General features: G+C 62.2%; 110 protein-coding genes and 2 pseudogenes (2 of these 112 cut by a window edge). 55 read left to right on the top strand and 57 right to left on the bottom strand.

Features of this window, described 5'->3' with window-relative positions:
• Positions 1-808, top strand: partial view of a DEAD/DEAH box helicase gene (locus SFY93_RS20200; protein WP_320444353.1) — the 3' portion only. It extends 1,289 nt beyond the left edge of the window; only the last 808 of its 2,097 coding nucleotides appear in the window; the start codon falls outside the window, past its left edge; it ends in the stop codon at positions 806-808.
• Position 809: 1 nt separating this feature from the next.
• On the opposite strand, the gene fabG is transcribed toward SFY93_RS20200, so the two are convergent.
• The 4 genes from fabG to SFY93_RS20180 form a co-directional block, all read right to left on the bottom strand.
• Positions 810-1,490 carry a 3-oxoacyl-ACP reductase FabG gene (fabG, locus tag SFY93_RS20195; protein ID WP_320444352.1) on the bottom strand — a complete coding sequence of 227 codons (681 nt, stop codon included), beginning with the start codon at positions 1,488-1,490 and terminating at the stop codon, positions 810-812.
• Between the two features lie 12 nt (positions 1,491-1,502).
• The gene (locus SFY93_RS20190; protein WP_320444351.1) at positions 1,503-2,720 is read right to left on the bottom strand and encodes a multidrug effflux MFS transporter; all 1,218 of its coding nucleotides are present in this window, start codon (positions 2,718-2,720) and stop codon (positions 1,503-1,505) included.
• 44 nt (positions 2,721-2,764) lie between these two features.
• Positions 2,765-3,940, bottom strand: coding sequence for an MFS transporter (locus SFY93_RS20185; protein ID WP_320447809.1), 1,176 nt, complete (start codon positions 3,938-3,940; stop codon positions 2,765-2,767).
• A 198-nt stretch (positions 3,941-4,138) separates the two neighbouring features.
• Positions 4,139-4,726, bottom strand: a complete 588-nt coding sequence (locus SFY93_RS20180) for a TetR/AcrR family transcriptional regulator (protein ID WP_320444350.1) — start codon at positions 4,724-4,726, stop codon at positions 4,139-4,141.
• Between the two features lie 199 nt (positions 4,727-4,925).
• Between SFY93_RS20180 and SFY93_RS20175 the strand changes: the two genes are divergently transcribed.
• From SFY93_RS20175 to SFY93_RS20155, 5 genes are all read left to right on the top strand, one after another.
• Positions 4,926-6,134 (top strand): efflux RND transporter periplasmic adaptor subunit, encoded by a 1,209-nt coding sequence (locus SFY93_RS20175; RefSeq protein WP_320444349.1) that lies wholly within the window; start codon positions 4,926-4,928, stop codon positions 6,132-6,134.
• Between the two features lie 213 nt (positions 6,135-6,347).
• Positions 6,348-9,578, top strand: coding sequence for an efflux RND transporter permease subunit (locus SFY93_RS20170; protein ID WP_320444348.1), 3,231 nt, complete (start codon positions 6,348-6,350; stop codon positions 9,576-9,578).
• Between the two features lie 193 nt (positions 9,579-9,771).
• Positions 9,772-10,479: a GrlR family regulatory protein gene (locus tag SFY93_RS20165; RefSeq protein WP_320444347.1), complete on the top strand. Its 708-nt coding sequence runs from the start codon at positions 9,772-9,774 to the stop codon at positions 10,477-10,479.
• An 81-nt stretch (positions 10,480-10,560) separates the two neighbouring features.
• Positions 10,561-11,412: a tetratricopeptide repeat protein gene (locus tag SFY93_RS20160; protein ID WP_320444346.1), complete on the top strand. Its 852-nt coding sequence runs from the start codon at positions 10,561-10,563 to the stop codon at positions 11,410-11,412.
• 99 nt (positions 11,413-11,511) lie between these two features.
• Entirely contained in the window at positions 11,512-11,793 is a 282-nt protein-coding gene (locus SFY93_RS20155; RefSeq protein WP_089263998.1) for a hypothetical protein, read from the top strand.
• Between the two features lie 18 nt (positions 11,794-11,811).
• Here SFY93_RS20155 and SFY93_RS20150 read toward each other — a convergent pair whose 3' ends face one another.
• The 7 genes from SFY93_RS20150 to SFY93_RS20120 form a co-directional block, all read right to left on the bottom strand.
• Positions 11,812-12,429 (bottom strand): CPBP family intramembrane glutamic endopeptidase, encoded by a 618-nt coding sequence (locus SFY93_RS20150; RefSeq protein ID WP_184517320.1) that lies wholly within the window; start codon positions 12,427-12,429, stop codon positions 11,812-11,814.
• Positions 12,430-12,617: 188 nt separating this feature from the next.
• Positions 12,618-13,580 carry a Bug family tripartite tricarboxylate transporter substrate binding protein gene (locus SFY93_RS20145; RefSeq protein ID WP_320444344.1) on the bottom strand — a complete coding sequence of 321 codons (963 nt, stop codon included), beginning with the start codon at positions 13,578-13,580 and terminating at the stop codon, positions 12,618-12,620.
• Entirely contained in the window at positions 13,573-14,712 is a 1,140-nt protein-coding gene (locus SFY93_RS20140) for a mandelate racemase/muconate lactonizing enzyme family protein (protein ID WP_320444343.1), read from the bottom strand. The genes SFY93_RS20145 and SFY93_RS20140 overlap by 8 nt, the downstream gene beginning before the upstream one ends.
• 7 nt (positions 14,713-14,719) lie before the next feature.
• The gene (locus SFY93_RS20135; RefSeq protein WP_320444342.1) at positions 14,720-15,673 is read right to left on the bottom strand and encodes a hydroxyacid dehydrogenase; all 954 of its coding nucleotides are present in this window, start codon (positions 15,671-15,673) and stop codon (positions 14,720-14,722) included.
• Position 15,674: 1 nt separating this feature from the next.
• Positions 15,675-16,580: a fumarylacetoacetate hydrolase family protein gene (locus SFY93_RS20130; RefSeq protein WP_320444341.1), complete on the bottom strand. Its 906-nt coding sequence runs from the start codon at positions 16,578-16,580 to the stop codon at positions 15,675-15,677.
• 16 nt (positions 16,581-16,596) lie between these two features.
• Positions 16,597-17,736, bottom strand: a complete 1,140-nt coding sequence (locus tag SFY93_RS20125) for a mandelate racemase/muconate lactonizing enzyme family protein (RefSeq protein ID WP_320444340.1) — start codon at positions 17,734-17,736, stop codon at positions 16,597-16,599.
• A 57-nt stretch (positions 17,737-17,793) separates the two neighbouring features.
• The gene (locus SFY93_RS20120; protein WP_320444339.1) at positions 17,794-18,768 is read right to left on the bottom strand and encodes a Bug family tripartite tricarboxylate transporter substrate binding protein; all 975 of its coding nucleotides are present in this window, start codon (positions 18,766-18,768) and stop codon (positions 17,794-17,796) included.
• A gap of 122 nt (positions 18,769-18,890) precedes the next feature.
• Between SFY93_RS20120 and SFY93_RS20115 the strand changes: the two genes are divergently transcribed.
• The gene (locus SFY93_RS20115) at positions 18,891-19,595 is read left to right on the top strand and encodes a GntR family transcriptional regulator (RefSeq protein WP_320444338.1); all 705 of its coding nucleotides are present in this window, start codon (positions 18,891-18,893) and stop codon (positions 19,593-19,595) included.
• 9 nt (positions 19,596-19,604) lie between these two features.
• Here SFY93_RS20115 and SFY93_RS20110 read toward each other — a convergent pair whose 3' ends face one another.
• Positions 19,605-20,066, bottom strand: coding sequence for an MEKHLA domain-containing protein (locus SFY93_RS20110; RefSeq protein WP_320444337.1), 462 nt, complete (start codon positions 20,064-20,066; stop codon positions 19,605-19,607).
• Positions 20,067-20,369: 303 nt separating this feature from the next.
• Between SFY93_RS20110 and SFY93_RS20105 the strand changes: the two are divergent.
• The 4 genes and pseudogenes from SFY93_RS20105 to SFY93_RS20090 form a co-directional block, all read left to right on the top strand.
• Positions 20,370-21,122 (top strand): annotated as a pseudogene (locus SFY93_RS20105) (Bug family tripartite tricarboxylate transporter substrate binding protein); the annotation flags it as partial.
• A 286-nt stretch (positions 21,123-21,408) separates the two neighbouring features.
• Complete coding sequence (locus SFY93_RS20100; RefSeq protein ID WP_068736808.1) at positions 21,409-22,203, top strand: class II aldolase/adducin family protein; 795 nt, start codon at positions 21,409-21,411, stop codon at positions 22,201-22,203.
• Positions 22,204-22,283: 80 nt separating this feature from the next.
• Positions 22,284-22,706, top strand: a complete 423-nt coding sequence (locus tag SFY93_RS20095; protein ID WP_320444336.1) for a group III truncated hemoglobin — start codon at positions 22,284-22,286, stop codon at positions 22,704-22,706.
• 84 nt (positions 22,707-22,790) lie between these two features.
• Positions 22,791-23,012, top strand: a complete 222-nt coding sequence (locus tag SFY93_RS20090) for a hypothetical protein (protein ID WP_093758344.1) — start codon at positions 22,791-22,793, stop codon at positions 23,010-23,012.
• 94 nt (positions 23,013-23,106) lie between these two features.
• On the opposite strand, the gene yghU is transcribed toward SFY93_RS20090, so the two are convergent.
• Entirely contained in the window at positions 23,107-23,979 is an 873-nt protein-coding gene (gene yghU, locus SFY93_RS20085) for a glutathione-dependent disulfide-bond oxidoreductase (protein ID WP_320444335.1), read from the bottom strand.
• A 197-nt stretch (positions 23,980-24,176) separates the two neighbouring features.
• On the opposite strand from yghU, the gene SFY93_RS20080 reads away from it, so the two are divergent.
• The gene (locus tag SFY93_RS20080; RefSeq protein WP_320444334.1) at positions 24,177-25,424 is read left to right on the top strand and encodes an MFS transporter; all 1,248 of its coding nucleotides are present in this window, start codon (positions 24,177-24,179) and stop codon (positions 25,422-25,424) included.
• A gap of 18 nt (positions 25,425-25,442) precedes the next feature.
• On the opposite strand, the gene blaBJP is transcribed toward SFY93_RS20080, so the two are convergent.
• Positions 25,443-26,330: a BJP family subclass B3 metallo-beta-lactamase gene (gene blaBJP / locus SFY93_RS20075; RefSeq protein WP_320444333.1), complete on the bottom strand. Its 888-nt coding sequence runs from the start codon at positions 26,328-26,330 to the stop codon at positions 25,443-25,445.
• A 180-nt stretch (positions 26,331-26,510) separates the two neighbouring features.
• On the opposite strand from blaBJP, the gene SFY93_RS20070 reads away from it, so the two are divergent.
• Positions 26,511-27,494, top strand: a complete 984-nt coding sequence (locus SFY93_RS20070; protein ID WP_320444332.1) for a zinc-binding metallopeptidase family protein — start codon at positions 26,511-26,513, stop codon at positions 27,492-27,494.
• A 73-nt stretch (positions 27,495-27,567) separates the two neighbouring features.
• Here the strand turns inward: SFY93_RS20070 and SFY93_RS20065 are convergent, their stop codons facing one another.
• Positions 27,568-28,551 carry a Bug family tripartite tricarboxylate transporter substrate binding protein gene (locus tag SFY93_RS20065; protein WP_320444331.1) on the bottom strand — a complete coding sequence of 328 codons (984 nt, stop codon included), beginning with the start codon at positions 28,549-28,551 and terminating at the stop codon, positions 27,568-27,570.
• A 921-nt stretch (positions 28,552-29,472) separates the two neighbouring features.
• Positions 29,473-30,051, bottom strand: coding sequence for a Spy/CpxP family protein refolding chaperone (locus SFY93_RS20060; RefSeq protein ID WP_320444330.1), 579 nt, complete (start codon positions 30,049-30,051; stop codon positions 29,473-29,475).
• A gap of 69 nt (positions 30,052-30,120) precedes the next feature.
• Here SFY93_RS20060 and SFY93_RS20055 point away from each other — a divergent pair, with 69 nt between their 5' ends.
• On the top strand, positions 30,121-30,687 hold the full coding sequence (locus SFY93_RS20055; protein WP_320444329.1) for a Crp/Fnr family transcriptional regulator: 567 nt from the start codon (positions 30,121-30,123) through the stop codon (positions 30,685-30,687).
• Positions 30,688-30,806: 119 nt separating this feature from the next.
• Here SFY93_RS20055 and SFY93_RS20050 read toward each other — a convergent pair whose 3' ends face one another.
• The gene (locus SFY93_RS20050) at positions 30,807-31,556 is read right to left on the bottom strand and encodes a cation efflux transmembrane domain-containing protein (RefSeq protein ID WP_320444328.1); all 750 of its coding nucleotides are present in this window, start codon (positions 31,554-31,556) and stop codon (positions 30,807-30,809) included.
• Positions 31,557-31,617: 61 nt separating this feature from the next.
• Between SFY93_RS20050 and SFY93_RS20045 the strand changes: the two genes are divergently transcribed.
• Together SFY93_RS20045 and SFY93_RS20040 are read left to right on the top strand one after the other, a co-directional pair.
• Positions 31,618-32,010, top strand: coding sequence for a MerR family transcriptional regulator (locus SFY93_RS20045; RefSeq protein ID WP_093758351.1), 393 nt, complete (start codon positions 31,618-31,620; stop codon positions 32,008-32,010).
• Between the two features lie 220 nt (positions 32,011-32,230).
• A complete protein-coding gene (locus SFY93_RS20040) occupies positions 32,231-32,521 on the top strand; it encodes a hypothetical protein (protein WP_320444327.1) in 291 nt (96 codons plus the stop codon).
• A 24-nt stretch (positions 32,522-32,545) separates the two neighbouring features.
• On the opposite strand, the gene SFY93_RS20035 is transcribed toward SFY93_RS20040, so the two are convergent.
• Complete coding sequence (locus SFY93_RS20035; protein WP_320444326.1) at positions 32,546-33,022, bottom strand: MarR family winged helix-turn-helix transcriptional regulator; 477 nt, start codon at positions 33,020-33,022, stop codon at positions 32,546-32,548.
• Between the two features lie 90 nt (positions 33,023-33,112).
• Between SFY93_RS20035 and SFY93_RS20030 the strand changes: the two genes are divergently transcribed.
• On the top strand, positions 33,113-33,481 hold the full coding sequence (locus tag SFY93_RS20030; protein WP_320444325.1) for an antibiotic biosynthesis monooxygenase family protein: 369 nt from the start codon (positions 33,113-33,115) through the stop codon (positions 33,479-33,481).
• A 33-nt stretch (positions 33,482-33,514) separates the two neighbouring features.
• Positions 33,515-33,961 carry a hypothetical protein gene (locus tag SFY93_RS20025; protein ID WP_320444324.1) on the top strand — a complete coding sequence of 149 codons (447 nt, stop codon included), beginning with the start codon at positions 33,515-33,517 and terminating at the stop codon, positions 33,959-33,961.
• A 106-nt stretch (positions 33,962-34,067) separates the two neighbouring features.
• On the opposite strand, the gene SFY93_RS20020 is transcribed toward SFY93_RS20025, so the two are convergent.
• Complete coding sequence (locus tag SFY93_RS20020) at positions 34,068-35,351, bottom strand: omega-aminotransferase AptA (protein WP_320447808.1); 1,284 nt, start codon at positions 35,349-35,351, stop codon at positions 34,068-34,070.
• Positions 35,352-35,558: 207 nt separating this feature from the next.
• Here SFY93_RS20020 and SFY93_RS20015 point away from each other — a divergent pair, with 207 nt between their 5' ends.
• Positions 35,559-36,107: a cupin domain-containing protein gene (locus SFY93_RS20015; RefSeq protein ID WP_320444323.1), complete on the top strand. Its 549-nt coding sequence runs from the start codon at positions 35,559-35,561 to the stop codon at positions 36,105-36,107.
• A gap of 20 nt (positions 36,108-36,127) precedes the next feature.
• Here SFY93_RS20015 and SFY93_RS20010 read toward each other — a convergent pair whose 3' ends face one another.
• Entirely contained in the window at positions 36,128-36,754 is a 627-nt protein-coding gene (locus SFY93_RS20010; protein WP_320444322.1) for a TetR/AcrR family transcriptional regulator, read from the bottom strand.
• Between the two features lie 236 nt (positions 36,755-36,990).
• Here SFY93_RS20010 and SFY93_RS20005 point away from each other — a divergent pair, with 236 nt between their 5' ends.
• From SFY93_RS20005 to SFY93_RS19970, 8 genes are all read left to right on the top strand, one after another.
• Positions 36,991-37,269: a hypothetical protein gene (locus SFY93_RS20005; protein WP_231080520.1), complete on the top strand. Its 279-nt coding sequence runs from the start codon at positions 36,991-36,993 to the stop codon at positions 37,267-37,269.
• A gap of 23 nt (positions 37,270-37,292) precedes the next feature.
• Positions 37,293-38,504 carry a patatin-like phospholipase family protein gene (locus SFY93_RS20000; RefSeq protein WP_175365495.1) on the top strand — a complete coding sequence of 404 codons (1,212 nt, stop codon included), beginning with the start codon at positions 37,293-37,295 and terminating at the stop codon, positions 38,502-38,504.
• 66 nt (positions 38,505-38,570) lie between these two features.
• The gene (locus tag SFY93_RS19995) at positions 38,571-39,059 is read left to right on the top strand and encodes a hypothetical protein (protein ID WP_309945774.1); all 489 of its coding nucleotides are present in this window, start codon (positions 38,571-38,573) and stop codon (positions 39,057-39,059) included.
• A gap of 226 nt (positions 39,060-39,285) precedes the next feature.
• Positions 39,286-39,645 (top strand): hypothetical protein, encoded by a 360-nt coding sequence (locus tag SFY93_RS19990; protein WP_320444321.1) that lies wholly within the window; start codon positions 39,286-39,288, stop codon positions 39,643-39,645.
• Between the two features lie 324 nt (positions 39,646-39,969).
• The gene (locus tag SFY93_RS19985) at positions 39,970-41,115 is read left to right on the top strand and encodes an amidohydrolase family protein (RefSeq protein ID WP_414716934.1); all 1,146 of its coding nucleotides are present in this window, start codon (positions 39,970-39,972) and stop codon (positions 41,113-41,115) included.
• 245 nt (positions 41,116-41,360) lie between these two features.
• The gene (locus tag SFY93_RS19980) at positions 41,361-42,833 is read left to right on the top strand and encodes an amidase (RefSeq protein ID WP_320444320.1); all 1,473 of its coding nucleotides are present in this window, start codon (positions 41,361-41,363) and stop codon (positions 42,831-42,833) included.
• Between the two features lie 69 nt (positions 42,834-42,902).
• The gene (locus SFY93_RS19975; protein WP_320444319.1) at positions 42,903-43,850 is read left to right on the top strand and encodes a Dyp-type peroxidase; all 948 of its coding nucleotides are present in this window, start codon (positions 42,903-42,905) and stop codon (positions 43,848-43,850) included.
• Between the two features lie 50 nt (positions 43,851-43,900).
• Positions 43,901-44,302, top strand: a complete 402-nt coding sequence (locus SFY93_RS19970) for a DUF1330 domain-containing protein (RefSeq protein WP_320444318.1) — start codon at positions 43,901-43,903, stop codon at positions 44,300-44,302.
• 42 nt (positions 44,303-44,344) lie between these two features.
• On the opposite strand, the gene SFY93_RS19965 is transcribed toward SFY93_RS19970, so the two are convergent.
• Together SFY93_RS19965 and SFY93_RS19960 are read right to left on the bottom strand one after the other, a co-directional pair.
• A complete protein-coding gene (locus SFY93_RS19965; RefSeq protein WP_320444317.1) occupies positions 44,345-45,808 on the bottom strand; it encodes an L-lactate permease in 1,464 nt (487 codons plus the stop codon).
• A gap of 107 nt (positions 45,809-45,915) precedes the next feature.
• Positions 45,916-46,593 carry a nitroreductase gene (locus SFY93_RS19960; protein WP_320444316.1) on the bottom strand — a complete coding sequence of 226 codons (678 nt, stop codon included), beginning with the start codon at positions 46,591-46,593 and terminating at the stop codon, positions 45,916-45,918.
• Between the two features lie 231 nt (positions 46,594-46,824).
• Between SFY93_RS19960 and SFY93_RS19955 the strand changes: the two genes are divergently transcribed.
• The 6 genes from SFY93_RS19955 to SFY93_RS19930 all read left to right on the top strand — a co-directional run bounded on the left by SFY93_RS19955 (position 46,825) and on the right by SFY93_RS19930 (position 53,861).
• On the top strand, positions 46,825-47,316 hold the full coding sequence (locus SFY93_RS19955; protein ID WP_320444315.1) for an ester cyclase: 492 nt from the start codon (positions 46,825-46,827) through the stop codon (positions 47,314-47,316).
• A 172-nt stretch (positions 47,317-47,488) separates the two neighbouring features.
• A complete protein-coding gene (locus SFY93_RS19950) occupies positions 47,489-47,917 on the top strand; it encodes a hypothetical protein (protein WP_320444314.1) in 429 nt (142 codons plus the stop codon).
• 54 nt (positions 47,918-47,971) lie between these two features.
• Complete coding sequence (gene ihpA / locus SFY93_RS19945) at positions 47,972-49,243, top strand: divalent metal ion exporter subunit IhpA (RefSeq protein WP_320444313.1); 1,272 nt, start codon at positions 47,972-47,974, stop codon at positions 49,241-49,243.
• Complete coding sequence (ihpB, locus tag SFY93_RS19940; protein ID WP_320444312.1) at positions 49,240-50,250, top strand: divalent metal ion exporter adaptor subunit IhpB; 1,011 nt, start codon at positions 49,240-49,242, stop codon at positions 50,248-50,250. The genes ihpA and ihpB overlap by 4 nt, the downstream gene beginning before the upstream one ends.
• A 21-nt stretch (positions 50,251-50,271) precedes the next feature.
• The gene (locus tag SFY93_RS19935) at positions 50,272-53,493 is read left to right on the top strand and encodes an efflux RND transporter permease subunit (RefSeq protein ID WP_320444311.1); all 3,222 of its coding nucleotides are present in this window, start codon (positions 50,272-50,274) and stop codon (positions 53,491-53,493) included.
• Positions 53,493-53,861 carry a hypothetical protein gene (locus SFY93_RS19930; RefSeq protein WP_320444310.1) on the top strand — a complete coding sequence of 123 codons (369 nt, stop codon included), beginning with the start codon at positions 53,493-53,495 and terminating at the stop codon, positions 53,859-53,861. Before SFY93_RS19935 ends, SFY93_RS19930 begins: the two co-directional genes overlap by 1 nt.
• A 65-nt stretch (positions 53,862-53,926) precedes the next feature.
• On the opposite strand, the gene SFY93_RS19925 is transcribed toward SFY93_RS19930, so the two are convergent.
• The 3 genes from SFY93_RS19925 to SFY93_RS19915 all read right to left on the bottom strand — a co-directional run bounded on the left by SFY93_RS19925 (position 53,927) and on the right by SFY93_RS19915 (position 55,574).
• Entirely contained in the window at positions 53,927-54,724 is a 798-nt protein-coding gene (locus SFY93_RS19925) for a lysozyme family protein (RefSeq protein ID WP_320444309.1), read from the bottom strand.
• Positions 54,725-54,740: 16 nt separating this feature from the next.
• Positions 54,741-54,917, bottom strand: coding sequence for a hypothetical protein (locus SFY93_RS19920; RefSeq protein WP_158005736.1), 177 nt, complete (start codon positions 54,915-54,917; stop codon positions 54,741-54,743).
• A 210-nt stretch (positions 54,918-55,127) separates the two neighbouring features.
• Positions 55,128-55,574 carry a lipid-binding SYLF domain-containing protein gene (locus SFY93_RS19915; RefSeq protein WP_320444308.1) on the bottom strand — a complete coding sequence of 149 codons (447 nt, stop codon included), beginning with the start codon at positions 55,572-55,574 and terminating at the stop codon, positions 55,128-55,130.
• A 369-nt stretch (positions 55,575-55,943) separates the two neighbouring features.
• On the opposite strand from SFY93_RS19915, the gene SFY93_RS19910 reads away from it, so the two are divergent.
• The 9 genes from SFY93_RS19910 (at position 55,944) to SFY93_RS19870 (ending at position 63,910) form a co-directional block, all read left to right on the top strand.
• Positions 55,944-57,290, top strand: a complete 1,347-nt coding sequence (locus tag SFY93_RS19910; RefSeq protein ID WP_320444307.1) for an alpha-hydroxy acid oxidase — start codon at positions 55,944-55,946, stop codon at positions 57,288-57,290.
• A 145-nt stretch (positions 57,291-57,435) separates the two neighbouring features.
• Positions 57,436-57,690, top strand: a complete 255-nt coding sequence (locus SFY93_RS19905) for a nuclear transport factor 2 family protein (protein WP_139285825.1) — start codon at positions 57,436-57,438, stop codon at positions 57,688-57,690.
• Positions 57,691-57,804: 114 nt separating this feature from the next.
• Entirely contained in the window at positions 57,805-57,945 is a 141-nt protein-coding gene (locus SFY93_RS19900; protein ID WP_309946277.1) for a helix-turn-helix domain-containing protein, read from the top strand.
• 255 nt (positions 57,946-58,200) lie between these two features.
• On the top strand, positions 58,201-59,031 hold the full coding sequence (locus SFY93_RS19895) for an alpha/beta fold hydrolase (RefSeq protein ID WP_320444306.1): 831 nt from the start codon (positions 58,201-58,203) through the stop codon (positions 59,029-59,031).
• 149 nt (positions 59,032-59,180) lie between these two features.
• Positions 59,181-60,836, top strand: a complete 1,656-nt coding sequence (locus tag SFY93_RS19890; protein ID WP_320444305.1) for an acetolactate synthase large subunit — start codon at positions 59,181-59,183, stop codon at positions 60,834-60,836.
• Between the two features lie 272 nt (positions 60,837-61,108).
• Positions 61,109-61,600 carry a hypothetical protein gene (locus SFY93_RS19885; RefSeq protein WP_320444304.1) on the top strand — a complete coding sequence of 164 codons (492 nt, stop codon included), beginning with the start codon at positions 61,109-61,111 and terminating at the stop codon, positions 61,598-61,600.
• Positions 61,561-61,650, top strand: a complete 90-nt coding sequence (locus tag SFY93_RS19880; RefSeq protein WP_320447807.1) for a hypothetical protein — start codon at positions 61,561-61,563, stop codon at positions 61,648-61,650. Before SFY93_RS19885 ends, SFY93_RS19880 begins: the two co-directional genes overlap by 40 nt.
• A 289-nt stretch (positions 61,651-61,939) precedes the next feature.
• Entirely contained in the window at positions 61,940-62,788 is an 849-nt protein-coding gene (locus SFY93_RS19875) for a hypothetical protein (protein ID WP_320444303.1), read from the top strand.
• A 123-nt stretch (positions 62,789-62,911) separates the two neighbouring features.
• Positions 62,912-63,910: a hypothetical protein gene (locus SFY93_RS19870; protein WP_320444302.1), complete on the top strand. Its 999-nt coding sequence runs from the start codon at positions 62,912-62,914 to the stop codon at positions 63,908-63,910.
• Positions 63,911-64,004: 94 nt separating this feature from the next.
• Here the strand turns inward: SFY93_RS19870 and SFY93_RS19865 are convergent, their stop codons facing one another.
• Entirely contained in the window at positions 64,005-67,748 is a 3,744-nt protein-coding gene (locus SFY93_RS19865; RefSeq protein ID WP_320444301.1) for a vitamin B12-dependent ribonucleotide reductase, read from the bottom strand.
• 754 nt (positions 67,749-68,502) lie between these two features.
• On the opposite strand from SFY93_RS19865, the pseudogene SFY93_RS19860 reads away from it, so the two are divergent.
• A pseudogene (locus tag SFY93_RS19860) lies at positions 68,503-69,403 on the top strand (DMT family transporter).
• Here the strand turns inward: SFY93_RS19860 and SFY93_RS19855 are convergent.
• Positions 69,366-69,977 (bottom strand): cytochrome b, encoded by a 612-nt coding sequence (locus SFY93_RS19855; RefSeq protein WP_320444300.1) that lies wholly within the window; start codon positions 69,975-69,977, stop codon positions 69,366-69,368. The pseudogene SFY93_RS19860 and the gene SFY93_RS19855 sit on opposite strands and share 38 nt — an antisense overlap.
• Positions 69,978-70,154: 177 nt before the next feature.
• Here SFY93_RS19855 and SFY93_RS19850 point away from each other — a divergent pair, with 177 nt between their 5' ends.
• Positions 70,155-71,615 carry a glycosyltransferase family 2 protein gene (locus SFY93_RS19850; RefSeq protein WP_320444299.1) on the top strand — a complete coding sequence of 487 codons (1,461 nt, stop codon included), beginning with the start codon at positions 70,155-70,157 and terminating at the stop codon, positions 71,613-71,615.
• 3 nt (positions 71,616-71,618) lie between these two features.
• Here the strand turns inward: SFY93_RS19850 and SFY93_RS19845 are convergent, their stop codons facing one another.
• Positions 71,619-72,815, bottom strand: a complete 1,197-nt coding sequence (locus SFY93_RS19845) for a GAF domain-containing sensor histidine kinase (RefSeq protein WP_093758377.1) — start codon at positions 72,813-72,815, stop codon at positions 71,619-71,621.
• A 200-nt stretch (positions 72,816-73,015) separates the two neighbouring features.
• Positions 73,016-73,531: a BA14K family protein gene (locus SFY93_RS19840; protein WP_320444298.1), complete on the bottom strand. Its 516-nt coding sequence runs from the start codon at positions 73,529-73,531 to the stop codon at positions 73,016-73,018.
• 286 nt (positions 73,532-73,817) lie between these two features.
• Here SFY93_RS19840 and SFY93_RS19835 point away from each other — a divergent pair, with 286 nt between their 5' ends.
• Both SFY93_RS19835 and aspA read left to right on the top strand, forming a co-directional pair.
• On the top strand, positions 73,818-74,228 hold the full coding sequence (locus tag SFY93_RS19835; RefSeq protein WP_320444297.1) for an NADH:ubiquinone oxidoreductase subunit NDUFA12: 411 nt from the start codon (positions 73,818-73,820) through the stop codon (positions 74,226-74,228).
• Positions 74,229-74,535: 307 nt separating this feature from the next.
• Positions 74,536-75,951, top strand: coding sequence for an aspartate ammonia-lyase (gene aspA, locus SFY93_RS19830; protein ID WP_320444296.1), 1,416 nt, complete (start codon positions 74,536-74,538; stop codon positions 75,949-75,951).
• A gap of 22 nt (positions 75,952-75,973) precedes the next feature.
• Here the strand turns inward: aspA and aroQ (SFY93_RS19825) are convergent, their stop codons facing one another.
• The 4 genes from aroQ (SFY93_RS19825) to SFY93_RS19810 form a co-directional block, all read right to left on the bottom strand.
• Positions 75,974-76,411 (bottom strand): type II 3-dehydroquinate dehydratase, encoded by a 438-nt coding sequence (aroQ, locus tag SFY93_RS19825; RefSeq protein WP_320444295.1) that lies wholly within the window; start codon positions 76,409-76,411, stop codon positions 75,974-75,976.
• A 30-nt stretch (positions 76,412-76,441) separates the two neighbouring features.
• A complete protein-coding gene (locus tag SFY93_RS19820; RefSeq protein WP_320444294.1) occupies positions 76,442-77,722 on the bottom strand; it encodes a TRAP transporter large permease subunit in 1,281 nt (426 codons plus the stop codon).
• On the bottom strand, positions 77,719-78,294 hold the full coding sequence (locus tag SFY93_RS19815; protein ID WP_320444293.1) for a TRAP transporter small permease: 576 nt from the start codon (positions 78,292-78,294) through the stop codon (positions 77,719-77,721). Before SFY93_RS19815 ends, SFY93_RS19820 begins: the two co-directional genes overlap by 4 nt.
• A 61-nt stretch (positions 78,295-78,355) precedes the next feature.
• Positions 78,356-79,375: a TRAP transporter substrate-binding protein gene (locus tag SFY93_RS19810; protein WP_120289336.1), complete on the bottom strand. Its 1,020-nt coding sequence runs from the start codon at positions 79,373-79,375 to the stop codon at positions 78,356-78,358.
• A 163-nt stretch (positions 79,376-79,538) separates the two neighbouring features.
• Between SFY93_RS19810 and SFY93_RS19805 the strand changes: the two genes are divergently transcribed.
• Positions 79,539-80,279 carry a GntR family transcriptional regulator gene (locus SFY93_RS19805; protein ID WP_320444292.1) on the top strand — a complete coding sequence of 247 codons (741 nt, stop codon included), beginning with the start codon at positions 79,539-79,541 and terminating at the stop codon, positions 80,277-80,279.
• Here the strand turns inward: SFY93_RS19805 and SFY93_RS19800 are convergent.
• From SFY93_RS19800 to SFY93_RS19790, 3 genes are read right to left on the bottom strand one after another with little or no spacing between them, the layout of a single operon-like run.
• A complete protein-coding gene (locus SFY93_RS19800; RefSeq protein ID WP_320444291.1) occupies positions 80,276-80,767 on the bottom strand; it encodes a GFA family protein in 492 nt (163 codons plus the stop codon). The two genes, SFY93_RS19805 and SFY93_RS19800, sit on opposite strands and share 4 nt — an antisense overlap.
• Positions 80,768-80,797: 30 nt before the next feature.
• Complete coding sequence (locus SFY93_RS19795; RefSeq protein WP_320444290.1) at positions 80,798-81,745, bottom strand: LipP1 family hormone-sensitive lipase; 948 nt, start codon at positions 81,743-81,745, stop codon at positions 80,798-80,800.
• Between the two features lie 26 nt (positions 81,746-81,771).
• On the bottom strand, positions 81,772-82,551 hold the full coding sequence (locus SFY93_RS19790) for an SDR family NAD(P)-dependent oxidoreductase (protein ID WP_320444289.1): 780 nt from the start codon (positions 82,549-82,551) through the stop codon (positions 81,772-81,774).
• 225 nt (positions 82,552-82,776) lie between these two features.
• On the opposite strand from SFY93_RS19790, the gene SFY93_RS19785 reads away from it, so the two are divergent.
• Positions 82,777-83,697 carry a DUF2155 domain-containing protein gene (locus SFY93_RS19785; RefSeq protein WP_320444288.1) on the top strand — a complete coding sequence of 307 codons (921 nt, stop codon included), beginning with the start codon at positions 82,777-82,779 and terminating at the stop codon, positions 83,695-83,697.
• A 15-nt stretch (positions 83,698-83,712) separates the two neighbouring features.
• Here the strand turns inward: SFY93_RS19785 and aat are convergent, their stop codons facing one another.
• Entirely contained in the window at positions 83,713-84,399 is a 687-nt protein-coding gene (gene aat, locus SFY93_RS19780; protein WP_320444287.1) for a leucyl/phenylalanyl-tRNA--protein transferase, read from the bottom strand.
• A 287-nt stretch (positions 84,400-84,686) separates the two neighbouring features.
• Here aat and SFY93_RS19775 point away from each other — a divergent pair, with 287 nt between their 5' ends.
• On the top strand, positions 84,687-86,042 hold the full coding sequence (locus SFY93_RS19775; RefSeq protein ID WP_320444286.1) for an NAD(P)/FAD-dependent oxidoreductase: 1,356 nt from the start codon (positions 84,687-84,689) through the stop codon (positions 86,040-86,042).
• A 454-nt stretch (positions 86,043-86,496) separates the two neighbouring features.
• A complete protein-coding gene (locus tag SFY93_RS19770; RefSeq protein WP_320444285.1) occupies positions 86,497-87,942 on the top strand; it encodes a DASS family sodium-coupled anion symporter in 1,446 nt (481 codons plus the stop codon).
• A 57-nt stretch (positions 87,943-87,999) separates the two neighbouring features.
• Here the strand turns inward: SFY93_RS19770 and upp are convergent, their stop codons facing one another.
• From upp to SFY93_RS19755, 3 genes are read right to left on the bottom strand one after another with little or no spacing between them, the layout of a single operon-like run.
• Complete coding sequence (upp, locus tag SFY93_RS19765) at positions 88,000-88,629, bottom strand: uracil phosphoribosyltransferase (RefSeq protein WP_068736713.1); 630 nt, start codon at positions 88,627-88,629, stop codon at positions 88,000-88,002.
• A gap of 39 nt (positions 88,630-88,668) precedes the next feature.
• The gene (locus SFY93_RS19760; RefSeq protein WP_320444284.1) at positions 88,669-89,913 is read right to left on the bottom strand and encodes a URC4/urg3 family protein; all 1,245 of its coding nucleotides are present in this window, start codon (positions 89,911-89,913) and stop codon (positions 88,669-88,671) included.
• A 10-nt stretch (positions 89,914-89,923) separates the two neighbouring features.
• On the bottom strand, positions 89,924-91,180 hold the full coding sequence (locus SFY93_RS19755; RefSeq protein WP_320444283.1) for a GTP cyclohydrolase II: 1,257 nt from the start codon (positions 91,178-91,180) through the stop codon (positions 89,924-89,926).
• 251 nt (positions 91,181-91,431) lie between these two features.
• Here SFY93_RS19755 and SFY93_RS19750 point away from each other — a divergent pair, with 251 nt between their 5' ends.
• On the top strand, positions 91,432-91,929 hold the full coding sequence (locus SFY93_RS19750; RefSeq protein WP_320444282.1) for a Crp/Fnr family transcriptional regulator: 498 nt from the start codon (positions 91,432-91,434) through the stop codon (positions 91,927-91,929).
• Here the strand turns inward: SFY93_RS19750 and SFY93_RS19745 are convergent.
• From SFY93_RS19745 to SFY93_RS19705, 9 genes are all read right to left on the bottom strand, one after another.
• The gene (locus SFY93_RS19745) at positions 91,856-92,695 is read right to left on the bottom strand and encodes a metallophosphoesterase family protein (protein ID WP_320444281.1); all 840 of its coding nucleotides are present in this window, start codon (positions 92,693-92,695) and stop codon (positions 91,856-91,858) included. The two genes, SFY93_RS19750 and SFY93_RS19745, sit on opposite strands and share 74 nt — an antisense overlap.
• Before the next feature lie 147 nt (positions 92,696-92,842).
• Positions 92,843-93,937: a response regulator gene (locus tag SFY93_RS19740; protein WP_089264104.1), complete on the bottom strand. Its 1,095-nt coding sequence runs from the start codon at positions 93,935-93,937 to the stop codon at positions 92,843-92,845.
• Positions 93,934-94,374 (bottom strand): response regulator, encoded by a 441-nt coding sequence (locus tag SFY93_RS19735; protein WP_089264105.1) that lies wholly within the window; start codon positions 94,372-94,374, stop codon positions 93,934-93,936. The genes SFY93_RS19740 and SFY93_RS19735 overlap by 4 nt, the downstream gene beginning before the upstream one ends.
• Positions 94,371-95,894 (bottom strand): sensor histidine kinase, encoded by a 1,524-nt coding sequence (locus SFY93_RS19730; RefSeq protein ID WP_320444280.1) that lies wholly within the window; start codon positions 95,892-95,894, stop codon positions 94,371-94,373. The genes SFY93_RS19735 and SFY93_RS19730 overlap by 4 nt, the downstream gene beginning before the upstream one ends.
• A 116-nt stretch (positions 95,895-96,010) precedes the next feature.
• A complete protein-coding gene (gene accC, locus SFY93_RS19725) occupies positions 96,011-97,363 on the bottom strand; it encodes an acetyl-CoA carboxylase biotin carboxylase subunit (protein WP_320444279.1) in 1,353 nt (450 codons plus the stop codon).
• 30 nt (positions 97,364-97,393) lie between these two features.
• Positions 97,394-97,888, bottom strand: coding sequence for an acetyl-CoA carboxylase biotin carboxyl carrier protein (accB, locus tag SFY93_RS19720; protein ID WP_089264108.1), 495 nt, complete (start codon positions 97,886-97,888; stop codon positions 97,394-97,396).
• 51 nt (positions 97,889-97,939) lie between these two features.
• Positions 97,940-98,407, bottom strand: coding sequence for a type II 3-dehydroquinate dehydratase (gene aroQ, locus SFY93_RS19715; RefSeq protein WP_093758393.1), 468 nt, complete (start codon positions 98,405-98,407; stop codon positions 97,940-97,942).
• A 289-nt stretch (positions 98,408-98,696) separates the two neighbouring features.
• Positions 98,697-99,434 carry a DUF1236 domain-containing protein gene (locus tag SFY93_RS19710; RefSeq protein ID WP_120289362.1) on the bottom strand — a complete coding sequence of 246 codons (738 nt, stop codon included), beginning with the start codon at positions 99,432-99,434 and terminating at the stop codon, positions 98,697-98,699.
• Between the two features lie 113 nt (positions 99,435-99,547).
• Positions 99,548-99,754 carry a DUF6894 family protein gene (locus SFY93_RS19705; RefSeq protein WP_089264111.1) on the bottom strand — a complete coding sequence of 69 codons (207 nt, stop codon included), beginning with the start codon at positions 99,752-99,754 and terminating at the stop codon, positions 99,548-99,550.
• A 134-nt stretch (positions 99,755-99,888) separates the two neighbouring features.
• On the opposite strand from SFY93_RS19705, the gene SFY93_RS19700 reads away from it, so the two are divergent.
• Together SFY93_RS19700 and SFY93_RS19695 are read left to right on the top strand one after the other, a co-directional pair.
• Positions 99,889-100,056 carry a hypothetical protein gene (locus SFY93_RS19700; protein ID WP_175368882.1) on the top strand — a complete coding sequence of 56 codons (168 nt, stop codon included), beginning with the start codon at positions 99,889-99,891 and terminating at the stop codon, positions 100,054-100,056.
• 141 nt (positions 100,057-100,197) lie between these two features.
• Positions 100,198-102,222: a pyrroloquinoline quinone-dependent dehydrogenase gene (locus tag SFY93_RS19695; protein WP_320444278.1), complete on the top strand. Its 2,025-nt coding sequence runs from the start codon at positions 100,198-100,200 to the stop codon at positions 102,220-102,222.
• 1 nt (position 102,223) lies between these two features.
• Here the strand turns inward: SFY93_RS19695 and SFY93_RS19690 are convergent, their stop codons facing one another.
• The 3 genes from SFY93_RS19690 to SFY93_RS19680 all read right to left on the bottom strand — a co-directional run bounded on the left by SFY93_RS19690 (position 102,224) and on the right by SFY93_RS19680 (position 105,505).
• Complete coding sequence (locus SFY93_RS19690) at positions 102,224-103,132, bottom strand: cation diffusion facilitator family transporter (protein WP_089264113.1); 909 nt, start codon at positions 103,130-103,132, stop codon at positions 102,224-102,226.
• A gap of 197 nt (positions 103,133-103,329) precedes the next feature.
• Positions 103,330-104,112: a DsbA family protein gene (locus tag SFY93_RS19685; protein WP_093758397.1), complete on the bottom strand. Its 783-nt coding sequence runs from the start codon at positions 104,110-104,112 to the stop codon at positions 103,330-103,332.
• A gap of 133 nt (positions 104,113-104,245) precedes the next feature.
• Positions 104,246-105,505 (bottom strand): GGDEF domain-containing protein, encoded by a 1,260-nt coding sequence (locus tag SFY93_RS19680; RefSeq protein WP_320444277.1) that lies wholly within the window; start codon positions 105,503-105,505, stop codon positions 104,246-104,248.
• A 305-nt stretch (positions 105,506-105,810) separates the two neighbouring features.
• On the opposite strand from SFY93_RS19680, the gene SFY93_RS19675 reads away from it, so the two are divergent.
• Positions 105,811-106,824 carry an adenylate/guanylate cyclase domain-containing protein gene (locus tag SFY93_RS19675; protein WP_320444276.1) on the top strand — a complete coding sequence of 338 codons (1,014 nt, stop codon included), beginning with the start codon at positions 105,811-105,813 and terminating at the stop codon, positions 106,822-106,824.
• A gap of 111 nt (positions 106,825-106,935) precedes the next feature.
• Positions 106,936-108,063, top strand: a complete 1,128-nt coding sequence (locus SFY93_RS19670) for a patatin-like phospholipase family protein (RefSeq protein WP_320444275.1) — start codon at positions 106,936-106,938, stop codon at positions 108,061-108,063.
• A gap of 240 nt (positions 108,064-108,303) precedes the next feature.
• Here the strand turns inward: SFY93_RS19670 and SFY93_RS19665 are convergent, their stop codons facing one another.
• From SFY93_RS19665 to SFY93_RS19645, 5 genes are all read right to left on the bottom strand, one after another.
• A complete protein-coding gene (locus SFY93_RS19665; RefSeq protein ID WP_320444274.1) occupies positions 108,304-109,563 on the bottom strand; it encodes an ATP-binding protein in 1,260 nt (419 codons plus the stop codon).
• Positions 109,560-110,285 carry a response regulator gene (locus SFY93_RS19660; protein WP_089264118.1) on the bottom strand — a complete coding sequence of 242 codons (726 nt, stop codon included), beginning with the start codon at positions 110,283-110,285 and terminating at the stop codon, positions 109,560-109,562. Before SFY93_RS19660 ends, SFY93_RS19665 begins: the two co-directional genes overlap by 4 nt.
• Before the next feature lie 105 nt (positions 110,286-110,390).
• Positions 110,391-111,239, bottom strand: coding sequence for a DUF3313 family protein (locus SFY93_RS19655; RefSeq protein ID WP_320444273.1), 849 nt, complete (start codon positions 111,237-111,239; stop codon positions 110,391-110,393).
• Between the two features lie 114 nt (positions 111,240-111,353).
• Positions 111,354-112,646: a PepSY-associated TM helix domain-containing protein gene (locus SFY93_RS19650; protein WP_320444272.1), complete on the bottom strand. Its 1,293-nt coding sequence runs from the start codon at positions 112,644-112,646 to the stop codon at positions 111,354-111,356.
• A gap of 90 nt (positions 112,647-112,736) precedes the next feature.
• Positions 112,737-113,398, bottom strand: the end of a protein-coding gene (locus SFY93_RS19645) for a TonB-dependent receptor (protein ID WP_320444271.1). The gene runs 1,618 nt beyond the window's last position; the window shows 662 of its 2,280 coding nt (coding positions 1,619-2,280); its start codon lies off the right edge, out of view; the stop codon is at positions 112,737-112,739.

Here is a 113,398-nt window from a genome sequence, read left to right as displayed (position 1 = left end):
TGAAGATGTGCAGGATCCCGGCACGTTCCGCGGTCGCGAGGATCGCCCAGGCAGCCGTCGCCGGGACGAGGAAGGCGCGCCGGTCCGCAAGACTCCGAAGAAGAGCGAACCGATGGGCGAGGGCGCCAAGTGGTTCCGCGTCGCCATCGGCCGGCAGAAGAATGCCGAAGCGCGCTGGCTGCTGCCGATGATCTGCCGTCGCGGCGGCATCGAGAAGGCGGATATCGGCGCGATCAAGATCTATGACGGTAATTCGGAATTCGAGATTTCGGCAGCCGCGGCTGAGAAGTTCGCGACCATGATCAAGCGTCCGGACAAGGAAGACAATATCCACATCGAGCCGCTGGCCAACGGTCCGGAAGGCGCGGTCGCATCGAGCCGCACGGCGCCGGAAGATCGCGACTATTCCAACAAGCGCCCGCGCAAGCCCAGCTTCAGATCCGATGGCGACCGTCCGGACTTCAAGGACAAGGGTGCCTATAAGGAGAAGTCCTGGAAGGACAAGCCGAAGAGCGACAAGCCTTATCAGGGCGACAAGCCGCGCTACGAGGGCAAACCGCGTTTCGACGACAAGCCGAAGTATGAAGGCAAGCCCAAGTTCGACGGCAAGCCGAAATACGATCCGGTGCGCGCCGACAAGCCGGCTTATGCAAAGCCGCGCAACGAAGACACGCGTTACGAAGGCAAGCCGAAGTTCGAAAAGAAACCACGCGCGGACAAGCCGCCCTACGTCGCCAAGGCCAAGCGCGATGGCGGTGCGAATTTCGCCAAGCCTGCATTCGGCAAGAAGAAAAAGACCCAGGCGTAAGTCAGACGCGCCCGCTCACCGGCAGTAATGCGCCGGTGACGGCGCTGGCGGCGTCGCTGGCCAGAAACAGAATCACGCTGGCGAGTTCGTCCGGCGTGACCCATTTCGAAAAATCTGCAGTGGCCATGTCGCGCCGGTTTGCCGGCGTATCGATGGTCGAAGGCAATACGGCATTGACCGTGACCTTGCCCTTCAGCTCGGCGGCGAGCGTTTCCGTCAGCCGATGCACGCCAGCCTTCGAGGCGGCGTAAGGCCCCATGCCGGCGCCGGCCTGTAGCGCACCCATCGCACCGATATTGATGATCCGTCCGGCTTTCGACGACGTCAGATGCGGGATTGCCGCGCGCGAGGCATTGAGAGCCGTGAGCAAGTTGAGCCGATGCATCGTCTCCCAGCTCTTGTTGTTACCGTCGGCAATATTCTCGAAGGTGAATGCGCCGGCGATATTGATCAGCACGTCGATCTTGCCGAATTGTTTGACCACTGCAGCGATGGCGGCGTCGGCTTGCGCGGCATCGGAGAGGTCGACGCCGCCGATCTGTAAACGATCTGGCGTTGAGGCTGGCGTCTTGGCGGAATGGTCGATGGCGGCAATGGTTGCACCGCTCTTAGCGGCGCGTTCGAGCACGACCTGACCCAGCGCACCGGACGCTCCGGTGATGACGACGATCTTTCCGTTCATGGGGAACTCCTGTTACGCGCGATGATCCTGCCCGGAATTGGCCTTGGGTAATAGCCACAGATAGATCGCGCCGGCGGCGAGCGCCATGCCGGCCATCAGGCCGGTCATCACCAGCGCCGGATGCCCGAACGGTTCGAACACCGCGATCATGGCGCTGGCGAAGGCGCCCATGACCATCTGCATACAGCGCATCACGCCAGCTGCCGCGCCTGCCACATGCGGCAGGTTCTGCAAGGTTTCGTGGTTGGTGCTCGGTGCGAGCAGGCCGAAGGAAAAGATCGTGAGCGCCATCAGCGGCATCAACGACAGCGTCGTGACGGCGCCTGCAGGCACCAAAGCGACCGCTGCAACGGCGCTGGCGATCATCAGCAGCAGACCGGCCATGATGATCTTGCGTGAGGCCACATGGCGGCGGCTCAGGCTTCCGCTGATCAGCGAGGCAACCAGCACGCCGCAGGAGGTCAGTCCGAACAGCAGCGCAAACATCGTGGTGGAGAGACCGAGGCTGCCGATCAACACGGATGGCGCGCCCGAGATGAAGGCGAACATGCAGGCAAAGGCGAAGGCGTAGAGCAGGGAGAAGCCGACGAAGATGCGATCGGACAGCACCATGCGGTAGCTCTCGATCAATTGCTTAGGGTTGAGCGAACGGCGTTTCTCGACGGGCTGGGATTCGTCGAGGCTGATGGCGCCGACGATCAGCAGGATAAGTCCCACGGCGGCCTGCACCGCATAGATCATTCGCCAGTCACTGACGGTCATCACCCAGCCGCCCAGCACTGGAGCGATCATTGGCGCGATGCCGAGGACCGCCGCGATCTGTGACAGCTTGTGGCGCGCCGTGCCGTGTTCGAACAGGTCGCGCACGATGGCGAAGGGCAGGATGGCGCAGGCGCCTGCAGCGAGGCCCTGCAGCAATCGAAAGGCAAGCAGCACGGTGAAGGAAGGCGCGAGCGCGCAGGCGCCTGCCGCGATCGAGAACAGCAGCAGCCCATCCAACAGGGTCGCACGACGACCGAAGCGATCAGCAAGGGGGCCGCAGATCAGCGGCGAAATCGCAAAGCCCGCCAGGAACAGGCTGAGCGTCAGCGGCCCGCGTCCTGCGGCGTCGGCGAAACTCGCCTCGATCGCCGGAAGACCCGGCAATCCCATGTCGATCGACAGCGGTGGCAATGCGGTCAATGTGCCCAGAAAGGCAGTGAAGGCGAAACTGTCGCGCCTGAGGGCCAAAATCGTTTCCTTGAAAACGCGAAAATACTTACGCGGTCGCGGCGCTATTCTGCCGGACTGATCTGCGCCGGCAAGATCCGGCGGTCAATGAAGCTGCTCAGCGTGAGCCCGAGCCCGGCCATGGCGACGAGCGCTGCGAGCAGCGGAAGCTGTGCGTAATGCATGCCGGCATTCAGCGCGACGCCGCCGATCCATGCGCCGGTGGCGTTGCCGAGATTGAACGCGCCCTGGTTCAGGGTCGAGGCGAGGTTCGGCGCGTCCGTGGCCGCATCGACCACCCAAATCTGCAGCGGCGAGACCAGCGCGAAGGCGATACCGCCCCACAGGATCAGCAGCACCAGGGTCGGAAGCGTCATGTGCACCACAGGCGCAAGTGCGCCGAGCACGATGACGAGACAGATGAATGCACCGATGATGGTCGAGAGCAGGTTGCGGTCGGCGAGGCGGCCGCCGATCAGATTGCCGATGGTGAGACCGACGCCGATCGCCAGCAGTGCGCCGGTCACGCCATGCGGCGTGAGGCCGGTGACCTCTTCGAGCAGCGGCGTGATGTAGGTGAACAGGCTGAACATGCTGACTGAAGCCATGGTCGAGATCAGCATCGGCAGCAGCACCGGCCAGCGGCCGAGCGCGCGAAACTCTTTCGCCAGTCCGCCGCGCGTGCCAGGCATCCCGGAAGGAACGAGGCGGGCGATCGCCAGGAATGCAATGATGCCGATGGCCACCACGGCCCAGAACGCCGCACGCCATCCGGCGGCCTGTCCCAGCGCCGTGCCGAATGGCACACCCAGCACATTGGCGAGCGTGAGTCCCGCGAACATCAGCGAGACGGCCTGGGTGCGCTGCTCACGCGGCACCAGATTGCTGGCAACAACGGCGCCAATTCCGAAGAACGCGCCATGGGCGAAAGCCGTGACCACGCGCGCCAGCATCAGCAGCCAGTAATCCGGCGCAAGGGCGCAGCCGAGATTGCCGATGGTGAACAGTGCCATCAGAGCGAGGAGAGCCGTCTTGCGCGGGATGCCTGCGGTCGCCATCGCCACGATCGGCGCGCCGATCACGACGCCCATGGCGTAACCCGAGACGAGATAGCCGGCCTGCGGAATGGTCACGGACAGGCTGCGGGCGACGTCCGGCAGCAGACCCATGATGACGAATTCAGTCGTGCCGATGCCGAAGGAAGCCGCAGCCAGCGCGACAAGAGGAAGGGAAAGTCGGATGGGTATTCTCCTGAGCGGAAATATTGCGATGCAATATCAGGAGATTTGCCACGACCTCGGCGATTTGGCGACCGCTTGGCGGGGGAGGCAGCATTGCGCCCCTCGGTCATCAAACTGTCGAGAGGCATTTCGATGGAGCGGCTGTCAGCGGACAATAGGCCGGCTGTGCGATCTCAGCATAAAATGCAGGCGGACGGCTCAGACCGGAGGCCAGCTGCGCATGGCCATGTCGGCGAGTTTTCGCAATTGCTCGCGTGCGGCGCCGCCTGCAGCCTGCACGGCCATACCTTGCAAGATCGCGGAGATGTAGCGCGCGAGGTCACCGGCATCGGCATCGGCTGGCAAGTCACCCTCGCTGATCGCACGCGCGAAGCGCACCTTCAGGTCATTCTCTCCCTTGGCGCGGCGCGCCACCAACTCTTGCTTGATCGTCTCGGCAGCATCGCCGCAGCACAGCGCACCCTGCACGGCAAGGCATCCGGGATTTTCCGGGTCGGTGACGGCATTCACGGATTCATAGAGGATGTGTTCGACGACTTCGCGGGCCGTGGGCTTCTCCAGGCCGGTGCGGAAATAGCCGCCTGGACCATCGACATAGCGATCCAGCGCCTTGCGGAACAGATCTTCCTTGTTGCCAAACGCCGCATAGAGACTGGGCTTGGTGATGCCCATGGCTTCCGTGAGGTCGGCCATCGACGCACCTTCGTAACCCTTGCGCCAAAACACATGCAGCGCGAGGTCGAGGGCTGTGTCGGTATCGAATTCACGAGGACGTCCCAGTGCCACGACGGGCTCTCCAAAGTTTTCTACCGTTCAGTAGATAAGTCCCTTGACAGTGGATGTCGATAGTCCATCTATACCGGACGTTACGAATGTGTGCGTTGCAGCGAGATGCCCGGCGGGAACCCGGCAGACGCCAATGTACCGCTTAGCTACTGAAATGACAGGGCTTTACAAGGCCCACACAGATTAAATGGGGTTCATAATGGCACATAATCTCCCTCGCAAGATCGCCTTTGGCGCCGGAATCGCGTTGGTGGCGGTCACCGTAGGCGGCGGTGCGGCGCTGATGAATCTGTCAAGCGTGGCGGCTCAAGCCGAGTCCGGCGCGGTTGTTCCCGCTGCTGTTCAGGCTTCGGTTGCTCTCGTGGAAGCCAAGGCCACAGCGGCTTCGGACGAGTTCTCGGGCCGCCTTGAGGCGATCGAGCGCGTCGAAATCCGCTCCCGCGTCGCAGGCGCCGTTCAGGAGATCCACTTTCGCGAAGGTGCGCTGGTCAAGAAGGACGACCTTCTGGTGCTGATCGATCCGGCGCTCTACGCCGCCGACGTCGATCGTGCCCAGGGGCAGGTGTCCGCGTCGCGGGCGCGCCTGATCCTCACCAAGGCCGATTTCGACCGGGGTCAGCAACTGACCAGCTCCAGCATCACCCAGCGCGACCTCGACAATCGTATCAATGCGTATCGTGAGGCCGAAGCCAACCTCAAGGCTGCAGAAGCCGCGCTCAAGACCGCCGAACTCAATCTCAGCTACACCGAAGTGCGTGCGCCGGTCGCGGGCCGCGTCGGCAAGATCGAAATCACCGTCGGCAACCTGATTTCGGCCGGCCCGACCGCGCCGCTGCTGACGACGCTGGTCTCGGTCAATCCGATCTATGCAAGCTTCAACGCCGACGAACAGGTGGTGTCGCGCGCGTTGAAGACGCTGGCCGATGAAAAGACGCCGGGCGAAATCGACCGGATTCCGGTTCACATGACGACCGTCACCGACAGCGCACCGCTGCAGGGCCGCATGCAGTTCATCGACAATCAGGTCGATCCGCGCAGCGGCACGGTGCGCGTGCGTGCCATGTTCGACAATGCCGATGGCCGGTTGATGCCCGGCCAGTTCGCGCGGCTCACCATGGGCCAGCCCAAGGCCGAGCAGACGCTGTTGATCAGCGAGCGTGCGGTCGGCACCGACCAGAACAAGAAGTTCGTCATGGTGGTCGATGCGAAGGACAAGGCGCAGTATCGCGAAGTGATCCTGGGGCCGTCGGTCAACGGCATGCGCGTGATCCTGAGTGGTCTGAAGGCCGGCGAGCGGATCGTCGTCAACGGACTTCAGCGCGTGCGGCCGGGTGTGACCATCAAGCCGGAGATGGTGGCGATGAACGCCGCATCTCTCGCCTCGACCAAGGCTGTCGCGCAGAACTAACGGCTCCTACTAATCTCTCACCGCTGCGCGAAGCAAAGCTTCGCCAGGGGGGAGAGTTCGTCCGGCGAAGCCGGCGGGTGAGGGGGACTCTTCACTTTCTGCGAGTCTGTGGGGGCTTCCCCTCATCCGACGCCAATTGCGTCTGCACTATCGTCTCCCCCGGCGAACGGGGAGACAGCACCATCGCGAAATCCTGTATTGACGAGACAAGCCATGAATTTCTCCAAGTTTTTCATTGATCGACCGATCTTTGCGGGTGTGCTGTCGACGGTGATCTTCCTTGCCGGCCTGCTGTCGATGCCGGTGCTGCCGATCTCCGAATATCCGGAAGTCGCGCCGCCGACCGTGGTGGTGACAGCGAATTATCCCGGCGCCAATCCGAAGGTGATTGCGGAAACGGTCTCGACGCCGATCGAAGAGCAGATCAACGGCGTCGAGAACATGCTCTATATGAGCAGCCAGGCGACCACCGACGGCAGGATGACTCTGAACGTCACCTTCCGCCTCGGCACCGATCCCGACAAGGCGCAGCAGCTGGTGCAGAACCGCGTTTCGCAGGCCGAGCCGCGTCTCCCTGCGGAAGTCCGTGCGCTTGGCGTGACCACCATCAAGAGCGCGCCTGACCTGACCATGGTCGTACATCTGCTGTCGCCGAACGACCGCTATGACATGACCTATCTGCGCAATTACGCGGTGCTCAACGTCAAGGATCGCCTCGCGCGCATCGAAGGCGTCGGTCAGGTGCAGCTGTTCGGCTCGGGCGACTATTCCATGCGCGTTTGGCTCGATCCGCAGAAGGTCGCCGAGCGCGGCCTGTCGCCGGGTGATGTCGTGCGCGAAATCCGTGCGCAGAACGTGCAGGCAGCAGCGGGGCAGGTGGGCGGTTCGCCCAATGAGCCCGGTTTGGATCTACAGCTCTCCATCAATGCGCAGGGCCGTCTGCAGAGCGAAGAAGAGTTCGGCGAGATCATCGTCAAGAACGGCGACAATGGCGAAGTCACGCGGCTGCGCGACGTCGCCCGCATCGAGCTCGGCGCTGCCGACTATGCACTGCGCTCGCTGCTGAACAACAAGTCCGCAGTAGCGGTGCCGATCTTCCAGTCGCCGGGCTCCAATGCGATCCAGATCTCCGATAATGTCCGCAAGACCATGAAGGAGCTGAAGGAGAACATGCCTGACGGTGTCACCTACGACATCGTCTACGACCCCACGCAATTCGTTCGCGCCTCGATCGAGGCGGTGATCCATACGCTGCTCGAGGCCATCGCACTGGTGGTGCTCGTCGTCATCCTGTTCCTGCAGACATGGCGCGCCTCGATCATCCCGCTGATCGCTGTGCCGGTGTCGGTGGTCGGCACATTTGCCGTGATGCATGTGTTCGGATTCTCGGTGAATGCGCTGACGCTGTTCGGCCTCGTTCTGGCGATCGGCATTGTGGTCGACGACGCCATCGTTGTGGTCGAGAATGTCGAGCGCAATATCGAGCGCGGGCTCGATCCGAAGAGCGCGGCCTATCAGGCTATGCGCGAGGTGACCGGCCCGATCATCGCGATCGCGCTGGTGCTGGTCGCGGTGTTCGTGCCGCTGGCCTTCATCACCGGCCTGACCGGGCAGTTTTACAAGCAGTTCGCGCTGACGGTGGCGATCTCGACTGTGATCTCCGCCTTCAATTCGCTGACACTGTCGCCAGCACTCGCCGCGCTGCTTCTGAAGGGCCATGACGCGCCGAAGGATGCGTTGACGCGCTTCATGGACAAGACGCTCGGCTGGTTTTTCGTCCGCTTCAACCGCTTCTTTGCCAGAAGCTCCGACGCTTATAGCGGTGGCGTGAAGCGCGTCGTCTCGCGCCGCGCGGCGGTGATGGGAATCTACGTTCTGCTGATTGGCGTCACCGGTTATCTGTTCCACGCAGTCCCGGGCGGTTTCGTCCCCGGTCAGGACAAGCAGTATCTGGTCGGGTTTGCGCAGCTCCCCGACGGCGCTACGCTGGATCGTACCGAAGAGGTGATCCGTCGCATGGGTGAGATTGCGCAGAAGGAGCCCGGCGTCGAGAATTCGATCCAGTTTCCCGGCCTGTCGATCAACGGCTTCACCAACTCGTCCAACTCCGGCATCGTCTTCATCGGTCTGGATGCGTTTGACAAACGCAAGGATCCGAGCCTGAGCGGAAATGCCATTGCGTTGTCGCTGAACAAGAAGTTTGCCGGCATTCAGGACGCCTTTATTGCCATGTTCCCGCCGCCGCCTGTGTCGGGTCTTGGCACGATCGGTGGTTTCAAGCTGCAGATCGAGGATCGCGCCGGTCTCGGCTATGAGGCGCTGAACGACGCCACCAAGGCTTTTATCGGCAAGGCAATGCAGCAGAAGGAGCTGGCCGGTCTGTTCTCAAGCTATCAGATCAATGTGCCGCAGCTCTATGCGGATGTCGATCGCACCAAAGCGCGGCAGCTCAACGTGCCGGTTACCTCGGTGTTCGACACGATGCAGATCTATCTCGGCTCGCTCTATGTGAACGACTTCAACAAATTCGGTCGCACCTATTCGGTGCGCGTCCAGGCTGACGCCAAATTCCGGGCGCGGGCCGACGATATTGGCCAGTTGAAAGTTCGCTCCGACAGCAACGAGATGATCCCACTCTCGACGCTGCTGCGCGTTAAGGAAAGTGCAGGGCCGGAGCGCGCCATGCGCTACAACGGTTTCCTGTCGGCCGACATCAATGGCGGCGCGGCGCCCGGCTATTCCACCGGCCAGGCGCAGGACGCCGTGGCGCGTGTCGCCAAGGAGACGCTGCCCAAGGGCATCGACTTCGAATGGACTGAACTGACCTATCAGGAAATCATCGCCGGCAATTCGTCGCTGATTGTGTTCCCGGTGGCGATGCTGCTGGTGTTCCTGGTGCTTGCCGCGCAATACGAAAGCCTGACACTGCCATTGTCGATCATCATGATTGTGCCAATGGGCTTGCTGGCGGCGATGTTCGGCGTCTGGTTGACGAAGGGCGACAACAACGTCTTCACCCAGATTGGTTTGATCGTGTTGGTGGGTCTGTCGGCGAAGAACGCCATCCTGATCGTGGAGTTTGCCCGCGAGCTGGAATTTGCCGGGCGGACACCGATCCAGGCCGCGATCGAGGCCAGCCGTCTGCGGTTGCGGCCGATCCTGATGACGTCGCTGGCCTTCATCATGGGCGTCGTGCCGCTGGTGACGTCCACTGGCGCAGGCTCGGAGATGCGTCATGCCATGGGTGTCGCGGTGTTCGCCGGCATGATCGGCGTCACGGCCTTCGGCATCTTCTTCACGCCGATGTTCTATGTGTTGCTGCGTGCCATGGCAGGTAACCGTCCGCTGACCCAGCATGGCGAAGCGACGGTCGATCAGGCGGCGCCGCTGGCACCGGGATCGCACGAAGCAGAATCGCGCCCGCATGCCACATCGCATTCGTGACGCGCGGGAGGCTTAAGGTAGCGCCTGACGAGGGCTGCTGGTCCACGGATGCGCCGTTTCGACCCATTCTAAGGCGAGGAATTGCGTAGCCGGCGTCCAAGACTGTTGGAATCGCCCCCAATTGGCCGGGTGCGCTTTCCTCCACTGCACATCTTCCGCTACAATGCGAAAGGCGCTGCAGGGGAATGGTGGGTTGCGGACGGGTTTCTACAAATGCGAATACCGGGTTGATGAGGCGGTCGGCCGCAGCGTGATGTTTGTCGAGCATGGCAGCATGCTCGGGGGCAATTCCGCTTTTGCCCATATCGGCAGCTATGAGCTCCGGGGTGACGAGGTGGTGGCGGAGATCGAGAGCCGCCGCCACATGAACGATCCCAACTATCCCTCGCTGCTCGGCCAGGATGTGGCGACCATCAGCGTCACCGGCCGGCCCTATGGTGACACCTATCGTTTTCAGGGTTCGTCGCCGCAAATGCCGGGTGCGAAATTCGAGTCGGTCATGACGACGATCGATGACGGCGAGATGCCTCCGGCCGGACCGATCGGTGCGGGTGGCATCGCCAACGGGCTGTATTCGATCCATCTGCGCACACTCGACGGCATCGATGGCGGGCTCAACGGCGTGATGCTGCTGCATGACGGCCGCATCCTCGGCGGAGACGCGTTCTTCTATTATCTCGGCGCCTATTCCTCCGCGGACGGACGCTGGAAGGGCGAGATGCTCAATCAGGAGCACACGCCGGCAAAGGGCGAGAACCCGGTCTTCGGCGGCTATGAAATCGGTATCGGCTTTTCCGGCACCTGCGACGAAACCGGCGCCGAACTGGAAGCCACGGCGCTGGCCGGCAAACGGAGCCTGCGGTTGCAGGCAGTGCTGAAGCTGATCCGCAAGGCCGTGTAAGTTCCAGGCTGGCGCACGGCTTGATGGGGTGCGCGCCTGTCCGTAATGTCACCGGCGAATGACACAGGTGGCGACAAATCCATGACCCAGCGTATCGGCGCGACCGCTCTGATCTGTTTGCTCGGCGTCGCCGCCGGACTGGCTGTGCTGTCCGCGCCAACACGCGCGCAGGCCCAGTCCGCCGATCTGGTTCTGTGCGATCGCCTCGCGGCCGATCCTGCCGATCCCGACAAGCCTGCCGATGTGAAGGGCGTGGCCGATATTGCCAAAGCCGATATTGCCACCGCCATCAAATTCTGCCGGACCGCGTCCGGCGGGTCGCGCCGTGCGATGTTCCAGCTCGGGCGTGCTTACGCGGCCAATGCGCAGGCAGCTGAGGCGCTCGCGGCATGGCGCAAGGCGGCTGACAAGGGCAGTACCTCCGCCATGGTCGAACTCGGCGTCGCCTATGGCAACGGAACCGGCGTCGCGCGCGACGAAGTGCAAGCGCGCAAACTGTTCGAACGCGCGGCTGAAGCCGGCAATCCGCGCGGCGTAAGCAATCTTGCGGCACTATCCGGAGGCGCAGGCGCGGGTTCAGACCCGGTGCGTGCACGGCAATTGCTGGCGAAATCCGCGGAGACCAATGCCGAGGCGCAATATCAGCTCGGCATGATGCTGTCGGAAGGCATCGGCGGCGCGAAAGACGATGTTGCGGCACGCGGCCTGTTCGAGAAGGCGGCAGCACAGAACCATGCGGGCGCGTTGGAGCGCATGGGCGCGTTCGCGCAAAGCGGCCGCGGTGGTGCGTCGGATAAGGATGCCGCGAAGGCCTATTATGAGAAGGCCGCAGCGCTCGGCGACGACGATGCGAAGAAGGCGCTGGAACGCATCAAGTGTCCTTATGTGCTCAAGGACAAACGCGGCAACGTGGTCAGCAATATGTGCTTCTGAGCTATCGCTCGCGGCTTATTCATCGGCAACCATTTGTTTCAAATTGGACGCCTAAGCTCCCGGCGCTGAGTCGCCTTTTGCGATTTCCTGGAGCTGCCCGTGAACGAAAGCCTGATCGCCATCTGCCAGTTGTTTCTGGTGCCGCTGACCATCCTGTTTGCCGCGGTGGGCGTGGCCAATGCGCGCTTCGTCAAACTGCTGGTGTGCTTATTGGGCGTCGGTCTCGCCGGCCTCTGGCTCTATCGCATCTATCTCTGGACCGGCCTGTCGGTGATCGATCGCCGCACGGCTTACGGGCTCGCGGGAGCCTTCGCGCTATGCTGGGTGCTGACGCTGCTGCATCAGATCAAGAGCAGCTTCGGCGGCGGATACGATCGCTAAGGCTCAGGCAAATCTGAATCAGGCCAGCCCGAGCGAGAAGGCCAGCGTGCCGATCGCGGCATGCGACAGGATCACCGGCCAGATGTTGCGCATCCGCAGATAGGCGAAACCCCAGACGATGCCGACCAGGAACGTGTTGAGCAGCAGCACGCTGTCGCCATAGGCGATGTGGATCAGCGAGAATACCGCCGAAGAATAGATCACGTAGGTCCAGGGCCTGACCTGCAGCCGATCGGTCATCAGTTTCGGTATAGACCGGCACACGACTTCCTGGCATGGGCTGGAGACCAGGACATAGAAGGGCGCGAAGCTGAGCCAGACCGGCGGTTTGTGGTCGAAGGTCAGAAAGCGGGTCTGCGCCACCATGATTGCCGCGATGCCTGCCGTGATCGCGGCACAGAACAGCCAGTGCCTGATGTCAGAGGGACGGCTGAGGCCGAGTTCCGCGACAGAAAAGCCGGCCAGCAGGCACAGCGCGATGCACAGCACCGAGACCAGCAGCAAGGCGGGGATACGGTATTCGAACGGCAGAAAGCCCCAGTGAATGGCGAGACCAGGCGCCAGCAGCAGCGCGGCAAATCCCGGCAGTGGAGCGATCAATCGCCATTGGAATCGTTGCTGTCGTAAAACCGTCATGATGTTCTATAGCGGAAATCATGCGGTGTTTTAATGGCAGAGCGGTCGCGCAAGCTGCTATAGACGAAAGCGTGATCGGCAACATGGCGAAACGCGTCGGCCGAAGCGGCGCATCTTGAACGTCGGCCAATGGCAACGCGGGCGGCGGATCACCGCCGCCGTCTATTCCGGCTTGATGCCGGCGTCCTTCACGACCACCGCCCATTCTGGATCTCGGCCTTGATCTGATCCGCGAATTGCGCGGGCGTGCCGCCGACGGGTTCGACGCCCTGGTCGATGAAGCGGCGCCTGACGTCGTCCTGTTTCAGGATCGCATTCATCTCGCCATTGAGCTTGCGCACGATCTCCTCGGGCATGCCCGCGGGACCGACGACGCCGAACCAGACATTGACCTCGTAGCCAGCCACGCCGGCATCCGAGACGGTCGGAACGTCGGGTGCGAGCGTGGAGCGCATCTTGCTGCTGACACCGAGTGCGCGCAGCTTGCCTCCGTTCACCTGCGGCAGCACATTGGGTGTGTTGTCGAAGGCGACATCGATATGGCCGCCGAGCATATCGTTCACCATCGGCGCGCTGCCCTTGTAGGGAACGTGCACGATGTCGATGCCTGCGAGACTCTTGAACAGTTCCATCGACAGATGGTTCGAGGAGCCGATGCCGGTCGAGCCGTAGGTCACCTTGCCGGGATTTTGACGCGCGTAGTCGATCAGCTCCTTGACCGTATTGATCGGTAGCGACGGCTTCACCACCAGCAGGTTCGGTGTCTGCCCCGCAAAAACCAGCGGCGTGAAATCCTTCACCGTGTCATAGGGCAGGTTCTTGTAGATGCTCGGATTGGAGCCGAACGGGAAGGCGATACCGAGTAGCGTGTAGCCATCGGGTGCGGACTTGGCGACCGCTTCGGTGCCGATTAGCGTGCCGCCGCCGGGCCTGTTCTCGACCACGACGGGAACGCCGAAGGCGTCCTGCAGTTTCTGCGCGAAGATCCGCCCGAGCGTGTCGTTGAAGCCGCCGGGCGGCTCGCCCGCTGGTGCGGTCGCCTGCGCATGAACGCAGGCGGTGCCGGCCAGCAGGAGAATGAGTGCGCGGCAGGCGAAGTGAATGAGACGCGAGGCGCGCAGTACGACTTCAACCCGTCGCGGATCAGACATAGCAGGGACCCTCGATCAGCGGGTGGGCGTTGATGAAGGCTTCATCTATTTCGACGCCAAGGCCTGCGATCTCCGACGGCGCGACGCAGCCATTGGCATCGAGCTTGTAGGGAATGCCGCCGACCTCGTCGCGGAACGGGTTGTGCTTGGCGACATCGCCTTCGAAATAGCCGGGGTCCTCGACCGCGGCGAGCACATTGATCGTTGCCGCCATGTTGATGCCGGTCGCTGAGGTGTGCGGATTGAACGACAGCTTCCACGCCTGCGTCATGCCGGCGATCCGCATCGACTCGGTGATGCCGCCGGTCTTCGACAGGTCGGGCTGCACGAAGCTCACGGCGCGGTCCTCGATCAGGCGATTGAACTCGTAGCGCGTGAAGTGGTTCTCGCCGGCCGCGAGCGGCGTCGAGCCCATCGCGGCTGCAGCCTGATAGGAGCGATAGTCGAGTGCGGGGAACGGTTCCTCGAGCCAGCCGATCTGCAGATCGTCATAGGCCGGCATCACGCGGCGGACGTCGTCCAGCGTATAGCCGGTATTGGCATCGACGAGGATTTCGATGGCGTCACCGACCGCCTTGCGCACCGCAGTGGCGCGGGCGACGTCGTCACGCGGATTGTCGCCGACACGCAGCTTCACCGCGCGGTAGCCTTGCGCGATGTAACCCTGCGCTTCCTCGGCGAGCGACTCCGGCGCCTGCCAGCCGAGCGAGATGCCGCCGGCATAGGCCTTGATCGGCTTAGATGCGCCGCCGAGGAGTTTGTAGAGAGGCCAGCCAGCAGCCTTGGCGCGAATGTCCCACAGTGCGAGATCGAGGCCGCTGAGCGCCATGGCCGCGGCATAGCCCATGCCATGGCTGGAGAGCTGCATCTGATAGACGCGGTGCCACACACCGACGACATTCATCGCATCCATGCCGGTGACGAGTTCGGCAACGGTCGTGTCGATCAGCTTGGCGATGGCGCCGGGGCAGCGGCCGTGATGCGCTTCGCCCCAGCCGGTGACGCCCTCGTCGGTCGTGACCTTGACCAGCACGGCGTCGCGCTTGACGGCGCGGCCGATCCCGAGGCGGACATTCTGGCCCTGCGGCACGCGATAGGAAATCGGAACGGCTTTGATTGCAGTAATCTTCATGGGAACCTCACGCTGCCTTGTGACCGGGATTGACGAGATTGAGCGGCTTTTCGCCGCGCAGGATGCGGAGCATTTCTTCAGCGGCGCCGACGGCCATGCCACGGCTGCTGCTTGCGGTGAGCGCGGCGGCATGCGGCGTCAGCAACAGGTTCGGGCAATCGAACAATGCGTCGTCGGCGGGGAGGGGCTGGATGTCGAACACATCGAGCGCTGCGCCGCCGAGCTTGCCAGCTTTCAGCGCTGCGATCAGCGGTGCATTCTCCACCACCGCTCCGCGCGAGACGTTGACCAGCACGGCATTGGGCTTCATTTGCGCGATGCGCGCGGCATTGACGAGGCCACGCGTTTCATCGGTCAGTGCACAGCAGATCACGAGCGCATCGCTGCGTGGGAGCAGCTGATCCAGCGAGACTTCCTCGACGTCGGCCGGAAGCGATCCCTTGCGCCGCGATGTGCCGATGACCTTCATGCCAAAACCTTGCCTGGCAATCTGCGCGACGCGGCGACCGATGGTGCCGACCCCGAGAATGCCGAGTGTCGAGCCGTTCAGTTCAGTAAAGGTCTCGGCGGTCGCGCGCGACGCGCCCCAGCCTTTATCGCGTATCAGCCCGTTCATGAGATGGATCGGGCGCCGCAGATGCAGCAGCGCCGACATCGCATATTCCGCGACGGCACTCGTATTGCTACCCGGGAGATTGGCGACGGCGACGCCACGCGCCGTGGCCGCATCGACGGGGATGAAATCGAGGCCGACGCCGTGACGCACCATGCCCTTCAGGCGCGGCGCGTGATCGACGATGTCGTCGGGCAGTTTTGCGCGGACGATGATGCCGTCGGCGTCTTTCGCCCATGCGCGCAGCGTGTCCGGCTTGGTATCGGGCGCCGTGATCAGCCGCGCATGCGGCGACAGGATCGCTTCGCCATCGGCATGCATCGGATTGGTCAGGAGAACGGTGGGCATATCAGGCATCGAAAGCCGGTCCTTCGGTGATGGGATTGGCGAGCTGGCCAAGTCGCTCGACACTGGCTGTCACGGTCGAGCCGGGTTTCAGCCAGGCCGGAGGCTTATGCATCGCCGCGACGCCTGCGGGCGTTCCGGTCGCAATGACGTCGCCAGGCTCGAGCGGCCCGCGATGCGACAGCCAGGACACGAGGTCGGCGACGCCGAAGATCATGTCTTTGGTCGATCCCTTCTGCAGCACCTTGCCGTCGATGGTCAGCGACACCTGCAGCGCCTGCGGATCGGCGATCTCGTCCGATGAGGCGAGGAACGGTCCGAACGGGCCGAAACTCGAAATGTTCTTGCCGCGGTCGAAATGGCCGTCGGCCTTGATCATCTCGCTGGCGCTGATGTCGTTGAAGCAACCATAGGCCGCGACGCATTCGAGTGCTTGTTCCTTCGACACGTTCACGGCGCGCTTGCCGATCACAGCGGCGAGTTCAGCCTCGTAGGTGACGCCGCCGATCGCTGCGGGCAGGACGATCGACCGGCCAGCGGCGATGACCGTTCGCGGCGCTTTCATGAACAGCACGGGCTCGGTTGGCGCGGCGATGCCACGCTCGGTAATCGCATCGTGATAGTTGTGCGCGATACCGAAAATGCGGCGTGGTGCGGGGAGCGGCGAGAGCAACGTTACCCTGTCCGCTGTCAGTCTGGCGGCGTCGGCCAGACCGTGCGCGGTGATGATGCTGACGACCTTGCCGAGGCCGGCATCGAGAAAGGCCTGGATCTGCGGGGCGATGCCGTTGAGGCCCGCGCGCATCGTCGGGTGAGCCAGATCGACGACAATATCGGTCGGACGTGTGGCGTCGCCGACAAGCACGCCAGCGCGTGTCAGGCCGGACTCGACGAAGGTGACGAACTTCATGCGTGCGTCCTCGCCATCACGCGACGCGATACTTGTCGATCACCGCGCGGTCGACCTCGATGCCGAGGCCGGTGCCATCAGGCACGGCGATGACGCCGTTGACCTGCTGGATCGGCTGTTTCGCCAGATGATCGCGGAACGGGTTTTCCTCCTGTTCGAATTCGAGCATCGGCGGCATCGGAAACAGGCTGGGCGGCTGGTTCGGGATCGAAGCGAGGAAGTGGATCGTGGCGGCGAGGCCGACCACCGAGCCCCAGGCATGCGGCACGCATTCGACGCCATGGGTGCTGGCGAGTGCTGCGATCTTCTTGCATTCGGTAATGCCGCCGGCCGCGCAGACGTCCGGCTGCACGATATCCATCGCCTTGCGCACGATGGCATCGCGAAAGCCCCAGCGCGTGAATTCGTTCTCGCCGCCGGCGACGGCCATGTCGAGCGCGCGGGTGACTTCGACATAACCGTCGATATCCTCCGGCGAGATCGGCTCCTCGAACCATTCGATGTCGAGTTCTTCGAGCTTGCGGCCGAGCTTGATCGCTGCGGGTACGGTGAGGCAGTGATTGGCGTCGACCATCAGCTTGATGTCGGAACCGATCGCCTCGCGCACCGCCTTGACGCGCTCGTAGTCGCGCTTGATGGAGCCGAGGCCGATCTTCATCTTGATCGCCTTGAAGCCGGCCTTCTTATAGCCGACGGCTTCCTCCACGGCTTCATCGACAAGACGTTCCATGTCGGTGAAGTACAGGCCCGTCGCATAGCAATCGACTTCGGTGCGGAAAGCGCCGCCGATCAGCTTGTGCACCGGCTTGTTGCAGGCCTTGCCGATAATGTCCCAGAGCGCAATGTCGATACCGCTGATGGCGGCGATCGACATGCCCTTCGGTCCGTAGTCCTTGATGCGGTTGTAGAGATCTTCCCAGATCACCTCGACGTCGAACGGATCGCGGCCGATGACGCGCGGCGCAAGCTGGGTATCGATGAAGGCCTTGGCGACAGCGGATGGCCCGTAGCATTCGCCCCATCCGACGATGCCGTCACTGGTTTCGATCTCGACGAGGCAGGTGCCGCGCGTCTTGTAGAGCCAGCCGCGTGACGACGTGAACGGACGCTGCACGGGAGCGGCGACGACATGGCAGGTGATCTTCTTGATATTCAATGGGGTGTCCTCGTCGAGATCGATCAGATGGATGCGGCCGGCGGGTGCCGGTCGCGTTTATTCTTTCGGGAAAGTTTGCGCGGCGACCTTGCCGATCGCGGCGGCCACGCCGTCGACTTCCCTGGCGAGCGCATCGCCGGTCACGTCGTCGACCAGGAAGACGTTCTTCTTGGCGAATTCCTTGAAGCGCGGGTCCTGGATGGCGGCGCGGAACGCAGTGGTCAGCTTGGTGCGGACATCGTCAGGCAGGTTCGCCGGGCCGACCACATAGGCCATCTGCACCACAGGTCCGTAAGGGAAGACGTCGATGCCCTTTTCCTTGAAGGTCGGGACATCCGGAAACATCTCAAGCCGCTCATTGGCGAAGATGCCGATCGGCGTGAGTAGTTTTTCCTGAATCTGACCGAGCGTCTCCGACGGTTTGAGCACGCCGGAATCGACATGCTGTCCGATCAGATCGGCGACCACTTTCGAGCCGCCGGTATAGGGGACGTTGACATAGTCGACGCCGGCCGCGCGCGCGGTCATGGAGGCGAAGATGTGGTTGAGATTGTAGTTGCCTGGCGTGCCGATGGTGACCTTGCCGGGCTTGGCCTTCATGTTGGCGATGTAGTCGGGGAGGGCCTTGATCGTGCCGGTGGAAGGCACAAGCAGCATCAGGGGATCGGTCGAGACGCGCGCGATGTGGGTGAAGTTGCTGTTGGTGAGTCCGTTTGCCTTGTTCTGGGCGATCAGCGCCAGCGTCGAACTCGTCCCCATGCCGATCGTGTAGCCATCCGGCGCGGAGCTCGCGACGCGTTTCATGCCGATGACCCCGGTGGCGCCGACGACATTCTCGATCACGATCTTGATGCCGTGTTCGCGCAGGATCGGGTCTAGCGCACGTGCGGCCACATCGTTGGAGCCGCCGGCATTCCACGGCACGATGAAGGTGATGTCCTTCTGCGGAAAGTTGGATTGCGCGTGAGCAGGCAGGGACCAGCATCCCAATACCAATCCGAGCGCGGCATAGCTGACGCGTTGAGCGAACATTGTTTTCCTCCCATTTTTGGTGTTTGTTATAACAAACATCGTAATGGGTCAATGGAGCAGTTCACCGCGATCGGCGGGACACGAATTTGCGGGACTCGGCAGGGTGAGGTAGCGAGCACAGAATGACCGCACTGAAACGGATCGAACGCGAACCGCTCTGGGATCTGGCGCATGCGCAGCTCCGGGACGCGCTACTGGCTGGCCGTTTCGCCCCGGGAACGGTGCTGACCTTGCGCGCGCTCGCGGAGAGCTTCGGCACGTCGATCACACCGGTGCGCGACGCAGTCACCCGGCTGGTCGCACAGGGCGTGTTGCAGCAGGGACCGCGCAATGCGGCGATCGTTCCGCATCTGACGGCGCGCGAGCTCGCCGATCTGACCGTGGTGCGCTGTGCGCTGGAGGGGCAGGCGGCGCGGGAAGCCGCGACCCGGCGCAACGCGGCGGGGCTCGAACGTCTGAAGTCACTGCTGGCGACGATGCAGTCGCTGATATCAGCCAAAAATCTCGAGAGCTATCTCGATTATCACCGCCAGTTTCACTTCGAGATCTACGCGATGTCGGGCATCCCGATCCTCGTGGAGACCATCGAGAATATGTGGCTGCGCTGCGGCCCGGTGCTGTCCTTCGTGATCCCCGAATATGTCGTGTTGCTGAAGGGCTGGGATCATCACACGGCGGCGCTCAAGGCCATCGTCGCAGGCGATGCCGATGCCGCCGAGCGCGAGATCGTCGCCGATATCACCGAGGCGGCCGACTATCTCGCAAGCCTTGCCGATGCCAACGGACAGTTGCGCCGGCCGCTGCGCGAGACGCTGGCGACGTTGTAGCTGCCGCGCTCACACATCCGTCCATGACGTGAACAGCGCAGCCTGACCGCGTCGCTCGCCGTTCTCGTCTCTCAGTTCCCAGACGATGCCGCCTTCGATCCAGAAGCGACGACCGGACTTCGCGATCCGCAACCCACGATAATTGTCGATGAAGCCGTTACGCGCGACGGCATCCAGCAGGCGCTGGCGCTCGTCGCGGTTCGGCGCTTCCGCCGACAGCCGCGACGGGATGGCGACGAATTCGTCCCACTTATATTCGAAGCAAGATTGCGCGGTGCGATTGGCATAGGTGAACACCGGATCAGCGTCGGTGTTATGTGCGAGCACCGCGAATGGTGCGTCGCCGTAGAGCCACGCTGCATCTTGCCCAGGCGCCAACAGGGGCTTCCCGACAGTGCGGAGATAGCTCCCGGTGAGGAGTTTGAAGAAGGGTGCATCGAGTGCGAAAGCAGGGGGCGTCGGAGCGGTCACGGGACTCTCTCGGGGATAGGCTATGAGGACATAGCCCGCATGGCTCTATACGACATCGGCAGCGAAAGCGGTGCTGACTCATCCGGAATGCATGGAGCAGCCGCTATCGGTCGGCAGGAAGGATCAGGTCGTGATCAACCTGTTTTCGAACGCCACGGTGCATTGATTCACCGAGACGGCCGCGTCCCGTTCGTCGATTGCGCGTCCCGTGTAATCCGATAGCTGCCCGGCTTATTTAGTCGTCGCATCGCCTGGGCTCTTGTTTTAGCCTCTCCCGAAAATGTCGTTCCAGGCGAAAGCACAATGGACCGGCGCAAGGGAGAAAACGTGAGCAACAACAAGAAGGGGCGATGGTTTGCCATCGCGGCGGTCCTTGCCGCATCGCTGTTCGCCGTAGCGCCAGGGCAGGCGCAGCAATATCCCGAGCGCAACATCACCATGGTCGTGCCATTTCCGCCCGGCGGAACGACCGACATCGTCGCGCGCATCCTCACCGAACAGCTCAGCACCGAACTCGGCAAGCAGGTGGTGATCGAGAATCGCGGCGGCGCCAGCACATCGATCGGTGCGCAAGTCGTGGCCGGTGCCGACAAGGACGGTTACACGCTTCTATTCGCCAGCGCGACGACCTTCACGACCAACCCGCATCTGCTGGCCTCCATCAAATACAAGCTCGAGGACTTTGCGCCGGTCGCGATGGTGGTGAAGGTGCCGTTTGCCTTCGTCGTGAAGAAGGACTTTCCGGCCGCCGACGTCGCGGCGTTTCGTGCCTATGCGCTGGCCAATCCGAGTAAGGTCAACAATGCCACCAACGGACCGGGCAGCACCGTGCACCTCATGGGTGAGATCGTGGCCCGCGGACTCGGCGTGAAGCTGCAGCATGTACACTATCGCGGTGCTGCGCCGGCGATGAACGACATGCCTGCGGGCATCGTCGACAGCAATGTGGAGGCGCTGACCAATACCGTGCCAAACCACAAGGCGGGCATGTACCGCGCGCTGGCGGTCTTGTCCGAGGAGCGCCTTCCGCAATTGCCTGATGTGCCGACCTTCAAGGAGCTCGGATTTCCCCTCGATCGTCGGCGCGACATGGTTCGCAGTCTTCGCGCCCGCAGGTACGCCGCAGCCAGTCCTGGACAGGCTCAGCGCTGCCATCACCCGCATCGTCAAGACGCCGGAATTTGCAAAGAAGATGGAGCCGATCGGCAATCAGCCGTGGCCGATGACGCCGGCGGAACTCGAGACCCATGTGAAGAGCGAGTGCGACCGCCTGGGCAAGCTCATTCGCGAAGCCAACATCACGGTCGACTGACCGCGAGAACAAGATCAAGGGAGAACATCAATGAATGCAGCCGTCAGCTCACCCGCCGTGAAAGTCGTCCGTTCGGTGCAGGATCAGGTCAGTCCCGAGGAGTGGCAGTCGCGCGTCAATCTCGCTGCCTGCTACCGTCTCACGGCGATGTACGGCATGACCGAGATGATCGCCAACCATATCTCCTGCCGCGTGCCAGGAACGGAAGACCAGTTCCTGATCAATCCCTATGGAATGCTCTATGAGGAGATCGATGCGTCGAGCCTCGTCAAGATCGACCTCGACGGCAACACGCTGTTCAACGCATCCGACTACGCCGTGAATGCCGCGGGCTTTGTGATCCACAGTGCCATCCACATGGCGCGTCACGATGTCGATTGCGTCGCGCATACTCATACAGTGGCCGGCATGGCCGTATCGGCGATGGAATGCGGGTTGCTGCCGGTGGCGCAGACCTGCATGCGCTTCCTTCATGTCGCCTATCATGATTTTGAAGGTATCGCCGACAACCCCGAAGAGCGCGAACGGCTGATTGCGCATCTCGGCAATCACGAGGCGATGGTGCTGCGCAATCACGGCCTGCTGGTGGTTGGCAAGACCATCGCCGCGGCTTTCAATGTGCTGTTCCGGATGGAGCGGGCCTGTCAGGTTCAGGTTGCAGCGCTGTCATGCAACACCAAGCTGATCACGCCGCCGCAGAAGGTCCTGCAGGATACCTATGACCGCATGAAGCCGCGCGACAATGTTCCGGGCCTCAGCGGCGAACTGGCGTGGCCGGCACTGCTCCGCAAGCTTGACCGGGTCGATCCGTCCTATCGCAACTGAGCTTGCGCTGGATCAATTGCAAAGCGGATTTCGGGCGATGGCGGTTGCCGAGCTGGCCGCCGTCGCCTACATCAGGGCGCATGACGCAGACCTCCGAAATCGGCTTCACCAGCTTCCAGCCTTCCCTGAATGAAGAGAATATCACGCTTCTGGTGCAGACCTTTTACGGCCGTGCCCGCGAGGATGATTTGCTGGGGCCGATCTTCAACAGCGCGGTGACCGACTGGGATCATCACATCGCGCAGATCAGCGATTTCTGGTCGTCGATGATGCTGAAGACCGGCCGCTATAATGGCCGGCCGATGCGTCCACATCTCGTGCTGCCGCTGAAGGGCGAACATTTCGATCGCTGGCTTTTGCTGTTCGAACAGACCGCGCGCGAGATATTTCCGGCTGAGGTCACCGAGGCCTTCATGACCCGCGCGCGCCGTATCGCTGACAGTTTCGAGATGGGCGTTGCCTCTGTGCGCGGCGAAATCGCTGCGCCGCGACATAGCGTTTAAGCGGTAGGAACGTGATGCATAGCCGGTCTTGCGAGAGCCCGTGGTTGCGCTAGGCTGCAGCTCCAACAAACCGGGAGTCGGTCCATGAAACGTCTGTCTGTTCTCGTTCTCTTGAGCCTGTTCAGTGCTGCGCCCGCAATGGCGCAATCCTGCAACGCCGTCAGCGGCGACGGCAAGCCGCTCGCGGGCGCTGCGAAGAAGAGCTTCATGAAGAAGTGCTGCGAGGACAACGCCAAGAGCGCCGAGGGCAAGCCATTGGCCGGCGCCGCCAAGACCTCATCGGTCAACAAGTGCATGAAGGGCTGAGGCTGCTGCCTCACGCATCCAGACGCGCAAAAGCCCCGCTCGCGCGGGGCTTTTCGATTCCGGGCTGAAGCGACGTCAACTCGAAGTCTTCGTCTCAGCTCTTCGCTTCGAGCTTGTCCTGAGTCTTCGTGTCGAAGTCGCTGGCGTCATGGCGTTCGCGCAACTGGCCGGCCGGGTCGCCCGAGGTGCGATTGACCATGCGACCGCGCTTCACGGCAGGTCGTGCCGCGATGGTCTTGGTCCAGCGCTGCAGGTTCTTGTAGCTCTGCACATCGAGGAAAGTGCCGGCATCGCCATAGATCGCATTCTCTGCGAGGCCGCCATACCAGGGGAACACCGCCATATCGGCGATCGTATAATCCTTGCCGGCGAGATACTCGTTATCGGCGAGGCGATGGTCCAGCACGTCGAGCTGACGTTTCGTCTCCATGGCGTAACGATCGATGGCGTATTCGATCTTGGTCGGCGCATAGGCATAGAAATGGCCGAAGCCGCCGCCGAGGAAGGGGGCGCTGCCCATCTGCCAGAACAGCCAGGACAGGCACTCGGCGCGTTCCGGGCCGCCCTTTGGAAGGAAGGCGCCGAATTTCTCGGCGAGATGCACCAGGATCGCGCCGGATTCGAACACGCGAAACGGCTTGTCGCCGCTGCGGTCGATCAGAGCTGGAATCTTGGAATTAGGGTTCACATCGACGAAACCCGAACCGAACTGGTTGCCGTCGATCCGGATCAGCCATGCATCGTATTCCGCGCCTGTATGGCCGGCAGCGAGCAGTTCCTCGAACATGATCGTGACCTTCTGGCCGTTCGGCGTCGCCAGCGAATAGAGCTGGAACGGATGTTTGCCGACCGGGAGCTCCTTCTCATGGGTGGGGCCGGCGATGGGCCGGTTGGTCGAGGCAAATTTGCCGCCGTTTTCCTTGTCCCAGGTCCAGACTTTGGGAGGCGTGTAGGGGGCGTCGGTCATGTCAGGCTGGCTCCGGAGAAGGGGCAGGGTTGATGGTTGCCGGGGACAGGTAGGGATGAATGCAATTGCATGCAAGATGGCGAGGCGTCCTATGCCGGAAGCCGCCTTGTGCCGGGCGAAGACATGGGATGTAACGACTCCGCACCGCCGTCGCTGCCGATGGCGGGATTCTCCTGCTTGCGAAGATTCCCCTCCCGATGAGCGACACCCCAGCGCAGACCGTCGGCGCATCGCCCACCAAACGATCCTTCGCGGCGCTGCATCACCCGGGATTCCGCGCCCAGTTCATCACCTATGTGCTTGCCATGATGGCCGACAATATCGAGCATGTGATCAGCTACTGGGTGGTGTTTCAGAAATTCCAGTCACCTGCGCTCGGCGGTTTCGCCATCGTCTCGCACTGGCTGCCGTTCCTGCTGTTCTCGGTCACGTCTGGCGCGCTGGCGGAGCGGTTCGACCCGCGGCGCGTGATCCAGTGCGGCATGGCGCTGTTCATTCTGGCATCGCTGGGCTGGGGCTATTTCTTTGTCACCGATACCCTGCAGATGTGGCAGGCGATGGTGCTGCTGGTGATCCATGGCTGTGCCGGCGTGCTGTGGCAGACGCCGAACCAGATGCTGCTCTACGACGTCGTCGGTTCCGCCGACCTGCCGAGCGCGGTGCGTCTGAACGCCATGGCGCGCTATCTCGGCGTGATGGTTGGCCCAGCGGTCGGCGGCGTGATCCTGCTCGCGTTGGGTCCGGCCTATGGCATCATGCTCAACACCATCTTCTATCTGCCGCTGGTGCTGTGGCTAATCAAGGCGCCCTATGGTCCGCGCTTTCGCACCGGCGCGCCCGTGCCTCAGCGCGCCGTGCGGGGCTTTGCGGACATCGTCCAGACCATGCGCGACGTTCGCCACCGTCCGGTGATCGTCTCCATGATCGCGCTGGCCGGCGCGGCATCGTTCTTCGTCGGCAACGCCTATAGTTCGCAGATGCCGGGCTTCGCCAGTGATCTCGGCCATGGCGATCCCGGCATGTCCTACAGCATGCTGTTGGCGGCTGACGCAGCCGGCGGATTGCTTGCCGGCCTGGCGCTGGAGGGCAGGCAATTGCTGGCGCCGAGGCCGCGTACGGCGATCATTCTGGCGCTGCTCTGGTGTGGTGCGCTGGCGATCTTCGCGCTGACCGGTCACTACGCCATCGCGCTGGTGTTCCTGTTTGCAGCGGGATTTCTCGAATTGTCGTTCAACGCGATGGCGCAAAGCCTCGTGCAGCTCGATGCACCCCTGGACAAGCGCGGCCGCGTCATCGGCCTGTTCAATATGGCGAGCCTGGGTCTGCGCGCCTTCAGCGGCATCTCGGTGGGCGTCATCGGCAGCATGATCGGCATCCACTGGTCGCTGGCGCTGTCGGCACTGGCGACCATGATCGTCGCGGCGGGTTTACTGGCATTGCCTTAGGCGTCAGCGGGGCAACCATCAGTTCGCCTTTTGCAGCGCAGCCGTCTGCCTGGCGAGCTGCTTGTCGAAATCCTGTTCGAGCGTTGCAGCATAAGTGGCAAGCTCGCCCGGTTTGACGAACGGATTCGGCGCGCCGTCCTTCATCGCCGCGCGTTTGGCCTGCATGCCATAGACTTCCGGATGCGGCCCGAGCAGCACGTCGATTTTCATGGCCTTGGCCTTGGCATAGGTCGACCGATAATCGTCGACGATGCCGGCATGGGTCGGATTGCCGACCAGCCGGTTCAGCGCCACGGTGCCGCTGCAGAAGAACAGGACCTCGCGGTTCTCGCTGCCGTCCTTCACGGTCATCTCCCAGCTCGTGCAGCCCGGCGAATGGCCGGGCGTTGCATGCGCCGTCAGCGTGGTGCCGCCGAGCGTGACCTTGTCACCTTCGGTGACGGTGCGATCCACCTTGACCGGCGGGAAACCGATATCGGTGTTCTTTTCATCGCCCGGATAGGTGCCACTCTCGAGCAACGGCTTATCCCGTACGCCGGCAATCAGTTGCGCGCCGGTGTCCTTCTTGATCTCTGCAAAGCCGCCGGTGTGATCGAAATGGGCGTGGCTGTTGAGGATGATCTTGATATCGCTGACCTTGAAGCCGAGCTTCGCGATGTGATCCTTGATCATCCCGGTCGATTGCGGGACGCCCGTATCCATCAGGATCAGGCCGTCGGATGTCTTGATGATATAGACCGCGATGCCGTCGGTGCCGACGTAATAGATGTTGTCGATCACTTGAAACGGCTCGAACGGCGCGGTCCACTTGACCATCACCTGCGCCAGAAAATCCTTGACGGTCTGCGCTTGCGCGCCGCTTGCGAACAGCGCCAGAGCGCAAATAGCTCCTGCGAGCGTCTTCATGATGGCCTCCCGGTCTGATTTTTATTGGTTCTTCTGAACGCCGGAATTGAAGCGCGATTTGGGCAGATCTCTCAAGCACCATTCCTGCATGTCGGCATCGCGCATAAACAGACTCGGCCGGGCGGCGAATATTGCGAGCGGCGTTGAACCATCCCGGTCGTTTCAGGTTAGACTTCACCCATGAAGCAACTGATCTGCCCCAATTGCCGGACGCGCGTCTTCTTCGAGCAAAGCGATTGCGTGCAGTGCGGCGAGGCGCTGATTTTCGACACCGCGCAGTCCAATATCGTCAGCGCCGCGTCGGCCATGCCCTGTGCCAATCGCGATCTGATCGCCTGCAACTGGGCCACCGATGACAGCGATCCGTTCTGTCCATCCTGCCGGCTTACGCGAACGATCCCCAATCTGATATCCGATCGCAATGTCGCGCTCTGGAAGCGGGTTGAGCAAGCCAAGCGACGTCTGACCTACGACCTGATGCGTCTCAGGCTGCCTCTTGCGGTTTCAAGCGGCGCGCATATTGCGTTCGACATTCTCTCGGACGAGACCGCCGGACATCCGATCATGACCGGGCATTTGTCGGGGCTGATCACGATGAACCTCTCGGAAGCGGACGATGCCGAGCGCGAGGCGCGCCGCGCGGCGTTTCGCGAACCGTATCGTACATTGCTCGGCCATTTCCGCCACGAGGTCGGGCATTTTTACTGGGAAGCGCTGGTCGATCAATCGCAGCTCATCAGCCCATTCCGTCTGATCTTTGGCGATGAAACCCGCGACTATGGCGAAGCACTCGTGGCCTATCACAATCGCGCGGATCGCTCGTGGAATAGCGACGCCTTCATCAGCGAATATGCGACCTCGCATCCGTGGGAAGACTGGGCCGAGACCTTCGCGCATTTCCTGCACATCGTCTCGACGCTGGATACGGCATCATCGCTGCCGCTGTCGCTGGACGAACGCTCGCGCCATACGCTGGACGATCCCTATCTCGAACGTGACTTCGAAGCGCTGCTGTCGCTGTGGGATGCTGTGTCCTACAGCATGAACGAACTCAATCGTTCGATGGGCATGAGCGACGCCTATCCATTTCACCTGACGCAAGCGGTGAGGGGAAAGCTGCACTTCGTGCATCTGGCGATTTTGAAAGCCAGAAGCGAGGCGTGAGCATCCTTACACTGTCATTCCGGGTCCGCGACCGCCACGTGGCGCTCGCGTCCCGGCATGACGAGGCTGACCCTTACTGCTCCATCTTGATCCCGGCGTCGGTGATCACCTTTTTCCATCGCGCGATTTCGTCGGTGACGAAGGCGCGGAATTCATCCGGGGTGGTGCCCATGGGGACGATGCCCTGATCGTCGAGCTTCTTCTTCAGGTCGGGATCGGCAAGGGCTTTCTTTGCCTCCGCGGCCACGCGATCGACGATCTCCTTCGGCGTGCCTGCCGGCGCGATGATGCCGGACCAGGTGCCGGAGACGAAATCCGGCACGCCGGCTTCCGCCATGGTCGGCACGTCGCCGGCCGCGGGCACGCGCGCCTTGGCGGCCACCGCGAGCGCCTTGGCATTGCCGGACTTCACCTGCGACATCAGCGGGCCGATGACGTCGAACATCACATTGATCTGGCCGCCGACCGTATCCTGCAGCGCGCCGGACGTGCCCTTGTAGGGAATGTGCTGCAGATTGATGCCTTCGCGGCTCTTGAGCATTTCCATGGTCAGATGGGCCGCCGAGCCGATGCCTGACGAGGCGAAATTGAGCGAACCGGGCTTCGCCTTGGCGAGCGCGATGAACTCCTTCATGTCCTTGGCCGGCAGGGACGGCGTCGCGATCAGGATCAGCGGCGCAACCGAGGTCAGCGAGACATAGGTGAAGTCCTTCATCGCATCATAGGGCAGCTTCGGATTCAGCGTCGGATTCACCGAATGGGCCGCGATCACGGTGCCGAAGGTGTAACCGTCGGGCGCTGCCTTGGCGACGGCGTCGGTGCCGATGGCGGCATTCGCGCCCGGCTTGTTCTCGATGACGATCGGCTGGCCCAGCGCCGTCGACATCTTTTCGGAAACGAGGCGCGCCATCAGGTCGGTATAGCCGCCCGGCGTATAGGGCACGACCATGCGGATCGGCCGGTTCGGCCAGCTCTGCGCAAAGGCAGTCTCGGCGCTGCCGCCGCAGGCGGCCATCACGGAGATCACGCTCACGGCGCGGACGAAGCTCTTCATCATTTCATTTCCTCGACTACCGGCGCGTTCCAAGGCGGCGGGAGCGCCGTAGCGCCTGCCTTGGATCGCAGACCGTTCTTCTTGGTGTCTGCCCATTCTGCGCCGCGACGGATGTCGCGCATACAGAGTCCCGTACGCAGGCTAGCGCATCGCACGGCAACGGGGGAAGTAGACGAAAGGCCGCTAACGTCTGCTGCCGCAGCGTGGAATTTGTCGATGTGAGACGCGGATGCATGTGACCAGGATGCTTGTGACCAAAGAGCATGGGACCTCCTGTGATGACGTTGTTGATCGTTGTGATGCAGGTGAGGGGATGGGCCACGCGCCGTCCTTGCCGCGCCTGTGCGCGTGAGTGGCAGTCCCGGTGGCCTCCCTCAAGAATGAGGGAGATGAAGCGCCGAAAGGCGCGACTTGGGTACAGTGCCGCAGCGTAGTGTCCGGATCGCCGGACAGCAGAGGCTGCGGAAACGCCTTTCGACGCTCCATCGTGGCGATTTCTGTCCCCGGGACCGTTCTTCCGGGCAAAGGCGCAGACCTCCGCAGTCCGCTTATCCCGACGGTTTCCCGCCGTTCACCAATGCCACGTCCAGCCAGCATGAGTGGCAGACCCCCGTAGTGGGGCCGGACGGTGACCCAAGGCCTCCCGAGTGCGTGAGGGAACGTCTCCCTCCCGCCCGCAGGCGCCACATCCCACCCCGCGCCAGTCGGCGTCCCGGTAACGCTCCCTCAAGTGGAGCGGGATGGATGGGAATATATACTACGATGAAATGGCGTCAAGGATTATTTTCAGAATTATTCTTGCGGGCAAGGACGCCAACAACGGAGGGGCGCCACTTCGGAATACGCGATTGGCGCCGAATGCCGACAATTTTGCTCCCGCTTACACCCAGCGCATCGGCGGAAGTTGGGAGATTCGCTCCCGCGCTATGGGTGCTTATGTCGGTCGGGCGCACCGGTCCCGTAGCCGCGCAGTTCGGCGTACCGTGCGACTTGTTCAGAGGAAAGAAACTCCGTCAAAGCGAGGTGGTAACGCAGGTGGGCGGCTCGAAGATCGCCCTGTGCAGAGGCAATGCGCGCCGTCGCGGTGTTCAGCGCGTCTTGCGTCGCCTGCTTCTCGGCGAATAGCCGATCGAGCGCGGTCTCTTCGGAGAGGATTCGCTTGCCGATAGGGATCGTCTCTATCTTCATTGCTTCGAAAAGCGCCTTTGCTTTTGTGCGTTGATCGTCTGAGAGGCGCAGCGTGTCCGCTAGTTCGAGAACATGGGCCGGTCCGGGATAGCCGTTGAGCTCCGCCGGAAGGGACAAACCCATGCCCCGCCCTGCCTTGAGATCCACGATCTGTGGGTCCGACAAGGCTTTGATACTGCGGCGCTCCATGCCCGCATAGGGCGAGGCGGCTATCTCTCGGTGAGAGACTTTGCAGTTGCAGTCCTCAGCGCTGGCGATCTGGGGCATGAGAGCCGCGAGGGCGAGGGCAAGAGTGATCTGGTAGATGGGCTTCATTGCGGTCTCCAAGGTTCGAGTTCCGCTCCATCTTGCCGTGCGTCGGGCGCATCGAGTATGATCGCTATCATGTCGAACGCGCTCGTCGCTACGTTATCTGAGTTGTCTCAGCTCGAGCAGCCGCTTGCCGCAGGTCACATCCTGTTTCGCGCTGGTGATCCGGTTCGGGTGCTCTTCCTGGTGGTGGCAGGCACCGTCCGGCTCACGAGGTCGTTGCCGCATGGCTCGCCGCTGGTACTTCAGAGTGCGGGCCCAGGCGCCATCGTGGCCGAGGCGTCGCTATTCGCTGACCGGTACCATTGCGAGGGCGCTGCGGCGGAAGACTCGGTGGTCCGCCCGGTGCCTCTGAGGCGGCTCAAGGAGGCGCTCGCGAAGCGTCCCGACTTCTCGCTGGCCCTGACATGTTACCTGACGCAGGAGGTTCAGCGGGCCCGAACGCATGCCGAAATCCTCTCGCTGAAGACAGTTGCCGCTCGGATCGACGCCTGGGTCGCGACGGAGGAGGGACCGCTACCGCCCAAAGGGCAGTGGCGTCGAGTTGCTGCGGAAATTGGTGTCACGCCGGAAGCCCTCTATCGCGAGTTCGCGAGGAGGCGACGACGACGGTTGGGCCGATCACGCGGTCCAGAGGCGTAGCGCAAGATCGAAGGGTGTCGCAAATTAGCTGATCGGAGCGCGTAGCCAGCCACAGCATCATAGCGACACGGCGAATGAGTAGTGCCCATCTTCATCGGCCGTGGCGCAGCATTGCAGGCTCAGGAACGCTGGGACATGCCGACGGGCGCGGGCTGTTCGGAATATTCAGTCCAGGCCTGACGGAGTATCTGTACCGAGGAGGAGAGAAATATGAAGGCCATCACGGCGGCAACCGCCAGATCCGGCCACGCGCTCGACGAGCCCCAGACTCCCAGGGCTGCGAACATGACAATGACGTTGCCGATGGCATCGTTGCGGGAACACAGCCAGACAGAGCGCACATTGGCGTCGCCGTCCTTGTAACGCATCAGCAGCAGCACCGAGGCGAGGTTGGCTGCCAGCGCCAGGAAGCCGATCGCGCCCATGACCTCGGCACTTGGAACGCCGAGGATAAGCGTGTGATAGACGGTCGAACCGAACACCCATAGAGCCATGACGCTGAGCGAAAGGCCCTTGAACAAAGCCGCCGTTGCCCGCGTCCTGATGCCGGTGCCGATGACCGCGAGGCTCAGCCCGTAAGTGACTGTATCGCCGAGGAAGTCGAGCGCATCCGCTTTCAGCGCCTGTGACCCCGCGATCTGTCCGGCGATCATCTCGACAAGAAACATGATGCCGTTGATGGCAATGACCGTCCACAGCACGCGCTTGTAGCGGGGATCGACGCCGTCGAAGACCGGAACGCCCCCGGAGCAACCGCATGCCTCGGTCTCGCAGGCCGCCGGGGAGACAGGCTTCGCGTTCGCCTTCGAAAAATCGATGGGCGGCGGCTCGCAGCAGGTGTCGGTGGTGCAACAGGTCTTGTCGGACATCGGCTTCCTCTCAATGTGAGACAAGCGTACAATCTCTAGCGACTAGAGGTTCAAGGGAAAAATGGATTACGCAATCGGAGAAGCGTCGCGTCTGACGGGCATCAAGGTGCCGACGATCCGTTACTACGAGGGGATTGGCCTTCTGGCCGCGCCCACGAGGACGGAGGGAAAGCAGCGCCGCTATCGGCCGGAGGATGTCGCCCGCCTGAATTTCATCCGGCACGCCCGCGAGCTCGGTTTCGAGATCGCCGATATCGCCGAATTGCTGACCCTGAGCGAGGGACCCGATCAGTCTTGCGCAGAGGTCGATCGGATCACGCGCCGGCACTTGTCGGACGTCGAGCGCCGGATCGCGCAACTCACCGCGTTACGCGGAGAATTGAAGCGCATGGTGGAAGAGTGCAGTCATGGCAGGGTCAGTGACTGCCGGGTGATCGAGACGCTGTCCGGATGACACGAAGCCCGGCGGTTGCTCGCCGCGTCCGAGGTCTCGTCCTCGTGAAGATGTGATGACCGATATCGGGCGACTCGTCGCGACGTGATCGGTTGCGAGCTTTGTTGTTCGCGGCATCAGACCGGATGGTCACAGTTGATCGCTAAAACGGCTCGCGACGTCGACGCGTCGGCGCACTCCGACTCCGGTGCGTGCGCATCCTCAAGCCAATGAGCCCGCGATGCCGATCCAATTCCGCAAGACCTCAATCAGATCTCGCAAGCGAACACTGGGACTGGCCGCCTTCGGCCTGATCGTGGACGCGATCGTCAGCCATCCCCGCGTCGACGTGCCGGCGATGGTGAATGTCGCGATGATGTCGCGCTTTGCCATAGCGCCTGTCATGGCGTCGCTCGGCGGTCTCTCATGGACGACCAGCACAGGTTCGAGCGACACCGTTGCGCCGACACCGGCGATGAGCCCGGATCATGTGACACGGATGTGCGCGCGGGCGCATGGCAGCGCGAGCTGATCCAGGCTCTGCGTGCCGTGGCGTTTAGGATTGCTCCTCAGATTCATCGGTGCCCTCCAGTTTTCTTCGCAGCGCCGCGATGACGTGGTGGACTGTCTTGATGTCCTTGACCAAGAGTCCATCCGCGAGGCTGTTGATCCAGGGGGCCTGCAAGCGCATGGCAGCGTCGAACGTCTGCTTCCCCTTGTCGGTCAGAACGACAAGTTGGGCCCGGCGGTGATGCGGGTTGGTCTCGAATACGACCAGTCCTTCTTCGTGCAGGTCATTGACGATCCGCTGCACGTTCTGGCGGTTTGCGCCAAGGTCGCGCGCGAGCCACGCCACAGGCTGAGGGCGTTCGGCGGCGAGGATGGCGCCGAGGATCTGCCAACGGGCACTGGTCAAACCAAGGTCTGTGACCAGCCTGTCGCCGGCTGCGAGCATTCGGCTGTTGAGCCGGAACAGGTCGAGCATCAGATCGGTCAAGGCATCGCCGGCGGGCGTCCGTTTGGTATGGCGCATTGTCGTCCTATGTCTTTATTGACATCATGATGTCAATATAATATGTAGCCATCATACCATGTTGACACCATGAAACCAGTGGAGACCGTTATGTCGCTCATGCGTCCACTTGATCCGGCGTTCCCGATCGACCGTCAGATCGGGATCGATGCCGCGTCTGTCGTGCTGATGAACGTCTTTACACTCGACAAGGCGGACGAGCAGACCTTCCTCGATGCGTGGCAGGTCGATGCGGCGTTCATGAAGCGGCAGCCGGGCTTCATCTCGATCCAGCTTCACCGCGCGGTCGGCGAAAGCCCGACCTATTTCAACTATGCAGTATGGGAAACGACGGCCGACTTTCGAGCTGCGTTCTCGCATCCCGAGTTCAGAGCAAAACTCTCGGCGTATCCGTCCTCGGCCGTCGCTTCTCCGCATCTTTTCCAGAAGGTCGCGGTACCGGGTATCTGCGTCGCGTAGCCGAAGTGCACTTGCAGGAACGGCAGCAAAGCCATGAACAAGATGATCCATGCGGCCGCTGGCGCGGTCGCGATTCTCACCATCGCGATCTTCTGGCTCTCGACGGCTCTCAGTGAACTGTTTGCGCCACAGGCGACCATCATCGCCGTGAAGTCGGCCATACCATGGGGCTTCCTGCTGCTCGTTCCGGCGCTAATGGCCGCCGGAGGCTCTGGCTTTGCCCTGGCAAATGGACGTCGCGCCGCGCTGGTTGGTGCGAAGATCAAGCGCATGCCCTGGATAGCTGCCAACGGCCTCCTGCTTCTCATCCCTTCTGCGCTGTTCCTCGCGTCCAAGGCGAAAGCTGCCGAGTTTGATGCCAGCTTCTACGCGGTACAGGTGGTCGAATTGGCTGCGGGCGCGGTGAACATCACGCTACTCAGCCTCAATATGCGTGACGGACTCAAAATGAAGGGCTGGCTCCGCCGACGGCCGGCGTGATCCCTCAAGCCAGCGCGCCCAGCCTTAAAATCCGATCCATCAAAAAAATGGCCCGGATGAAGCGGGTGCTTCATCCGGGCCATACTAAATCAGACGACGTGTCGGCTCAGGCGACGCGCTTGATGGCGTCGGAGAGGATCGAGACGATCTCGTCGATATGGTTCTTCTCGACGATGAGCGGCGGCGACATCGCGAAGGCATCGCCGCTCTGGCGCAGATAGAGGCCGCGGTTGAAGCAATCGACCATCACGTCATAGCCGCGCGCACCCGGTGCATCCTTGCGCGGTGCAAGTTCGACGGCGCCCATCAAGCCGCAATTGCGGATGTCGATCACGTTCGGCAGATCGCGCAGCGCATGCAGGCTATCGCGCCAGTAGTCGGCCAGTGAGGCGCCGCGCGTCAGCAGTCCCTCGTTCTTGTAGATGTCCAGCGTTGCGATGCCGGCGGCGCAGGCCACCGGATGCGCCGAATAGGTGTAGCCGTGGAACAGCTCGATCTGGCTTTCCGGACCGGTCATCAGCCCGTCGTAGATCTTGCGGCTGGCGAACACGGCGCCGCAGGGGACGGTGCCGTTGGTGATGCCCTTCGCGGTGGTCATCAGGTCCGGCGTCACGCCGAAATAGTTGGCGGCGAACGGCGTGCCGAGGCGGCCGAAGCCGGTGATGACTTCGTCGAAGATCAGCAGGATGCCGTGCTTGGTGCAGAGCTCGCGCAGGCGCTGCAGATATCCCTTCGGCGGCGGCAGCACGCCGGTCGAACCGGGCACCGGCTCGACGATGACGGCAGCGATGGTGTCGGCGCCATGCAGCGCGACGAGGCGCTCGACGTCGTCGGCCAGTTCGGCGCCATGCTCCGGGAGGTCCTTCGAGAAGGCATTGCGTGCGAGATCGTGGGTGTGGCGGATGTGATCGGTGCCGGGCAGTTGGGCGGACGAGAAGGCGCGGCGGTTGTTGACCATGCCGCCGACCGAGGTGCCGCCGAAGCCGACGCCGTGATAGCCGCGCTCCCGACCGATCAGGCGCGTGCGGGCGGCCTGGCCGTTGGCGCGATGATAGGCCAGCGCGATCTTCAGCGCGGTGTCGCCGGACTCGGAGCCGGAATTGGTGAAGAAGATGCGGTCGAGGCCTGCGGGGGCGATCTCGGCGAGGCGATTGGCGAATTCGAAGGCCAGAGGATGGCCCATCTGAAAGGCCGGGGCGAAATCGAGGGTCGAGAGCTGCTTCTCGACGGCGCTGGCGATCTCGCGGCGGCCGTGGCCGGCATTGGTGCACCACAGGCCGGCCGATCCGTCGATCACCTTGCGGCCGTCTTCGGTGGTGTAATACATGCCCTGCGCGGAGGCGAACATGCGCGGCGCCGCCTTGAACTGCCGGTTGGCGGTGAACGGCATCCAGAACGACTCGAGTTGCAGGCTGTTCGGAATCTGATGAACGGTCACGGCGCGGCTCCCAAGGATGATGTTCAGGCTGATCGCGCATCTGGATCATGTTCGCCACGATGCAACAAGTCCTTTTCTGACTCCCATTAAGTTGTTGATTTTGTTCAATCGGCCGGGCCATATTTGCCCGATCCGAAACACTCTCAACAGGGATTTGGCGTGAGCATCGATCTAGGCGAACGGCTGCGGTTCGTGCGCGGGCATCACAAGCTGTCGCAGCGCGAACTGGCCAAGCGTGCCGGCGTGACCAATTCGACGATTTCGCTGATCGAATCCAACCAGATGAATCCGTCGGTCGGCGCGCTCAAGCGCATTCTTGACGGCATTCCCATGGGGCTCGCCGAATTCTTCGCCATCGAACCGGACCGGCCGCGCAAGGTCTTCTACCGCTCCGATGAGCTGACCGAGATCGGCAAGGCGCCGATCTCCTATCGCCAGATCGGCGACAACCTGTTCGGCCGCAGCCTGCAGATCCTGAAGGAGCGCTATGAGCCCGGCAGCGACACCGGCCGGGTGCCGCTGGTGCATGACGGCGAGGAGGGCGGCGTCGTGATCAGCGGCCGGCTGGAAGTGACTGTCGACGACGAGCGCCATATCCTCGATCCCGGCGACGCCTATTACTTCGAAAGCCGCCGCCCGCATCGTTTCCGCTGCGTCGGCGCGAAGCCCTGCGAAGTGATCAGCGCCTGCACGCCGCCGACGTTCTAGTGATCCAAGCTGCGTCTAGACTAATGGGAGGTATCGATTCCTCGCATGAGCAGGTCGATACTGGCATCGGTGAAGACCGCGACGTCGATCTGCCTTCGCGTTCCAAACAACAGTGACCACACGGTCAACAGCAGCGCCGGGCTCATCACGATTTCGGTGAATGTGCTTGCCTGCGACGGGCGGAATTCGCCGGCCGCGACTCCCGCTTCGATCACCATTCGGAACTGGTCGATGACTGGCCGCATGAACTCGTCATAGTGCCGGTCCACGAGGTCGGGGAAACGGGAGCCGTCGGCGATCAGGAAGCGGAGTGTTTCGCGGAAAGGTCTGTCCTCGGCAATCTTGCGATACACGAAGACCATGAGTGCGCGCAGGCGCGCGCTGTATGATCCTTCCAGTGTCCCGGCATAGCTTTCCAGTTCGGGAAAGAACGCCTGGGACTTGTATCGGATCATCTCGTCGAACACGCGCTCCTTGGTTTCGAAATAGAAATAGATCGTGCCCTTGGTGACGGATGCGCGGGCGGCGACATCCTCCAGCCGGGTGGCGGCATAGCCGTTTTTGGCGAATTCCTCGAAGGCCGCGTCGAGGATCTCGATCGGTCGTTCCGCTTTTCGACGGGCGCGCTTCTTTAGCTCAGCATTCATGGGACCAGGATAATCGATCCCTTGCACGGGTGCTATTGACTTTTGAGTCAGTCAATAATAGTGAGTGATTGCTCACTTAACACGCGCGGTCAAATGCATAGTGGTTTCAAAATGATGTCTCCGTTGCCAGCCGATGCGGCCGGCACCGCAGATCGGCGACGCAAGCAGATCGAAACCGTGGCCACAGCGAAAGCGAAACTGATTGCCCATCAGGCGCCCGACCGGGCGAGGGCTGCATGATGAATGCGGATAGTGACGCATCGCCGCCGCGGCTGTTCCGCGGTGCCCGTGTTCGGATGAGCGTTCTCGGTCGTGAGCGGCATCCCAAATACGGCGATCGCCAGGGAGTCATCGTGGGCCGCGGCTCGCCGAGCAGTTGGCGGGTCAAGTTCGACGAGCGCACGACCGTCCAGGCGATCCACCGGGACTACCTCGAACTCGTCGCTCAACCCGCGGCGGCATCCCTTCAGGTCGCCCAGCGACGCGGTTCTATGGACGGGGCGTCGAACCCGTGAGCGCTCTCCTGACAGAACATGTCGTGCGTGGCCGCCGTTGGCGGCCGTCGGTTTCGTTGCCTGTCGCTGCGGCGCTGAGCCTTCTGGTCGCCGGATGTTCGTCGCTGCCACGGACGCCGCATAGCGCCGCGGATGCATCCAGTGCGCGCGTCCTCGATCTTACGGACCTGCGCCGTTATGCGGACGAACCGGCCTCGACGTTCCGGAGCGGTCAGAACCAGGTCGTGTTGCGGGGGCCTCGAACCTATCTGGCGCTGTCCGGAGGCGGGGCGGACGGCGCCTATGGCGCCGGCGTGCTCAATGGCTGGACCGAGGCAGGGACGCGCCCGTCATTCTCGATGGTCTCTGGTGTGAGCACCGGCGCACTGATCGCGCCCTTCGCATTTCTCGGTCCCGACTATGACGCGACCTTGCGTGACGTCTACACCAGCGGCGTCGCCGCGAGCTTGCTCGATGCACCCAATCCGTTCAATGCGATCTTTGGTTCTGGCCTGTTCGGCAATACTCGGCTGCGCGAGCTGGTGGCGAAGTATATCGACGAGACCTTTGTCGCGGCTGTCGCAGCCGAACATGCGAAGGGGCGGATGCTGTTCGTCGTCACGACCAACCTGGACTCCCAGCGCACCGCCATCTGGGACATGGGACGGATCGCTTCGCTGCGTACGCCCGAAGCACTGAACCTGTTCCGGGATGTTGTCGCGGCTTCGGCGAGTCTGCCCGTGGTGTTTCCGCCGATGCTGGTGACCGCGGAGGCGAACGGCAAGCGCTTCGAGGAGATGCATGTCGATGGCGGCGTCACCGCGCCTGTCCTGACATTGCCGGAGGCCTTCCTGCTGCGCGACGCCACATTCGCCAGGGCAGAGAAGCTGCAACTCTACGTCCTGATCAACAACAAGATCGAACGGGAATTTCAGGTCATTCCCAATTCCACCATCGAAATCGCTGCGCGGGCGTCATCGACCGTGACGAAGATTCAGACACGCTCCATCCTTTACAACACCTATGCCTTCGCCCGCCGCAACAAGTTCGGATTCAATCTGACCTATATCGAGGGCGATCGACCGCCATCGCCGATGTCCGGCTTCGACACCGCCTATATGCGCGCGCTGTTCCAGTACGGTTATGAGAGGGCGCGGGGCAACCGTCTCTGGTCGAAATCCCCGCCCTCCGACGATCAGGATTCCGTGGCGGCGTCACACACAGCAATCACGCGGCAAGTCGCAAGCGGCAACTGATGCGCGATGCGACGTTCAAACCCGGCACATGCGTGCTGAAACAGGAGTGACCTCATGAAACTTTCCATGCTTCGCAAGATCGTTTCGCCCCGCCGGCTTGCCCTGGTGTCGATCCTGCTCGTCGCCGCCTCAGGGTCGGCGGCGGCGCAGTCGCTGCCGTTCACAGGCCTTACCGGATCCTGGGCAGGCGCAGGAGCAATCTCGCTGTCCGACGGATCCAAGGAGCGGCTTCGCTGCAAGGCGACATACCAGGTCAGCAATGGCGAAAGGCGGCTCCTGCAGAGCTTGCGTTGCGCGAGCGACAGCTACCGCTTCGATCTCAACAGCGACGTGGTCAGCCAGGATGGGACCATCGCCGGCACATGGAGCGAAACCAGTCGCGGAATCAGCGGAAGCATCGCGGGCCGAGAGTCCGGCGGCCTCATCTCGGCCGTCATCGATGCGCCGGGCTTCTCGGCCAGCCTGTCGCTCTCGACGCGCGGCAACAAGCAGTCTTTCTCGATATCGTCCGAAGGCGACATCCGGAACGTCACCATCAACATGAGCAGAAACTGATCGGGATCGTTGCTCAGCGATCGCAGGTGCTTCGGGGTAGGCCACAAGGGTCAACGGCTCGCGGGACGCGCGCCCGATGATCGACGCGGCGTATCGCGCCGATGCGAAGGCGGTGGACGACGCTTCCGCCTTCGCTCATTGAGCTATGGCGGACAATGCGTCCATCTGCGCCGGGCTCGCCTTGATTTGAATGGCCTTGCGGCAGCCAAATCTCTATGCTGCGGGCATGTCGCGATTCATGTGTCTATCGATTGCTCTCATCCTGTCGCTTACCTCCGCCGCTGCGCTGGGGGCGCCGGTCAAGAAGAAGCCGCAGCAGTGGAAGGGCTACGGTTTCTTGCCCGGTTATCACCAGCCGCTCAACAACAGCGTTCCGCTGTTCATGCAGAAGCGCGCGGACCTGCGCATGGCCAAACGCGACCGGCGCCATTGGTACATTGACCGTACCCCGGTCTATTACCGCTGGTCCGACGGCGAGAAGTATTATTTCGGCCGGCCCGGCTTCTATCGCGGTCAGTACAATGGCGGCAGCATGGGCCCATGCTGGACGCGAACCCCGATCGGACCAATCTGGAATTGCGGCTAGGCGAGGCGGCGCATGTCGCAGCGCCGATTCCAGTGAAAGCTTCCGGTCGACATTGTAGCGACCCTCATTAAATCATCGCTGCGACTATCTGTTGCTCCGGTTTGATCGCGGCGGAGTTCAAAAGCGCCGTGAAAGCAAAATCAACGAAAACACATTTCGAGTTCCGGCCACTATCTTCGCCTGACAGGACTTTGGTTCAGGGGCGGAGATATCAGTGGCTAAGATTTCACGACGTGACGTGTTGGCGGGTGGCGCGGCCATGCTTGGGTCGCTTGGCGCATCCGGGGGGCGTTCGGCCAGCAGCCCACTGAGAATTTCGATCTGGTGATCCGGGGCGGGGAGGTCATCGACCCCAGCCAGAATCTGCGCGGCATTCGCGATATAGGCATCAAGTTCGGGCAGGTCGCCGCCGTCGAGCCGAGCATTCCTGCGGAGCGCGCAAAGCAGAGCATCGATGCTAAGGGCAAACTGGTGACGCCCGGCCTCGTCGATCTTCACACCCATGTCTATCCCTATGGTTCGGCGATCGGCATTCCGCCGGACGAGCTGGTGCCGTTCTCGGCGACGACGACCTATGTGAGTGCCGGAGATGCCGGCGCCAACACCTTTGCCGGCTTCAAGCGCGACATCGTCGGACATTCGCGCAGCCGACTGTTTGCCTTCGTGCACATCTCGACCATCGGCCTTGCGGGCTTTCCCGTCGGCGAATTGCTGAACATCGACTATGCGAATGTCGATGCCGCGGCGCGCACGATTGCAGAAAATCCCGATCTCGTGCTCGGCGCCAAGGTGCGCGAGACGCTGGCTTTCGTCGGCAATAACGGTATCGAACCGCTGAAGCGGGCCATTCTGGCCGTCGAACGCTCGGGCACCAAGGGGCGGGTGATGTGCCATATCGGCAATGCACCGGGCGATCTGTCGGTGCTGGTCGATACGTTGCGTCCCGGCGACATCCTGACTCATCCCTACAGCGCACTCGGCAACAACACGGTGCAGAACGGCAAGGTGCTTCCCGCGCTGCTGGAAGCCAAGAAGCGCGGTGTCATCATCGATGTCGGTCATGGCGCCGGCAGCTTCGACTATGACATTGCCGAGGAGGCGATCCAGCAGGGGCTCGTGTTCGACGCGCTTTCCAGCGACGTCCATGTGGCCGCGGCGAACACACCGAGCCGGCCGTATCTGCCCTGGGTGCTCAGCAAGTTTCTTGCGCTTGGCTTCTCGCTCGACCAGGTGATCGCGGCCGCCACGATCAAGCCGGCCAATGTCATCAACCGTGTGCCCAAGCTTGGCACGCTGCAGGTCGGTGCGCCCGCGGACGTGGCCATTCTCGAACTCGTCGAGGGTCCGGTGGAGCTGCTCGATACCTCGAACAAGCCCCGCACCGGCAAGGCCTATCTGAAGGCGGTCCAGACCGTGCGCGGCGGGGTCCCGTTCGGACGGCCGTATTCTCTGCCGTTCTCGGTAAACTGACGAGAGCGGCGCGTAGCCGGGTGAGCGAAGCAGTACCCGGGGCGCCGGCGGCCCGGTTGTGCAGTCCCACGGCGGCATCCAATCGGAATTTGCCACCGCCGCCGGGGGCGGGTGACGGCTATCGCGCTTCGGCACGCTGGTCTGCCCTGCGTCTGCCGCGCGCTCAAGGCACCTGCCACGGCTTTCGAAAAAACCGCCATCCGGTCTAGGCTCGCGCCAACCGAATCTCGAATTGGACGGGCGACATGACATTGGCGATGAGCTGGGACGAATGGGCGAAACATGACGCCGTGGCGCTGGCCGCGCGCGTGCGCAAGGGCGACCTGACGCCGGCTGATCTGGCGGCGCAGGCTGCGGTCGGCATCGCCAGCACCAATCCCGCGCTCGATGCCGTCGTCGAAGTGTTCGACGACGTCGTTGCCGATCCTGCCAAGGACGGTATGAATGCCGCGGGCGCGTTCGCTGGCGTTCCGTACCTGATGAAGGACCTCGGCCCGACCCTGAAGGGACGGCTGCAGGAATTCGGCTCCATGATCATGCAGGGGCATCGCCCCGCGCAGGACAGCTTCCTGACCGGCAAGATCCGGGGCGCCGGGCTCAACATCATTGGCCGCAGCACCACGCCGGAATTCGGCGTCTGCAGTTCTGCCGAGAACAAGCTCTATGTCACCCGCAATCCCTGGGACACCGACTACACCACCTGTGGCTCCTCCGCCGGCTCTGCGGCGATGGTCGCGGCCGGCGTGCTGCCGATCTCCCATGCCACGGATGGCGGTGGTTCGATCCGCATTCCCGCGGGTGTGAACGGCCTGATCGGCCTGAAGGTCTCGCGCGGCGTCTATTCGCTGGCGCCCGCGCTGTCGGATCTCTCCGGGTTGGTCTCGATCCAGGGCTGCGTCAGCCGCAGCGTGCGCGACACCGCTGCCTTCGTCGACAACTGCCGCGGCGGCGCACCCGGCGAATTCATGCCGTTCTGGTCGCCGGCCGAAGCCTATAGCGATCTCATCAAGCGCGACCCGGGCAGACTGCGCATCGCGCTGTCGCATGAGTGGGGTGACTACAAAGCGCCGCCGCATTTCGTTGCAGAGCTGGAGCGTGTCGGCAAGATGCTCGAAGGGCTCGGCCATCACGTGGAATGGGCGCTGCCGGAGGTGGATTTCCGCAACGCATTTGCGGCGCAGACGACCTGCTACATCAGCAATTTCGCGCAGGTGATCGCCGGTCATCTGGCGCGGCTCGGTTTGGATAAACCGACCACCGATCTGCTGGAGCCGATCAATATCAAGATCTGGGAGAGCGGGCTGAACACGTCCTATACCGAGCGCAATGCGATGCAGGCGGTGTTCAACACGACCTCGCGCGCTTTCGGCGCGTTCTTCGAGCGCTACGACATCATCCTGACGCCGATCACCGCCAAGCCGACGCCAAAGGTCGGCACGTCAGAATATCTCACCACCAGCACCAATCCGTCGGTGCATGACTGGTTCGCCAACCTGTGGAAGAATTTCGCCTATACGCCGCTTGCCAATCTGTGCGGCATCCCCGGCATCTCGCTGCCGCTGGCGGCGCAGGAGAACGGACTGCCGCTCGGCATCCAGGCGCAGACGCGTCAGGCCAATGACGGCCTGCTGCTACAACTGGCCGCGCAGATCGAGCGGGCGATCGACGGCAAGTGGAATGGCGGTAAGCTGCCGGCAAAGCATGTGAGCCGGCAATAGGCGCGTCGGCAGATACTGTCTTCGTCACGCTAAAGATACGTGACGCAACGGATATCGAATGGATCGAACATGGTTTCAAGCTTACCGGCTCCCGTGTCCCAGTCGGTCGCTGCCAGGCTGACGCGGGCGGCGATATTCCTGGTCGTGACGATCAATCCCGGACCGGCCCCCGAGAAGGCGGTTCGTGGCTTGTGCGGCGACCTGTCCAGCCTGCTGCGCGGCGTGGGCTTCCGCAATCTCAACGGGCAGTTGTCCTGCATTATGGGGTTCGGCTCTGACGCCTGGAGTCGGGTGTTCGGAGCGCCGAGTCCGAAAGACTTGCATCCGTTTCGCGAAATTCGCGGCGTGCATACCGCCGTTTCGACACCCGGCGACATCCTCTTTCACATCCGTGCGGCGAGCATGGATCTCTGTTTCGAGCTGGCGACGCATATCATGTCGCGGCTCGCCGGCGCGGTTTCGGCCGTGGACGAGGTGCATGGCTTCAAATTCTTCGACGACCGCGATCTGATCGGCTTTGTTGACGGAACTGAAAACCCTGTCGGTCATGCCGCTGACGCGGCCACCCTTGTCGGCGATGAAGACCCCGGCTTTGCCGGAGGCAGCTACGTGATCGTGCAAAAATATCTGCACGACGTCGCGCGATGGAACAAGGTGCCCGTCGAGGAACAGGAGAACATCATCGGCCGGCACAAGCTGTCCGATATCGAACAGCGCGATTCCGAGAAGAAGCCGTATGCGCACAACGTCCTGACGTCGATTGAAGAGAACGGGGAGCAGCTTCAAATCCTGCGCGACAACATGCCGTTCGGCGAAGTGGGCAAAGGTGAGTTCGGCACCTATTTCATCGGTTACGCCCGTTCCCCGCAGCGCATTGAGAAGATGCTGGAGAACATGTTCATCGGCAACCCGCCGGGTACTTACGACCATCTGCTGGATTTCAGCCGCGCGGTGACGGGGACGCTGTTCTTCGTTCCCACAGCGACGTTCCTGGACGATGTCGATCCCGAGGCTTAACCGCGCTGTGCGCTCATCTGCTTACCACCAGTTGAAACAGGAGATTGTGCATGGGTGTCGATCTCTTGAACATCAAAGGTCTCAAGGAGCTGGAGCATCGGGGCCCGATCGTGATGGTCAATCTGATGCGATTCCGCGAGCGCTCGCTCGACGGCCATGGGTCGGGCTGGGACGCCTATCTGCGTTACAGCGCGCTGACCGTGCCGATGATCAAGGCGCGGGGCGGCACCTTGCTGTGGACCGGTGACGCCAAGGCCGTCGCGCTCGGCGAACCGGATCACCAGCAGTGGGACTATCTGGCGCTGGTGTATTATCCCTCCGTTGCAGCCTTCATCGAGATGATGACGTCACCGGACTATGAAAATCTCTGCGACCCGCACCGGACCAACGGCTGTGCCGAGCATGTGATCATTTGCACGAGCGAGGCTTACAGCAAGTTCAAGATCGGCTGAGGGGATCGACACCGGATTCCGGCTTATTCGAGCCACCAAACCTCATATGAGCCGGGTGGCGATGAGGACGGAGATCACGAGCAGAACCGCGACGATGACCACGACGAAGGGGAACATCGCGCGATAGGCGTCCCGCTCGTGGCCGGGCGTTCCGGCGAGATTGCAGACGATCGACATCCGCACCGGCGAGACCATGTTGAGCGATAGTGCGGCGGCATGCTGAAGCGCGACGACGGCAGCGACGTCGAGACCGGCCTCGGTCGCAAGGCTGAGCTGCGACGGCATGAACAATCCGTTGGCCGCATTGCCGCTATTGGCCAGCGCGCCGAACACGGCCGAGATCATCGGCGTCACCGTCACCGACCAGACCCCGAACGTGTCGTACATACCGCGGGCGAGGCCGCCGGCGATGCCCGAGCGCGACAGCAGTTCGGCCATCATCGAGAACACGATCACGGTAAGCACCGCGAGCCGGCCGGTCTTCCAGGCGGCTGCGATCTCCGCAGGGAAGGCCCGCTGATGGCCGTGCAGCAGGGCGGTCAACACGGCCGCCGCGACCAGCCAGGTACCAGCGTGAAACAACGGTGCCCAGACTGGCGCGCCGTCGAAGGGCTGCATGCTCCATGCGGTCTGGAGCAGTTGATTGAGCGGAGGCACGAGGCGCGTCAGCGCGAGCCAGCCGATTAGCAGCGTGAATGGCAGCATGCGCCGTGCCGCAGCGGCGATCGCCGCACGGTCCGGCTTCTCGTCGATGAGATAACGCAGCACGATGGCTGGCCCGAACGCCGCCAGCATAGCCGGCTCCGGCCCGAGAAACGCGGTCGCGACAATGGTGAGGCCAAGACTGCCGAGCAGCCAGAGCGCTTCGCTGGCGCGCTCGCGCCAGTCGGCACCGATGCCGGCGCGCTCCGCCATGCGCCAGTAGATCGGCAGCCACAGGATGTTGAACACGAGATAGATGAGGCTGGTGCGCAGCGCGAGCGCCGTGGGATCGGTTCGCGCGAAGGCGGCGCCGACCACCGCGCCGCTGCCCATGGCGCCCCACACGATCATGGTCTGGCTGATCAGCGAGAAGGCGAGCAGCTCGATCGGCTTCAGGCCGAGGCGGCGGATCAGCACCATCGTCCCCATGATGCCGATGCCGAAGCCCGTGGCGGATTCCGCGAAGGGCCCGATCAGATAGCACGCGGTGAACAGCAGGCGGCGCCGCGCATGCGCATCCGGCAGCGACGTCTCGACCGGCATGGCCGCGTCGCCAGGGCGGATCGCCATCTGCCAGAACAGCAACCCGCCGAGAATATAGGGCACGACGATCCAGCCGATCCATGCGCCGCGCAGCAGCGCCGTTCCAGCGTCAGCGATCCCGAACAGTTGCGGGGCGGTGGCCAGCGCGACTGCAAGCGCCGTGGCGAGGCCGATCAGCGAGGCGGGGAGCGTGCCGGCGAGTCCGCTGGCGATGGCGCCGATCACCGCCAGTGCGGGCAGCGCCCAGATCAGGTAAAGCACGTTCCGCCCCCAGGTTTCTCGTTGGGGGCTGGATGCGCGGGAAAGGCAGGGACGTCAACCGCGCTGCGCGCATGGGGCGCGTGCAACGTCGATCCGCCCAGCGCTTGCTAACCGTCGAAGCCGACGAACACCGTCGCTTCCTCAACCGACTTGCGTTCGGACACCACCGCATTGGCGGGAAAGCTGTCATCCGGCCATCCGAGCGCAATGCTTTTCATGATGACCTGATCGTCGGCAATGCCAGCATGCTCGCGCACGACTGGCGACTGCATGATGCCCTGGCTGTTGATCACGGCGCCGAGGCCGCGCGACCAGGCCGCATTGACGAGGGCGGTCGCCACGGCGCCGCAATCGAACGGCGTATCGTCGCTGCCATCCAGGACGCGGTCATAGGTTACGATCACGCAGACCGGCGCGTCGAACTGGCGGAAGCCGCGTAGCACCCAGTCCTGCCGCATCTCCTTGTCGTCCCTGGCGATCCCCATGGCCGAGAACAACTGCTTGGCGACGCCGACCTGCCGGTCGCGGTGATGACCCCCGAAAGCCTGACCGGTGCGAAATTCGCGTGACTGCGGGATACCTGCGATCATTCGTTCGGTATTGCCGGCGCGGATCCGGTCGAGCGGCTCGCCGGTCACGACATAGAAATTCCACGGCTGGGTGTTCATCGACGACGGCGCGCGCATCGCCAGATTGATGATCTCTTCGATCAGCTTTTTGGGGACCGGATCGGGTTTGTAGCCGCGGATGCTGCGGCGGCCGAGAATGACGTCATCGAACTTCATAGGCCTGGAATCTCCCGGGGCGTTTCTGAATTGGACGGGATATTCCCGGTTTCCTGGGCCGTGTGCAAGATTGACGTGAGGGGCAGAAGGCGGTCGCCGCACAGTTGCAGGGCGGAAGAGCGAAGCGTATTCCGCCGCGTAAACATCTCGACGGCGACGGATTACGCTTCGCTAATCCGCGCTGCGATTGCTAGTGTTGTTGTTCAATCCCATCATGCCGGGCCGAGGGCGATGAACACACGCAGCGATCATCTTGAAAAGCCAATGACGTTCGATGGCGTGACGCTCACGCCGCAGAAGGAAGTGGTCCGCGCCTTCTACAAGGATATGTGGGACCATGCGGACGTGACTTTGATCCCGCAAATTTTCCATGAGGATTTCACCTTCAGGGGATCGCTCGGACCGGTGCTGGTCGGACATGCCCAGTTCGCCGACTATGTCCGCTGGGTCACCGGCGTGCTGCAGAATTACACGACGGACATTCTCCTGATGATCGAGGAGGGCAATCGCGTTGCCGGCAAGGTCTACTTCCATGGCGTTCAACGCGAAGCGATGTTCGGCAATCCGCCGACAGGAAAGCTCGTCGGCTGGCTTGGAGCGCCGATCTTTTCGTTCGACGGGCCGAAGGTGCGCGACCTCTGGGTGCTCGGTGACATCTACGGCCTGCTCGGGCAGATCAGGACAGATGGCATGCAGGGCAACGAATTTTCCACGTCTCGGTGAGACTGGCCGAAGCGCACTCAACCCGTCCGATTGAGTTCCTCTCCTGCAGCTACCTCCCGCGATCATGACCATGTGGCCAGACGTCGCGCTTGCCACATTTGCGATCTGGTTACTCGTTAACATGGTAACACGCAGGCAATGCGTACCCTGCGCATAACCATACGTTGTTACATTGTTGCGCATCGACATGAATCGCCGATCCGTGCTACCTCGCTCGCAGAGTTTGAAAGAGACGCTCAAAGTGACGATTTTCGCCCGCATCTTCCGCCATGGCCTGCTGCGCATCTCGCGCAGGGCGTTGGTGATGGTTGTGCTGGCGACGTACGTCTTTGCCGGCGCCATGCACGGTCTCTGCGAATGCGATGTGACCAATCCGTCCGGAGCGACGATCGTCTCGCTTGCGGAGAAGGCGACCGGCCATTCCGACAAGGGAGTCGTCGCGGATAATCACTGCCACGGCTGCTTCTCTGTGACGGCACAGCCGCTTGTCTTCGCGGCGATGCCCGTCTCCATCGAGACCCGCACTGCGGTTTTCCATGATGTCGAACGTGGCAGCCTGCCGCGCGGGATCGATCCTCCCCCACCCAAATTCCTGACCTGACCGTCATCGCCGGGCGCATCGCGCCCAGACTCCGTCATTCGTCAGGTTTCCATCATGTTCTCGAAGATCGCCACGCGTTTCGCGTGCGCGGCTGTGCTGTTCGTCAGTTCGTCGCTGACGGGGGTAGCTCATTCGCAAACCCTCACCATGGGGGCTGCACTTCAACGCGCGCTTGCCGCCAGTCCACGTCTGACAGCCGCCGAGCGTGACGTCGGGATCGCGCGCGGTCAGCGCATCCAGTCCGGCGCGCTGATCAATCCGGAGATTTCGTACGAACAGGACAATTCGTTCGGTTCAGGTGCCTACAAGGGAACCCGCTCGGCGGAGACCACGCTGCAGGTCAGCCAGATGTTCGAGCTGTGGGGCAAGCGCGATGCGCGCATCGCCGCCGGTCAGGCGGGCCTCTATGCGGCGGGCGTCGGACGCCAGGCCGTCCGGCTCGAAGTGCTGTCAGAGACGGCTATCGCCTTCGTGAGCGTGCTCGGCCTGCAGCGGCGGATCCAGATACTCGACGAACAGATCGAGGCGATCGACAAGATCTCGCCGCTGCTGCAGCGGCGCGTCGAGGCCGGCGCATCATCCATCGCGGAGACCGGACGTGCCGAGGTCGCATCGGCACTGGTCAAGGCCGACCGGGAGCGCACCAGGTCGTCGCTCGCCAGCGCGCGCCGCGAACTGGCGATCCTGATGGGCGACAGCGCGCCGAAATTCGCGGCCGTCTCCGGACGGCTGGAAGCGACCGGCAAACCGCCGACATTTCAGTCGGTCGTCGCGGCGATCGATGCCAACCCGCAGCTCGTCCGCTGGAGGGCGATCTATGCGCAGCGCAACGCTGAACTGCTGCTCGCCCGGCTGAAGCCCTATCCGGACGTCACGGTATCCGCCGGATGGCGCCGCTTCAGTGAGACCGGCGACAACGCCGTTCGGCTTTCGCTGTCGGTGCCGATCCCGGTGTTCGACCAGAACCAGGGCAACATCCTCTCCGCGCAGGAAAGCCTCGCCAAGACCGCCGCCGAACGCCAGGGCAACCGCAACATGCTGATCGTGGTGGCGGGTCGCGCCTACGACTCGCTGCAGGGCTCGCTGCGCGAACTTGCCATCCTGCGCGAGACCGCAATCCCCAAGTCCAGGGACGCGGCCGACGCGATTTCCGAAGGCTACGGGCAGGGACGTTACTCGCTGCTCGAAGTGCTCGACGCACAGGCCAGCGTCGCGCAAGCGCGCCTGCGCGAGCAGGAAGCCCAGCAGAATTTCCACGTTGCCGTAGCCACCATCGAGGGGCTGGTCGGCAATCCATTTGCACTGGCGCGGGGGAGCGCACGATGAACAAGCCGATCATGTTCCTGGTGAGCGCCGCCGCGATCTTCGCGCTCGGCGCCGGGGTCTACGCCACCGCACCGAGCAAGTCCGACACGCAGACCGCGGCCACCTCCAAGGCTGCCAGGCAGGGCGACAAGACCAAAGGTGAAAAGGCGAAGGGTGAGAAGGGCCACGACGAGAAAGGCCATGGTGAAGAGGGCGTCGTGGAAATGAGCGATGCGCGCGTCGCCTCCTCCAACATCGAGATCCTCTCCGCCAGAAGCGAGACGCTGCACGACTCTCTGGTGCTGAACGGTATCCTGCAGCCCAATCAGGAGACGTTGGTGCAGGTCACCCCGCGCTTTCCGGGCGTCGTGCGCGAGATCAAGAAGCGCATCGGCGACACCGTCGAGAAGGGCGAACTCCTCGCGAAGATCGAGAGCAACCAGAGCCTGAGCGTCTATGAGATGCGGGCGCCGATCTCGGGCACGGTGATCGATCGCCAGATCTCGCTCGGCGAATATGCCTCCGAGCAGAAGCCGGCCTTCATCGTCGCCGACATTTCGACGGTCTGGGTCGATCTGTCCGTTTACCGCCGCAACCTGCCGCGTGTCCGGATCGGCGACAGGATCCTGATCGATGTCGGCGATGGCGGAAAGCCGATCGAGGCCAGCCTGTCCTACATCTCGCCGGTTGGCAGCAGTGATACGCAGAGCGCGCTCGCGCGCGCCGTCGTGCCGAATATCGACATGCGCCTGCGCACGGGCCTGTTCGTCTCGGCACGCCTGATCCTGTCGGCCAAGCCGGTGGCGATCGCGGTTCGGGCGGCGGCGATCCAGACGGTCGAGAACCGCAGCGTTGTATTCGTCCGCAACGGCGACAAGTTCGAGGCGCGCGATGTCGAACTCGGCGCGCGCGACTCCGACAATGTCGAGATCCTGTTCGGACTGCTCGACGGCGACAGATACGCGGCGAAGAACAGTTTCATCGTGAAAGCGGAGCTCGGAAAGGGATCGGCGTCCCATGAACACTGAGCTCGCTCCGGGAATTAGGTCATGATCGACAGACTTCTTGCATTCTCCGTGCACCAGCGCTGGCTGGTCATGATTGCCGTGCTGATGATGGGCGCCTTCGGCGTCTGGAACTTCACACGCCTGCCGATCGACGCCGTCCCTGACATCACGAATGTTCAGGTTCAGATCAACACCAACGCGCCGGGCTTCTCGCCGCTGGAGGTCGAGCAACGCATCACGTTCCCGATCGAGACGGGGATGGCTGGCCTGCCGAACCTCGTAAACACGCGATCGCTGTCGCGCTACGGCCTCAGTCAGGTCACCGTCGTGTTCAAGGACGGCACGGACATCTATTTTGCGCGCCAGCTGGTCAACGAACGCGTCCAGCGGGTGAAGGACTCGCTGCCGACCGGCATCGAGACGGCGATGGGACCGGTCTCCACCGGCCTCGGCGAGATCTACATGTACACCGTCGAGGCGAAGGAGGGGGCGAAGAACGCCGAAGGCAAGCCTTACACGCCGAGTGACCTGCGGACCGTGCAGGACTGGATCATCAAGCCTCAGCTCCGCAATGTGCAGGGGGTCAACGAGGTTAATACCATCGGCGGCTTCGAGAAGCAGTTCCACGTGCTTCCGGATCCGGCCAGGCTGATGGCCTATCGCCTCAGCTTCCGCGACGTCATGACGTCGCTCGCCAACAACAACGCAAATGTCGGTGCCGGCTATATCGAGAAGAACGGCGAGCAGTATCTGGTGCGCACGCCCGGACAGGTCGCCGATGTCGAGGAGATCAGGCAGATTGTCATCGGCTCCCGGAACGGCGTCCCGGTCCGCATCCTCGACGTCGCGGAGGTCAAGGAAGGCACCGACCTGCGGACCGGCGCGGCGACCGTCGATGGCAAGGAAGTCGTGCTCGGCACGGCGATGTTGCTGATCGGCGAGAACGGCCGGACCGTGGCGCAGCGTGTCGGGCAGAAGCTGGAGCAGATCCAGAGGTCGCTGCCGGAGGGCATCTCTCTGCGCGCGATCTACGATCGGACCCATCTGATCGATGCGACCATCGCGACCGTCGAGAAGAACCTGGTCGAGGGCGCGCTGCTCGTCATCGCGATCCTCTTCCTCATCCTCGGAAACTTCAAGGCGGCCTTCGCCACCGCGCTCGTCATTCCGCTGTCCATGCTCTTCACCATCACGGGCATGTTCGAGAACAAGGTCAGCGCCAACCTGATGAGTCTCGGCGCCATCGATTTCGGCATCATCATCGATGGCGCTGTCATCATCGTGGAGAATTGCCTGCGTCTGCTCGCACATGAACAGGCAAAGCGAGGGCGCCTGCTCAGCCGCGAGGAACGCTTCGAGACGATCATCGAAGCGTCGCGCGAGGTCATCAAGCCCAGCCTGTTCGGCACGCTGATCATCGCTGTGGTTTATCTCCCGGTGCTCACGCTGACCGGCGTCGAAGGCAAGATGTTTACGCCGATGGCGCTGACCGTGCTGATGGCGTTGCTGGGCGCCAGCATCCTGTCGATGACCTTCGTTCCGGCCGCTGTGGCGCTGTTCGTGACCGGCAAGGTTTCCGAGAAGGAAAACTGGTTCATGCGCGCCGCGCGCCGGACTTATATGCCGTTGCTCGAACTCGCGATCCGTCTGCGCATCGTCGTGGCGGCCGCGGCCGTGGCGCTGGTCGTCGTGAGCGGATACGCCGCGACGCGGATGGGCGGCGAGTTCATCCCGAGCCTCGACGAGGGCGACGTCGCGATCCAGGCGATGCGCATCCCCGGAACCAGCCTCACGCAATCGCTCGAGATGCAGATGGCGCTCGAGAGGCGGCTATTGAAGATTCCGGAGGTGAAGGAATCCTTCGCACGCACCGGTACCGCGGAGGTGGCGACGGATCCGATGCCGCCGTCGATTTCGGACGGCTATGTCATGCTCAAGCCGCGCGACCAGTGGCCCGATCCGAAGAAGCCGAAGCTCGATCTGATGAAGGAGATCGAGGCCGCATCCGAGGAGGTCGCAGGCAGTCTTTATGAACTCTCGCAGCCGATCCAGCTTCGCTTCAACGAACTGATCTCGGGCGTGCGCAGTGACGTCGGCGTCAAGATCTTCGGCGACGATCTCGATGTGCTGGCTGGGATCGCGGGGCAGGTGCAGTCGGCGCTGCGGAACATCCAGGGCGCCGCGGACGTGAAGACCGAACAGGTCGCAGGGCTTCCGGTGCTGACGGTCAAGCTCGACCGCAAGGCGCTGGCGCGCTTCGGCATCAGCGTGTCGGACGTCCAGAACCTGGTCGAGATCGCCGTGGGCGGCAAGACCGCGGGCCTGGTGTTTGAGGGCGACCGCCGCTTCGACCTCGTCGTGCGCCTTCCGGACGAACTGCGGACGGATATCGAGGCGATCAAGGCGCTGCCGATCCCGCTGCCGCCGCTGGAGGGGCAGCCCAGCCAGAACAAGGCGATGCCCGCGGCGTTCGGGACCTCGCCGCTGGCCCAGATGCGCTACGCGCCGCTGTCGGAACTGGCGGAGATTTCGGTCGCGCCGGGGCCGAACCAGATCAGCCGCGAGGACGGCAAGCGCCGTATCGTCGTCTCCGCCAATGTACGCGGACGCGATCTCGGCTCCTTCGTCGGCGAGGCGCAGCAGCAGATCGCGCAGAAGGTCAAATTGCCCGCGGGCTACTGGATCGGGTGGGGCGGTCAGTTCGAGCAGCTCGTCTCGGCGACGCAGCGTTTGACCATCGTGGTTCCGATCGCGCTGCTGCTGATCTTCCTGCTGCTGTTCATCAGCCTCGGATCCGTGGCTGACGCGCTGCTGGTCTTCAGCGGCGTGCCGCTGGCGCTCACGGGCGGCATCTTCGCGCTGCTGTTGCGTGACATTCCGCTGTCGATCAGCGCGGGCATCGGATTCGTCGCGCTCTCGGGCGTGGCGGTGCTCAACGGTCTCGTTATCATCACCTTCATCGCGCGGCTTCGCCTTGAAGGAAAGAAGGTGGTGGAGGCCGTGCGCGAAGGCGCGCTGACCCGCCTCCGGCCTGTGCTGATGACGGCGCTGGTGGCATCGCTCGGCTTCGTGCCGATGGCCATCGCGACGGGGGCGGGCGCCGAGGTGCAGCGCCCGCTCGCGACCGTTGTCATCGGCGGCATCGTCTCGTCGACCATCCTCACGCTGCTCGTTCTTCCCGCGCTCTACATCCTGTTCCGCCGGGAATCGTCGCCTGCCCATGCGGAGGCGATGCCTGCCCACACTACCCACGGAGACCATTGATGAAGACAATCCTGCTCGTCGTATCCACGCTATTGCTGGCGGCTCCGGCGATGGCGCAGCATGCCCATCAGAAGGGGCCGAATGGCGGACCCATGGAGGATGTCGCTGGCATGCATATCGAGATGATCGCTGCGGGGAAGGTGCTGACCTTTAATCTCCTCGACGAGGCCAACAGACCGCTCCCGGCCAGCGGCTTTTCCGGCGCCGTGCTGCTGACCTCCGGAGGCGACCGTGAGACGCTGCCGCTCGTCACCTCCGGGACTGCATTGAAAGCCGAAGCGAAGGGCGACATCGCCAAGGGCGCGTCGGTGAGCGTCACGCTGAAGACCGCCGACGGCAAGTCCGGGCAGGCGAGGTTCAAGAACTGAGGGGATCAATCCCGGATGACGCAAGAACTTCATCCCGGCTGCGCTTGCTCGACCCAAACTACGCGCTATTTATCGCTATCGGATGCCATCTGCAGGAACTTGCGCTTCAGCGCGTTGACCCTGGAGACGTAACCCGCAACGGAATGGTCGCCGCATCGCTCACTGGCCGTCATCTGGAAGCGACGGCGTGCATAAGCGGTGGCGGGGCCTCCACCGCACAGATGGATGAAGGCGGCGAGATCCTGCACCTGTTGCGGGGTCGGCGCCACGCCGCCGGCGCGCGCGAGGACGGCGGCGACATTGCGGTCCAGATAGATCGATGCGAGCTCGGTGGCATGGCTCGGGATGGCACGAATATAGGGGCCGAAGCCGCAGCCCGTATCCTGAACCGCGTTCGCCCGGATGCAGAAGCGCGAAACTTCGGCATAGGCCGGATCGGTCATTTGAAAGAGACCGACGGCGCTGGATGCGGGCCGATAGATCGCGAACGGATTGAAGCTGAACCGCCAGCGCCAATAGGTGCGATCCAAGGGATTGCCGGAACTCTCGACCTGCGCCAGCGCAGCGAGCAATTCGGGCGTGATCGACCGCGTCGAAAAGGCGCGAAACAGCGGCCCGTAATGCCGCCACGTCTCGGCCGGCTCCTTGTCCAGCCTGTGGCCGACAAAGAAGAACAACTCGGTCGGCTTGTGGATCACGTGATAGATGAGGTTGGACAGCACGAGGGTGACAAGCACGATTGCGACGGCGCCAGTGATTTGAATGGCGCGCGGCAGTTTCGCGAGCTTCCGTTGCGCCGAGCGCAGGCTGCGCCGCCAGCGGCGACGGCGTTTGGCGCTGAAGATGAACGGGACCTTCGTCATGGCTGATGGCAGCGCGCTAATCCGCCTGCGGCTGGCTGATGCCGAGCTTCTTGACGCGGGTGCGGACTGATAGCGGTGATCGCTTCAACCGGATCGCGATCTCGTTGACGCTGCGACCGACCGACAATTGCCGCCGCAATTCTTCGTCCTGCTGTGAGGTCCAGACAGCGTCGGATTTCTGGCTTAGTTTCATGAGAACTTATAATAGTCCGTAGCCCGGATGAAGCCAACGGGTCGCGCGTAGCGCGACCGATGATAAACTCCGCGTAATCCGGGCTACGCTTGCTTTCGCGATACGCAGTTGCCTCGCTTCACAGCGCCGGACGGCGAGCGGCCGGGTTTCGTGATGCGCGGGTCGCGATGGTTTCACCGGCAGCAAACATCTCGACGTTGGTGCATCCGATTACTGGTTCTGGATGGAGACGCTCATTCCGCTCAGGTCGAAATCGAACTGGAGGCCCAGTTGCTCGCCTTCCAGCGTCAGGACGACGCCCTTGGCGTTGCGCATCTGGATGGCGCGCCTGCCTGCACCGACCGCCACACCTGCACCGAGTGCCGTATAAATGCCTTCGATGTCCGAAGCCTGATGCATATTTTGCGCGGCGCCGACCAGATCGGTCGAGGAGCCCCCAAACGTCAGGCCCGCGCTCACGCCGCCGATGCGAAATGGATACATCTCACCACGGAAACTGAGGATTCCGCTCCCTGCCTGCGCTCCGATGAACCATCCGGCCTTGAAGAACTTGAAGCGGACTTTGCCGGTTTCCGCGTGAGCGGGCAGCGACAGTGCGGCGGACAGCAGAGTTGCGACGGTGAGACGCGTGAGGCAGCGAGCTATTTGAAAGCGCATATTGATATTCCGGTCATCGGGCTGCCGCGTGACGGCCCCGCGGCAACTAGATAGAGCATCGCAGGACTCGTCAATGACGGAGGTCGACGCGCGGTCGCCTCCCAACGGGCGCAACGTCCGACATCAACGCGTGGGGCGCAAGTGCGACCTGTCCGCCGTAGCTCGCAGAGCGAAGGCGGAAGCGTATTGCGCCGATATGACGATGGCGGATTACGCTGCGCTCATCCGGCCACCGCTTGCCGATGGACATGCGACCAAAATTGTCATTATATCGCCGGAATGTCATCGCCTACCTGATGACACTGACGTGACGACGATACAGACCAATCCGCCTAACCTGCAGCACTCATTCGCATTCGAAAGAACACGATGACAGGTTTCTCGCGCAGGACGACGCTGGTGAAGGCGACAAGTGCAGCCGGGGTGTCGGACATTTCAGAGCGCACCATGATCGCGCGCCGCCAACTCCTACGCTTTTTCGCCGCTAGTCCTCTTCTCACGGCGACCTCTCTCGGTGCGATCACCACCCTGTTGACGGCTAACTCGCATCAAGCGCTCGCGCAGAGTTACGACGTACTGCGCGGCTCTCGAAGGGCGTTCGGCCCGGACGGCATCATCACCGCTCCGACCGATGCGCTGGATGTGTTTGAGTTCGAGCCGGCGGCGAAGAAGGCCGTGCTCAGCCAGGACGCGCCGGCGCACTGGGGCTACCTCCAGAGCGGCGTAGACGGCGACGTGACGCGCGACGCCAATCACACGGCCTTCGCGAAGTACAACATCCGCGTTCAGCGTCTCATCGATGCGCGGAAGATCGACACCAGCGTGAAGATCTTCGGCGAAACCTGGGCCAGCCCCATCTTCATGTGCCCGGTCAGCAGCCTCGGCGCCTACGATCCCGAGGCGGGGGTCACCGTGGCGCGCGCCGCTGCCAAGCGCAACCATCAGATGATTCTCTCGACGGTCGATAATGCGAGCATCGTCGACGTCAACAAGGCGCACGGCCGGCCCGCCTGGTTCATGTTGTATCCGACGGATGACTGGAACGTGACGCGGGCGCTGGTGCAGCGCGCCGAGAGCGCGGGCTCTCCAGCGATCGTCCTCACGGTCGACCGTCAGGGCGGCCGCAACACCGAAACCCTGTTCCGCGAGCGACGCCAGGACCTGCGCGAGTGCTCGGGCTGTCACACGCCGGGCTTCACCAATGAGGTCAGCCGCAAGGCCAACTTCGCGGACATCGATGTTTCCAAGGTCACGAACCTCTACGGCACCGGGATGACGTGGGAATTCGTCGATCGCCTGCGCGGGATCGTCAAGGGCAAGCTCGTGCTGAAGGGAATCATGACGGGCGAGGACGCCAAGGAGGCGTTGCGCCATGGCGTGGACGGCCTGATCGTCTCCAACCACGGCGGGCGCGCGGAAGAGAGCGGGCAGTCGACGATCGGTGTGTTGGCAGAGGTCGTGGATTCGGTGGGCGGCCGCATCCCGGTGCTGATCGACGGGGGTGTACGCCGCGGCACCGATGTCCTGAAGGCGCTCGCTCTGGGTGCCACGGCCGTCGGCATTGGCCGGCCATACGTGTGGGGCCTGGCGTCGTTCGGCGAGGCGGGCGTGGACCGGGTGCTGCAGATCCTGGACGATGAGTTCATTACGATCATGCGGCAGGTGGGTGCGCTCGACATCAACCACATCACGCGGCGCTGCGTCACCAGCGCCTAGCCGTGCCCGACCTCCGATGAATGAATAGCGCCTCATTCCTGGATCATGGCCGTCGACGGTTTGACCGCGCGCGACAAGACTCCAAGGGACTGGGGAAAACGCAGCGAGTAGGGTGCAAGTGAGAAGAGTATTCCGCCGAGAAACAGTGGCGGCGGATTACGCTGCGCTAATCCGCCCTCGCTTGGCGCAGCACTACGCGACGGACATTTTGGTAGTGATCGAGGAGGGGCACCGCGTTTCCGGCGAGGTGTTCTTCCACGGCATCCAGCGCGAAGCGATGTTCGGCCATCCGCCGACTGGCAAGCATATCGACTGGCTGGGCGCGCCGATCTTCACCTTCGATGGTCCCAAAGTGCGCAACCTCTGGGTGCTCGGCTTCCGGTGCGTCGCGAGGTCTTGAGCGAAGCAGCAGACGGCATTGTAGCTGTAGATCGCTGAATGTCCGCATCTGTCGCCCACGGGGTGGATTGCGGCTTTCTGAACCGGAGGTCGGCAGTTCGATCTCTCCGGCACCATCCGACCAATTACTTCGTCCTCGCGGTCTCCGGGCGCCATCGCTGCAGCGCTGGGCTATTCGTCCCAAACCGCGTTCGCCCCGGCGTTCCGGAAGCTGACGGGCGAAACTCCGACCGATTGGCGCCGACGCGTTGTCTGACGGCAATCGCTCTGCAGGTCGAGCAATCGCTCTGGCGCAGAAGGACGCCTGCTTCACTAGAAATCATCGTGCCACGTCAACGACAGGAGACGAACGATGAACTCGAAACGCGTCGTCAGTGGGCTTGCGAATGCTTCCCGACGGAGGGTGCTTGCGACCACGCTTACGTATGCGATTTCGCTAGTCGTCAACTTCACGTCGGCCGCCGGCATCCAAACAATACCCCCCATATATCCAACGCAGAGGAACGATCCCATGACCTCCATCACCACCAAGGACGGCGTACAGATTTTCTACAAGGACTGGGGCACGAAATCGGCCCAACCGATTGTCTTCCATCATGGTTGGCCGTTGAGCTCAGATGACTGGGATAACCAGATGCTGCACTTCGTCGGTAAAGGCTTCCGCGTCATCGCCCATGATCGACGCGGTCACGGTCGATCGAACCAGGTAAGCGACGGCCACGATATGGATCACTACGCGGCCGATGTCGCTGCGTTGGTCGAACATCTCGATCTGCGCAATGCGATTCACATCGGACATTCAACCGGCGGCGGCGAAGCGACACGGTACGTCGCTCGTCACGGTAAGGGCCGCGTAGCCAAGCTCGTGATCATCGGCGCAGTGCCGCCGTTGATGCTGAAAACCGCTGCCAATCCCGGAGGCTTGCCCATCGAGGCGTTCGATAACCTGCGCAGCCAGCTTGCAGCCAACAGGTCGCAGTTCTACCTCGATTTCTCGGGCGGTCCGTTCTACGGATACAATCGTCCTGGAGCAGAACCGTCGCAGGCGATCATTCAAAACTGGTGGCGCCAAGGCATGATGGGCAGCGCAAAAGCGCACCACGACGGCATCAAGGCCTTCTCGGAGACGGATTTCAGCGAGGACCTGAAGAGCATCGCTGTGCCAACGCTCGTCCTGCACGGCGACGATGATCAGATCGTCCCTATCGCGGATTCCGCTCTTCTGTCCGCGAAACTTCTGAAAAACAGCACACTCAAAATCTACGAGAAGCTACCTCACGGCATGTGTACGACCCACGCCGACATCATCAATGCCGAGATTTTGTCCTTCATAAAGGCGTAGATTTTTCGCTTCACGCGACCGCGTCACCGAAAGCCAAGCTCAGTCGCTCTCAAAGTGCGGCAACGGTGACGCGCGTCTGTTCCACCAAACGTTTCATTAAATGGGCCTGTTTGTCTGATACGGTACTGGGCAAATGGAGGAGCTTGACGATGAACAACGAGGACCGGGAAATGAAAGGCTCCGATCTGCTAGTGGCGGCCCTCGAAAACGAGGGCGTCGACCGCATCTTTGGCGTCCCCGGCGAGGAGAACCTCGACGTCGTCGAGAGCTTGCGCAAGTCTTCCATCGAACTGGTTGTCACGCGTCACGAGCAGCCCGCCGCCTTCATGGCAGCGACCCACGGGCGCCTCACAGGGAGGCCTGGTGTCGCCCTCAGCACTTTGGGGCCCGGAGCCCTGAATCTCTCGACAGGGGCTGCCTATGGGCTCCTGGGAGGCATGCCGATGGTCCTGATCACTGGCCAAAAGGCGATCCACGCCAGCCGACAGGCGCACTTCCAGATCGTGGACGTCGTCGCGAGCATGAAGCCGCTCACGAAACTGTCGCAGCAGATCGTAAGTGCGTCTTCGATTGCGACCGTCGTCCGGAATGCTTTCCGGATTGCGATGGAGGAGCGTCCCGGACCCGTGCACCTGGAGCTTCCGGAAGATGTCGCGGCGGAGAAGGTTTCCGGCGTTTCGGTGGTCCCGGTCCACCCGACCGATCTCCCGGCGCCCTCGACGGACGCCGTCCGGAAGGCGGCTGAGCTCATCCTCTCGGCGAAATGCCCGTTGCTCATGTTCGGTGCCGGTGCCAGTAGGCCCATGCTCGCGCCCGCGCTCTCTGAATTCGTCCGCCGGGTGAAGATCCCATTCTTCAACACGCAGATGGGGAAGGGGGCCGTCGGCGGGGCGTCCGACTACTATGTCGGCACGGCGGCGCTGAGCGAACGCGACTACGTCCATCGCGCGATCGACTGCGCCGACCTGATCATCACCATCGGCCACGACACCATCGAAAAGCCGCCATTCATCATGGGGCGTGGCCGCCATCAGGTGCTCCACATCGGCTTTACGCCGGCGACGGTCGAGGAGGTTTACTACCCGCAAGCTGAACTTATCGGCGACATTGCGAAAGGTCTCGACATGCTGGCGGCCGAGCTCGATGGGAAGCTCAAGCAGACCACGCAGTGGGACGGCGTGCGCGCGGACATCCTGCGCCACATCGGCGACCGGGCCAACGAAGACCGCTTTCCGCTGACCCCGCAGCGGATCGTCCACGACGTCCGCCAGGTCATGCCACCCGACGGCATCGTCGCGTTGGACAACGGGATGTACAAGATATGGTTCGCGCGTAACTACCGCACGGACGTCGCCAACACGCTGCTGCTCGACAATGCGCTTGCGACGATGGGAGCGGGGCTTCCGTCGGGCATGATGGCGGCGTTGCTGAATCCGAAGTGCCGGGTGCTCGTTGTCGCCGGCGACGGCGGTTTTATGATGAATTCGCAGGAACTGGAGACCGCGCAGCGTCTGAAGCTCGATCTGGTCGTGCTCGTCATCGAGGATCACGCCTACGGGATGATCAGGTGGAAGCAGGCCGTCGACGGTTTCGCCGATGCGGGGATGACTTTCGGCAATCCGGATTTCGTTGCCTACGCGCAGTCCTACGGTGCCCAGGGTCATCGCGTGACAGAGGCGGGCGGTCTGGCACCGACACTGGAGAAGGCCTTCGCGGCTGGTGGCCTCCACCTCGTGGTGGTGCCGGTGGACTACAGCGAGAATGTTCGCGTGCTCGTGGAGGAACTGGCCGATATGCAGCACTAATCCGAAAAGGATTTGCCGATACGCGAGGTCGCCTTCCTCGTCACGGTGACGACGCGAAGATTGACCCAGAACGGACTTCGTCAGCCGGTCGATGAGGCGACGAAAACCGCCAACTGGGCATCGAAAGCGCGCTTGTATATCGGCAACAACAGCTACGATCTCGCGATCGAGCGCCGCGCAGCCGGCAAGATCGATGCTGGGGCCTTCGGGCGCCCGTTCATCGCCAATCCAGACCTGGTCGAGCGACTACGAAGAGGTGTGCCGCTGACCCCATGCGCCGCGCGAGTCCTACTACGGCGGCACGCATCGCCAATTATGCTGCCGTTCCGCCGGCGTTGCGTACCAACACTGGCTTTTCGGAGACACAGGCGGGGTTCGCCGGAGGCGTTTTCTTTCTTGCTTATGCCATCGGTTCGCCGATCTTCGTCGGCGTGTATGTCGAGATGATCGCTGCGGGGAAGGTGCTGATCTTCAACATCCTCAACGAGGCCAACAAGCCGCTCCCCGCCAGCGGCGTTTCCGGCGCCGTGCTGCTGACGTCCGGAAACGACCGCGAGACGCTGCCGCTCGTCATCTCCGGAAATGCATTGAAAGCCGAAGCGAAGGGCGACATCGTCAAGGGCGCTTCGGTGACCGTCACGCTGAAAACGGCCGCCGGCAAGTCCGGCCTTACGTGTGGGGCCTGGCGTCGTTCGGCGAGGCCGGCGTGGACCGGGTGCTGCAGATCCTGGACGATGAGTTCATCACGATCATGCGGCAGGTAGGCGCGCTGGACATCAACCACATCACGCGGCGCTGCGTCACCAGCGCCTAGCCGTGCGCGACCTCTGATGAAGCAACAGCGCCTCATGCCTCGACCATGGCCGTCGACGGTTTGACCGCGCACTGCAAGACATCCAAGGGACTAGGGAAAACGCAGCGAGTGGGGCGCAATAGCGAAGCGTATTGCGCCAAGAGACAGTCGGTGGCGGATTACGTTGCGCTAATCCGCCCTACGCTGGCTCGCCTTCGCTTGCTTCGCCGTGAATGATGGCTTCGCTTGACGGGATGCTGCAATAGGGTATTCAAGATTCTACTAAAAGTAGTGTCCGTTCGGAGATCAGATGGCAAACCCGACTTATCAGGCGATCAATCGAATTGCTGAAGAAACGTTGAAGAGTCACGGGCACACTTCGGTAGGAAAGGCTATGAGGAGTCGGGACCTCGTAGATGCGATCCAAAACGAGATCAAAGCTCAAAATCTTGATGTTGTCTTGGCTCGATCCTCCATTTTTAATTACATCAGTCATGCTGCGAATAAAGATGAGAGCTCCGCAATTTTCAGTGGAGGTGCTTGGGGTGGATACTGGGTCCAAGAAGAAGCGCCCGCGCCAGAGAAACCAGTTGAAAAAGCTGAAATCCAGGATGTTCAGAACGCGCAAAAGGTCTCATTCAGCGAGCGAGATCTTTATCCGCTTGTAAGCTCTTGGCTCCAAACGAAAGGGTTCACTTCCAAAGATGTCTCCACACTGAAGGGCGGTGGAAAATGGGGGAATCCGGATATTGTCGGGGTGAAGAAAGTTGATCTTTTCGGTTCGATCGAGATTGAAGTAGCCTCTTGTGAGGTCAAGCTCTCCGAAACAGGATGGGAGCAGTATATCTTCGAGGCAATTTCTCATAAGCGATTCAGCAACAGATCGTGGTTTGTGTATCGTATTGGCGACGCGGGTCGTGCTCTGCCAAAAGCAATTGACTACTACGCGGAGAGATACAAGGTCGGCGTTGTTCAGATATTTCTAAATGACGCGGAGCTGATTGAGCTCAAACAGAAGAAAGAGGGAATCGCCGGAGAATTTCTTGACCGTGTGAACGAGAGAATTCCGGCGTTCTATGAGCAAGTGCCTCTCCAAGAGAAGGCTGATCTTTTCGATCGAGCAAAAATCGTACCCTCGTCCACGTTTGTATTTGAGTGAGTTCGCCAACTGTTTTGGGTGCCTTGAAGATCCATCATGGTCGAGCATTGCCATGATGGGCTTCGCAAAGATTTCAACCCATCCTGCATATCTATATGGAATTTAGAATTTGGGGACAATTAGGTGCGCGTTTTCATTGACGAGAGCGGTTCATTTAGCAACTTCCAAGCCGGGTCAATCAGCGTTGTCGGAGCGCTCGTCATCCCAGACGTGATGATGGACAACCTCGCGAAGAAATACGCGAAGTTGAGGGCGAGTCTTCCGCAAGATAAAGGAGAGGTGAAGGGGAGACTCCTAACTGAGAAGCAGGTGGACAAAGTAGTTATGTTGTTGGTCCGCAATGAAGCGCTTTTTGAGATAACGGCCCTCGATTTCGGACTGCACCAAGAAGACGCCGTTCTTGGGTACCAAAAGAAGTTGGGCGAGCAGATGTTGGCAAAGGTGAAAAACTTTAGAGAAGACGTACAGCTCGAGGTTCAAGCGGCTAGTGAGTACATCTTAAAGCAACCTGTTAACTTATTCCTTCAGGCCTTGGCGACCTTTGATGTCTTGCATCATGTTATCAGTCGGGCGACGACATTCTTCGCGCAGCGCAAGCCCTATGAGCTTAGCTCTTTCTCGTGGATCATCGACGGCAAGGAGCCGGCTAAGGTCACAAAGTGGGAAGAATGGTGGGCTCACTACGCACAGGGCGCGCTCGCGAGCATGTCAAAGAGAAGGCCGGCGGGGATACTTCCAGAAGGCTTCCATGCGGATTATTCATTTTACAGCAAATTCAACGCGGTGGATGAGAGCGGACAGGGTACTTCGCTAAGGCTTCTTCTTAAGGACATCCAGTTCTGCTCAGATGTGCAGTATGGACTCGAGTTTGTGGACATTCTGACGAATGCAGTTCGTCGCGCTCTCGTCGGAAATTTAAAGAGTGAAGGGTGGCAAAACATCCATCGTTTGATGATCCACGACAATAACGGCCCATATATTTCATTCGTTCTTATTCAGGAGGCAGGCGACGTCGTTCACGACGCTGCTTATGCGAAAGTGGTCAATGAAGGCTTTTCAAAGAATGGCAGGCCGATGCTCACCAAGCGCAACCTTCGCCTCGCGCTGGCTGCTCAAGCGTAGCAAACCTCTGATAGCTGTGTGAACGTAAAAGGCTCCCAAGTGGGAGCCTTTTCGTGGATGGCCGGGTCAAGCCCGGCCATGACGTCGTCTGAACTCAGCTACACCCCGTTGTGCTGCCGCACGTATCGCACTTCATGCACGTGCCATTCCGCACCAGCGTGAAGTTCGAGCACTCGCCGCACATGTCGCCTTCGTAGCCCTTGGCTTTCGCTTCGGCGCGGCGTTCGGCCTTGCTGGGCGCGGCGGCAGCGGCGCTGCCGGCTTTGCTCCAGGCTTGTGCCTCCAGCTTTTCGGTCGGCGAGAGCGCGTGCTCGGGCTCGGCGGTCTTGAGGGCCACCGCGGCATCTCCGCTTCCGTGACGGGCGGTGGCGCCCGACGCGTTCAGCGAGGTGACGTTGCCCGAAGCGCGGGCGTCGGTGTTCTCAGCCGGGGCCGGCGCGCGCATGACGACGAGGTTGTCGGTGCGCGAGCGGGTCAGGCCCTTGGAGACATACTTGTTCTGGTCGGCCGGCGCCTTGCCTTCGTCCTCGCCCTTGCCGAGCGCATCGAAGCCCGACTCGGAGACGTCGACATGGCCGAGATCGAAGCGCGACATGTAGGAGACCGCGAGTTCGCGGAACACATAGTCGAGGATCGAGGTCGCGAACTTGATGCTGTCGTTGCCCTGCACCGGGCCCGCGGGTTCGAAGCGGGTGAAGGTGAAGGCGTCGACATATTCCTCCAGCGGCACGCCATACTGGAGACCCAGCGAGACGGCGATGGCGAAGTTGTTGATGAAGGAGCGCAGCGCCGCGCCTTCCTTGTGCATGTCGATGAAGATCTCGCCGAGCCGGCCGTCGTCATATTCGCCGGTGCGCAAGTACACTTTGTGACCGCCGACGACGGCCTTCTGGGTGTAGCCCTTGCGGCGATCCGGCATCTTCTCGCGGTCGCGCATGACCACGATACGCTCGACCAGACGCTCGACCACCTTCTCGGAGATCGCGGCGGTGCGGGCCGCCATCGGCTTCTCCATCAGGTTCTCCAGCGCATCCTCATCCTCGTCATCATCGCTGATGAGCTGCGAGTTGAGCGGCTGCGAGAGCTTGGAGCCGTCGCGATACAGCGCGTTGGCCTTCAGCGCGAGCTTCCACGAGAGGAGGTAAGCGGACTTGCAGTCCTCCACCGTGGCGTCGTTCGGCATGTTGATGGTCTTGGAGATCGCACCCGAGATGAAGGGCTGCGATGCCGCCATCATGCGGATGTGGCTTTCCACCGAGAGATAGCGCTTGCCGATCTTGCCGCAGGGATTGGCGCAATCGAACACGCTGTAGTGCTCGGCCTTCAGGTGCGGGGCACCTTCCACCGTCATCGCGCCGCAGATGTGCACGTTGGCGGCTTCGATCTCGCGCTTGGTGAAGCCGAGCGCGGCGAGCAGGTCGAAGCCCGGAGCCGCAATGGCTTCGGCTTCGATCTTGAGGACGTCGCGCAGGAAGTCCTCGCCAAAAGTCCACTTGTTGAAGGCGAACTTGATGTCGAAGGCGGTCGGCAGGGCAGCCTCGACCTTCTTCAGCGCCTCATCGGTGAAGCCCTTGGCCTTCAGCGTCGAGGCATTGATGCCCGGCGCGTTGGACAGCGAACCGTGACCGACGGCATAGGCCTCGATCTCGGCGATCTCGCTTTCGCGATAGCCAAGCACGCGGAGGGCTGCGGGGACGGCGCGGTTGATGATCTTCCAGTAGCCGCCACCGGCGAGCTTCTTGAATTTCACCAGCGCGAAGTCAGGCTCGATGCCGGTGGTGTCGCAATCCATGACCAGGCCGATGGTGCCGGTCGGGGCAACCACGGTGGTCTGGGCGTTGCGATAGCCATGGAGTTCGCCGAGTTCGAGGGCGAGATCCCAGGCGATCTTGGCGCGGGTGACGATGTCGGCCTGTGGGCAGGAGGCATGGTCGAGCGCCACAGGCGCCACGGCCAGGCCTTCATAGCCGCGGGTTTCGCCATGCGCCGCACGGCGATGGTTGCGGATGACGCGCAGCATGTGGGCTGCGTTCTTCTTGTAGCCGGGGAACGGGCCGAGCTCCTTGGCCATCTCGGCCGAGGTGGCGTAGCTGACGCCGGTCATGACAGCGGTGAGGGCGCCGCACAGCGCGCGGCCTTCCTTGGAGTCATAGGACAGACCCATTGTCATCAGCAGGCCGCCGATGTTCGCATAGCCGAGGCCGAGGGTGCGGAACTCGTAGGAGAGTTCGGCGATCGGCTTCGACGGGAACTGCGCCATCATCACCGAGATTTCGAGCACCATGGTCCACAGACGGCAGAGATGCTCGTAGGCGTGGATGTCGAAGGTGGCCGAGGCGGTGTCGTAGAAGGTCAGCAGGTTGGCCGAGGCGAGGTTGCACGCCGTGTCGTCCAGGAACATGTATTCCGAGCATGGATTGGACGCGCGGATATCGCCCGACGACTTGCAGGTGTGCCAGTCGTTCATGGTGGTGTTGAAGTGCAGGCCGGGGTCGGCCGACGCCCAGGCGGCGTAGCCGATCTTCTCCCAGAGATCGCGGGCCTTGATGGTCTTCATGACCTTGCCGTCCTTGCGGGCGATCAGGTCCCAGGTGCCATCGGTCTCGACGGCGCGCAGGAAATCGTCCTTCAGCGAGACGGAGTTGTTGGAGTTCTGGCCGGCAACGGTGAGGTAGGCTTCGGAATCCCAATCGGTGTCGTAGATCGGGAAGTCGATGTCCTTGTAGCCCTGCTTGGCATACTGGATGACGCGCTTGATGACGTTGTCATTGACCAGCGAGCGGCGCGCGAGCTTGATCTCGCGGCGCAAAGCCGGGTTCTTCTCGGGATCGAAGCAGTCGTCGCCGGAGCCTTCGCAATTCACGCAGGCCTTCAGGATGGCCTTGAGGTGCTTCTGGTTCATCTTCGAACCAGTGACCAAGGCCGCGACCTTCTGCTCTTCCTTCACCTTCCAGTCGATGTAGGTCTCGATATCCGGATGGTCAGCATCGACCACCACCATCTTGGCCGCGCGGCGCGTGGTGCCGCCCGACTTGATGGCGCCGGCAGCACGGTCGCCGATCTTCAGGAACGACATCAGGCCGCTTGAGCGGCCGCCGCCCGACAGCTTCTCGCCTTCGCCGCGCAGCTTCGAGAAATTCGAGCCGGTGCCCGAGCCATATTTGAACAAACGGGCTTCACGCACCCACAGGTCCATGATGCCGCCTTCATTGACCAGATCGTCCTCGACGCCCTGGATGAAGCAGGCATGCGGCTGCGGATGTTCGTAAGCCGACTTCGACTTGGTCAGCTTGCCGGTCTTCCAGTCCACATAATAGTGGCCCTGGCCGGGACCATCGACGCCGTAGGCCCAGTGCAGGCCGGTGTTGAACCACTGCGGCGAATTCGGCGCGACCATCTGCTTGGCGAGCATGAAGCGCAGCTCGTCATGGAAGGCGTGGGCGTCGGCTTCACTGGTGAAGTAGCCGCCCTTCCAGCCCCAATAGGTCCAGCAGCCGGCGAGGCGATCGAATACCTGCTTGGACGAGAGCTCAGAGACGAAGCGCTCTTTCTCGGGCAAAGCGGCGAGGGCCTCGGTGTCCGGCACCGAGCGCCACAGCCACGACGGCACGGTCTCTTCCTCGACCTTCTTCAATTTGGCGGCGACGCCGGCCTTGCGGAAATACTTCTGGGCCAGCACGTCGGAGGCGACCTGCGACCACGAGTCGGGCACTTCAACGCCTTCAAGCTTGAACACCACGGAGCCATCCGGATTGCGGATCTCGGACGTGGTGTGGCGGAAGTCGATCCCGGCATAGGGCGACAGTCCTTCGGTGGTGTAGCGGCGTTGAATCTGCATCGTGGTCGTGCCCCGTCTTAAGCCCGACACCCCATCTGGCGGCATCGGCGATTTCTGTTAGCGACGTCTGGGTTGCCCCAAATTCGCCGCAGCTTGGCCGGGTGAACCGGTCCTGTTTTCTCTGTGGAGCATGTGCTGGCCGTCATCTCGGCCACCCGGGACTGCCGGGGTCATGCTTCCTTGGATCGGGCTTCCTCGCTGTTGCGGGTCGACCTGATCCTAACGCCTCACCACGCTGTTTGAGCCGGTTTCCGGCCCGTTTTTTAGTGCTCCAAACGCCGACTTTCCGGCCCGGATTCCAGGACGCAAATCCCCGATCCCGTAGCCTCGACTGGAGGACGGAGCGGTCAATCTGGAACCCGTTTGGGAGCGTCCGACGGGACAAAAAACGACCCGCGCCGAACAGTTCGAAAACTAGGCCAAACCGATCTCACCCGTCAAGGAGTAGTCGGGGTTCCTGAATCAAATACTAAATATGGTGGAAAGGGTGGATAACCAAGGGGGCAGAGCGCGCCTCGATTGAGGTCAAGTATCAGTGAGTCCTCATGGATTCGGAAGTCAAAAATATTTCTAAAACTGTCCGGAATCGGAGCTGCGCCCACTGTTCACAGCCCAACTTTATTTTGTCATCCAGGGATTGCGTTTGGGGGGACTCAGGCGCAGCGGTGGTTGCCGGGCAGGTTCCCTCCACCGGCAGTGGTCAGACCCTTCAACTGCGCGCATGGTCCCGCCGATTCCTCAGCCGGTTCCCTCCATGACAATGCCCAGTCCCCCCGTTTCGCGCGCGCGAATCGCTCCCTTCGGTCTCGTGTTGCTCGCCATCGCGTCGATCGCCTGGGGTCTGAACTGGCCGGTGTCGAAAGCGCTGCTGTCGGAATGGCCACCGCTGTCGGCGCGCGGCAGCACCGGCATCGTCGGGGCATTGCTGCTGGCCGGGATCGCCGTCTGGCGCGGCGAAAGTCTTCGCGTACCGCATCATCAATGGTTGCATCTGGTCGTGCTGGCGGGCCTGAACGTGTTCGGCTGGATGGCTTTCGTCGGCTTGTCGCTGCTGTGGCTACCGGCCGGCGAGGCCGCGGTGATTGCGTTCACCATGCCGGTCTGGGCTGCCGGACTGGCCTGGCTGATCCTCGGCGAGCGCCTGTCGATGCAGCGGATCGTGGCCATGCTGATGGCCTTTGCCGGCATCGCCGCGTTGATGGGGGGGCGGTGGTCTGGCCGCGAGCGCGGAGAAGCTCCCGGGAATCGCTCTGGCGCTGCTGGGCGGGTTCGGCTTTGCGCTCGGCACGGTGCTGGCCAAGAAGTTCGGGCTCACGCTGCCACTGGTGACGTCATCCGCCTGGCAGATCGGGATCGGTTGTGTGCCGGTGCTGTTGCTGGGTCTGATCTTCGAAAGCCCGCATTTTGCAGCACAGACGCCGCTGGGCTGGGGGCTGCTCGCCTATGTCGTATTGGTGGGGTTCTGCATCGCTTATGTCTGCTGGTTCGCGGCGCTCAAGCAGTTGCCGGCCTCGGTGGCCGCAATCGGGACCATGGCGGTGCCCGTGATCGGCGTGGTCAGCTCGGCCATCGCCCTGCGGGAACCGCTCGGCGCCATGCAGATCGCGGCCCTGGTATTTACGCTGGCGGGCGTTGCGCTGGCGACAAGGGGCTAGGCGCGGGCGCGTCGCCACCGGGCCACATCCGCTGCAGTTCGGGATGGCCGTCCCAGAACTGATGCTTCAGCGCGGCGGCGATGTGCAGGCTGACCAGCGCGTAAAGTGCATAGGACAGCCAGACATGAATGCCGCCGAAGATGTCGTGCAGGCGTTCCTTGAGGGCTGGCTCGACACTCATGATCCAGCCGATCCGCGGCCACTGGAACAGGCCGAACAGGTACATTGGAATCTCGCCGGCCGCCTTCCACGCGGAATCGTGCATCCAGCCGGACAGCGGCAGTCCGATCATCAGCACATAGAGCGCGAGATGCGCACCATGTGCGGCGGCCTTCTCGGCGGGCGGATAGGTCTCGGGCAGATCAGGCGGCTTGTTGGCCGCGCGCCACAACAGGCGCATCAGCACGAGGCCGAGCACGGTGATGCCGAATGACTTGTGCGCATCGATGACGAACCGGATGTTGTCCTCAGGAATGAGGTTCACGCTCCAGATCAGCGCGACATTGAGTGTGATCAGAACGGCAATCAGCCAATGCAGGATCATGGCGATGCGGCTGTAACGTTGAATCGGCATTTTCTGTGCGTGCATGGAATAAGTTTAAACAGGATTTGTCTTTTGAGGCATGACGACTTTGTGTGTTCGTCGTGACCGCAGTCACGCGCTATTTGATCGCGGCTCCGCAACTCGATCACGATTCACGCGTAGCTCTCGCAGGATCGGTTTGCTCGAACGCGCGATTGAATTGACGGCATGACAATATCCCTTCAGGCGGCCTTCGCCGCCGCATCGCCGCGTATCACACCGCGCCGGATGCCGTTCATCAGCCTGATGATCTATCTCGCCGTAATCGCGCTATGGGCGCTGCTGTTCGGCCGCGCGTTCTTTTTGAACAGTATCTGGGCGTGGTCAGCGGGCATGGTCTATATCGCCTATGACACGGTGCTGATGCTCTATGTGGTGTGGCAGACGCTGCCGCTGGCAGTGTCCGCGCGTGGTCCATCTGGAGCGGTTGCTGCGCAATCGCGTCCATCGGTGGGCATCCTGATAGCCGCGCATAACGAAGCACTTAATCTGCCGGAGGCGCTGGCCGCCATCGCACGCCAGTCCGATGCGCCGGATCTGATCCTGATCGCGGATGACGGCTCGCGCGATGCAACTGATACGCTCCTCCGTGACCGCTACGGTCTCGCCATTCCGGCGGTCGGCCAGAGCAGCATCGGCCAGTTTAGCAGATCGAGACTGCAATGGCTGCGCCTGCCGCATCAGGGCAAGGCGCGGGCGCTGAACACGGCGATCCTCAAGGCCGATACCGACATCGTCATCACGCTGGATGCCGATACGTTTCTGGCTGACGATGCCATCGCCGAAATGCGCGCGGCCTTTGCTGCAGATCCCGCGCTGGTCGCGGCCGGCGGCATTCTCGTGCCGGTCTGCGACGACAGCGCCAGCGGCCGCGTGATGCAGTGGTTCCAGACCTACGAATATATCCGCAACATCATCTCGCGCTTCGCCTGGATGCGCGGCAACAGTCTGCTGCTGATCTCCGGCGCCTTTGCTGGCTTCCGCAGGGAGGCGCTGGTGGCCGTCGGTGGCTTCGATCCGGAGTGTCTTGTCGAGGACTATGAGCTGACCCACCGCATGCATCGCTATGCCGTCGATCACGGCCTCGACTGGCAGCTTCGCATGATCGGCACGTCGCTGGCGCGCACGGAAGCGCCGTCTCACGTCATGACGTTCCTGCGGCAGCGTCGGCGCTGGTTCGCGGGCTTCCTGCAGACGCAATACTGGAATCGCGACATGACCGGCAATGCGCGTTACGGCCGGCTCGGCCTGCGGATGCTGCCGATCAAGGCGCTGGATACGCTGCAGCCGATCTACGGTCTCACGGCCTTCGCGTTGCTGCTGGCTTTGCTCGTCACCGGCAAGACCGCCATCGCCGTGCCAGTATTCGGTCTGATCACCGCGAAGATCGTCGCGGATTTCCTGGTCTATCTCTGGACCGTGCATCTCTATCGGCGCCTGACAGGCGGCCGCACGCGGACGCGTTTTGTCGCAGCGGTATTCGCGGCGATCCTCGAACCGTTCAGTTTTCAGTTGCTGCGTCACGCCGGCGCGGCCTGGGGCTGGATCGCGTTCCTGCGTGGCAATCACGAATGGGGCTTTGCGCCCGCCGCATCGCCCCCGCGTCAGGCACCTAACGCGGGCGAGTAGTCGCTAGGCCGGTTTCGCCGCCAACGGCACTTTCACAGTGAAATGCGAACCGTGGGTGAGGTCAGACTTCACCTCGATCACATGGCCGAGCGCTTCGGCCGTGCGCCGAACGATCGATAGTCCGAGGCCAAGGCCCTCGCTGGCCGGATTGATCTGGTGGAAGGCATCGAAGATCGCGGTGAGCTGTTCGGCGGGAATGCCCGTGCCGGAGTCCAGCACCTCGATGGTCACCGCGTTGGCGTGCTTGCGACAGCCGACCAGCACGCGACCGCGTTCGGTGTATTTGATGGCATTGCCGACGAGATTGCCAAGAATCGCGCGCAGCATGCCGGGATCGCTGACAACCTGCGCCTTGCTCGGCACAATGACGAGGTCGAGGCCCTTGGCTTCGGCATGCAGGCGCCAGTTGGCGCTGATCGACTCGAACACGTCAGAGATCGGGAACGATCGCAGGTTCGGAATCCCAAAGCCGGCATCCAGCACAGATGTCTCGGCGAGACGGTCGAGCTCTTCCGCCATCCGCATGCCGGCATCGATGGCATAGCCGAGCCGCTCACGATCCTTCTCGTCGGTCAGCTTGTTGCGGATGCGGTCGATCGCCATGATCATGACCTGCAATGGCTGCTTCAGGTCGTGGCCTGCCACCGCCATCAGGCGACTGATATTGCGCTGAAGCCGATCCGACAGATGCAGCGCCCGGCGGAATTCCATCTGCGCCATGACCTGGCGGGCGAGGGCCGCCAGCACCTCGCGCTGTTCGGTCGACAGCACGCGCGGCTTATCATCGAGCACGCAGACGGTGCCGAGCGGCAGGCCGTCCGGTGTGCGCAGCAGTGCGCCGGCATAGAAGCGCAAATGGGGCTCGCCGGTCACCAGCGGATTGCAGTCGAATCTTGGATCCTTGGTGACGTCCTCGACTTCGAGAAAACTGTGTTCGAGGATCGCATGAGCGCAGATCGACTGATCCATCGGCGTCTGCCGCACGCCGAGACCGATCTCCGACTTGAACCACTGCCGGCCGTCATCGACCAGACTGATGATCGAGATCGGCGTCTGGCAGACATAGCTGGCGATCTTGGTGATGTCGTCGAAGGACGGCTCAATGGCGGTGTCGAGAATGCCGTAGGAGCGCAGCGCCTTGAGGCGTTCGGCTTCATTGGGATGGAGCCTGGCGATCTTCGGCTTGTCTGACGCGTCCACTGAACCTGCCCACACCCGACGTCGACCCATCGAACCGGTAGATAGGTCCACATGTCTACCAACACTGCGCGCGAGTTCCCTGAATGTCCCCCGTACGCTGCACCCACGTTCTTAGACCTTGAGACAGCAGGCGCAAACCAGAAACGACAAAAGACGATGCCGCGAGGCACCGTCTTTTGCGTAACGCTTAGATCGTCGTGTTACGGGCAGGCGTGACGCAGGCCGTCATAACCGAGATAGGTGCCCGTGCGGACATTGTACGACTTGTAGGTGCGGATGCAGTAGTCAACGTCGCCGCCGCCGGTGTCGGGAGCGACTTCGACCACGTCCGGCGCGTCGTCATAATAGCTGCTGCCGTAATACGGGCTGCCGCCATAATAGCCGTAGGAATTCCCGTAATAGCTGCTGGCGGCTAGACCGCTGCCAATAATGGCGCCGGCTGCGAAGCCCGGGCCGTAACCGCCGCCACGCCAGCCACCACCGCGCCAGCCGCCGCCGTGATTCCAGCCACCGCCGCCAGGGCGCTGGCCGCCATGCCAGCCGCCACCTCCGCCACCAAAGCGCTGACCGCCGCCAGAGAACGTGCCGATCGTGCGCGCACCGCCGGGGCCGACGCCCACGACCTTGGTGTTTTGCGCGTAGCTGGGGGTCAACGCGAAGGCGGGGATGGCCACAGCGACGGCTGCTGCGACACTCAAGATTTTCAAATTCGTCATCGTTTGCTCCTGTCTGGGATGCATGTTCAACCCCCTGAAGGGACTGCCGTTCCCTGCCGCCACGCGGTTATTGCGCAACGGCAGAATGATGGTCCGGAACTGTATGCGGCATGAATGGATTGCGCCGTTTCTGCGACCGCCGGTACTTTGGAGATAGGGTTCGGGGGAGGCCCATACGAGGCTTGTCACGATCAGTTGCAGGCGGCGATCGGTCGCGGCGGCAACTGGACATTTGGCGGCCCGGATGGCATCAACAGCCGACGAAAACCTTCGAACGGTTCAAAATATGAAACAGTTTCTGCTGAAATTCTTCACGTGGTGGAGCGGGACGACCTTCGGGACGAACCTGTGGACGTCGCGATTCGGCGAACTGGTCGGCACCGACGAGCAGGGCAACAGATATTACCGTACCAAGGGCGGCAAGATCGACCCGACGCTGGGCTTCGAGCGCCGCTGGGTGATTTATAACGGCTATGCCGAAGCCACCAAGATCCCGCCGGACTGGCATGGCTGGATCCACCACACCGTGGACGTGCCGCCGACCGAAGAGAATTATACGCCGCGCGAATGGCAGAAGCCGCATCAGCCGAACCTGACCGGCACGCCCGCAGCCTATCGTCCGTCTGGTTCGACTCTGGCCAGTGGCCGGCGTCCCAAGGCGACTGGCGACTACCAGGCCTGGACGCCGGGCTCGTAACAACTCACCCGTTCTGGACGACCGGTTGTGCGGGCCGCTCTGCGGCGCGCGCGGCCTCGCATTGTTTCCAGCCGCCAGCTCTTGCAGTGAGACCGGCAAGCACGTCCGGCGTGCCGCCCTGGATGAGCCCGCTTTATAGGGCGGCGCCGGATTGTACTCGATCGACTGGGCTGGGGCGGATACGATATAGCCGTAACATGTGAGTTCGAGATGTTAGGTTTCGAAAGCTTACTGGGCATGATCGGGGACGGGGACGGCTGACGAGATCAATCGTCTGTTCACAGGCGACAACTCAGGAAAATCCGACATGACCAACGACACGCGCAGTGAGCACGACCTGTTGGGCAACCGCGATGTTCCGGCCGACGCCTATTACGGCGTTCATACGCTGAGGGCCGTTGAAAATTTTCCGATCACCGGGATTCCGATTTCCATCTATCCCGAACTCATCAGCGCGCTCGCCGCGATCAAGCAGGCGGCGGCACTGTCGAATATGGAGCTGGGGCTGCTCGACAAGTTACGCGGCGATGCGATCATCGCTGCCTGCGAGGAAATTCGCGCCGGTCGCCTGCATGACCAGTTCGTGGTGGACGTCATCCAGGGCGGCGCCGGGACCTCCACCAACATGAATGCGAACGAGGTGATCGCCAATCGTGCGCTGGAAATTCTCGGTCATGGCAAGGGCGACTACGGATACCTGCACCCGAACGAACAGGTCAATATGAGCCAGAGCACCAACGACGTGTATCCCACGGCGTTGAAGATCGCGACCTATCACGGCGTGTTTCACCTGATCGATGCGATGGCCGTGTTGCGCCAGGGTTTCGAACGCAAGGCCGAAGAGTTCAAGGATGTCCTGAAAATGGGCCGCACCCAGTTGCAGGATGCGGTGCCCATGACGCTCGGTCAGGAGTTCAGCACTTACGGCGTCATGATCGGCGAGGACGAGGACCGGTTGCGCGAGGCAGCACTGCTGATTTGCGAGATCAACATGGGTGCGACAGCCATCGGCACCGGGATCACGTCCCATCCGGACTACGCGCGTCTGGTCTGCCTGCATCTCGTCGCCATCACGGGCATGCCGCTGGTCACCGCCGTAAACCTGATCGAAGCCACGCAGGATTGCGGTGCGTTCGTGCAGTTGTCCGGCGTGCTCAAGCGGGTGGCCGTTAAGATTTCCAAGATCTGCAATGACCTCCGGCTGCTGTCGAGCGGCCCGCGCGCCGGTTTCAACGAGATCAATCTGCCGGCGGTACAGGCAGGTTCCTCGATCATGCCGGGTAAGGTAAACCCGGTTATTCCCGAGGTCGTGAATCAGGTTGCGTTCGAGGTGATCGGCAATGATCTCACGGTGACGTTCGCCGCCGAGGCTGGCCAGCTTCAGCTCAACGCGTTCGAGCCGATCATCGCGCACAGCCTGTTCAAGAGCGTCAGCCATATGCGGGAGGCTTGCCTGACGCTGGAAAAGCGTTGTGTCGCGGGTATCACCGCGAACCGCGAACGTCTCCGTGCCTATGTCGAGAATTCGATCGGCCTCGTTACTGCGCTCAATCCCTATATCGGCTACGCCAATGCGACCGCCGTCGCGGTCGAGGCCCATGCGACCGGCCGCAGCGTCTACGATCTCGTGCTGGAAAAAGGTTTGCTACCTGCAGCGACCCTTGCCGCCATTCTCCACCCCGACGTACTCACCAAGCCCCAGAGCATGTTGATCCGCGAATGAAGGCCGCATCGGCCCGGCGCGATCAACGCGTAGGCATCTGCGCGACCGCCAGCATTGCTGCGACATAGCCGTACGGTCCGAGACCGCAGATCACAGCAGTGGCAGCTTGCGAGAGCAACGAATGGCGATGATACTTGTCGCGCGCGTGGATGTTCGAAATGTGCAGCTCCACGATCGGTCCCTCGAACGCTTTCATCGCGTCGAGCATGGCGATCGAGGTGAACGAATAGCCCGCGGGATTGATGATGATGGCGTCGGCATCCTGACGGGCCGACTGGATGAGGTCGACCAGAATGCCCTCGTGGTTCGACTGGTGGAACGCCAGCGTCAATTTGAGTTTGACTGCCTGCTCCTCGCAGCTGGCCTTGATCTGGTCGAGCGTGGTGGTTCCGTAGATATGCGGCTCCCGCACGCCGAGCAGGTTGAGGTTGGGACCGTTGAGGATCATCACGCGTCTCATTGTCTTGCTTCCTTCTGCTAGCACCAACCGCTAGCCACCAAGCCATTTTGCCGGCACCAGCACGAGCGACGGAAACAGCGTCAGCAAGGCCAGCACTACCAGTTGCGCGATCATGAATGGCCAGACGCCGCGCATGATCTCGTCCATGCTCACCTTCGCCACGCCGCACACCACGTTGAGCACCACGCCGACGGGCGGCGTGATCAGTCCGATCGCGTTGTTGATGATGAACAGCACCCCGAAATAGACCGGGTCGATGCCGGCCTCGCGAACGATCGGCATCAGCACGGGCGTCAGGATCAGGATGGTCGGCGTCATGTCGAGCGCGGTGCCGACGATGACGACGATGATCATCAACACGATCATCAGCAGTGTCTGGTTGCCCATGAAGGGGCGGGCCAGTTCGACGATCTGGCCGGAAATTTCGGCCACCGTGATCAGCCACGATGACACGAGCGCCGCCGCGACCAGGAACATCACCACGGCGGTGATCTGGGCTGAACTGATCAGGATGTTCATCAGCTGCGCCAGCGTCAGCTCGCGATAGACGAACGTTGCCACGATGAAGGAGTAGACCGCAACAACGACGGCCGCCTCGGTCGGCGTGAAGATGCCGAAGCGGAGGCCGACGATGATGATCATCGGCAGCATCAAGGCCCAGAAGCCGTCGATCAGCGCGCGAAATATCTGCGCCAGGCTCTGGCGCGGCGGACTCACCGAGTTCTCATTACGTGCAACCCACCACCAAGCAAGGCACAGGCTGCCACCGAGCATCAGGCCCGGCACCACGCCGGCGAGAAACAGTTTTGAGATGGAAACGCCGGCGGCAACGCCGAAGATCACGAATCCGATCGAAGGCGGGATCACCGGCGCGATGATGCCGCCGGCGGCGACGAGGCCGGCTGCGGAGGCGCGGTTATGCCCGGCCGCAACCATCATGGGGACCAGCAATGCGCCGAGCGCGGCGGCGTCGGCGACGGCCGACCCGGACAGCGATGCCAGGATGCAGGAGGTCAGGATCGCGACATAGCCGAGGCCGCCGCGCAGATGGCCGACAAGGGCGATGGCGAAGTTCAGGATGCGGCGGGCGAGGCCACCGGTGTTCATGATCTCGCCGGCCAGGATGAAGAACGGCACCGCCATCAGCGGGAAGGAATCGACGCCATTGATGACGTTCTGCGCGATGATCTGGGAGTCGAATATATCCAGATAGGTCATCAGCGCGACGCCGCAGATGATCAGGGCGAACGCGATCGGCATGCCGATGGCCATCGCGCCGAGCAGCGAGAAGGTGAAGATGCTGATGGTCATCGGCGGTCGTTCCCGTTGGCAGGGGCGGGCGCCGCAGGGACATGCTCCTCGGATTCACTGATGGCGATCAGCGCCGATGTGGCGAGTTGGCCGGTGAGCAGGCGATAGAGGTCATGCAGCAGGATCGGGATTGAGGCGACGCCGAAGACGAGACCTGCGGCGTAGAACAGGCCGACGGAGAGACCGGAGGCGGGCGCTGTCGTGTCCCAGTTCAGCACCGTCTGTTTCCACGAGCCTTCGGTGAGCAATACAGAGGCGTAGAGCATCAGCATGTGACTGAGCGCGTAGCAGATCTTGCGGCCCGTGGGTGACAGCAGCTTCACGAAACTGTCGACGCCGAGATGGGCGTGTTCGCGGAGGCCGACGATGGCGCCAAGAAACACCATCCAGACGAACAACCAGCGCGACAGCTCTTCCGAAATGGCGATGCCGGAGTTGAAGACGTAACGCAGCACGACATTGCCGAAGACGAGGACGACCATGGCGGCGAGCAACACCGCCATGACGATCTTGATCGACCGGTAATAGGCTTCGACGATCCTGCTTGTCGCAGTAGTTGATGAAGCGGGCATGGATGCTTTCGCAGTGAGCGTGGGGTCGCCGCGTAGTGACGGTTGGTGATGCGCGGCTCACTCAGTCCTTGTGAACGCGCTCAAGTTCACTATTGAATAGCTTGACGATCTCCTGATCGTAGTCGGCGGAGAATTTTGCCGCGATCGGCTTGGTCTTGTCGCGCATCTTCGCAAGCTCGGCCGGAGCGATCTCGTTGACCTCCATGCCCTTGGCCTTCAGCTCGCCGATGGAAGCCGCTGCGGCATCGCGGCTGACCTTGCGCTGATAGTCGCGGGCCTCGTTGGCAGCATCCTGCAGGATCTTTTGCTCGTCCTTGGAGAGCTTGTCCCAGAACACCTTGCTGACCAGGATGATGTTGGTCGAATAGGTGTGGTTGGTGACGCTGAGATATTTCTGCACCTCATAGAACTTGTTCGACAGGATCACCGAGAACGGATTTTCCTGGCCGTCCACCGTGCGTGTTTCCAGCGCGGTGTAGAGCTCGGAGAAGCTCATCGGCACGGGATTGGCGTTGAACGCCTTGAAGGTCTCGAGATAGACCGGGTTTGGGATCACGCGGATCTTGATGCCGTCGAGGTCTTCGCCCTTGGTGATCGGGCGGCGGCTGTTGGTGACGTTGCGGAAGCCGAGATCCCAATAGCCGAGACCGATCAGACCCTTCTCCGGCAGCTTGGCAAGCAGGGCCGAGCCGAGCGGGCCGTCGAGCAGCGCGTCGGCCTGCTTCGGCGTCGAGACGATGAACGGGAAATCGATCAGCCCGTAATCCTTGACGATGCCGACCAGCGAGGTCGTGGCCGGCGACTGCATCTCCTGCGTGCCGGCGCGCAGTGCGGATTGCTGCTGCATCTCCGAGCCAAGCTGGTTGGCGGGATATTCGCGCACCTTCATCTTGCCACCGCTCTTGGCCGCGACGAGTTCGGTGAACTTCTGCACGCCCTTGCTGACGGGATGATCGGTGTTGTTGAGATGACCCCAGCGGATCGTGCGCTCCTGCACCTGCGCGGACGCAGGGCCGCCTGCGATGGCGAGGGTGGCGGCGATAGCGGCAAGCCAGACGGCGGACTTCGGGTGTACGGACATGTTGAAGCTCCCTTGGATGGTATTTTTACTTCTTGGCGTCACCGTCATCTACGACAAAACAAAAATCAACCGATATTTTACATTATCTATGATGATTTGTGTCTGAGGCGCGGGGTGATGTATGGTGGCGCAGCGCGACCATTCCTCGTCACCAGGACCTTTTATGCTGGATACCCCCATTGCGGACCGCGCCGGAGAGACCGTCGGCGACAGCGCCTATCGGCGTATCCGCAACGACGTGATTTTCGGCAATCTCGAGCCCGGCCAGAAGCTGAAGCTGGAGAAGATGAGCGTCGCTTATGGCACCAGCGTCTCGACGCTGCGCGAGACACTGAACCGGTTGTGCTCGGAAGGCTTCGTCGTCGCCGAAGGCCAGCGCGGCTTCGAGGTTACGTCGATCTCGGCAACCGAATTCCAGCAGATCGCCGAATTGCGCGAACTGCTGGAGGGCCATGCCATCGAGCAGTCTTTCAAATCAGGCGATCTCGATTGGGAAGCGCTGGTGGTCTCGGCTCATCACAAGCTGTCCGCCATGGAAAAGGCGATGCTGGCTGGCGACAAGTCGAAGACCGAGGCCTGGAAGCAGTGCGACTGGCAATTTCACCGCGCGCTGATCGCGGCTTGCGGATCGCAGGTGCTGCTCGATGCGTTGTCCGCGGCCTACGACAAATATCTGCGCTACCAGATGCTGGCAGTGGTGTTTCGCGGCGAGGTGGCCGCGGTCGAGCATCGCGAGCTGATGAACGCCGCGCTGGCACGGGATTCCGCGAAGGCGCGAAAACTGCTGCACACCCACATCCATGACTGCGTGAAGCATGCGCTCGGCAATTCGGACTGGCTGAGACCGGCTCATGCTCCGTTGCGGCAGCAAGCCGTCCAGCAGCGCAGGAAACTGAAAACCTAGAACGGTTCGTCGTTTGGAGTCCGTTTCTTCTTTCTTCCCGGACGCTCCCAGACGACGCCCGGAAAGCCCTTGAGCGGAACCAGCGGCTCGCCCGTGTAGGTCCACTCCTGCAACTCTTCGATGCCGATATGATAAAGCGGCTGTCGGCCGGTGCGGCTGCCGAACAGCGCGCGGGGAATGTTGACCATGTGCGGCGAGCGGGCGCGCTCGTAAAACACCGGCGTGCCGCATCGGGCGCAGAAGCTTCGCGCGGTTCCCGACGTCTTGTCTTCGAAGCGTGTGATCTCCGCTTCGCCTGCGGTGACGCGGAAACGCTTGCGCCAGCTGCCGACATAGGTGGCGTAGGCGGCGCCATGCGCCTGACGTGTTGCGCGGGAATGATCGTGCCACGCCCAGCGCGCCGGAAAATCGATTTCGAACTGAACCGTGCCGCACAGGCAACGGCCCCTGACCGGACCGCCGGGTGCGATCTTCTCCGGCTTCTTCATCGCGATTGCTCCCGGGGCGCCGCCAGCGCGCTAGCCCAACCCTTTCAGCCATTCCCCCATCTCATGGAGCGCGGTGTTCGCCTTCGGCAGGATCTTGCCCATGGTGATGAAGCCGTGGAATTGCCCGGGATAGGTTTTGTAGGCCACGGCCACGCCGGCATCTGACAGGCGTCTGGCATATTCATCGCCTTCGTCGCGCAGCGGATCGGCGCCGGCGGTCAGCACATAGGCTGGCGGCAGGCCCGCAAGCTTGTCCATGCGGGCAGGCGAGGCGCGCCAGTTGTCGACGTCGGCCTTGCCCGTGAGATAGTGATCGGCGAACCAGCGGATGACGTTGTGCGTCAACAGGCAACTCGTCTCCGGTTCGCTGTGCGAGGGATGGGTCATGCGGAAGTCGGTGGCGGGATAGATCAGCAACTGGCCGGCGAGCTTTGGCCCGCCGTTGTCGCGCGCATCGATGGCGACGATGGCGGCGAGATTGCCGCCGGCGCTGTCGCCGCCGACGCTGATCTGCTTCGCATCCACATTGAGCTGCACGGCATTGTCGGAAATCCAGCGCGTCGCAGCGATGGCGTCGTCGATGGCTGCGGGAAACTTGTTCTCCGGCGCGAGGCGATAGTCGACCGAGATCACGATCATCTCGCCTTCATGCGCGAGAATGCGACACACCACGTCGTGGCTATCGAGATCGCCGATCACCCAGCCGCCGCCGTGGAAGAACACCAGGCACGGCGACATGCCGTCCTTTTTCCGCAGGGTCTTTGGTGTGTAGAGGCGCACGGGAATAGTGCCGGCCGGGCCGGGCACCGTCATGGATGTCACCGACGCCAGTTCCGGCGGTTCGGGATTGGCGACCGGGCGCGCCTTCAAATACCACTCGCGCGCTTCCTGCGGCGAGATCGTCTCATAGGGCGGACGGCCGGCATCGCGGAAGACGTTGAGGACGGCGGCGGCATCGGGATCGAGGACAACGGGCATGTGATCTGCTCTTGGTTTTTGGACGTTTAGGCGGAGGTGCGGCCGCCATCGACGGTGTAAGCGGAGCCGGTGACGTAGCTCGCATCGTCGGAGGCTAGGAAGGCCACGATCGGCGCGACTTCCCGGGCGAGGCCGAGCCGGCGCTGCGGCACGCGATCGACGACCTTGTCCACAGGGGCAGGCGCTCCGCGGCCGACGCGTGCGTCCACAATCGCACTCAGCATGCGGCTGTCGATCAGGCCGGGACAGACGCAGTTCACGCGCACATTGGTGCCGGTGCATTCCTGCGCCGCGCTCTTGGTGAGGCCGATCACCGCGTGTTTGCTGGCGCTGTAGACCGCGACTTCGGCCGAGCCGATGACGCCGGCGATGGACGCTGTGTTGATGATCGAGCCCGTGTTGGCCTTCAGCATCACTGGCAGCACGTGCTTCATGCCGAGAAAGACGCCGACCACATTGACGTCGAGCACCCGCCGGAAGTCGGCGAGCGACATCTTCACGATGGGCGTGATCGTGCCCTCGATGCCGGCATTGTTGTAGAAAATGTCGATGGTGCCGAAGCGTTTCACCGTGGCGGCGACATAGCCGATGACGTCTTCCTCGCTCGTCACGTCGGCGGTGAGTGCGAGCGCTTCGGCGGAGGCGGGGAGTTCTGCGACCGCGCGTTGCAAGGCGCCGGCATCACGGTCCACGGCGACGATTTTGGCGCCGCGCGCCGCCAGCAGCTTGATGGTCTCGGTGCCGATCACCCCCGCCGCGCCGGTGACCACGGCTACCCTGCCGTCCAGACGAATTCCGTCAGTCATCTTGAACGTTCTCCCCATGCTCCGGTTTGTTCCGGATTGATGGCTGGTCGCGTATCGCGCGCCTGCCTGATGTGGACTATTTCACGGGGAGAATGACCTGACCAGCCGGGCGGTATGGGGAGCAGGGTGCCCTTTCGTCGCCGCATTCGGCGTGTTAACCGGAGGCGATTACGCGGCCATTCTCCTACAATGTCGCGAGCCTGATTCTCGATTGAGCCGCGCCGCATGTTGCGAACCCTGACCATTGCCGGATTTGCGGCCCTTCTGGCCGCCACCTCACTGTCGCCTGCACCTGTGCAAGCGCAGTTCGGTCCGCTATTCGGCGACACGCCGCCGCGCCCGCCGGGGGCCGTGCCGCGTGGCCAGCAACCCCCGCCGCCCATGGACGACGAGGAAGAGGTGCCGGAACTGCCGCAGGGCCGCCTGTTGCCGACGCGTCCCGGCATGGGCGCACCACCGCCTGGGGCCGTGCAGTCGCAGCCGCTTGCGCCGCCGCCCGGCAGCAACACCACTATCGTTCCGCAGAACCCGCCCGGGCAGGGACAGGCCCAGCAGCCGGCCGCGCCAGGGCAGCAACAGCCCGGCGTCGCCAACGCGCCGCCTGCCGCCACTCCCGGTGGCCGTCAGCCGCCGAAGGTGGCGCCGCCGACGCCTGCCACGCTGCAGCCCGGCGATGAAGTCGTCACCGAGCCGCCGGCGCAGAAGATCGTCAACAAGAAGGCCAGCTTCTCGGGCCTCGACAAGATCACCGGCCGCATCATCAATTTCGACGCCGATATCGGCGAGACCGTGCAGTTCGGCGCGCTCCGCGTGAAGACCGATGCCTGCTACACGCGTCCAGCGACCGAGGCGGCGAATACCGACGCTTTCGTCGAGGTCGACGAAATCACCCTGCAGGGCGAAGTGAAGCGGATCTTCTCCGGCTGGATGTTTGCGGCCAGTCCGGGCCTGCACGGCGTCGAGCACCCGATCTACGATATCTGGCTGACCGACTGTAAGCAGCCGGAAGCCACGGTTGCGACGACACAGCCCGAAGCACCGCGTGCGCCGCCGCCGGCCCAGAAGCGCGCGCCGCCGAAACAGCAGCCCCGCGCCCAGCAGCAGCCATCGCAGCCACCGCCGGGCTTCCCCGCGTTCCGGCAGTAAGCACTACGGCGCGCTTTAAGAGGCGTCGTTCCGTCCCGCGATGATGTCCAGCACCGTCGCGCCCTTGAGCGGGAAATCCATCGGCAGTCTGTCAAATTCCGCAATGCCGTCGAGCGACGCGTCGAGCAGCTTGCGATAGCGGGCCCGCGGCACTTCCTGTGCGCCGAAGCTCAGCAGGTGATCGGTGACATATTGGGTGTCGAGCAGCTTGAAATCGCCGGCGATCAGCCGGGCGACCAGATGCACCAGCGCCACCTTCGAGGCGTCGCGCGCATGATGAAACATGCTCTCGCCGAAGAAGGCACGGCCGAGCGAGACGCCATACAGGCCACCGGCCAGCGTGTCGTCCTGCCAGACTTCGACGCTGTGCGCGTGGCCCATCTCGTGGAGCTCGCCATAGAGATCGCGGATACGCGTGTTGATCCAGGTGTCCTCGCGGCCCGGCTTTGGCGCGGCACATTCGGCCATCACGCGCTTGAAGGCGGTGTTGACGGTCACGATGAAAACGTCGGAGCGCACGGTGCGGGCGAGGCGCGAGCTGATGCGAAACCCATCCAGCGGAATGACGCCGCGCATCTCGGGCTCGACCCAGAACAGGCCGGGATCGTCGGCGCTTTCCGACATCGGGAAGATGCCGCAGGCATAGGCGCGCAGCAGCAGTTCTGGCGTGACCTCGGAGGAGGCAGAGTCGCGTGAGCTCATGCGGCCAGCATAGCAGGCGGAGGCGGCGCGGGCGACGGTCTCGGCGCTCAACAGGCGCTGAGCGGATTGAAGGTGCCTCGGAGGATCGGAATCACGAACCAAGCAATGCTTATGCCCGGCATTTGGCTTACTTATTGGATCGGTCCTGACCGCGCAGGGCACACTGACGCCAACGCGGGCTGATCAATCTGGAACCGCTCAACAACCGGCTTGGCGCGCCCGATTGTTGCTTGATTGTTCGGACGACGGGCATAGCTATCAGGATGCAGGCAGGGAGCCTGTTCACCATGACGAATATCGTGACAATCGACGGCAAGGCATCGATCAGAACGACAACGCCTCATCGGGTGGTCGTTGTCGGTGCCGGCTTCGGCGGGCTGGAGACGGTGTATCGGCTGACCGGCGCCGATGTCAGCATTACCATTGTCGATAGCCGCAATCATCACCTGTTTCAGCCGCTGCTGTATCAGGTCGCGACCGCATCGCTGGCGACGTCGGAGATCGCCTGGCCGATCCGCTATCTGTTGCGTGGACGCAAGGATGTGACGACACTGCTCGGCACCGTGACCGGCGTGGATGCGGCGGCGCGCCGGGTGCTGCTCGATGACGGGCAGACGCTGCCCTATGACACGCTGGTGCTCGCCACGGGTGCCGGCCACGCCTATTTCGGCCATGATGAATGGGAGCCGTTCGCGCCGGGCCTCAAGACGCTGGAAGATGCGACCACGCTGCGCCGCCGTATTCTCACGGCCTTTGAGCTTGCCGAACGCGAGAGCGATCCCGTCAAGCGCGCGGCATTGCTGACCTTCGTGATCATCGGCGCCGGGCCGACGGGTGTCGAACTCGCCGGCACCATCGCGGAGCTCGCGCGGGTGACGCTGCCGGAAGATTTTCGCAATATCGATACGCGCAAGACGCGCGTGGTGCTGATCGAGGCGGGGACACGCGTGCTCGCTGGATTTCCGGAGGACCTGTCGGCCTATGCGCAGCGTTCGCTGGAGAAGCTCGGCGTCGAAGTCGCGCTCGGACATGCGGTGTCGGATTGCAATATCGATGGCGTTGTCTACGGCGACAAGGCACTCGGCGCCAGGACGATCATCTGGGCGGCAGGCGTGCGCGCGTCGCCGGCTGCCGAATGGTTGGGCGTTGCCGCTGATCGCGCCGGGCGTCTGCAGGTTAATCCGGATCTCACAGTGCCGGGTCATCCCGAGATATTTGCTGTCGGTGACACCGTGACCATTGCTGCCCCCGATGGCAAGCCGGTACCTGGCATTGCCCCGGCAGCAAAGCAGGAAGGGCGCTATGTCGCGTCAGCAATCAAGCAACGTTTACGTGGTGAGACGCCCGCACCGTTTCGCTATTCGCATGACGGCAGTCTCGCGCAGATCGGCAAGAAGCTGGCCGTGATCGACTTCGGTCGCGTCAGGCTGCGCGGGGCGCTGGCGTGGTGGATCTGGGGTATCGCCCATATCTACTTCCTGATCGGGCTGCGCAATCGTCTTGCGGTTGCGATCAACTGGCTGTGGATCCACACGCTGGATCAGCGCGGCGCGCGGCTGATCACACAGGGGCGTGCCGTGGTCGACAGCCAATCCGTGCCGTCGCATAGCGGCGAGGAGAAGCGCGTCAGTTCGGCGCGCTGAAATCTTGGGGCGGTTGCCAGGGCGGTTTGGCAAAAATAGACGCCATGGATGCCGCCAAGCGTGGGCGGCGGCTGATCCAGCCTGAGAGCGTTGCCTGACTGTGCGCCCACAGGCCGAGCTACGCGCACGCAATGTGCTGGTAATCGGCAGTGGCAGCTTCACTCATAATCAGTCGTCGGCTTGCTCCCCATGCGGTGAAGAAAACCATCCGATAGACGAGCATTTCCTGCCGCTCCATGTCGCGTTCGGGGCTGCCGGCGCAACGCCGCGCGTGACCCGGCTGCATGACAGCGCGACGTTTGTTGCGGATGCGAAAGGAAAGAGAGGCGCGCTCTAAGATGGTGATACATGCGGCCCAGATCGCGTTGGCGGTTGCTCGCCGGGCAACAACTGGTGTTACGTTGCCGGACGTATTGTCGCAGGTACGGCGGCTCGGTTCGCCGGGGGAGAAGCTGTGTCGCTGAGCTGGAAGAAGATTGCACCTCTCGCTGTCTGGCTGGTGCTGTACGTCATCCCGATTCCGACAGGGCTTGTCGCCAATCAGTGGCATTATTTTGCGGTTTTCGCTGCGGTGATTACCGGCCTGATCCTGGAATCCATGCCCGTTGGCGCGGTCGGTCTGATCGGTCTGACCTTTGCGGGCGTGATGGGATATGTCGAACACGATCCTAACAAGTCGCTGCGCTGGATGTTGAGCGGATTCTCCGAAAGCACGGTGTGGCTGATCGTCGGCGCCTTCGTATTCTCCATCGGCTATCGCAAGAGCGGCCTTGGCAGGCGTCTGGCCTTGCTGCTGGTTCGCGGCCTCGGGCGCAACACGGTGGGACTGGGTTACGCCGTTGCGCTGTCCGATCTCGTTCTCGCGCCGGCGACGCCATCGAACACCGCGCGCAGCGGCGGCACGGTCTATCCGATTGTCAGCAACATCCCGAAGATCTACGGATCGGAGCCGGGTCCGACAGCCGGCAGGATCGGAACCTATGTGATGTGGACCGCATTCGCGGCGACTGCAGTCACGAGCTCGATGTTCCTCACCGCGCTTGCGCCCAATGCGGCTGCACTGAGCATCGCCAAGAAGATCGTGAGCGTGGACGTCGGCTGGTCACAGTGGTTCATCGGCTTCGCGCCGCTCGGCGTCCCGCTGATTTTGCTTCTGCCACTGCTGAGCTACGCAATTTGCCGACCGGAGGTGAAAGAAAGCCCGGAGATCGTGGCGTGGAGCGCGGGTGAGCTCGCATCCATGGGCGCGTTGTCGCGTAGCGAATGGATCATGGCCGGACTGGTCGTGCTTGCGATGTTCCTGTGGATCACCGGATCCAATCCCGACATCTCGCTGCCTGGCCTCGGTTCGAACTTCATCAATGCGACCATGGTGGTGTTCGTTGTGATCTCGCTGATGCTCGTCACCGGCGTCATCACGTTTTCCGACATCATCGCCGAGAAGGCCGCGTGGGAGGTGTTTTTCTACTTCACATCGCTGCTGACGTTGTCATCCGGCCTCAACGACATCGGCTTCATCAAATGGGCTGCCGCCGGCCTGGCGGCTCCACTCGCCACATTCAGCCCGACCATTGCGATGATCCTGCTGGTCTCGATCTTCTTCTGGATCCACTATTTTTTCTCGAGCATTACGGCGCACGCGGCGGCGATGCTGCCTGTCGTGCTGGCGGTGGGGTCGAGCATTCCCGGAATCCCGATGTCGACTCTGACACTGCTCTGTATCTATTCGCTTGGCCTGATGGGCGTGATCTCGCCCTATGCCACCGGACCGGCACCGATGTATTTTGGCAGCGGCTACATAGGCAAGGCCGACTTCTGGAAGTTCGGCCTGATCTTCGGGTTGATCTATTTCGCCGGCTTGCTGCTGGTCGTAATGCCCTGGCTGCTGATGATCAACTGAGCCACAGTCCAAGGAAGTGTTGCGTGGTAGGAGGCGCCCGCGTGTGGGTGCACCTCACTACCTGGTGCCGTAAGCACGGTCACCGGCGTCACCAAGACCCGGCTCGATATAGGCGTGATCGTTCAGCCGGTCATCGATCGCCGCGGTCCAGATCGGAACGTCCGGATGATAGCCGCGCAGACGTTCAATGCCTTCGGGGGCGGCCAGCAGGCAGACGAAGCGGATATCCTTGGCGCCGCGCTCCTTGATGCGATCGATGGCAGCCACCGCGGTGTTTGCCGTGGCCAGCATCGGATCGATCACGATGACGAGGCGCTCGTCGAGATTGGTCGGCGCCTTGAAGAAGTATTCCACGGCCACAAATGTTTCGGGATCTCGGTACAGGCCGATATGCGCGATACGCGCTGAAGGAACGAGGCCGATCATACCTTCGACGAAAGAGAGGCCTGCACGAAGGATCGGTGCGAAGACCAGCTTCTTGCCGGCGATTTCCTTGCCGGTCATCTTCATGATCGGCGTTTCGATCTCGACATCGGTGAGCGGAAGGTCGCGCGTCACCTCGTAGCACAGCAACATGCCGATTTCGTTGAGCAGTTCGCGAAAGCCCTTGGTCGAGCGGTTCTTGTCGCGGATCAGCGTCAGTTTGTGCTGCACCAGCGGGTGATTAACGATCGTGACGCCGTCCATGAACCTCATCCGTTGCGAGAGTGTAAAACCGTCTTTGATCTAGAAAACCGTACCGTCGCTGATGACCTTCACCGGCGGCGAATGATCCTCGCGGCGCTCGCGCGCCAGGATGCGACCGGCGGCCCATGTGCCTCCTTCGAGCACCTTGGCCAGCGGCAGCGACGTCGCGTCGAGCTTCAGTCTTTGTCGCAGGCCGCCGGCGACGCGGTCAAGTAGCGCCACGGTCAGTGCCCGCCATTCCACCACCAGCGGCGACGATACGTCGTGCTCACGCGCGGCGTCCGCAGGATCGCGAAATTTCAGGACACCACCATCGACGAAAAGACCACCATTGCGATATTCGGCCAGTCCGGTGAGGCCGTCGATATCGGTCACATCGATGCCTGCGGTCTGCAGCGGTTCGATCAGCGAATAGGCCAGCCATTGCGACAGCTTGTGCAGGGGCACAAGGCCGCTCGTCGCATCCGAGGTCGTCATCGCCGGATGCTTCCAGCAATCACCGAGCGCGATGCCATCCAGCGTCAGCCGCGACGGCCAGATCGGACCAAGTTGCAGCAGCAGTTCCGAGAGGATGGTGGGAGCGGGCAGGCGGCCATTCTCAGCCAGCGATGCCAAGCGGTCGAACAACCCACCGGGCCGCGGCGTATCCTTCGTGCCGAACACATCGGGCTTCGACGCTACGTGTTCGCCAAGCCGGCGCAGCAGATCGGCGCGACCGTCGATGCCGACCATTGGATTGGCGTCGGAGACCTGCATGCCGCGCTTGAGATCGCTGACGTCGAGCTCTGCGAGCTTGCTGGCATCGGCGCGCAGTGGCTGCGCGGTATCGGCAGAGAACGTGCCGCCGGCGAACATCGCGAGGCTCGCGAGACCGAGACCTTCGGAACGGCCGATGGCCGCGCCGGTTTGGGGATCGGTATAGCGCCAGGTTGGACCGGCCCCGGCATCGAGGAACACGCTTGTGATAGCGAGATCGAATTCCGCCCGTCCGCGTGCTGCGCGATCAGGCCATGAAATGCCATCCGCGACATCGGCCCAGCGATTGTCGCCAGCATTGACGAAGTGACGCCAGCGCGAATGGAACGGGACATCGAGCGACGGATAGGAGGCGCGCGTCGTGTCCAGCACCAGGTTGATCACGTCGTCCATGCGCGTGAGATCGATGCGGAAGTTCGGCAGTTTGTCGTCGAGGCCGAGGGTCAGCATGCGCTGCGCACGGGTGCGCACGGCATGAGCTGACAGTAACGAGAGGGCGGCAGAGGCTTCCGGGGGGTGGGGATTCACTGCTGATATCTCAATACTTCTCAAGCCCGCGACCGACGGAGTCGATCAGATCCTGCGGCGTCACCGGGTCCGGCGTGAAGTAGCCGGCCGCCTTCTTGGCGGCGATCTCCACATGCGCATCGGCCGGGATCATGTCGTCAGGGATCGGCACGCGCTCGACGATCTCGACGCCCTGACTGGTCAACGCATCGTGCTTCATGTCGCTCATGGAAATGAAGCGATCGATGCGCTTGAGGCCGAGCCAGTGCACCACATCCGGCATCAACTGCTGGAAGCGCGCATCCTGCACGCCGGCGACGCATTCGGTGCGTTCGAAATACTGTGCAGCGGCGTCGCCGCCCTCCTGGCGTTTGCGCGCGTTGTAGACGAGGAATTTGGTGACCTCGCCGAGCGCACGGCCTTCCTTGCGGTTGTAGATGATGATGCCGAGACCGCCGGACTGGCCGGCGCGTGCGCATTCCTCGATGCCGTGAATGAGATAGGGACGGCAGGTGCAGATATCGGAGCCGAATACGTCCGAGCCGTTGCACTCGTCATGGACGCGGCAGGTGATCTTGGTCGTGTGATCCGGCAGCTTGCTGACGTCGCCGAACAGATAGGCGGTAGTCCCGCCGATCGGCGGCAAGAACACCTGCAGGTCAGGCCGCGTCACGAGTTCGGGAAACATGCCGGCGGTCTGTTCGAATAGCTGGCGGCGCAGATTGTTCTCGCTGGTATCAAAGCGTTTGGCGAGACCGGGCAAATACCATACGGGATCGATGGCAATCTTGACGACGGAGACGCTGCCATTGGCATGCACGACGTCGCCGTCGTGTTTGAGGCGACCGCCGGCGATCGCGGCCTGCAGCTCGGGCAGATCGAGCCGCGCCTTGGTGATCGCAATGCTCGGGCGGATATCGATCCCTTCGGCGATCTCGGGCGCAAAGTTTTCGGCAACGAGATGACCCCAGGGATCGAGCGATACGATCTTCTCGGGATCGGTCCATTGTCCGAAAGGCCCGACGATAGCAGCGGGATGGGTGTTTGTGAGATCGGGACGCTTCAGCGGATCAAGCGCGCCGGATGAAACGGCGAGCGCGCGATAGACCGAATAGGAGCCGCCATGGGTGCCAATGACGTTGCGGTCCTGCGGGCGGGAAACGGTGCCGATGACCGGTCCACGTTCGCGTGCGGAGGCTGCGCCCCACTGGATCGGGAAGTGATGCTTGGCGCCCGGCGCAGGATGCGACGTCAGGCGAATATGATCGATCCGGTTGGAACGGCTCATCGCAAAGGCCCCCTAAAATGGCAACGGCCCGTCTGGAAGGACGGGCCTTATTGCTAAGGAAGCAACTAACTATAACTATCTCCCGAACAAATGCAACAGGGAGAAAGACGTGGTAGCCGGGGCGGGACGTCTCGCAAGCTCCGCCGCACCCAATATGCGCCGGTTGCCGACAATTTCGGCGCATTCGGGCCTTGTGTCACGCGATCGTCACGGCGAGCATACGCTTTATCAACCATGTTGGAGTGCCTGATATGCGCGCCGTTCTGGATCATTGCAGCGATGGCGTGAAGCACAGCGTTGCAGCTGGCGATACGATCATCCGGGAAGGACAGACCAGCGGGCATTTGTTCGTGCTGATCGAAGGGCAGCTCGATGTCGTCAAGGGCGACACGGTGGTTGCGAGTTTGACCGAACCCGGTGCGGTGGTCGGTGAAATGTCGGTGCTCCTCGAACAGCCGCATACGGCCACGGTGCGTGCTGCCATCGATACGCAAGTCTACGAGTTCGAGAATGCGACGGATTTCTTGCGGGCTCACCCGACCGTCGTGCTGATGATCGCGCGGCTGCTGGCGCAGCGGCTCAATGTGGCGACGAGCTATCTTGCCGATATCAAGCAGCAATATGCCGGCCATGGTACGCATCTGTCGATGGTCGGTGAACTCCTGGACAACATGGTCAACCTGTCGCCGACGAAGGTGTCACCAGGTTCGGATCGGGGCTCGGATCGACAAAACGATCCACGGATGTGAGCCATGCGGGCGCGACCTTGATCGGTAACGCCGGACGCTGCAGCGGAGCGTTCAGATCGATATGGTCAGCGCCTTCCGCCGATAGCCAGAATGCTGTGCCGTCATCGAGGTCGAGCACGATGTAAGCCGGCGGCCGGCCGAACTGGCGGCCTGCATTGAACACCCAAGTCTCACCAATCCGGTCGTACCAGGAACCGTCTTTGACAAACGGAGACTCATGCACATGGCCGGAGATCACCATCGCGGGCCGATGCGCTTCGATCCACTGCACCAGTTCGATATCGCCGAAGTAACGTTTGCCACCCCAGCTCGTCGGTGAGTTGGTTGGCGGCGCGTGATGCACCCAGATCCAGCGTTTTGCATTTTGTGCGGATGCTTCGTTGAGTTGTTGCGCGATACGCTGCTGGACCAACGGACCGTCCCACCACGGACAGACCGTGAAGAGCGTATCACCGATGGTGAGACTGTCACCATCACAAGCAATGCCGAGTTGTCTGACATCGCCAACCCATCGCGCGATCTTCTCGCCTTCATCGTTGCGTTCGTCGAGATCGTGATTGCCAGAGCACAGGATCACCTTGGTGCGTTGGGCAAGCAGGCCGAGATACTTTTTCACCACCAGGATTTGAGCGCGGAAGTCGACGACCGAGGCGATATCAAGAGCGTCGCCAGCAAAGATCACGAGGTCGAATTGCGGCGCGACGCTGAGTAGCCAGTCGAACTGGGGCAGCGAATAGTGGAGATCGGCTACGACAAGGCAGCGCATATGAAATCCGAGGTCCGGAAAGAAAGAGAAATATCAGCAGACTGAAAGGTGCAGTCTAGGCATGCGATGGAACCGCGCAAGGCGAACGGGCGCGGCATATTTGTGCAGGTTGGGGGTGTTTAAGGCGCGGCCGCAGCGCAGGCAGGCCTAGCCCGCCGCACTCACAGGCGGCTTGGCCGCGGGCTTGGTGACGGCACAGAACCGCAGCACGATGCGGGTGCCGGTATGGTCGGGATCCCGCTCGACGGAAGCTTCGAGCTTGCTGGCCATGGCATTGACGATGCGCTGGCCCATGCCGGTGGAGCGCGGGTCGACTTTCACGTTGAGGCCGACGCCATCGTCAGTGATCGACAGTTCGAGCTGGTCGCCCTGCGCGGTGAGCACGACATGGATCGGGCCGGCGCCGTCGGGATAGGCGTATTTGACGGCGTTCATCACCAGCTCGTTGACGATGATGCCGATGGCCACGGCGCGGTCCGGGTCGATCTCGACGGACTCAGCTTTCAGCGTCAGGCGCGACATCCGGTTGCCCTCGGCCGAGCGACGGAGATCTTCCAGCAGGGCTTCCAGATACTGATTGAGCAGCACGCTGTTGAGGTCGTGCGAGGTGTACAGCCGGCGATGGACCTGCGCCACGGCGGCGACACGGCCCATGGCATTGGTCAGCGCCACCTTGACGTGATCTTCGCTGGTTGAGTTGGCCTGCAGATGCAGCAGCGAGGCGATGATCTGCAGCGAATTGCCGACACGGTGATTGACCTCGCGCAGCAGCACTTCGCGCTCGGCCGCGAGGGCCGCATAGCGGTCGCGTGACGCGTGGACTTCGGCTTCGGCGTCGTCGCGTGCCTTTGATATCAGGGCCTGTTTAATGGCGGTCGTGCAGGCGACATGCAGCAGCGGCAGGAAGTCGCCCTGGGTGTCCTTCACCAGATAGTCGGCGGCACCTGCCTTGAGGGCGGTGACGGCGATCTTGCTGTCCTGCGACGCCGTGACGAACACCACCGGGGGCGGCGAGGGCAGCTTCTGGATCTGCTCCAGCGTTTCCAACCCGTCGAGGCCCGGCATGTATTGATCGAGCGCGATGACGTCGATGCCACCCTGCTTGATCCGTTCGATCCCGGCTTCGCCATTGTCGCAATGCTCGACGCCAAAGCCCTGCCGCGTCAGGCCGCGCGACACCAGCCGCGCAAGACCTGCGTCGTCATCGATATACAGCAGCGTAGGCGTCGTGGCAGATGTCATGTGGACGCTTGCGGAACCTGAATGACGGAGAAAAACAGACCGAGTTGGCGGATCGCGTTGGCGAAGCTCTCGTAGTTCACGGGCTTGGTGATGTAGACGTTACAGCCCAATTCGTAGCAGCGTTTGATTTCCTGCGCGTCGTCGGTGGTGGTGAGGACCACGACGGGCGCGCATTTGAGAAATTCGTTCTCTTTGACACGCTTCAGGATATCGATCCCGGTCATGTCGGGCAGGTTGAGGTCGAGCAGAATCAGCAGGGCTTCGCCCTTGTGATCGAGGCCAGTGCTATCTTTGCCGAACAGATAGTTGACGGCGTCTGTACCGTTGGTGAACGGGATGATCTCATTATTGACACCCGAGCGCCTGATATTGCGTTCGATCAGACGGGCGTGCCCCTCGTCATCTTCGATCATAATGATGGTAACTGGCTTACTCATGTTTGTTTATCCCGGTTATGCCCCGTCCATCTGGCCGGCAGCGTGACGGTGAAGTTGCTGCCGTTGCCGATTTCCGATGACACCGACATGGTGCCGCCCATTCGTCGCACCAAAGCGCGCACATGGGCCAATCCGATGCCCTGGCCGGGCTTGTCCTGTGTACCCGCACGGCGGAAAAGATCAAAGATACGCTGATGATCCCGGGGATCGATGCCGCGGCCGTTGTCGATGATCTCGAAGATCGCAAAGCCCATCTTGGTGCGGCCCTTGACGAGAATGTCGCCAGGGACGCCGGGCTTCAGATATTTCAACGCATTGTCGATCAGGTTGCCGAAGATCTGTTCCATTGCGAGACGATCGCTCTCGATGTCAGGCAATGGCTCGATGCGGATCTGGGTTTCGGTCTCGGCTGCCTGATGCGCTACGGTGGAAGCGATGCCTTCGATGAGTTCGCGAGTGTCGATCTTCACCGGCTTGAACTCCCGCCGGCCCTCGCGGGTCAGATTGAGAATAGCGCTGATCAAGCGGTCCATCTTCCCGATCGACGATTTGATGAAGCCGAGCGCTTCGGTGAAATCGGCGGAGAGTTGCTTGTCCTGCTCGGGCAGCGCCGGCTCCGGCAATTCGCCGTTCACATCGGGCACGACGGGGTCTGCATTGGCGAGCGTTGCGATGCGCCTGAAGATATCGCCGCGCAGCTCCTCGAGCTCGCTGGTGAAGCCCATGATGTTGACCAGCGGCGAGCGCAGGTCGTGGCTGACGATATAGGAGAAGCGCTGCAGCTCGTCGTTGGCCTCGCGCAAGTCGGCGGTGCGCTCCTCAACGGCGGCTTCGAGGTCGACGTTGCTGTCGCGCAACTTGGCCTCCGCCTCATCGCGGGCGTTTGACGAGCGGCGCACGAGGAAGATCGACAGCGCCGCCAAGAGCACCACCAGGCCGGAGCCGGCCACGGTGACCCACGAGGCCCATTGCTGGCTCTGGTCGGCCGTCCGGGTGCGTTCGACGAACAGGCGGCCTTCTTCGGCGCGCATCGCGCGGGTGATATCGGCGATGTCCTGAACGGCCTGATTGGCGCCGCCGCGACGCAGGATGTCGATGCTCGACTGGATGTCGTTGTTCTTGATGCGGTCGATCCCCCTGGCGAATTCCGCCAGTCGCTGCTCGACGGCTGCACGCAGTTTGACCGTGTTGGCGACCTGGGCCGGATTGTCGTTGGCGAGGGCCACCAGTCTGTCGACGGCCGGCAGGATCGCGGCCGCCGAGGTTTCGTATTCGGAAAGGAATTGTGGACCGCTGGACAGCAGATAGGCGCGGGTCGCGCTTTCGGTCCGGCGGATTTCCAGCAGCAGGTTCGATATCTGGTTCTGGACTTCGACGGTGTGGACCACCCACCTGGAATCGTCACGTGCCTGGTTCACCAGGATAACGGAGGCCGCGCTGACGGCGGCAAGCACCAGCAATCCCGCCAAGAGCAGCAGGATTTGCCATAGCGCTCGCCTGCGGGCGGCGTCAGCGGTCACGTAATACTCGCTTGGATTGCAGGCTGAACTTCAATATGGCCCCCGCCGCCGGACGTCTCCCGGCAGCACAAAAAACGCGGATCGAGGCGATTGGTTCCAGACTGATCCCAAATGTTTCAGGTCTTGGGAGGCTTGCCCGCGAGATACTGTTCCAGCCAGTGGATGTGGTAGTCGCCCTCGATAATATCGCTTTCCCGGGCCAAGGCCCGGAACAGCGGCAGGGTCGTCTCGACGCCGTCCACCACGATCTCGTCCAGGGCCCGCCGGAGTCGCATCAGGCATTCCGGTCGGTTCTTGCCGTGGACAATCAGCTTGCCCACCAGCGAGTCGTAATAAGGCGGGATCTTGTAACCCTGATAGACCGCGGAATCGATGCGGACGCCGAGGCCGCCTGGGGCGTGATACTGGGTGATCGTGCCGGGCGAGGGCCGGAAGGTTTCCGGGTTCTCGGCATTGATACGGCACTCGATGGAATGCCCGATGATATTGACCTCTTCCTGGGTGCAAGGCAGGTCGCCGCCGGCGGCAATGCGGATCTGCTCCAGCACGAGATCGATGTCGGTAATCATCTCGGTGACGGGATGCTCGACCTGGATGCGGGTGTTCATTTCAATGAAATAGAACTCGCCGTCCTCGTAGAGGAATTCGATGGTGCCGACGCCGAGATACTGCATGTCCTGCATCGCCTTGGCGCAGATGCCGCCGATCCTGGCACGCGCTTCCGGTGACAGGATAGGCGAGGGGCCTTCCTCCCAGACCTTCTGGTGCCGGCGCTGCAGTGAGCAATCGCGTTCGCCAAGATGCAGCGCGCCGCCGCGGCCATCGCCCAGCACCTGGATTTCGATGTGGCGCGGCTTGGTCAGATACTTTTCGAGATAGACCGACGCGTCGCCGAACGCAGCCTTGGCCTCGTTCGAGGCAGTGGACAGCGCCATCAGCAGATCGGCTTCGGTCTGCGCGACCTTCATACCACGGCCGCCGCCGCCGGCGGCTGCCTTGACGAGGACCGGGAAGCCGATCTCGCGGGCGATGGCTATGGCATCGTCCTCGGGGCCGACGCCGCCGTCGGAGCCGGGCACCACGGGAATGCCAAGCCGCTTGGCGGTCTTCTTGGCTTCGATCTTGTCGCCCATCAGGCGGATGTGTTCGGCCTTGGGGCCAATGAACTTCAGATTATGGTCGGCGAGGATCTCGGCGAAGCGCGCATTCTCGGACAGGAAGCCGTAACCGGGATGCACCGCATCTGCGCCGGTGATTTCACAGGCGGCGAGCAGCGACGGGATGTTGAGGTAGCTGTCTTTCGACGCCGGCGGGCCGATGCACACGCTCTCGTCGGCGAGGCGCACATGCATGGCGTCGGCGTCCGCTGTTGAATGCACGGCCACGGTCGCGATGCCGAGCTCCTTGCAGGCCCGCAGGATGCGCAATGCGATCTCGCCGCGGTTGGCGATCAGGATTTTCTCGAACATGGCGTTCCGAAGTCAGAGGACGTTGTGGTGTTACTCGATGATGACCAGCGCTTCGCCGTATTCGACCGGCGAGCCGTCTTCGATCAGGATCTGCGTCACGGTACCGGCCCGCGGTGCCGGGATCTGGTTCATGGTCTTCATCGCCTCGATGATGACCAGCGTCTGTCCGGCTGCAACCTTGGCGCCGACTTCGATGAAGGCCGGCTTGCCGGGCTCCGGGGCACGGTAGACGGTGCCGACCATCGGGGAGGGCACAGCGCCGGGATGCTTGGTCATGTCGGCGGCGGCCGGCGCGGCAGCAGCTGCGGCGACAGGCGCGGGTGCAGCAGCCGGTGCGGGCGCATAAGCCGGCACAGCGGCAGCAACGCTGATGTTACGCGCGACGCGCACGCGCAGACCGGCGCGCTCGACCTCGATCTCGGTGAGATTGGTTTCATCCAGCAGCAGCGCCAGTTCGCGGATCATGCCGCTATCGTTGCTGGCTTTCGGCGTTGCGGTCTGTGTGTCGTCAGGCTTGCGGGCCATGGGCAATCCAATGTCTGAAGTGAAAGACGAATAATGAGCGGAGCGGGCGCGTCACGCGATGGCGTTGGCACCGATTTTTGCAGCGAGGCCGCTGATGGCAAGGCGATAGCCCTCGATGCCGAAGCCGCAGAGGCTGGCAAAGGCTGCCTTGGCGATGAAGGAATGGTGGCGGAAGCTTTCGCGGGTGTAGACGTTGCTGACATGCACTTCCACGGTGGGAATGCGCACACCGACGATGGCGTCATGCAGGGCGATCGAGGTGTGCGAATAAGCGCCGCCATTGATCACGATGCCGGCCACGTGTTTCTCGCGGGCCTGATGGATATAGCCGATGAGCTCGCTCTCGCTATTGGACTGCCGGCAATCTGCGGTCAGGCCATATTGAGCGGCCGTCGTCACGCACAACTTCTCGACATCGGCCAGAGTTGCATGCCCATAGGTGTCCGGCTCGCGGATTCCCAGCAGGTTGAGGTTGGGGCCGTTGAGCACGTAGATGGTGTTGGTCGTGGTATTGGCCATCGGACATCCCGGGCAATAGCAATGGGCGCGGGTGGGCGCCGGTCTGCGGGGGGTTATAGGTAACCTGACTGCAGAGGGGAAGCCTCTAGACCCCCGGTTCCCCCAGCCAAATACCTCACCCAATTCATAAAAAGCCCGATGGAACCTGTGGAAAATGCTTATTAACCAAAGTTAAAGCCGCTGGCGCCATTCCGGCAATCTGCCGGCTCACGACAGGGGCGGAGCGTCCCGGATAGCAAACGGGCGGACCCTTTCGAGCCCGCCCGGGTGTCACATCAGATGCGCCGCCTTAGGCGTCGATGACTGCGACGATCTCGAGTGTTCGCGGGTTCACGACGATGATCTCGTTGCGCACCAGGAAGAACTCATAGCCGCGCCAATCCGGATAGACGGTGATGATCTCAGCCGGAAGCGGGTGGAAGCGGACCTCGCGCGGCACACGGGTGCCGACCGAGATCGAGAAGTTCACATTGGTCACCGGCTGGATATTTTGCTGCTTGATGACCGTGGTGACCTTGGTGCGCTGCTCGGTGGTCAGCTTGGCGCCCGCGCCGGCCTGACCGGTGGTCGTGGTCGACTTGGTCTCCGTCGATGTCGACTTGGTGTCGGCACCTGACTTGGAGTCGGTCGACTTGGAATCGGCCTTCATGTCCTTGCCGGCTTTTCCGCTGTCACGGGTCGAGTCAGTCGTACGCTTGTCGTCACGCTGCATCTTGTCGTCGGACTGCGTCGACTTCACCGCCGGCTTCTGCTCGGACTTGTTGGTGGTGTCGGTCGCTTCGTCCTTGTTGACTGGTGCGTTGCGTTCGGCCGGCGCAGCACGATCAGCAGCCGCGCCGCCTGCGGGCGCGCTCGTTGCGCCGCTACGTGCAGCACCGCCCGCCGGCGCCTCACGGGTCATTCCGGCACCTCCGGCGCCACCACCCGACGTTGCAGCTCCTGCGCCGCCGGGATTTTGCGCGCTAGCCAAACCCGAACCTGCAATCAGTGCAGCGGCGGCGACGCTCATCAATAAACGGTTGTTCATCTTGGTTCTCCTCGCGATGCATTGCCCGCCGTACAACGGCATTGGCGGAGGGATGTTCCTGAGAAAGTGTAGTTCCATTGCTTTTGTTATGCTTGAGTATACGTCACGCCGCGTCAGGGCTTGATCTTCGTCTTGTAGACTTCATCGCCGTTGTCATCGATGACGACGACCTTCCGGTCACAGTCGCCTGCGATATCAACTGCGATTTGATGAGCAATATTCTTGGCGACATCCCTGGCTTGTGTGTCGTCGCTACAATCCAGACCTACGGGGTCCTCAAGCCGGAAACCATCGACAATCTCGAAATGATATTTTGGCATTGCTCTTTCTCCTCCTCCATAAAGGGCAATCCACCACCGTTGGGGATGTTCCTAAGTCGGAAATGGAATGACGACGGTCTCCGCCGGAACCAAATGGCAGCACGTGCATTGCACCATCGAATAAGGAAAATGCGATGCCAGCCTTTGTGGAGATGATCGTTCAGAAGATAGCGGAAGCGGCGCCGATCGAGAATTCGGTGTCCGATTTTGTCGCCGGCGTCCTGGAAAATACGGCAAACAAGCTATCGCACTTTGAGCAGCGCCCGGATGACGGCGAGACGACAATCGAGGACATCGCGTAACTATCGCTGTAATATTGATCGAGTTTCAAAGAGGCCGGCTGTTACGCAGCCGGCCTCTTTACTATGCGTTCGACATGGACAGGGCGGGCTCAACGACTAACATCAGGTCATGTCAGTCGGGATCTGCGGAGCTGTGCTTCGATGAGGAATTGGATTGGAGGAATCCTGGCGCTGGTAGTCTTGTCGGCTGTGCCCGCGCTCGGATGGGAGCATTGGGGCGGCGACCCTGGTGGCTCTCGCTTTGTGCCGCTTGAGCAGATCACCTCCGACAATGTCAGCCGCCTGATCGAGGCTTGGCGCTTCCAGACTGGCGATCTCCTGCGTCGCACACCTGCGCAGATGGCGCGCACCAAGTTCGAGGCGACGCCGCTCCTGGTTGAAGACAGCCTCGTCTTCTGTACGCCATTCAACGAGGTGATTGCACTCGATCCTGCTAGCGGTCGGCAGAAGTGGCGTTTCGATGCGCGGGTCGCAGCGGATGTGCGTCCGGCCAATCGATGGGTGTGCCGCGGCGTCGCCTATTGGCGTGACGATCGCGCAGCATCTGGCGCGACCTGTCGCAGCCGCATCTTCATGGGTACCAACGATGCCCGTGTCATTGCGCTGGATGCCGCGACCGGACTGCCATGTGCCGACTTCGGCGCGCAGGGTGAGGTCAAGCTCGACCCGGGAATGCCGCTTGATGGTCCCGGTGAATTTCAGATCACATCGCCGCCGGTGGTGGGGCGCGACGTCGTCGTGGTCGGTTCTGCACTCGCCGACAATCGGCGTGTGAGCGCGCCCAAGGGGACCGTCCGCGCGTTCGATGTGCGAAGCGGCGCGCCGCGATGGTCGTGGGATCCGCTAGTCCATGACGGTATCGAAGCCGGCCACGCCAATGTCTGGGCGCCGATGTCGGTGGATGACGAACGCGGATTGCTGTTCTTGCCGACGTCGTCACCCAGTCCGGATTTCTGGGGCGGCAAGCGGCCCGGTAACAATGCGCACGCCAATTCGGTTGTTGCGCTGAAGATCGACACGGGTGAACTGGTCTGGTCGTTCCAGACCGTGCATCACGATGTCTGGGACTACGACGTGCCGGCGCAGCCGACGCTGGCCCGTATCGATCTGGCAAGCGGTCCGCGCGACGTCGTGATCCAGGCGACCAAGCAGGGCTTTCTGTTCGTGCTGGATCGCAGCAGCGGCACGCCGATCTGGCCGGTGGAGGAGAGGGCCGTTCCGCAAGGCGGCGTCGAGGGCGAAGCGCTGTCGCCGACGCAGCCGTTTCCGACGCATCTTCCGACACTGGTGCCGCAGCGGGTAACGCCGGATGAGGCGTTCGGTGTGACATTCTGGGATCGCGGCAAGTGCCGGGATGAACTGGCCAGTGGACGCAACGAAGGCCTCTATACGCCACCTGCGACGGGGGCCGGCACCTTGCTGTTTCCGATGACCGGTGGCGGCGTCAACTGGGGCGGTGTTGCCTTCGATCCTGTCCGGCAGGTGCTCTATGCCAATACGAGCCGCGCCGTGCATCGGGTGACGTTGATCACACGCGCCGAGGCGCAGAACTACAGGCCGCCGGCCGGTGTCGATTTCGGCGCGCAGCGCGGCGCGCCTTTTGCCATGACGCGGGCGCTTGTAACGTCGCCGCTCGGCATGCCCTGCAACAAGCCGCCATGGGGCGCGATGGTTGCGGTAGACCTCAAGGCGGGGAAAGTGCTGTGGGAGTCGAAGGTCGGCACCACCGAGGATATCGCGCCACTGGGGCTCGCACTGGCCACCGGCATGCCACTGGTCAATGGTCTGCTGCCGACGCGCGGCGGCGTGATCTTCACCGGCGCCGTGGATGCCTACCTGCGTGCGTATGATGCGAAGACCGGCGCTGAACTCTGGCAGGGGCGACTACCGGTGCCGGGCGTCGCCAATCCCATGACTTACGTCATCGGCGGAGAGCAGTATGTGGTCATCGCCGCCGGCGGGCATTCGGAAGTCGGCACTTCGATCGGCGACAGCGTTGTGGCGTTTCGTCTTGCGCGCGACGGAGAGGCGCCGTCGCTGCGCTCGCTTTATATCGATCGTCCTGGCGGCCGGCTTCGCGCCGGCGCGATCGTGCTGGGCGTGGTGCTCGTCCTGTTTCTTGCCTTTGTTCTAGCCTGGCGTGTTCGGCGCAAAGCGCGGGCGTAACTTACACCCAGCGCTTGTCGGCGGTGAAATCGACTGTCAGCCAATAGCCGGGGCTGAGACCGCCCATAGCCAAAGCGATCTCCGCGCGTATCGCGTCGAGTTCGGCGAAGGTCTTGCTGATCTCGCCGGACGGTGCCACCAGCCCGATCTCGATGAATTGCTGACGGCCGGAGCGCATCACATGCGAGCTGCAGTCGCTGAAGCCATGCTTGTGCGCGATCGATTGCGCGAGCTCGCGAACCTCCTCGTCGAGATCGCTCGGTGCGACCTGCAGGATGTCACGCCCGGCATTCCAGATCGTCGAGAGCGGAAACGGCAGCAGGCAGATCGCAACCACCAGCAGGATCAGCGGATCGACCAGCGGCGCATAGGCCGCTGCAGGAGTCTTCGCCATCACCGCTCCGAGCAGGAAGCTGATGCAGACCGCCAGACTGAGTACACCGCCCATCAGCCAGGCACGGGCATCGATGTCGAGCAGTTGCGAGCCGTGTTCGCCGGCCGAGCGGCGGATATAGATGCTCATGCCGAAGCTGATGGCACCCGCCACCGCGGCGAAGATCGCGCCGGGGCCGAATTCGATGGCGCGACCGCCGGTGATCAGCCCGTTAAGGCCGTCGATGAAGGCATAGGCGCAAGCGAAGCTGAGCACCGTGCCGTTGATCAGCGCGAGGATTGGTTCAAGGTGCCAGTAGCCATACTGGAAGCGGTCGTCTTCGCCTCTGCTGATCAGTCTTGCGGTCAGCAATGCAACGCCGGTCATGGCTGCGTCGATCAACGTGTAAAAACCGTCGAAGGCGATGGCGCGCGAACTGATGGCGAGCCCGAAAGCGATGCTGGCAAATGAAATGAGAAGCGTGACGTAAATCGAAATCTTCAGGAGCCGCTGCTCCTGTTTGGTATCGGTCAACATTGGGAACTTAGGCGGGGTGTCCGCTGCATCCTTTTACCGTTGGGGATAGGTTACCCTATCACAGATGGCGTTCAGCCGCTTTGACCGCTACCGCAAGATAAATAAAAAACCGGCTGCGATGCAGCCGGTTTGTCATATTTCCGAGATGTTCGTGTCGGCGCGGGCGACGGTATGAATCACTCTGCCGGAGTCTGGATTTACGAACAGAGCGCCTTGCCGCAGCGGGCCTGGTTGATCTTCTCCTTCAGCGCGTCTGCGCCGACGGCACCGATGATCACCTGCTTGCCGATGACGTAGCTCGGCGTGCCGTTCATGCCCATGGATTCCGCGAGCTTGAAGTTCTCTTCGATGGTCGCGCGCACTTCCGGGCTCGCCATGTCCTTTTCCAGTCTGGCGACGTCGAGACCTGCTTCCTTGGCCGCTGCCAAGGCGCGGGCCTTGTCGGCCTGACCGCGGCCGCTCAACAGCTTCTGGTGGAAGTCGAGATACTTCTTGCCGGTCGGGTCCTGCATGCGCACGGCGACAGCAACCTGGGCGGCTTCAACCGAGCCGGGCCCGAGCACCGGGAATTCCTTCAGCACGACCTTGAGCTTCGGATCGTTCTTCATGATGCCGACCATGTCGTCCATGGCGCGCTTGCAGTAGCCGCAATTGTAATCAAAGAACTCGACGAAGGTGACGTCGCCATCCTTGTTGCCGACGACGACGCCGCGTGGCGAGTTGAAGATGGTGTTTGCGTTCGCGGCGATCGCAGCCTGGTGCTTCTCGGCTTCAGCCTGCGCCTGACGCTTGGTCAGCTCGGCCGAGACCTCTTCGAGAATTTCCGGATGAGTGATCAGGTAGTCCTTGATGATCTTCTGGATCTCGCCGCGCTGGGCGTCATTGAACGTCTGCGCCGATGCGACCGCGGGCGCGCCACACAGCGCGAGGGCCAAAGCCAGGGCCGGGCCGGCGGAGGCGAGAAAACGGAACGAAGGCATGGGCAAATTATCCTTTGGAAAAGGCCGAGTCAGAAAGCCACGTGTCATTCGGGAAGCTGCTTAGCATTTTGAGGGCGAAATACGCGTTATTTGTGAAGGCGGTCACGCGCAATTCATCATGGCGCCGCAGGTCTCAGAAGCCGGGATGGTGGTGATCCGGCCCGGTCATTGCAGTGAGGGCATGCGGTGCCGGCAAGGGAGCGCTTCCGATCTCGTCATCGAAGATCGGTGCCAGCGGTGGTGCGGGCTCATAGAGCACGACCCGGTTCTTGCCGCTGTGTTTGGCCTGATACAGGGCGTGATCGGCAGCCGCCATCAATCGCTCTGGGGAGGCGATGAGGTCGGGGGACCACTGCGCGACGCCGATGGAGGCGGATAGAGTCCTCACTGTGTGTCCGGCATTGCCAAATTGTCGCGGGCAGGCCGCCAGCACGCGCCGCGCGATCTCGCCTGCCTGCTGCAGGTCGGTGTCGGGCAACACGATGCAGAACTCGTCGCCGCCGCATCGGGCCAGCGTATCGCCGGGGCGCAACTGATCTTGCGCCGCTTGGGCGAATTGCTTCAGGCAGTCGTCGCCGGCGCTGTGACCGAAGCCATCATTGACCGCCTTGAAGCCGTCGAGGTCGATCGCCAGCAGTGCGTATGGGCGTGCGGTCCGCCGCGCCATCGCACATTCCTCGTCCATCCGCTGCAACAGGCGGCGGCGATTGCCAGCGCCGGTCAGATCGTCGATCAGCGCCAGTTCGGCTGCGTCGCCGCGCAGGCGGTCGATCGCCATCATCAGCAGTCCGTAATTCCATGTCATGGCGAGGAATGCCGCCACCAGCATGAAGCCGGCCTGTACCGTATCGACCGTCACCATGGTCGTCTCGCTGCCGCCCAGATGAAGCAGCGCGGCGATCGCGCGGCAGGCAAAAGCAACAAGCAGGAGAATCGAGAGGTAGCCGGCCATCCGTGCGCCGTGATTGCTGCGCCGATGATCACGCGACAGTAGCAGCGGTAGCGTCAGCGCCACGGGAACGCCCTGGCTCAGCGAGTAGACGACAACGCGCATCGCATATTCGTCGATGACCAGTCTGAAGAACAGGAATCCGGCGAGGCTCGCGGAAATTACCAGGGCGGTGGCGATCCAGGATGTAGGCCTGTCGTAAAAGCGACGGATGCCGACCTCTGACAGACAGAAAGCGAGAACTGTCATCTGCGCGGCGAACAGCAGGCCGACGGGATTGGGAAACAGCAGGCCGAGAGCAGGGCCGATCGACGCGCTCAGTGAAGCGGCGCTCCAGTAGCGGGCCGGGACGAAGTTCGGATAGCAGCGTGCGACATAGGCCCAGACGAGACCTGACGACAGGAAGTTGGCGAGCGTGAACCAGAAGATGGTCGTCGTGCTCATTGCCGCCGGTCCCACGTGCGTGTGACGCCGCTGTGTGCGGTTTCGTGATCCGATGGCTGCATTGGTCTCCCCGCCGGACGCGATGAGCGCATCCATTTTCACTAAATGCGCGAGTTCCGTTAACGGAACCTGACCGCTGGCGGCTAGAAGCTTGGGGTGGTTGTAAAAGGATGAAGATCATATCGGCGTGGACGGCAGCGCTCGGTGAGGCGCCGCTGGCGGGCAACCTTTGCCATCGGTCCGTGTCAGCCCTCCCTTGGACGATTTGATATACCCTCCCGTCGGCTGTGCCGGTGGGAGGGACCATGAACGCCAGGCTTGAACGGAAACTGAGGGTCCTCACGACGATTATAGCCGCTGGCGGCGCCGCCGGCGTGGCGTTCAGTGCCACCCACGATCTGCCCATTCTGCCCGGGCTCGTCATCGGATTGGTGATCAGCACGGTTCTGGGCGGCTTCGAAATCATGGTGGCCGATGGTCCGATCCGGATCTGGCTGAGCGATCGCTCGTTCACCGCCAACCTCCTGATTAAGAGCGCGTTCTACGCCGTCGTGATTTTGGCCGTGCAATGGTTTCGGCTTGCGGATGTGCTGATCGGGCGGACGGTCGAGATCGCGGAGGATACGTTCTGGTCCAGCCTGGTCTATTCGGTCGTCGTCTCCATCGTCGTCAATCTGGCTTTGGCAATCACCAATCTCGTCGGCGGACGCGCGTTGTTGAACTTCTTCACCGGGCGCTATCACACGCCGGTCGAGGAAGAGCGTTTCGTCCTGTTCGTGGATATCGCGGGCTCGACCAGCCTGGCCGAGCAACTTGGTGGCGTCGGTATCCACCGTTTCCTCGATCGGACCTTTCGCCTGCTATCGCTCTCGGTCGTCGATTATCGTGGCGAGGTGCTCGCCTATGTCGGCGACGAGATGATCGTAACCTGGACGAAGCGGGACGGTGCGGTCGATTGCCGTCCGTTGCGCTGCTTCATGGCCATGCGCGACGAACTGGCGCGCATGGCGGGGCAGTTTGAGCGCGAGTTTGGCACGGCGCCCCGCATTCGCGGCAGCCTGCATTTTGGGCCGGTGATCATTGGCGAAATCGGCGACGTCAAACGTGCGATCGTCTTCAATGGCGACGTCATGAACACCGCCTCGCGGCTGGAAGAGCTCAGTCGTGGTGTAGAGGGCGGCTTTGTCGCATCGAAGGCGGCGATGGATTGCTTTGCCTCGACTCCGCCATTCACGATCAGCGCACTCGGTCATCTTCCCATTCGTGGACGCGTGGATGGAATTGTCGCATTCGGTTTGCAGCCGCCGCACGAAACATAATGAAATAAACGCGCAAACAAATGGCAAATCAACCGTGCAAGAGTTTCCGGACATGGAAACCTGCATGCCCCAGTATTCAAGATTCACTTCGATCATTACAGAGCTCGCGTGATGCCTCGCGCGACGCTTTCCATTATTTGCACAGCGCTGCTGCTGTCGGCCTGTACGTCGCTGCCGCGCGCGCCGCTGATCGCAAGCGCGCGCGCGACGATCCCGCAGATTCCGTTGGCCAGGATATCGCCCGACGAAGGCTATCGCATCTTCGCGGGATCGCGGCGCGGTGCCGCACCGCTCACCATCCTTGCTCTGTCCGGCGGCGGCGCTGACGGCTCCTATGGCGCAGGATTCCTGAAAGGCTGGTCCGATTCCGGGCTGCGCCCCGAATTCGATATCGTCACCGGCTCCAGCGTCGGCGCCCTGATTGCACCATTCGCGTTTCTCGGCCCGAGCTATGACGGCCGTCTCGAAGCGATCTTCACCAGCGGCGCTACTGAAAATCTGATGCGTATCGCGGGAATCAACGCCGTTGTTGGATCGGGCGTCTTCAAGGCGGGGCCGATGAAAGACCTCATCTCAAAATATGCCGATGATCGGATCATCGATGCGGTCGGCGCACGGTATCGCAAGGGCAAGATGCTTATCGTGGCCACCACGAACCTCGACACCCAAGGGACGACGCTCTGGAATATGGGGGAGATCGCGAGCAGCGATAGTCCTGGCCGCTATGAATTATTCCGGAATGTTCTCGCTGCGTCGGCCGCTATCCCCGGGATTTTCCCGCCAGCCTTGATCGCCGTCGAGTCCGGCGGAAACATGTATTCCGAGATGCATGTCGATGGTGGCGTGACGTCGAATATTCTGGCTGTGCCGGAAAGCGTGTTGACGGCCCATGCCGGATCGCTGGCTACGAAGTCTCGGGTCTTCGTGATCGTTAACGGCAAGCTGTCGCCCGACGCCTCCTATACATCGGATCTGACGCTTCCGATCGTGGCGCGCTCGTTTCAGACTTCGGTGAAGGCCAATACGCGCAATGCGATGATCGCGACATACGATTTCTGCAAACGCAACAACTGGGATTTCAAAGCAACGGCCATCGACGCGGGCAAGCTTACCACGAGCGATCCAACCAATTTCGATACCGATTATATGAAAGAGCTCTATGCCTACGGTCGCGCCAAGGGCGGTTCGGCCAGTGGATTTCAATCCAACCTGGAAGGGTTGAGGGGGCAGGGTAGCTAGATGTGTCGCATCGCTCCAACTGCGTCTTTGGAACGCTCCCGAATACGGATATCCGTTCGGCGCCTCTGGTCTCGCACAAAAGACATCGCGTTCCTGAGCGTGGAGGTTGCGTATTATCCGTTGCTCGTCTTCGGGATCGCGATGATCTTGTGGTCCGGCTGAACAGGCGCTGTTTGCGAAGGATTATTCTCCAGTGATCGTCTGCAGCGGCGCCGTGTGGTCGCATAGCGAGCGCGTCGTTCAGGCTGCGACCGATGATACGTTCGCGATATCGATCTCAATGGAAAGCGTCTGCCTTAACCCCTGAGGTTGCCGGTTCTCGATCTCGAGCGTGCCTCCCTGTCGTTCGACAATTTCCTTGGCGATGGCCAGGCCGAGCCCGGCGCCGGGGATTGACTGGCGGCGGGCCGGATCGGCGCGAAAGAACGGTTCGAAGGCACTTGCCAGGAATTGTTCGGGAATGCCGGGACCGTTGTCATCGATCAGGACGACAGCGCGGCGGTCGTGAACGCGCAGGCTTACGATGGCGCCGCCGCCATGGGTCGCAGCATTGATGATGAGATTGCGTAGGGCGCGCTTGAGTGCGAGCGGTGAGATCTTGACGCTGCTGTGATCGAGTCCGGCAATTGTCACCCGCATCTTGATCAGGGTGAGTTCGGCACAAACGTCCCCGACGAGTTCGTCGAGTCTGACGTGTTCGGTGCCTTTTCCGACGGTCTCTTCCCGAACCAGCTGGATGGCGCTGTCGGCAATGTGATCCATTTCATCGAGGTCATGCAGCCACTCCTCACGCTCTCGTTCGTTGAGAAATTCGGCGCGCAGACGCATGCGTGTCATGGGTGTCCGCAAATCGTGCCCTGCGGCAGCCACAAGTCTGATCTTGCTGTCCATCGCTTTTTTTAGACTTGCGCCCATCATGTTCAGTGCCTGAGCGGTTGCCTTGATTTCGATAGACCCTTCTTCTTTGAGCACGGGCAGCACGCCGTCCTTGCCAACGGACATCGCCATGCTCTGCAGCAATTTGAGCTGGTTCGTCGTCTGATGGGCGACCGTAAGAGCAACCCCGATGACGCCAACCGTGATCAGTACCATCCAGCCGGCGAGGCCCCACCACACTTCAGGAGGCGGCGCGTGCTCGCGTATGGGCCAGCTCAGCCAGCCGGGGCCCATCTTGATGGACGCCCATCGTTGGCCATCCGGCGTTTGCTTGACGAAAATGTCGAAATTGGCTTGCGATTTTTGAAATGCTTCCTGCAGAAGCTTGGTCGGCGCTTCCAGAAGCTTTCCCTCGATGGGCGCCGGCTGAAGATGAAAGACTGCATCGTTTCCGCGAAAGGTGATGCTGTTGGAAAATGCAGCGACGCGAGACGTCAATCCGTCACGAAAATCCTTTTCGACCAGCCCGAGTATCATTTGCGACATCACGGCGCTGGCCAGGATCACCACACAAAGGACCGAGCCCACGAGCATCAAGGAAAATCGAATGCGTATGGAGTTCATGTGTCTGCGCCAATGGTTTCAACGCGTGCCGAGAAAATGTAGCCGCCGTTACGCACGGTTTTGATCAACTGGAAATCATCATTGTCGCCAAGCTTCTTGCGCAACCGGCTCATCAACACGTCGATCGAGCGATCGAATACGTCGTCGGAGCTGCGGTTCGTCAGTTCGATCAACTGATCACGCGAGAGCAGGCGACCCGGCCGTCTGACGAGCACCAGCAGGAGTTCAAATTCGGCTGTTGTGAGATCGAACGGCTGCCCGTTTTCGTCCAGCAACTGCCGCGCGCCGGGATGGAGTTTAAATCTGCCGAAGTGATGTTCGAGCACCTGGGAGAGCTGGATGTCCTGCGTCACCTTGCGACGAAGCACCGCGCGGATGCGGGCGAGCAATTCGCGCGGATTGAACGGCTTGCCGAGATAGTCGTCCGCGCCGATTTCGAGGCCGATGATCCGGTCGACATCCTCCTTCAGCGCCGTCAACAGGATGACGGGTATCTCGGAGCCCTCCCGCCGAAGATCGCGGCAGATATCGAGCCCCGACCCATCGGGGAGCAGGACATCGAGAACGATCAGGCTGACCTCGTTGGTCTGCAGCGCTTCCTTCATCGTTCGCTGGTCGGAGGCGATGGATACGCGGTAGCCTTGTTCGGTCAGATAGCGTCCCAGCAATTTTCGTATGGCAAGATCGTCATCGACGATGAGGATGTGAGACATGGTCTGCATTGGGCGGCATCCGGCTCCAGGCGGTTGTTCTTTCAACGTGACTGCTAATGTCGTAGCATAGCTGTCTTGGGCGGAGGGACGGTAATCACTGTCATGCATGTCCGGTCATTCCGTCACCGGCATCGCATCGTCGTTCCACTCGGGAGGTGCTCCCATTTTCCCGCCGATGAAGGCGGAAACGCCGGTGCGCCCGAAGGCGTCACAGGCAGCGTATTTAGGCTTCCCCCCAAAGGCCGAATTCACGCGCTGTAGACTGGGCGTGGACAGCTTCTTGTCGAACGGATTTTCACCGGTAATGAGGAGCTTGCTGAAATCTGCGCCGAACTCGCCCGCCAGATCGTAGGCATCGCCGGATGCCGCAACGCGCGGCGTGCTCGTCAACATGTCGGCATCGCGGGCCCAGACGAATGCCGCTTTCTGCTGGCCTTGTACGTCGCGGGCTTCCGCCTCGACCGACAGGCCGCCCATGCCGTACGGGATTCGGGGCACGACGATGGGAAAGCCTGCACTGATGAACATAGGTGCGGCAGAGGCAACCTTGGCGGCCCCAGCGACATTCGGATCGGTGACGGTCACACGCGTCACGGTGACATGCACCGTCAGGTCGGCGGGTTGCCCGGATGGGACCACATTGAAGCGGTCGCTCAGTCCGATACAGACGGAACGGTCGACAGCATTCGCGATGACGCGACGTTGCTTGTCGGTGAGGGCGGCTCGAGATGCGGCATGAGAGAATGACGTGGGTATGATGCTGACACTCCTGGCCGCCAGGACACCGGCCTTGTCGACGCGCATCTTGGACTTGGTAGTGATGCCGTCGGCCGGCGCGAGGTCGTTATACGAGGCGAGAGACCCTGATGTCTCCAGCTGCGCCGTGGCGCATCCAGCGACAGATGCTGTCAGAGCGTGCAGGCATATCAGTTTCAATACGTGGTTGATGGCGTTCGCGCGCATAGAGATGTCCCCAAACAGTCAGGGACACTGCGTACGGAGACAAATTGTCAGCCACATTGCGAAAGATTACGGATCAGCCGCCATTTGTTTCAGAACATTGCAGCGGGGGCTCCGTTAGCGCCCTGATCGGATCTTCGCGGCAGTGATGCCGTCGGATTGGGGTCGCTCCGTCGCTCCTCGGCCAGGTTGTGACCTCAACTCACGGGTCTTCATAACCTGGTGTTTCATCTTCGCCTGCCGAACCTGGCGTTTCTTCCACCAGATATACAGGCCGGTATAGGCGCTGATGGCCAGCACGAGCCCGATGATCGCGACGAAGATGCGATAGAGCAGGCCGAAGACTTTTGCCATATGTAACGACTGCAGCCAGCGGCTCACCGTGTCGCCCGAATATTCGCCGGTGGGAATGCGCGTGCCGAGCAGGGCGCCGCTGCGAGCATCGATGAACACGCCGGTCTGGCCGCGATCGTTCTGCACATCGCGAGAGGTGTTGGCGTAGTAGACGAAAGCGTCGAAGCCGCGATTGTAGAATAGCTGGCTGCGGAAATTGACGGTGAAACCTTCCTTTGCCGCCACCTCGTCCATGGTCCGCGCGGCGATGCGATAGGCCTCCTGCCACGCAAGCATCGGCTTGCTCACATCCGCCTTCCGGCGCTCCGGCGCCTTCCTGAATTCGAGGAAAGTGGACATCACGGGCGTATACACCTCTTGCCGCAGATTGAGCATCACGCTCGACCACGCAAACAGGAACAGCACGCCCCATAGCCACAGGCCGGAGGCGCGATGGATGTCGTAATGCAGGCGATAAGTGCTAGCATTGCGCTTGATCAGCCAAGCCGGCAGCCAGCGCCGCCAGAATGGCGAAATTCGCGGAAATGTCGACACGATGCCGAACATGCAATTCACCGTCCACACCAGCGCCACGATGCCGAACAACCATTCGCCGTAAGGCTTCGGTAGCGCCAGCGCATAATGGAGGCGGTAGATGAAGCCGATCAGCGTGGTGCGGTCGAACGGCGTCGCGCCATATTTGCGAATGCCGAGCAGGCGTCCGTCATAGGGATCAAAAAACGCCTGATCTGCATCGACGAGCTTCGGATCACTGCGCGTGAGGTTGAAGCGGACTGAACGATCGGCCTCGCGCAGAAACGGAAAGCCGAAGATCTGATAGCCCGGCAGCGCCGCGACGGCCCGTGCATGTAGCTCGAACGGATCCAGCATGACAGCGGGCTTCCCCTGCGCATCGTCGCGCGGCCGCACCACATATTGCTCTGGGTTGACGAGGGCCTCGAGCTCCTTCTCAAAGGCAAGCAGGCTCCCGGTCACGCCGGCGATGATGAGAAAGACCGCTGTGAACAGTCCCGTCCATTTGTGGATGAAGATCGAGAACGGGATCATGTGCGTCATGCCTGCGGCCGCACGCGGGCCGGGCCTTGAAGCGGTCTGGTCCTGCGTGCGTCGTTCGTCATACCTGTCACGTTCCTCGCAGTTGCTGCACTAGAAACGGAACGTGGTCGAGGCAAGGTAGGTGCGCGGCGCGCCGAGATAGATCTGCCTGTCCGCCGAGCTGGTCATCCAGAAAGCGTTGTTGGCGACATTCTCCACCGCAAATCGCAGTGTAATCGGCTTGCCGTTCCAGGGCGATGCGAATGTGTAGCGTGCGCCGAGATCGAACCGCGTCCAATTTGGAATCAGGAAGCGGTTAGCGGCATCCGCATAGGCATCGCCGAAATGGATGGCGCGTCCTGTCAGCGTCAGGCCGTTGACGAAAGGCGTGTCCCATTCGGTGCCGAGACTGACCTGCACATCGGGAATGCCGACCGCGCGCTTGCCATCATTGGTGCCATTCTGGGTCTTCACCTGACGGGCGTCCATGAAGGAGGCGCCGCCGAGTAGGCGCCAGCCGGGCGTAAGTTCGCCAAACGTGTTGATCTCGACGCCGCGATTGCGGTTTTCGCCGTCAATCGAATAGATCGGCAGCGGCGTATTAGGAATCGTGATCTGCGCCGGCTGCGAGATATCATAGGCCGCAACCGTGGTAGTGAAGCGGCCCCAATCGACCTTCACGCCCATTTCATGTTGCACAGACTTATAAGGCGGGAACACTTGTCCGCTGTTCTGGAAGGTCGGGTCCACGATCGATCCCATCTGCAGGCCTT

The organism is Tardiphaga sp. 42S5 (assembly GCF_034044155.1).
In the GTDB taxonomy this organism is placed as follows: Bacteria; Pseudomonadota; Alphaproteobacteria; order Rhizobiales; family Xanthobacteraceae; genus Tardiphaga; species Tardiphaga robiniae.
Note: the sequence above shows the minus strand (reverse complement) of the source record. Positions and strands in the feature narration are given on the sequence as shown.

Bases quoted from the DNA above. Each gene is read 5' to 3' on its own strand.
- fabG (WP_320444352.1), bottom strand. From the start codon at position 1,490: ATGAACGGAAAGATCGTCGTCATCACCGGAGCGTCCGGTGCGCTGGGT.
- SFY93_RS20175 (WP_320444349.1), top strand. From the start codon at position 4,926: ATGGCACATAATCTCCCTCGCAAGATCGCCTTTGGCGCCGGAATCGCG.
- SFY93_RS20170 (WP_320444348.1), top strand. From the start codon at position 6,348: ATGAATTTCTCCAAGTTTTTCATTGATCGACCGATCTTTGCGGGTGTG.
- SFY93_RS20160 (WP_320444346.1), top strand. From the start codon at position 10,561: ATGACCCAGCGTATCGGCGCGACCGCTCTGATCTGTTTGCTCGGCGTC.
- SFY93_RS20150 (WP_184517320.1), bottom strand. From the start codon at position 12,429: ATGACGGTTTTACGACAGCAACGATTCCAATGGCGATTGATCGCTCCA.
- SFY93_RS20145 (WP_320444344.1), bottom strand. From the start codon at position 13,580: ATGTCTGATCCGCGACGGGTTGAAGTCGTACTGCGCGCCTCGCGTCTC.
- SFY93_RS20140 (WP_320444343.1), bottom strand. From the start codon at position 14,712: ATGAAGATTACTGCAATCAAAGCCGTTCCGATTTCCTATCGCGTGCCG.
- SFY93_RS20135 (WP_320444342.1), bottom strand. From the start codon at position 15,673: ATGCCCACCGTTCTCCTGACCAATCCGATGCATGCCGATGGCGAAGCG.
- SFY93_RS20130 (WP_320444341.1), bottom strand. From the start codon at position 16,580: ATGAAGTTCGTCACCTTCGTCGAGTCCGGCCTGACACGCGCTGGCGTG.
- SFY93_RS20120 (WP_320444339.1), bottom strand. From the start codon at position 18,768: ATGTTCGCTCAACGCGTCAGCTATGCCGCGCTCGGATTGGTATTGGGA.
- SFY93_RS20115 (WP_320444338.1), top strand. From the start codon at position 18,891: ATGACCGCACTGAAACGGATCGAACGCGAACCGCTCTGGGATCTGGCG.
- SFY93_RS20100 (WP_068736808.1), top strand. From the start codon at position 21,409: ATGAATGCAGCCGTCAGCTCACCCGCCGTGAAAGTCGTCCGTTCGGTG.
- SFY93_RS20095 (WP_320444336.1), top strand. From the start codon at position 22,284: ATGACGCAGACCTCCGAAATCGGCTTCACCAGCTTCCAGCCTTCCCTG.
- SFY93_RS20090 (WP_093758344.1), top strand. From the start codon at position 22,791: ATGAAACGTCTGTCTGTTCTCGTTCTCTTGAGCCTGTTCAGTGCTGCG.
- yghU (WP_320444335.1), bottom strand. From the start codon at position 23,979: ATGACCGACGCCCCCTACACGCCTCCCAAAGTCTGGACCTGGGACAAG.
- SFY93_RS20080 (WP_320444334.1), top strand. From the start codon at position 24,177: ATGAGCGACACCCCAGCGCAGACCGTCGGCGCATCGCCCACCAAACGA.
- blaBJP (WP_320444333.1), bottom strand. From the start codon at position 26,330: ATGAAGACGCTCGCAGGAGCTATTTGCGCTCTGGCGCTGTTCGCAAGC.
- SFY93_RS20070 (WP_320444332.1), top strand. From the start codon at position 26,511: ATGAAGCAACTGATCTGCCCCAATTGCCGGACGCGCGTCTTCTTCGAG.
- SFY93_RS20065 (WP_320444331.1), bottom strand. From the start codon at position 28,551: ATGATGAAGAGCTTCGTCCGCGCCGTGAGCGTGATCTCCGTGATGGCC.
- SFY93_RS20060 (WP_320444330.1), bottom strand. From the start codon at position 30,051: ATGAAGCCCATCTACCAGATCACTCTTGCCCTCGCCCTCGCGGCTCTC.
- SFY93_RS20055 (WP_320444329.1), top strand. From the start codon at position 30,121: ATGTCGAACGCGCTCGTCGCTACGTTATCTGAGTTGTCTCAGCTCGAG.
- SFY93_RS20050 (WP_320444328.1), bottom strand. From the start codon at position 31,556: ATGTCCGACAAGACCTGTTGCACCACCGACACCTGCTGCGAGCCGCCG.
- SFY93_RS20045 (WP_093758351.1), top strand. From the start codon at position 31,618: ATGGATTACGCAATCGGAGAAGCGTCGCGTCTGACGGGCATCAAGGTG.
- SFY93_RS20040 (WP_320444327.1), top strand. From the start codon at position 32,231: ATGCCGATCCAATTCCGCAAGACCTCAATCAGATCTCGCAAGCGAACA.
- SFY93_RS20035 (WP_320444326.1), bottom strand. From the start codon at position 33,022: ATGCGCCATACCAAACGGACGCCCGCCGGCGATGCCTTGACCGATCTG.
- SFY93_RS20030 (WP_320444325.1), top strand. From the start codon at position 33,113: ATGTCGCTCATGCGTCCACTTGATCCGGCGTTCCCGATCGACCGTCAG.
- SFY93_RS20025 (WP_320444324.1), top strand. From the start codon at position 33,515: ATGAACAAGATGATCCATGCGGCCGCTGGCGCGGTCGCGATTCTCACC.
- SFY93_RS20020 (WP_320447808.1), bottom strand. From the start codon at position 35,351: ATGCCGTTCACCGCCAACCGGCAGTTCAAGGCGGCGCCGCGCATGTTC.
- SFY93_RS20010 (WP_320444322.1), bottom strand. From the start codon at position 36,754: ATGAATGCTGAGCTAAAGAAGCGCGCCCGTCGAAAAGCGGAACGACCG.
- SFY93_RS20005 (WP_231080520.1), top strand. From the start codon at position 36,991: ATGATGAATGCGGATAGTGACGCATCGCCGCCGCGGCTGTTCCGCGGT.
- SFY93_RS19995 (WP_309945774.1), top strand. From the start codon at position 38,571: ATGCTTCGCAAGATCGTTTCGCCCCGCCGGCTTGCCCTGGTGTCGATC.
- SFY93_RS19990 (WP_320444321.1), top strand. From the start codon at position 39,286: ATGTCGCGATTCATGTGTCTATCGATTGCTCTCATCCTGTCGCTTACC.
- SFY93_RS19980 (WP_320444320.1), top strand. From the start codon at position 41,361: ATGACATTGGCGATGAGCTGGGACGAATGGGCGAAACATGACGCCGTG.
- SFY93_RS19975 (WP_320444319.1), top strand. From the start codon at position 42,903: ATGGTTTCAAGCTTACCGGCTCCCGTGTCCCAGTCGGTCGCTGCCAGG.
- SFY93_RS19970 (WP_320444318.1), top strand. From the start codon at position 43,901: ATGGGTGTCGATCTCTTGAACATCAAAGGTCTCAAGGAGCTGGAGCAT.
- SFY93_RS19960 (WP_320444316.1), bottom strand. From the start codon at position 46,593: ATGAAGTTCGATGACGTCATTCTCGGCCGCCGCAGCATCCGCGGCTAC.
- SFY93_RS19955 (WP_320444315.1), top strand. From the start codon at position 46,825: ATGAACACACGCAGCGATCATCTTGAAAAGCCAATGACGTTCGATGGC.
- ihpA (WP_320444313.1), top strand. From the start codon at position 47,972: ATGTTCTCGAAGATCGCCACGCGTTTCGCGTGCGCGGCTGTGCTGTTC.
- ihpB (WP_320444312.1), top strand. From the start codon at position 49,240: ATGAACAAGCCGATCATGTTCCTGGTGAGCGCCGCCGCGATCTTCGCG.
- SFY93_RS19935 (WP_320444311.1), top strand. From the start codon at position 50,272: ATGATCGACAGACTTCTTGCATTCTCCGTGCACCAGCGCTGGCTGGTC.
- SFY93_RS19930 (WP_320444310.1), top strand. From the start codon at position 53,493: ATGAAGACAATCCTGCTCGTCGTATCCACGCTATTGCTGGCGGCTCCG.
- SFY93_RS19925 (WP_320444309.1), bottom strand. From the start codon at position 54,724: ATGACGAAGGTCCCGTTCATCTTCAGCGCCAAACGCCGTCGCCGCTGG.
- SFY93_RS19920 (WP_158005736.1), bottom strand. From the start codon at position 54,917: ATGAAACTAAGCCAGAAATCCGACGCTGTCTGGACCTCACAGCAGGAC.
- SFY93_RS19915 (WP_320444308.1), bottom strand. From the start codon at position 55,574: ATGCGCTTTCAAATAGCTCGCTGCCTCACGCGTCTCACCGTCGCAACT.
- SFY93_RS19910 (WP_320444307.1), top strand. From the start codon at position 55,944: ATGACAGGTTTCTCGCGCAGGACGACGCTGGTGAAGGCGACAAGTGCA.
- SFY93_RS19895 (WP_320444306.1), top strand. From the start codon at position 58,201: ATGACCTCCATCACCACCAAGGACGGCGTACAGATTTTCTACAAGGAC.
- SFY93_RS19890 (WP_320444305.1), top strand. From the start codon at position 59,181: ATGAACAACGAGGACCGGGAAATGAAAGGCTCCGATCTGCTAGTGGCG.
- SFY93_RS19885 (WP_320444304.1), top strand. From the start codon at position 61,109: ATGCGCCGCGCGAGTCCTACTACGGCGGCACGCATCGCCAATTATGCT.
- SFY93_RS19875 (WP_320444303.1), top strand. From the start codon at position 61,940: ATGGCAAACCCGACTTATCAGGCGATCAATCGAATTGCTGAAGAAACG.
- SFY93_RS19865 (WP_320444301.1), bottom strand. From the start codon at position 67,748: ATGCAGATTCAACGCCGCTACACCACCGAAGGACTGTCGCCCTATGCC.
- SFY93_RS19855 (WP_320444300.1), bottom strand. From the start codon at position 69,977: ATGCCGATTCAACGTTACAGCCGCATCGCCATGATCCTGCATTGGCTG.
- SFY93_RS19850 (WP_320444299.1), top strand. From the start codon at position 70,155: ATGACAATATCCCTTCAGGCGGCCTTCGCCGCCGCATCGCCGCGTATC.
- SFY93_RS19840 (WP_320444298.1), bottom strand. From the start codon at position 73,531: ATGACGAATTTGAAAATCTTGAGTGTCGCAGCAGCCGTCGCTGTGGCC.
- SFY93_RS19835 (WP_320444297.1), top strand. From the start codon at position 73,818: ATGAAACAGTTTCTGCTGAAATTCTTCACGTGGTGGAGCGGGACGACC.
- aspA (WP_320444296.1), top strand. From the start codon at position 74,536: ATGACCAACGACACGCGCAGTGAGCACGACCTGTTGGGCAACCGCGAT.
- aroQ (WP_320444295.1), bottom strand. From the start codon at position 76,411: ATGAGACGCGTGATGATCCTCAACGGTCCCAACCTCAACCTGCTCGGC.
- SFY93_RS19820 (WP_320444294.1), bottom strand. From the start codon at position 77,722: ATGACCATCAGCATCTTCACCTTCTCGCTGCTCGGCGCGATGGCCATC.
- SFY93_RS19815 (WP_320444293.1), bottom strand. From the start codon at position 78,294: ATGCCCGCTTCATCAACTACTGCGACAAGCAGGATCGTCGAAGCCTAT.
- SFY93_RS19810 (WP_120289336.1), bottom strand. From the start codon at position 79,375: ATGTCCGTACACCCGAAGTCCGCCGTCTGGCTTGCCGCTATCGCCGCC.
- SFY93_RS19805 (WP_320444292.1), top strand. From the start codon at position 79,539: ATGCTGGATACCCCCATTGCGGACCGCGCCGGAGAGACCGTCGGCGAC.
- SFY93_RS19800 (WP_320444291.1), bottom strand. From the start codon at position 80,767: ATGAAGAAGCCGGAGAAGATCGCACCCGGCGGTCCGGTCAGGGGCCGT.
- SFY93_RS19795 (WP_320444290.1), bottom strand. From the start codon at position 81,745: ATGCCCGTTGTCCTCGATCCCGATGCCGCCGCCGTCCTCAACGTCTTC.
- SFY93_RS19790 (WP_320444289.1), bottom strand. From the start codon at position 82,551: ATGACTGACGGAATTCGTCTGGACGGCAGGGTAGCCGTGGTCACCGGC.
- SFY93_RS19785 (WP_320444288.1), top strand. From the start codon at position 82,777: ATGTTGCGAACCCTGACCATTGCCGGATTTGCGGCCCTTCTGGCCGCC.
- aat (WP_320444287.1), bottom strand. From the start codon at position 84,399: ATGAGCTCACGCGACTCTGCCTCCTCCGAGGTCACGCCAGAACTGCTG.
- SFY93_RS19775 (WP_320444286.1), top strand. From the start codon at position 84,687: ATGACGAATATCGTGACAATCGACGGCAAGGCATCGATCAGAACGACA.
- upp (WP_068736713.1), bottom strand. From the start codon at position 88,629: ATGGACGGCGTCACGATCGTTAATCACCCGCTGGTGCAGCACAAACTG.
- SFY93_RS19755 (WP_320444283.1), bottom strand. From the start codon at position 91,180: ATGAGCCGTTCCAACCGGATCGATCATATTCGCCTGACGTCGCATCCT.
- SFY93_RS19750 (WP_320444282.1), top strand. From the start codon at position 91,432: ATGCGCGCCGTTCTGGATCATTGCAGCGATGGCGTGAAGCACAGCGTT.
- SFY93_RS19745 (WP_320444281.1), bottom strand. From the start codon at position 92,695: ATGCGCTGCCTTGTCGTAGCCGATCTCCACTATTCGCTGCCCCAGTTC.
- SFY93_RS19740 (WP_089264104.1), bottom strand. From the start codon at position 93,937: ATGACATCTGCCACGACGCCTACGCTGCTGTATATCGATGACGACGCA.
- SFY93_RS19735 (WP_089264105.1), bottom strand. From the start codon at position 94,374: ATGAGTAAGCCAGTTACCATCATTATGATCGAAGATGACGAGGGGCAC.
- accC (WP_320444279.1), bottom strand. From the start codon at position 97,363: ATGTTCGAGAAAATCCTGATCGCCAACCGCGGCGAGATCGCATTGCGC.
- accB (WP_089264108.1), bottom strand. From the start codon at position 97,888: ATGGCCCGCAAGCCTGACGACACACAGACCGCAACGCCGAAAGCCAGC.
- aroQ (WP_093758393.1), bottom strand. From the start codon at position 98,407: ATGGCCAATACCACGACCAACACCATCTACGTGCTCAACGGCCCCAAC.
- SFY93_RS19710 (WP_120289362.1), bottom strand. From the start codon at position 99,434: ATGAACAACCGTTTATTGATGAGCGTCGCCGCCGCTGCACTGATTGCA.
- SFY93_RS19705 (WP_089264111.1), bottom strand. From the start codon at position 99,754: ATGCCAAAATATCATTTCGAGATTGTCGATGGTTTCCGGCTTGAGGAC.
- SFY93_RS19700 (WP_175368882.1), top strand. From the start codon at position 99,889: ATGCCAGCCTTTGTGGAGATGATCGTTCAGAAGATAGCGGAAGCGGCG.
- SFY93_RS19695 (WP_320444278.1), top strand. From the start codon at position 100,198: ATGAGGAATTGGATTGGAGGAATCCTGGCGCTGGTAGTCTTGTCGGCT.
- SFY93_RS19690 (WP_089264113.1), bottom strand. From the start codon at position 103,132: ATGTTGACCGATACCAAACAGGAGCAGCGGCTCCTGAAGATTTCGATT.
- SFY93_RS19685 (WP_093758397.1), bottom strand. From the start codon at position 104,112: ATGCCTTCGTTCCGTTTTCTCGCCTCCGCCGGCCCGGCCCTGGCTTTG.
- SFY93_RS19680 (WP_320444277.1), bottom strand. From the start codon at position 105,505: ATGAGCACGACGACCATCTTCTGGTTCACGCTCGCCAACTTCCTGTCG.
- SFY93_RS19675 (WP_320444276.1), top strand. From the start codon at position 105,811: ATGAACGCCAGGCTTGAACGGAAACTGAGGGTCCTCACGACGATTATA.
- SFY93_RS19670 (WP_320444275.1), top strand. From the start codon at position 106,936: ATGCCTCGCGCGACGCTTTCCATTATTTGCACAGCGCTGCTGCTGTCG.
- SFY93_RS19665 (WP_320444274.1), bottom strand. From the start codon at position 109,563: ATGAACTCCATACGCATTCGATTTTCCTTGATGCTCGTGGGCTCGGTC.
- SFY93_RS19660 (WP_089264118.1), bottom strand. From the start codon at position 110,285: ATGCAGACCATGTCTCACATCCTCATCGTCGATGACGATCTTGCCATA.
- SFY93_RS19655 (WP_320444273.1), bottom strand. From the start codon at position 111,239: ATGCGCGCGAACGCCATCAACCACGTATTGAAACTGATATGCCTGCAC.
- SFY93_RS19650 (WP_320444272.1), bottom strand. From the start codon at position 112,646: ATGACGCACATGATCCCGTTCTCGATCTTCATCCACAAATGGACGGGA.